The 114,613-nt window shown below is 60.9% G+C and carries 101 protein-coding genes, 1 tRNA gene and 1 pseudogene (2 of these 103 cut by a window edge); 46 read left to right on the forward strand and 57 right to left on the reverse strand.

Annotated elements, in window-relative coordinates:
* The 4 genes and pseudogenes from LLY24_RS01595 to LLY24_RS01610 form a co-directional block, all read right to left on the reverse strand.
* Positions 1–1,113 carry the 5' portion of a TRAP transporter permease gene (locus LLY24_RS01595; RefSeq protein ID WP_345799635.1) on the reverse strand. The gene continues 801 nt to the left of window position 1, outside the view, so the window shows 1,113 of its 1,914 coding nt (coding positions 1–1,113); its start codon is at positions 1,111–1,113; its stop codon lies off the left edge, out of view.
* A gap of 108 nt (positions 1,114–1,221) precedes the next feature.
* Positions 1,222–2,220 carry a TAXI family TRAP transporter solute-binding subunit gene (locus LLY24_RS01600; RefSeq protein WP_259034513.1) on the reverse strand — a complete coding sequence of 333 codons (999 nt, stop codon included), beginning with the start codon at positions 2,218–2,220 and terminating at the stop codon, positions 1,222–1,224.
* A gap of 268 nt (positions 2,221–2,488) precedes the next feature.
* Entirely contained in the window at positions 2,489–4,042 is a 1,554-nt protein-coding gene (locus LLY24_RS01605) for a BCCT family transporter (RefSeq protein WP_259034514.1), read from the reverse strand.
* A 144-nt stretch (positions 4,043–4,186) separates the two neighbouring features.
* Positions 4,187–4,609: pseudogene (locus tag LLY24_RS01610) on the reverse strand (BCCT family transporter); the annotation flags it as partial.
* A gap of 321 nt (positions 4,610–4,930) precedes the next feature.
* Between LLY24_RS01610 and LLY24_RS01615 the strand changes: the two are divergent.
* The 3 genes from LLY24_RS01615 to LLY24_RS01625 are packed head-to-tail and all read left to right on the forward strand — an operon-like array spanning position 4,931 to position 7,586.
* The gene (locus LLY24_RS01615; protein ID WP_259034515.1) at positions 4,931–5,986 is read left to right on the forward strand and encodes an ABC transporter substrate-binding protein; all 1,056 of its coding nucleotides are present in this window, start codon (positions 4,931–4,933) and stop codon (positions 5,984–5,986) included.
* 2 nt (positions 5,987–5,988) lie between these two features.
* Positions 5,989–6,768 carry an ABC transporter ATP-binding protein gene (locus tag LLY24_RS01620; protein WP_259034516.1) on the forward strand — a complete coding sequence of 260 codons (780 nt, stop codon included), beginning with the start codon at positions 5,989–5,991 and terminating at the stop codon, positions 6,766–6,768.
* A gap of 50 nt (positions 6,769–6,818) precedes the next feature.
* Positions 6,819–7,586, forward strand: coding sequence for an ABC transporter permease (locus LLY24_RS01625; protein WP_259034517.1), 768 nt, complete (start codon positions 6,819–6,821; stop codon positions 7,584–7,586).
* A gap of 29 nt (positions 7,587–7,615) precedes the next feature.
* Here the strand turns inward: LLY24_RS01625 and LLY24_RS01630 are convergent, their stop codons facing one another.
* Positions 7,616–8,338, reverse strand: coding sequence for a DUF481 domain-containing protein (locus LLY24_RS01630; protein WP_259034891.1), 723 nt, complete (start codon positions 8,336–8,338; stop codon positions 7,616–7,618).
* A 146-nt stretch (positions 8,339–8,484) separates the two neighbouring features.
* Between LLY24_RS01630 and LLY24_RS01635 the strand changes: the two genes are divergently transcribed.
* The 13 genes from LLY24_RS01635 to urtE all read left to right on the forward strand — a co-directional run bounded on the left by LLY24_RS01635 (position 8,485) and on the right by urtE (position 24,200).
* Complete coding sequence (locus tag LLY24_RS01635) at positions 8,485–10,212, forward strand: ATP-binding protein (protein ID WP_259034518.1); 1,728 nt, start codon at positions 8,485–8,487, stop codon at positions 10,210–10,212.
* Entirely contained in the window at positions 10,202–10,945 is a 744-nt protein-coding gene (locus LLY24_RS01640) for a response regulator (RefSeq protein ID WP_259034519.1), read from the forward strand. Before LLY24_RS01635 ends, LLY24_RS01640 begins: the two co-directional genes overlap by 11 nt.
* 224 nt (positions 10,946–11,169) lie before the next feature.
* Complete coding sequence (locus LLY24_RS01645) at positions 11,170–12,168, forward strand: Bug family tripartite tricarboxylate transporter substrate binding protein (RefSeq protein ID WP_259034520.1); 999 nt, start codon at positions 11,170–11,172, stop codon at positions 12,166–12,168.
* Between the two features lie 81 nt (positions 12,169–12,249).
* Positions 12,250–12,726, forward strand: coding sequence for a tripartite tricarboxylate transporter TctB family protein (locus LLY24_RS01650; RefSeq protein ID WP_259034521.1), 477 nt, complete (start codon positions 12,250–12,252; stop codon positions 12,724–12,726).
* A gap of 33 nt (positions 12,727–12,759) precedes the next feature.
* Complete coding sequence (locus tag LLY24_RS01655; RefSeq protein WP_259034522.1) at positions 12,760–14,247, forward strand: tripartite tricarboxylate transporter permease; 1,488 nt, start codon at positions 12,760–12,762, stop codon at positions 14,245–14,247.
* Between the two features lie 289 nt (positions 14,248–14,536).
* Positions 14,537–15,520, forward strand: coding sequence for a helix-turn-helix transcriptional regulator (locus LLY24_RS01660; protein ID WP_259034523.1), 984 nt, complete (start codon positions 14,537–14,539; stop codon positions 15,518–15,520).
* Positions 15,521–15,800: 280 nt separating this feature from the next.
* Positions 15,801–17,003: an MFS transporter gene (locus tag LLY24_RS01665; protein WP_259034524.1), complete on the forward strand. Its 1,203-nt coding sequence runs from the start codon at positions 15,801–15,803 to the stop codon at positions 17,001–17,003.
* A complete protein-coding gene (locus tag LLY24_RS01670) occupies positions 17,000–18,112 on the forward strand; it encodes a class II histone deacetylase (RefSeq protein ID WP_259034525.1) in 1,113 nt (370 codons plus the stop codon). The genes LLY24_RS01665 and LLY24_RS01670 overlap by 4 nt, the downstream gene beginning before the upstream one ends.
* A gap of 328 nt (positions 18,113–18,440) precedes the next feature.
* Positions 18,441–19,790, forward strand: a complete 1,350-nt coding sequence (gene urtA / locus LLY24_RS01675) for an urea ABC transporter substrate-binding protein (protein WP_259034526.1) — start codon at positions 18,441–18,443, stop codon at positions 19,788–19,790.
* 116 nt (positions 19,791–19,906) lie between these two features.
* Entirely contained in the window at positions 19,907–21,517 is a 1,611-nt protein-coding gene (gene urtB, locus LLY24_RS01680) for an urea ABC transporter permease subunit UrtB (protein ID WP_259034527.1), read from the forward strand.
* Positions 21,518–21,520: 3 nt separating this feature from the next.
* The gene (gene urtC, locus LLY24_RS01685; RefSeq protein ID WP_259034528.1) at positions 21,521–22,663 is read left to right on the forward strand and encodes an urea ABC transporter permease subunit UrtC; all 1,143 of its coding nucleotides are present in this window, start codon (positions 21,521–21,523) and stop codon (positions 22,661–22,663) included.
* On the forward strand, positions 22,660–23,493 hold the full coding sequence (gene urtD / locus LLY24_RS01690; protein ID WP_259034529.1) for an urea ABC transporter ATP-binding protein UrtD: 834 nt from the start codon (positions 22,660–22,662) through the stop codon (positions 23,491–23,493). Before urtC ends, urtD begins: the two co-directional genes overlap by 4 nt.
* The gene (gene urtE / locus LLY24_RS01695) at positions 23,493–24,200 is read left to right on the forward strand and encodes an urea ABC transporter ATP-binding subunit UrtE (protein WP_259034530.1); all 708 of its coding nucleotides are present in this window, start codon (positions 23,493–23,495) and stop codon (positions 24,198–24,200) included. The genes urtD and urtE overlap by 1 nt, the downstream gene beginning before the upstream one ends.
* 199 nt (positions 24,201–24,399) lie before the next feature.
* Here the strand turns inward: urtE and LLY24_RS01700 are convergent, their stop codons facing one another.
* Positions 24,400–26,556: a TonB-dependent copper receptor gene (locus LLY24_RS01700; protein WP_259034531.1), complete on the reverse strand. Its 2,157-nt coding sequence runs from the start codon at positions 26,554–26,556 to the stop codon at positions 24,400–24,402.
* Positions 26,557–26,634: 78 nt separating this feature from the next.
* A complete protein-coding gene (locus LLY24_RS01705) occupies positions 26,635–27,084 on the reverse strand; it encodes a DUF2946 family protein (RefSeq protein ID WP_259034532.1) in 450 nt (149 codons plus the stop codon).
* A gap of 345 nt (positions 27,085–27,429) precedes the next feature.
* Here LLY24_RS01705 and LLY24_RS01710 point away from each other — a divergent pair, with 345 nt between their 5' ends.
* The 7 genes from LLY24_RS01710 (at position 27,430) to ureG (ending at position 32,779) form a co-directional block, all read left to right on the forward strand.
* Complete coding sequence (locus tag LLY24_RS01710; protein ID WP_259034533.1) at positions 27,430–28,314, forward strand: urease accessory protein UreD; 885 nt, start codon at positions 27,430–27,432, stop codon at positions 28,312–28,314.
* A gap of 30 nt (positions 28,315–28,344) precedes the next feature.
* Positions 28,345–28,647 carry an urease subunit gamma gene (locus LLY24_RS01715; protein WP_259034534.1) on the forward strand — a complete coding sequence of 101 codons (303 nt, stop codon included), beginning with the start codon at positions 28,345–28,347 and terminating at the stop codon, positions 28,645–28,647.
* 44 nt (positions 28,648–28,691) lie between these two features.
* Positions 28,692–29,021, forward strand: coding sequence for an urease subunit beta (locus tag LLY24_RS01720; RefSeq protein WP_259034535.1), 330 nt, complete (start codon positions 28,692–28,694; stop codon positions 29,019–29,021).
* On the forward strand, positions 29,018–30,730 hold the full coding sequence (ureC, locus tag LLY24_RS01725; RefSeq protein ID WP_259034536.1) for an urease subunit alpha: 1,713 nt from the start codon (positions 29,018–29,020) through the stop codon (positions 30,728–30,730). Before LLY24_RS01720 ends, ureC begins: the two co-directional genes overlap by 4 nt.
* A 150-nt stretch (positions 30,731–30,880) precedes the next feature.
* Complete coding sequence (gene ureE, locus LLY24_RS01730; RefSeq protein ID WP_259034537.1) at positions 30,881–31,450, forward strand: urease accessory protein UreE; 570 nt, start codon at positions 30,881–30,883, stop codon at positions 31,448–31,450.
* On the forward strand, positions 31,422–32,123 hold the full coding sequence (locus LLY24_RS01735) for an urease accessory protein UreF (RefSeq protein WP_259034538.1): 702 nt from the start codon (positions 31,422–31,424) through the stop codon (positions 32,121–32,123). Before ureE ends, LLY24_RS01735 begins: the two co-directional genes overlap by 29 nt.
* A 23-nt stretch (positions 32,124–32,146) precedes the next feature.
* The gene (gene ureG, locus LLY24_RS01740) at positions 32,147–32,779 is read left to right on the forward strand and encodes an urease accessory protein UreG (protein ID WP_259034539.1); all 633 of its coding nucleotides are present in this window, start codon (positions 32,147–32,149) and stop codon (positions 32,777–32,779) included.
* 347 nt (positions 32,780–33,126) lie between these two features.
* Here the strand turns inward: ureG and LLY24_RS01745 are convergent, their stop codons facing one another.
* The 4 genes from LLY24_RS01745 to LLY24_RS01760 all read right to left on the reverse strand — a co-directional run bounded on the left by LLY24_RS01745 (position 33,127) and on the right by LLY24_RS01760 (position 36,842).
* Positions 33,127–33,837: a mandelate racemase/muconate lactonizing enzyme family protein gene (locus tag LLY24_RS01745; RefSeq protein WP_345799632.1), complete on the reverse strand. Its 711-nt coding sequence runs from the start codon at positions 33,835–33,837 to the stop codon at positions 33,127–33,129.
* 255 nt (positions 33,838–34,092) lie between these two features.
* On the reverse strand, positions 34,093–35,355 hold the full coding sequence (locus LLY24_RS01750) for a TRAP transporter large permease (protein WP_259034540.1): 1,263 nt from the start codon (positions 35,353–35,355) through the stop codon (positions 34,093–34,095).
* Positions 35,352–35,873, reverse strand: coding sequence for a TRAP transporter small permease (locus LLY24_RS01755; RefSeq protein WP_259034541.1), 522 nt, complete (start codon positions 35,871–35,873; stop codon positions 35,352–35,354). The genes LLY24_RS01750 and LLY24_RS01755 overlap by 4 nt, the downstream gene beginning before the upstream one ends.
* A 6-nt stretch (positions 35,874–35,879) precedes the next feature.
* The gene (locus LLY24_RS01760) at positions 35,880–36,842 is read right to left on the reverse strand and encodes a TRAP transporter substrate-binding protein (RefSeq protein WP_427854530.1); all 963 of its coding nucleotides are present in this window, start codon (positions 36,840–36,842) and stop codon (positions 35,880–35,882) included.
* 399 nt (positions 36,843–37,241) lie between these two features.
* Here LLY24_RS01760 and LLY24_RS01765 point away from each other — a divergent pair, with 399 nt between their 5' ends.
* Entirely contained in the window at positions 37,242–38,627 is a 1,386-nt protein-coding gene (locus LLY24_RS01765; RefSeq protein WP_259034543.1) for an FAD-binding oxidoreductase, read from the forward strand.
* 78 nt (positions 38,628–38,705) lie between these two features.
* On the opposite strand, the gene LLY24_RS01770 is transcribed toward LLY24_RS01765, so the two are convergent.
* On the reverse strand, positions 38,706–39,704 hold the full coding sequence (locus LLY24_RS01770; RefSeq protein WP_259034544.1) for a TRAP transporter substrate-binding protein: 999 nt from the start codon (positions 39,702–39,704) through the stop codon (positions 38,706–38,708).
* A gap of 167 nt (positions 39,705–39,871) precedes the next feature.
* Here LLY24_RS01770 and LLY24_RS01775 point away from each other — a divergent pair.
* Together LLY24_RS01775 and LLY24_RS01780 are read left to right on the forward strand one after the other, a co-directional pair.
* Positions 39,872–39,948: transfer RNA gene (locus LLY24_RS01775), tRNA-Arg, on the forward strand.
* Positions 39,949–40,237: 289 nt separating this feature from the next.
* Positions 40,238–40,723 (forward strand): PepSY domain-containing protein, encoded by a 486-nt coding sequence (locus tag LLY24_RS01780; RefSeq protein ID WP_259034545.1) that lies wholly within the window; start codon positions 40,238–40,240, stop codon positions 40,721–40,723.
* 81 nt (positions 40,724–40,804) lie between these two features.
* Here LLY24_RS01780 and LLY24_RS01785 read toward each other — a convergent pair whose 3' ends face one another.
* Positions 40,805–43,105 carry a TonB-dependent siderophore receptor gene (locus tag LLY24_RS01785; RefSeq protein WP_259034546.1) on the reverse strand — a complete coding sequence of 767 codons (2,301 nt, stop codon included), beginning with the start codon at positions 43,103–43,105 and terminating at the stop codon, positions 40,805–40,807.
* 113 nt (positions 43,106–43,218) lie between these two features.
* On the opposite strand from LLY24_RS01785, the gene LLY24_RS01790 reads away from it, so the two are divergent.
* The gene (locus tag LLY24_RS01790) at positions 43,219–43,962 is read left to right on the forward strand and encodes a response regulator (RefSeq protein ID WP_259034547.1); all 744 of its coding nucleotides are present in this window, start codon (positions 43,219–43,221) and stop codon (positions 43,960–43,962) included.
* A 44-nt stretch (positions 43,963–44,006) separates the two neighbouring features.
* Here the strand turns inward: LLY24_RS01790 and LLY24_RS18305 are convergent, their stop codons facing one another.
* Positions 44,007–44,135, reverse strand: coding sequence for a hypothetical protein (locus LLY24_RS18305; protein ID WP_345799633.1), 129 nt, complete (start codon positions 44,133–44,135; stop codon positions 44,007–44,009).
* Between the two features lie 297 nt (positions 44,136–44,432).
* Positions 44,433–45,188, reverse strand: coding sequence for a DeoR/GlpR family DNA-binding transcription regulator (locus LLY24_RS01800; protein WP_259034548.1), 756 nt, complete (start codon positions 45,186–45,188; stop codon positions 44,433–44,435).
* A 357-nt stretch (positions 45,189–45,545) separates the two neighbouring features.
* Between LLY24_RS01800 and LLY24_RS01805 the strand changes: the two genes are divergently transcribed.
* The 4 genes from LLY24_RS01805 to LLY24_RS01820 all read left to right on the forward strand — a co-directional run bounded on the left by LLY24_RS01805 (position 45,546) and on the right by LLY24_RS01820 (position 49,993).
* Complete coding sequence (locus tag LLY24_RS01805) at positions 45,546–46,022, forward strand: tripartite tricarboxylate transporter TctB family protein (protein WP_259034549.1); 477 nt, start codon at positions 45,546–45,548, stop codon at positions 46,020–46,022.
* Positions 46,023–46,110: 88 nt separating this feature from the next.
* Complete coding sequence (locus tag LLY24_RS01810) at positions 46,111–47,082, forward strand: Bug family tripartite tricarboxylate transporter substrate binding protein (RefSeq protein ID WP_259034550.1); 972 nt, start codon at positions 46,111–46,113, stop codon at positions 47,080–47,082.
* Between the two features lie 76 nt (positions 47,083–47,158).
* Positions 47,159–48,640: a tripartite tricarboxylate transporter permease gene (locus LLY24_RS01815; protein ID WP_259034551.1), complete on the forward strand. Its 1,482-nt coding sequence runs from the start codon at positions 47,159–47,161 to the stop codon at positions 48,638–48,640.
* A 27-nt stretch (positions 48,641–48,667) separates the two neighbouring features.
* Positions 48,668–49,993 carry a nickel pincer cofactor-dependent isomerase, group 22 gene (locus LLY24_RS01820; RefSeq protein ID WP_259034552.1) on the forward strand — a complete coding sequence of 442 codons (1,326 nt, stop codon included), beginning with the start codon at positions 48,668–48,670 and terminating at the stop codon, positions 49,991–49,993.
* Between the two features lie 131 nt (positions 49,994–50,124).
* Here LLY24_RS01820 and LLY24_RS01825 read toward each other — a convergent pair whose 3' ends face one another.
* From LLY24_RS01825 to larE, 8 genes are all read right to left on the reverse strand, one after another.
* Positions 50,125–51,069 (reverse strand): phosphoglycerate dehydrogenase, encoded by a 945-nt coding sequence (locus LLY24_RS01825; RefSeq protein ID WP_259034553.1) that lies wholly within the window; start codon positions 51,067–51,069, stop codon positions 50,125–50,127.
* A gap of 9 nt (positions 51,070–51,078) precedes the next feature.
* Positions 51,079–51,975, reverse strand: a complete 897-nt coding sequence (locus LLY24_RS01830; protein WP_259034554.1) for an NAD(P)-dependent oxidoreductase — start codon at positions 51,973–51,975, stop codon at positions 51,079–51,081.
* Between the two features lie 119 nt (positions 51,976–52,094).
* Positions 52,095–53,102, reverse strand: a complete 1,008-nt coding sequence (gene pdxA / locus LLY24_RS01835) for a 4-hydroxythreonine-4-phosphate dehydrogenase PdxA (RefSeq protein WP_259034555.1) — start codon at positions 53,100–53,102, stop codon at positions 52,095–52,097.
* A gap of 21 nt (positions 53,103–53,123) precedes the next feature.
* Complete coding sequence (locus LLY24_RS01840) at positions 53,124–54,362, reverse strand: four-carbon acid sugar kinase family protein (protein WP_259034556.1); 1,239 nt, start codon at positions 54,360–54,362, stop codon at positions 53,124–53,126.
* Positions 54,349–55,242 carry a 4-hydroxy-tetrahydrodipicolinate synthase gene (gene dapA, locus LLY24_RS01845; protein WP_259034557.1) on the reverse strand — a complete coding sequence of 298 codons (894 nt, stop codon included), beginning with the start codon at positions 55,240–55,242 and terminating at the stop codon, positions 54,349–54,351. The genes LLY24_RS01840 and dapA overlap by 14 nt, the downstream gene beginning before the upstream one ends.
* Before the next feature lie 234 nt (positions 55,243–55,476).
* Positions 55,477–56,823, reverse strand: a complete 1,347-nt coding sequence (larC, locus tag LLY24_RS01850) for a nickel pincer cofactor biosynthesis protein LarC (protein ID WP_259034558.1) — start codon at positions 56,821–56,823, stop codon at positions 55,477–55,479.
* A gap of 12 nt (positions 56,824–56,835) precedes the next feature.
* A complete protein-coding gene (gene larB, locus LLY24_RS01855; RefSeq protein ID WP_259034559.1) occupies positions 56,836–57,561 on the reverse strand; it encodes a nickel pincer cofactor biosynthesis protein LarB in 726 nt (241 codons plus the stop codon).
* Entirely contained in the window at positions 57,554–58,492 is a 939-nt protein-coding gene (gene larE / locus LLY24_RS01860) for an ATP-dependent sacrificial sulfur transferase LarE (RefSeq protein WP_259034560.1), read from the reverse strand. Before larE ends, larB begins: the two co-directional genes overlap by 8 nt.
* Before the next feature lie 137 nt (positions 58,493–58,629).
* On the opposite strand from larE, the gene LLY24_RS01865 reads away from it, so the two are divergent.
* Positions 58,630–59,526, forward strand: a complete 897-nt coding sequence (locus LLY24_RS01865; protein WP_259034561.1) for a LysR family transcriptional regulator — start codon at positions 58,630–58,632, stop codon at positions 59,524–59,526.
* Here LLY24_RS01865 and LLY24_RS01870 read toward each other — a convergent pair whose 3' ends face one another.
* Entirely contained in the window at positions 59,527–61,032 is a 1,506-nt protein-coding gene (locus tag LLY24_RS01870) for an AbgT family transporter (protein WP_259034562.1), read from the reverse strand.
* Positions 61,033–61,131: 99 nt separating this feature from the next.
* Entirely contained in the window at positions 61,132–62,289 is a 1,158-nt protein-coding gene (locus LLY24_RS01875) for a M20 metallopeptidase family protein (RefSeq protein ID WP_259034563.1), read from the reverse strand.
* Positions 62,290–62,495: 206 nt separating this feature from the next.
* Between LLY24_RS01875 and LLY24_RS01880 the strand changes: the two genes are divergently transcribed.
* Both LLY24_RS01880 and LLY24_RS01885 read left to right on the forward strand, forming a co-directional pair.
* Positions 62,496–62,957, forward strand: coding sequence for a DUF2243 domain-containing protein (locus LLY24_RS01880; protein ID WP_259034564.1), 462 nt, complete (start codon positions 62,496–62,498; stop codon positions 62,955–62,957).
* Entirely contained in the window at positions 62,958–63,749 is a 792-nt protein-coding gene (locus LLY24_RS01885) for a cytochrome c oxidase assembly protein (RefSeq protein WP_259034565.1), read from the forward strand.
* On the opposite strand, the gene dsdA is transcribed toward LLY24_RS01885, so the two are convergent.
* The 7 genes from dsdA to LLY24_RS01920 form a co-directional block, all read right to left on the reverse strand.
* Positions 63,746–65,095 carry a D-serine ammonia-lyase gene (dsdA, locus tag LLY24_RS01890; RefSeq protein WP_259034566.1) on the reverse strand — a complete coding sequence of 450 codons (1,350 nt, stop codon included), beginning with the start codon at positions 65,093–65,095 and terminating at the stop codon, positions 63,746–63,748. The two genes, LLY24_RS01885 and dsdA, sit on opposite strands and share 4 nt — an antisense overlap.
* A 43-nt stretch (positions 65,096–65,138) precedes the next feature.
* Positions 65,139–66,626, reverse strand: a complete 1,488-nt coding sequence (locus LLY24_RS01895) for an amidase (RefSeq protein ID WP_259034567.1) — start codon at positions 66,624–66,626, stop codon at positions 65,139–65,141.
* Between the two features lie 68 nt (positions 66,627–66,694).
* Positions 66,695–68,341 carry an ABC transporter ATP-binding protein gene (locus tag LLY24_RS01900; RefSeq protein WP_259034568.1) on the reverse strand — a complete coding sequence of 549 codons (1,647 nt, stop codon included), beginning with the start codon at positions 68,339–68,341 and terminating at the stop codon, positions 66,695–66,697.
* On the reverse strand, positions 68,341–69,231 hold the full coding sequence (locus tag LLY24_RS01905; protein WP_259034569.1) for an ABC transporter permease: 891 nt from the start codon (positions 69,229–69,231) through the stop codon (positions 68,341–68,343). Before LLY24_RS01905 ends, LLY24_RS01900 begins: the two co-directional genes overlap by 1 nt.
* Positions 69,231–70,172, reverse strand: coding sequence for an ABC transporter permease (locus LLY24_RS01910; RefSeq protein WP_259034570.1), 942 nt, complete (start codon positions 70,170–70,172; stop codon positions 69,231–69,233). The genes LLY24_RS01905 and LLY24_RS01910 overlap by 1 nt, the downstream gene beginning before the upstream one ends.
* 61 nt (positions 70,173–70,233) lie before the next feature.
* Positions 70,234–71,838, reverse strand: coding sequence for an ABC transporter substrate-binding protein (locus LLY24_RS01915; RefSeq protein ID WP_259034571.1), 1,605 nt, complete (start codon positions 71,836–71,838; stop codon positions 70,234–70,236).
* 161 nt (positions 71,839–71,999) lie between these two features.
* Complete coding sequence (locus LLY24_RS01920) at positions 72,000–73,604, reverse strand: ABC transporter substrate-binding protein (protein WP_259034572.1); 1,605 nt, start codon at positions 73,602–73,604, stop codon at positions 72,000–72,002.
* 189 nt (positions 73,605–73,793) lie between these two features.
* On the opposite strand from LLY24_RS01920, the gene LLY24_RS01925 reads away from it, so the two are divergent.
* The 3 genes from LLY24_RS01925 (at position 73,794) to LLY24_RS01935 (ending at position 76,186) form a co-directional block, all read left to right on the forward strand.
* Complete coding sequence (locus LLY24_RS01925; RefSeq protein WP_259034573.1) at positions 73,794–74,711, forward strand: LysR family transcriptional regulator; 918 nt, start codon at positions 73,794–73,796, stop codon at positions 74,709–74,711.
* Between the two features lie 141 nt (positions 74,712–74,852).
* Entirely contained in the window at positions 74,853–76,055 is a 1,203-nt protein-coding gene (locus LLY24_RS01930) for an MFS transporter (RefSeq protein ID WP_259034574.1), read from the forward strand.
* Positions 76,052–76,186 carry a hypothetical protein gene (locus LLY24_RS01935; protein WP_259034575.1) on the forward strand — a complete coding sequence of 45 codons (135 nt, stop codon included), beginning with the start codon at positions 76,052–76,054 and terminating at the stop codon, positions 76,184–76,186. The genes LLY24_RS01930 and LLY24_RS01935 overlap by 4 nt, the downstream gene beginning before the upstream one ends.
* Positions 76,187–76,213: 27 nt before the next feature.
* Here the strand turns inward: LLY24_RS01935 and LLY24_RS01940 are convergent, their stop codons facing one another.
* From LLY24_RS01940 to speB, 10 genes are all read right to left on the reverse strand, one after another.
* Positions 76,214–77,146 carry a LysR family transcriptional regulator gene (locus tag LLY24_RS01940; protein ID WP_259034576.1) on the reverse strand — a complete coding sequence of 311 codons (933 nt, stop codon included), beginning with the start codon at positions 77,144–77,146 and terminating at the stop codon, positions 76,214–76,216.
* Positions 77,146–78,594 carry a carboxylesterase/lipase family protein gene (locus LLY24_RS01945; protein WP_259034577.1) on the reverse strand — a complete coding sequence of 483 codons (1,449 nt, stop codon included), beginning with the start codon at positions 78,592–78,594 and terminating at the stop codon, positions 77,146–77,148. Before LLY24_RS01945 ends, LLY24_RS01940 begins: the two co-directional genes overlap by 1 nt.
* The gene (locus LLY24_RS01950; RefSeq protein WP_259034578.1) at positions 78,591–79,364 is read right to left on the reverse strand and encodes an ABC transporter permease; all 774 of its coding nucleotides are present in this window, start codon (positions 79,362–79,364) and stop codon (positions 78,591–78,593) included. Before LLY24_RS01950 ends, LLY24_RS01945 begins: the two co-directional genes overlap by 4 nt.
* 1 nt (position 79,365) lies before the next feature.
* Positions 79,366–80,241 carry an ABC transporter permease gene (locus LLY24_RS01955; protein WP_259034579.1) on the reverse strand — a complete coding sequence of 292 codons (876 nt, stop codon included), beginning with the start codon at positions 80,239–80,241 and terminating at the stop codon, positions 79,366–79,368.
* Positions 80,242–80,251: 10 nt separating this feature from the next.
* Positions 80,252–81,343: an ABC transporter ATP-binding protein gene (locus LLY24_RS01960; protein ID WP_259034580.1), complete on the reverse strand. Its 1,092-nt coding sequence runs from the start codon at positions 81,341–81,343 to the stop codon at positions 80,252–80,254.
* 14 nt (positions 81,344–81,357) lie between these two features.
* Entirely contained in the window at positions 81,358–82,389 is a 1,032-nt protein-coding gene (locus LLY24_RS01965; protein WP_259034581.1) for an ABC transporter substrate-binding protein, read from the reverse strand.
* Between the two features lie 13 nt (positions 82,390–82,402).
* Complete coding sequence (locus tag LLY24_RS01970; protein ID WP_259034582.1) at positions 82,403–83,422, reverse strand: dipeptidase; 1,020 nt, start codon at positions 83,420–83,422, stop codon at positions 82,403–82,405.
* Positions 83,419–84,033 carry a 2-hydroxychromene-2-carboxylate isomerase gene (locus LLY24_RS01975; protein WP_259034583.1) on the reverse strand — a complete coding sequence of 205 codons (615 nt, stop codon included), beginning with the start codon at positions 84,031–84,033 and terminating at the stop codon, positions 83,419–83,421. The genes LLY24_RS01970 and LLY24_RS01975 overlap by 4 nt, the downstream gene beginning before the upstream one ends.
* Entirely contained in the window at positions 84,026–85,438 is a 1,413-nt protein-coding gene (locus LLY24_RS01980; protein WP_259034584.1) for an NAD(P)-binding domain-containing protein, read from the reverse strand. The genes LLY24_RS01975 and LLY24_RS01980 overlap by 8 nt, the downstream gene beginning before the upstream one ends.
* 82 nt (positions 85,439–85,520) lie before the next feature.
* Entirely contained in the window at positions 85,521–86,447 is a 927-nt protein-coding gene (gene speB / locus LLY24_RS01985; protein ID WP_259034892.1) for an agmatinase, read from the reverse strand.
* Between the two features lie 132 nt (positions 86,448–86,579).
* On the opposite strand from speB, the gene LLY24_RS01990 reads away from it, so the two are divergent.
* The gene (locus LLY24_RS01990) at positions 86,580–87,524 is read left to right on the forward strand and encodes a LysR family transcriptional regulator (protein WP_259034585.1); all 945 of its coding nucleotides are present in this window, start codon (positions 86,580–86,582) and stop codon (positions 87,522–87,524) included.
* A gap of 107 nt (positions 87,525–87,631) precedes the next feature.
* Entirely contained in the window at positions 87,632–88,834 is a 1,203-nt protein-coding gene (hpxO, locus tag LLY24_RS01995; protein WP_259034586.1) for an FAD-dependent urate hydroxylase HpxO, read from the forward strand.
* Between the two features lie 83 nt (positions 88,835–88,917).
* Here the strand turns inward: hpxO and LLY24_RS02000 are convergent, their stop codons facing one another.
* Genes LLY24_RS02000 through LLY24_RS02010 form a run of 3 tightly spaced genes read right to left on the reverse strand, consistent with a single transcriptional unit; the run spans position 88,918 to position 91,849 of the window.
* On the reverse strand, positions 88,918–90,396 hold the full coding sequence (locus tag LLY24_RS02000; protein WP_259034587.1) for a sodium:solute symporter family protein: 1,479 nt from the start codon (positions 90,394–90,396) through the stop codon (positions 88,918–88,920).
* Positions 90,389–90,610, reverse strand: coding sequence for a DUF3311 domain-containing protein (locus tag LLY24_RS02005; RefSeq protein WP_259034588.1), 222 nt, complete (start codon positions 90,608–90,610; stop codon positions 90,389–90,391). Before LLY24_RS02005 ends, LLY24_RS02000 begins: the two co-directional genes overlap by 8 nt.
* A 42-nt stretch (positions 90,611–90,652) precedes the next feature.
* On the reverse strand, positions 90,653–91,849 hold the full coding sequence (locus tag LLY24_RS02010) for a M20 aminoacylase family protein (protein ID WP_259034589.1): 1,197 nt from the start codon (positions 91,847–91,849) through the stop codon (positions 90,653–90,655).
* Positions 91,850–91,986: 137 nt separating this feature from the next.
* Between LLY24_RS02010 and LLY24_RS02015 the strand changes: the two genes are divergently transcribed.
* Positions 91,987–92,898, forward strand: a complete 912-nt coding sequence (locus tag LLY24_RS02015; RefSeq protein WP_259034590.1) for a LysR family transcriptional regulator — start codon at positions 91,987–91,989, stop codon at positions 92,896–92,898.
* A 103-nt stretch (positions 92,899–93,001) separates the two neighbouring features.
* On the opposite strand, the gene LLY24_RS02020 is transcribed toward LLY24_RS02015, so the two are convergent.
* Positions 93,002–94,336 carry an NRAMP family divalent metal transporter gene (locus LLY24_RS02020; RefSeq protein ID WP_259034591.1) on the reverse strand — a complete coding sequence of 445 codons (1,335 nt, stop codon included), beginning with the start codon at positions 94,334–94,336 and terminating at the stop codon, positions 93,002–93,004.
* Positions 94,337–94,556: 220 nt separating this feature from the next.
* Here LLY24_RS02020 and LLY24_RS02025 point away from each other — a divergent pair, with 220 nt between their 5' ends.
* Positions 94,557–95,216: a hypothetical protein gene (locus tag LLY24_RS02025; protein WP_259034592.1), complete on the forward strand. Its 660-nt coding sequence runs from the start codon at positions 94,557–94,559 to the stop codon at positions 95,214–95,216.
* Here LLY24_RS02025 and LLY24_RS02030 read toward each other — a convergent pair.
* Positions 95,199–96,608, reverse strand: coding sequence for an aminotransferase-like domain-containing protein (locus tag LLY24_RS02030; protein WP_259034593.1), 1,410 nt, complete (start codon positions 96,606–96,608; stop codon positions 95,199–95,201). The genes LLY24_RS02025 and LLY24_RS02030 overlap by 18 nt on opposite strands.
* A 301-nt stretch (positions 96,609–96,909) precedes the next feature.
* Between LLY24_RS02030 and LLY24_RS02035 the strand changes: the two genes are divergently transcribed.
* Positions 96,910–98,481 carry a Re/Si-specific NAD(P)(+) transhydrogenase subunit alpha gene (locus LLY24_RS02035; RefSeq protein WP_259034594.1) on the forward strand — a complete coding sequence of 524 codons (1,572 nt, stop codon included), beginning with the start codon at positions 96,910–96,912 and terminating at the stop codon, positions 98,479–98,481.
* Between the two features lie 16 nt (positions 98,482–98,497).
* Positions 98,498–99,940, forward strand: a complete 1,443-nt coding sequence (locus LLY24_RS02040; protein WP_259034595.1) for an NAD(P)(+) transhydrogenase (Re/Si-specific) subunit beta — start codon at positions 98,498–98,500, stop codon at positions 99,938–99,940.
* A gap of 72 nt (positions 99,941–100,012) precedes the next feature.
* Here the strand turns inward: LLY24_RS02040 and LLY24_RS02045 are convergent, their stop codons facing one another.
* Positions 100,013–100,732, reverse strand: a complete 720-nt coding sequence (locus tag LLY24_RS02045; protein ID WP_259034596.1) for a GntR family transcriptional regulator — start codon at positions 100,730–100,732, stop codon at positions 100,013–100,015.
* Between the two features lie 239 nt (positions 100,733–100,971).
* Here LLY24_RS02045 and LLY24_RS02050 point away from each other — a divergent pair, with 239 nt between their 5' ends.
* Both LLY24_RS02050 and LLY24_RS02055 read left to right on the forward strand, forming a co-directional pair.
* On the forward strand, positions 100,972–101,802 hold the full coding sequence (locus tag LLY24_RS02050) for an amidohydrolase family protein (RefSeq protein ID WP_259034597.1): 831 nt from the start codon (positions 100,972–100,974) through the stop codon (positions 101,800–101,802).
* 33 nt (positions 101,803–101,835) lie between these two features.
* On the forward strand, positions 101,836–103,137 hold the full coding sequence (locus tag LLY24_RS02055; protein ID WP_259034598.1) for an SLC13 family permease: 1,302 nt from the start codon (positions 101,836–101,838) through the stop codon (positions 103,135–103,137).
* 117 nt (positions 103,138–103,254) lie between these two features.
* Here LLY24_RS02055 and LLY24_RS02060 read toward each other — a convergent pair whose 3' ends face one another.
* Positions 103,255–105,228 carry a methyl-accepting chemotaxis protein gene (locus LLY24_RS02060; protein ID WP_282563374.1) on the reverse strand — a complete coding sequence of 658 codons (1,974 nt, stop codon included), beginning with the start codon at positions 105,226–105,228 and terminating at the stop codon, positions 103,255–103,257.
* Positions 105,229–105,489: 261 nt separating this feature from the next.
* Positions 105,490–107,742 carry a xanthine dehydrogenase family protein molybdopterin-binding subunit gene (locus LLY24_RS02065; protein ID WP_259034599.1) on the reverse strand — a complete coding sequence of 751 codons (2,253 nt, stop codon included), beginning with the start codon at positions 107,740–107,742 and terminating at the stop codon, positions 105,490–105,492.
* Positions 107,743–107,916: 174 nt separating this feature from the next.
* On the opposite strand from LLY24_RS02065, the gene LLY24_RS02070 reads away from it, so the two are divergent.
* Complete coding sequence (locus LLY24_RS02070) at positions 107,917–108,381, forward strand: MarR family winged helix-turn-helix transcriptional regulator (protein ID WP_259034600.1); 465 nt, start codon at positions 107,917–107,919, stop codon at positions 108,379–108,381.
* Between the two features lie 20 nt (positions 108,382–108,401).
* Here LLY24_RS02070 and LLY24_RS02075 read toward each other — a convergent pair whose 3' ends face one another.
* The 7 genes from LLY24_RS02075 to LLY24_RS02105 form a co-directional block, all read right to left on the reverse strand.
* Complete coding sequence (locus LLY24_RS02075; RefSeq protein WP_259034601.1) at positions 108,402–109,919, reverse strand: tripartite tricarboxylate transporter permease; 1,518 nt, start codon at positions 109,917–109,919, stop codon at positions 108,402–108,404.
* 36 nt (positions 109,920–109,955) lie between these two features.
* Positions 109,956–110,474 (reverse strand): tripartite tricarboxylate transporter TctB family protein, encoded by a 519-nt coding sequence (locus LLY24_RS02080; protein WP_259034602.1) that lies wholly within the window; start codon positions 110,472–110,474, stop codon positions 109,956–109,958.
* A gap of 43 nt (positions 110,475–110,517) precedes the next feature.
* Positions 110,518–111,486, reverse strand: a complete 969-nt coding sequence (locus tag LLY24_RS02085) for a Bug family tripartite tricarboxylate transporter substrate binding protein (protein ID WP_259034603.1) — start codon at positions 111,484–111,486, stop codon at positions 110,518–110,520.
* A 141-nt stretch (positions 111,487–111,627) separates the two neighbouring features.
* The gene (locus LLY24_RS02090) at positions 111,628–112,281 is read right to left on the reverse strand and encodes an N-carbamoylsarcosine amidohydrolase (protein ID WP_259034604.1); all 654 of its coding nucleotides are present in this window, start codon (positions 112,279–112,281) and stop codon (positions 111,628–111,630) included.
* An 11-nt stretch (positions 112,282–112,292) separates the two neighbouring features.
* Positions 112,293–113,054 (reverse strand): maleate cis-trans isomerase family protein, encoded by a 762-nt coding sequence (locus LLY24_RS02095; RefSeq protein WP_486606395.1) that lies wholly within the window; start codon positions 113,052–113,054, stop codon positions 112,293–112,295.
* Between the two features lie 13 nt (positions 113,055–113,067).
* On the reverse strand, positions 113,068–113,886 hold the full coding sequence (locus tag LLY24_RS02100) for an alpha/beta fold hydrolase (RefSeq protein ID WP_259034605.1): 819 nt from the start codon (positions 113,884–113,886) through the stop codon (positions 113,068–113,070).
* Positions 113,883–114,613, reverse strand: the 3' portion of a protein-coding gene (locus LLY24_RS02105; RefSeq protein ID WP_259034606.1) for an FAD-dependent monooxygenase. Its footprint extends 436 nt past the window's final position; 731 of the gene's 1,167 nt are visible here — the last part of the coding sequence; the start codon falls outside the window, past its right edge; its stop codon occupies positions 113,883–113,885. Before LLY24_RS02105 ends, LLY24_RS02100 begins: the two co-directional genes overlap by 4 nt.

A 114,613-nucleotide genomic window follows, 5' to 3' on the forward strand; every position in this document is an offset into this window, starting at 1 on the left:
TTGCGCGGTGAAGCCCACGCTAATGGTGGTGATGATGACCAGCAGCGGCAGCAGCATGTAGCCCTTTTCGAGCATCAGCTTGCGCTTGCTTGGCAGCTCCTCCTTGGGCAGGCCTAGGATGCGGTGGCGCTTGGCCTCGAAGTGCACGCCGATAAAGATGCCCGCGAAGTAGAGAATCGCCGGAATCAGGGCCGCCAGCATGATCTCGCGATAGGACACGCCTACGTACTCCACCATGATGAAGGCCGCTGCCCCCATCAACGGCGGCATGATCTGCCCTCCGGTGGAGGCGGAGGCCTCGACGGCCCCTGCTACCTCGGGCTTGAAGCGTGCATTTTTCATCATCGGAATGGTGAAGGAGCCGGACGCCACGGTATTGCCGATGGAGCTTCCCGAAATCATCCCCTGCAGCGCGCTGGCAATGACCGCGGCCTTGCCCGAGCCGCCGGTGAAGCGCCCGGTGACCGCAAAGGCGAGATCGTTGAAGAAACGGCCTACGCCGGTATGCATCAATACCACGCCAAAGAACAGGAACAAGAAGATGAAGCGCGCCGAAATTTGCAGCGGCGTACCGAAAACACCGCTTTCGCGGAACCAAAGATACGGCGAGACCTGCTCGAAGGAGAAGCCCGGGTGGGAGAGCAGCGGGCTCGGAATGAGATTGCCGAACAGCGCATAGAGGATCGCCAATGCGGCCATTATGACGATGGGCAGACCCACGGTGCGGCGCGTGGCTTCCAGAACGAAGAGTACTCCCAGCGCGGCAACGGCGAGATCGAGCGTCGAGTAGCCAGTCACTCGGGCGCGCAGCACCTCTTCGTAGAAAATGATTTTGTAGTAGGCGGTGAAGGTGGCCACGAAGGCCAGCACGACATCGTACCAGGGAACCCCCGCTTTTCTGCCTGCTCCTCGCGTGGCCGGGAAGAGCAAAAAGATCATCCCCAGCGCCATGCCAAGGTGTACCGCACCCTGTTGCTGGGAGGGTAGGGTGCCAAAGTAGCCGGTGTAGAGATGAAAGCAGGTGAGCGAGATACCCATGAGGGTAATGACCCAGGCCCACTTGCCGAGCTGCAGGGGCGATCGCGTATTGGATTCGCGATCGTATTTTTCCAGTAGCGACGCCTCTAGCGTTGCGGCATCGTCAGGTGTTTTTTTTTATCCACGTTTCAACCTCATGCGGATGACGCCGCAGGATAGGCCTGCGGCGTGGTGAAAAATCGATCAGTCGGCGAGGCTTTCGAGGTTCTCGATGCCGGTATTCTCACGCGTCACGACCTGGATCACTTCGGGATAAATCTGGCCGATGAACGCCACGTTATCGATGGCACCACCGTCGAATTCGCCCTGACCGGCGATGGCATCTTGCGCCGGGGCGTGCACGGTCATGCCCAGATCCATGCGATCGTCACGAATACTGACCAGGTTCTCGATGGACGCGCCGGTTTCGATGTTGGTGAAGTTTTGACCATCGAGATAGCGGTTCCAGATGGTGGCCATCTCGCCGCCCAGCGGATAGTAGGTGCCGCCTTGACTGCCGGTTCCCAGAACGAATTCGCTCTTGGATGCGATATCGTCGGCCAGTGTGGCAACGGGATTGGTGACCGTCAGGCCCTGCTCTTCGTAATAGCGCTTGGCGCCAGGATGAATGGGCAGGCCTTCTGAGCCGTTCAGCGCATTCTCGAGCGTCATGAAGGCGGATTGGGCGTGGGTGTTCTCTTCGGCGTGCTCGTACATCAGCCGCGCCAGTTCATAGCCCAGCTCGTCATCGATGGTGTTCGTGTTGCCGACGAGCACGGCGTAGGCGGTGATGGTCTCGACATCCTCATCCTGGAAGGCGTAGCTGCCCGCCGGAATGGTGAAACGGCGATAGGCGCTGTTGGATTCGATGTAGTCGATGGCCGCATCGCTCAAGCCCAATAGGCGCACGTCGCCGCTGGAGGCTTGCAGGTTCTCGATGCTGCCGGAGGGCAGCCCAAGAATACCGATGGAGATATCGATGTTGCCGTCCTGTACGCCGTCAAGCGCCGCACCGAACCCCTCTTGGTAGGTGTTGTACTTGTCGCTGCCAATGCCGTAGGCATCGAACAGCAGCTGCGAGACGCCTTGCGTGGTGCTCGCAGGCGGACCAATGGCAATGTTGGGTTTCTTGTCGTCGCTACAGCCAGCTAGCAGCAAGCCAGTACCAACGCCGCATAACACCTTGATCAGGGAAGGCTTCATATCAACTCCTGCGCATCTGCGTATCGTTATAATCATTCACTGCCACGCCGTCGTTGGCTGCTGTGAGAAAACCCGAGCAGCCGTAAGACTCCCGTGGGGTAAGGGACGCCGTATTGTTCACGGACTAATGCCGCCACACAAAAGAAATTAAGTTGTATACGTATTCCTTTTGCTCATGCGTTAGCACGTCCGACCGTAGGGCATGTATTTCCGATGCTGAAAGAGTCGCAAAGGGAATACATGGCCGCCGATGGCGGCCATGTGGGTGTTACTCGATGATTCCCTGCTCACGTGCCATGGCGTAGGCGGCTTGGGGGCCGTTCCAGAGCGACGGTAGCAGGATCAGCGAGACCGGCACTGCGGTGATCACGATGAGCTGCTGAAGCGCAGCGATCTGACCTTCGCTCATGGCGAGCAGTACCGCTGCCATGATGGCCATGACCACGCCCCAGAAGGCGCGGATGAAACCGCTGGGGTCGTCGTGACCAGCGCCTACCATGGCAATGGCATAGCTCATTGAATCGCCGGTGGTAGCCACGAAAATCGTGGTTAGCAGCAGAATTGCCAGTGCCATCCAGTTACCGCCAGGTAGCGCCTGGGCCACGGTGAGGGTGGCGATGTCGAACTGGAAGTTGGTCAGCGCCTCGCTTAGTTCGATGGCACCGGTCATCTGGTAATAAATACCCGAACCGCCCAGCAGGGTGAACCACACGGTGGTGGCGATCGGCGACATGACCGCCACGGCCAGGATCATTTCACGTATGGTGCGCCCGCGGGAAATGCGTGCCACGAAGATCGCCATCAATGGCGCGAAGGCGATGAACCAGGCGTAGAAGAACACGATCCACCACTGCAGCCACTCCGCTGGCGCGGTTTCGGGGGTCATGGTGACCATGGTGAAGAAGTTGCCGAGATAGCTGCCCATACCGGCGAAGTAGCTGTTGAACAGGAAAAGCGTCGGTCCGAAGACGAAGATCACCCCGCCGATGATCAGCGCCAGCATGACGTTGAGACGGCTCAAAAACTGCATGCCCCGCTGGACGCCGCTGACCGACGAGAGCACGTATACGACGGCGAGAACCAAAAGGACGCAAAGCCGAGTCAGGAAGGTGTTGGGCAGACCGAACAGGTCATGCAGGCCGAAACCCACTTGGGTGGCTAGAAAGCCCACTGGCCCCACGGTACCCGCCACCACGGCGATCACGCAGCAGGCATCGACGAGCCCACCCAGAGGGCCACGCATCAGGCGCTCGCCGAATACCGGGTAGAGCAGCGTACGCGGCCTGAGCGGTTGGCCTTTCACGTAGTGTGCCTGGGCCAGCACGATGGCGGTGAGCGAGCCTAGAATCGCCCAGCCGACGAACCCCCAGTGGGTAAAGGATTGGGCCAGCGCGCCAGGTATCGCCGCAGGCACGCCCGGTTCGGTATCGAAGGCTGGGGGTACGTTGACGAAGTGATAGATTGGCTCACCGGCAGCGAAAAACACCCCACCGCCTGCCAGCAGCGTACATAGAATGATCGAGACCCACTTGAACGTGCTCAGTTCCGGTGCGTCGAGATCGCCGATTTTGGCTTTGCCCGCCGGTGTTAGCGCAAGGACGATGGCAATGAAAAACGTCACCAGCATCAGAAACTGGAAGTAGGTACCGAACGTGCGCGCGCTCCAGGCGAAGCCTTGGCTGATCGTATCGGCAACGACGTTCAGATCGATATAGGAAAGCGTCAGGAAAAGCACTACGAAACCGATGCTTAACGTCAGTACGACAGGATCGCCGAGCGCGAAGCGCTGGCGCCTATTGGCATCAGAGGCCGATTGATTCATCGAAAGGAGTACCTTTGGTGGGTCGAGATAGCGATACCTAATATCAATATCATGAGTTTTTTATATAAATTCGGCCTGACCGCTTTGTACGGATGCGCCGTTAAGGCCGTTTATATGGAGGACGTCAGTCGATGATCCCTTGTTCGCCCCGGCAACGGCTTCTGCCGTGCCTGGCTGGGTATCGAAGGCGGGTGGCGTGACCACGAAGTGATAAAGCGGCTCGCCGGTGGCAAAAAAGACGCCGCCGCCCGCCAACAGCGTGCATAGAATGATGGACAGCCACTTGAAGGTGCTCATTTCTGGTGCATCTAAATTGCCGATCCGCGCTTTGGCGGCGGGCGTCATGGCGATCCCGATGGCAATGAAGAAGGTCAACAGGAGAAGCACCTGAAAGTAACTGCCGAGCACACGCGTGGTCCAGGCAAAGCCCGTTCCAATGGCACCGGCGACTCCGTCGAGGTCGTAGAAGGAGAGTGCAAGAAACGCCACGATGAAGCCTACGGTTAGTGTCAGGACGATAGGATCGCCCAAGCCCGAGCGCTTGGCTTGTTGAGGAGGTTGGTTCATCAAGACCACCTTGGTTGGAGCGAATGAAGAGGAGGGAGGGTAGCGGTCATAGGGCGCTGACCCAAAAAGCAGAGCAAAAAAAAGCGCCATTCGAAAATGGCGCTAGGACAGGAAACTGAGCATAGTCTAGCAGCGGTTTAGACCAAAGTCTAATACTGTTTGAAAATGGTGCGGAATTTCTCTGAATGCACCGAAATAGCGCGACTTACCTGCACCATGGCGCGACATTGGATTATAAGATATTGATTAGCAAGCAAATTCATCAAGATGGCCGCATTGCTGCTTGGCCACCGCATCGTTTGTATACAAGGTGCTCTTGCCATGCTGATGCTCGCTTCACTGCCTTTTGCTCGTCGCCTGCTGCTCGTGGGTGCCTCTGTTACGCTCGCACTCTCTTCGTTGAACGCCGAGGCGCAAACGCCTATTCGTTTCCAGCTCGACTGGCGCTTCGAAGGCCCGGCGGCACCCTTTTTGATGGCTGCCGAGCGCGGTTATTTCGCCGAAGAGGGGTTAAACGTTCAAATCGACGTGGGAAGCGGCTCAGCGGGCGCGATCAATCGCGTTGCCTCGGGCGCCTACGAAATGGGCTTTGGCGATCTCAACGCCTTGGTCGAGTTTCTCGCCGAAAACCCCGATGGCCCCGGCATCCATGGCGTCTATATCGTCTACGATGGTACGCCCACATCCATCTTCGTGCGCCGCGATAGCGGTATCGCCTCGCCCGCCGATCTGGTCGGCAAGACCATCGCCGCCCCCGCCTTCGATACCGGCTACCGCGCCTGGGGTATTTTTGCTGCCGCCAATGGCTTGGCCGAAGACGCCGTCGAGTGGCAAAACGTCGACCCTACGCTGCGCGAAACGTTGCTCACCCGTGGCGATGTCGATGCCATCACCGGATTTTACTTCACTAGCCTGCTCAACCTCGAAGAGCGCGGGCTGGGCGAAGACGAACTCACCATCATGCCGTTTCCCGACTATGGCGTACCGCTATACGGCAACGCCATTATCGTCAGCGACGCCTTCGCCGAGGCCAACCCCGACGCCGTGCGTGGCTTTTTGCGCGCCTTCAACCGCGCCTTGGGCGATACCCTCGATGACCCGCAGGCCGCCGTCGACTACGTCAAGGCGCGTGATGGCTTGATCGACACGGCAATGGAAACGCGCCGCCTCGAACTGGCGCTGCAAAGCGCTGTGGATACGCCCGATGCACGCCAGAACGGCGTGGGCGGCGTGGATGAGGCACGCTTGGCATCGGCGATCCAGCTGGTTGCCGATGCCTATGACCTACCGGCGGTGCCGTCGCCTGATCAGGTCTTCGATGCGCGCTATCTGCCGCCCGTCGAGGAGCGCATGCTGCTACCCGCGGCGGGAGAGTGAGGATGACGGCGTTCGTCGAATTCGATGCCGTCAGCCACGCCTACGATGGCTCGGGTAACGCCATCGAGGGGATCGATCTCAAGATTCGCGAAGGCGAGTTCGTCGCCTTCGTCGGCCCCTCTGGCTGCGGCAAGTCCACCTTCATGAAGCTCTGCACCGGGCTTCAGTTTCCTACTCAAGGTGCGGTCCGTGTGGCCGGAGAGGGCGTGGCGGGGCCGCTTAAGATCTCGGGCATGGCGTTTCAAAACGCCAACCTGCTGCCTTGGCGCACCACGCTCGATAACGTCTTACTGCCACTAGAGATCGTGCAGCCTTACCGCCAACAGTTTCGCAAACGGCGGGAGGAGTTCGTCGGCTGGGCGCGCGATTTGCTCGAAACGGTCGGGCTTGCCGACTATGCCGACAAATACCCGTGGCAGCTTTCTGGCGGTATGCAGCAGCGCGCATCGATCTGTCGCGCGCTGATTCACCGCCCGCAGCTATTGATGCTCGACGAACCCTTCGGGGCGCTTGACGCCTTCACTCGCGAAGAGCTTTGGTGCGTGCTGCGCGATCTATGGCAGGCGCAGCGCTTCACCGTCATCCTGGTGACTCACGATCTGCGCGAAGCCGCCTTCTTGGCCGATACCGTCTACGTCATGAGCCGCCGACCAGGGCGCGTGGTCGAGCGCCGCGAAATCGACCTGCCGCGCCCGAGGCCCCTTGAAGCCACCTACGAAAAGCCTTTCATCGAGCTGGTCCAGGATTTGCGTAGCCAGATCGGCGATATTCGCAGTTCCTGACGTTTCGTTACGATTTTACGTTTCTATTTGTCGTTCTAAGAGGTCACGTCATGCGCGCTTTTTCCCCTTCGCTCGAACGCTTGGCGCCCTGGGCAGCGGTCGTCGTATTAATCCTGCTGTGGGAGGGGCTGGTGCGTCTTTTTCAGGTGCCGAGCTTCATCTTTCCCAGCGCTCTGGACGCCGGTCGCGCGCTGATCGATTACGCCGGGCCCATTGGCAAGCACTCCTGGCAGACCTTTTGGACCACGCTGATCGGCTTTGGCCTAGGCGTCGTCGTGGGGTTGGCACTAGGCATCACCATTGGCGCCTCGCGATTTCTCTACAACGCCTGCTACCCGCTGCTGGTGGGGTTCAATGCCATTCCCAAAGTCGCGTTCGTGCCCATCTTGGTGGTGTGGTTCGGCATTGGGTCGGTACCGGCGATCCTCACTGCCTTTTTGATTTGCTTCTTTCCCATCGTGGTCAACGTGGCCACCGGGCTTGCTACGCTCGAACCGGAAATGGAGGACGTGCTGCGCGTGCTTGGCGCCCGGCGCATCGACGTGCTGTTGAAAGTAGGCTTACCCCGCTCGCTGCCCTACTTCTTCGCCTCGCTCAAGGTGGCGATTACGCTCGCCTTCGTCGGCACCGTGGTGTCGGAGACGGTAGCCTCCAACCAGGGCATTGGCTATTTGATGATGAGCGCGGGCTCGCAGATGCGCATGGGGTTGGTGTTCGCGGGCTTGATCGTGATCAGCGCCATGGCGATGGTGATGTACGAGCTCTTCTCCTGGCTCGAAAAACGCATGACCGGCTGGGCGCATCGCGGCCAGCGCTGATGACCCCTGACGGTTACCAGCGGTTACGTTTACCAGCGATAGAGCAGCGAGGCGCTCGTTGTATGGTCGGTCTGCTCACTGGTATCGTCCGGTGGCTCGGAGTTGTGCTTGATCTCGTGGGAGAGGCGCAGCGACATGCGCGAGTTGAGACGAGCGGTTAGGGCGGTCAACGAGCGCGAGGTGGTGTTTTGATCGGTGTACTCCACCGACATCTCCTGCTCGAGGTCGGCGAACTGTGAAAACTCCCAGCGGTAATCGAGGGCAGAGTAGGCCACCAGTAGCCGCTCGTTGTCGTCGTCGCGCAGGCGGTCATCACGGTAGCCGGGTCCTGCTTCCAGTGACAGGTAGTGACGCTCGCCGCTGAGGAGATGACGGCCGTAGCCGCCGATGACCGAGAGCTGCTGGTCGTAACCGGCAAAGCGATCTTTCTCCCAGCGGGCGAAACCAAAGAGATAGTGCGGGCCGCTGAAATCAAAGCGCTCGCGCGCCGAGAGCAGGTACTGCTCGGCGCTGGTCTCGCCATCTTTGCTGACGTTGCGCACCTCGCCGCGTAGCGAATGGGTGAAGGGACCCGTGAGCCACGTCAGGCGCGTCTTGCCGATCAGCGTGCGGCTATCGGTATTGCCCGAGAGCTGGGTGAAGCCGAGCTCGGCGTCGCCGCTGAAAATGGGCGCATCTTCGCCCGGCGCGGGCGGCGCATAGAACGGATTGGCGCTGGCATGAGATGCCACAAATAGGCTGCCAAGCAGCATGATGAATGGGCCCCTAGCCAACACCCTTCTCCCCCTTTAGTCGAAAAGCCTTTACCCGCAAGCGTGTCATAATGGGCCACAAATAGGCGCCTGAGTTCCGCTTGGGCGCGTTTTCCTTGCTGATTCTTCCTCTTGGCGATGCGCCCATGACTCCGCCACGCTCTCGCACCCTCGCCGAACTCCAGCGTTTTCGCCGCCCGCGCGCCAAGCGACGCTGGTACAAGCGCAGCTTTCGCCTACAGGTCATGCTGCTGGTCGGTCTCCTGCTGGCGGGCATGCTACTGGCCCAGGGCACCTACCTCAATCACCGCAAGGCCGACATCATCAGCCACCAGATGGGCGAGCGGGCGCTGGCGGTGGCCCAGAGCGTGGCGGTGATGCCCGAGATCATCGCCGCCTTTGCCGAGCCCGACCCCGCCGCGCGCATTCAGCCCATCGCCGAGCGCATTCGCCATGCCACCGGCGCGCGCTACGTCGTGGTCGGCAATTCCGAGTCGATCCGTTACTCCCACCCGGTGCCCGAGCGCATTGGTCAGCACATGGTCGGCGGCGACAACGAGCAGGCGCTGCGCTATGGCGCCTCCTACATCTCCGAGGCCACCGGTTCACTGGGCACGGCCATGCGCGGCAAGACTCCAGTGCGCGACGCCGATGGCAACATCATTGGCATCGTCTCGGTCGGTTTTATGCTCGACCGCGTGGCCATGGATATTGGTCGCTACACCAGCCTTGGCTGGGCGTTGGTGGCGCTGATGATCGTGCTTGGCTTTGCCGGGGCCTACTGGCTCTCGCAGCATCTCAAGCGCGTGATCCTGGGGCTCGAACCCTACGAAATCGCGCGTTTGGCGATCGAGAAAGAGGCGATCTTACAGTCGATCCACGAAGGCATTCTCGCCATCAACAGCGACGGCCATATTACGCTGGTGAATCAGCAGGCGCGACGCTTTCTCGACTTGCCCGACGATCACGTGTTGCTGGGACAGCCGATTCAGGCGGTCGTGCCCAATACGCGCCTGCTCGATGTGATCAGGCGCGGCGAACAGGAGTTCGACCAGGAGATGTGGCTTGGCGACCATCCGGTGGTGGTCAACCGCGTGCCGATTCTCTACGAAGGCGAAGTGGAGGGGGCGGTGGCGACCTTTCGCAGCCGCCGGGAAATCATCGACCTTTCTCAGGCGCTGACCCAAGCGAGCCGCGACGTCGATATGCTGCGCGCCCAGGCCCACGAGTTCTCCAACAAGCTCTATACCATCTCCGGGCTTTTGCAGCTTGACCGCCGCGATGAAGCGCTGGCGCTGATCCATCAAGAGACCGCCCGCGCCCAACAGCAGATGAGCTTTCTCATGCGCCGGGTGGCCGATACCGTTTTGAGCGGCACGCTGCTTGGTAAGCTCACCCGCGCGCGGGAGCTCGGTGTTGCCCTCGAGATCGACGAGCAGAGCTCGCTCTCCTGCCCGCTGACGCCTACGGGCCAGGAGGTAATGATGAGTGTGGTCGGCAACCTGCTTGATAACGCCTGCCACGCGGCGCTAAACGGCCCCCACGCCGAGAACCCTCGGGTGCGTCTCTTTTTCACCGACCTCGGTGAGCAGTTGCTCGTCGAAGTCGAGGACAACGGCTCAGGCGTGCCGCCTGCGCTTGCAGAGGCGATCTTCACCGAAGGGTTTTCGACCAAGCAGGGCAAGCATTTGGGCATTGGGTTGGCGCTGGTCGAAAGGCTTTGCCGTCAGCACCATGGGGCGGTGACGCTGGAGGAGAGCGAGCTGGGCGGGGCCTGCTTCATCGTCGTGCTGGATCGCGGGCTATGCGCTCAGCGTGCGCCAACGCTTGCTGAACGCCGACAATCACAGGGAGAACCATCGCATGGCCACTGACGTTTTGGCGCCACCGTACGGCATTTTGGTCGTCGAAGACGATTTTCGCATTGCCGAGATACATAGCGCCTTCATCGAGCAGAGCGATGGCTTTCGCGTCGTCGGCATGGCACGCAGCGGCAGCGAGGCGCGCGCCGTAATGGCCGAGCGCGGCGATGAGGTGGCGCTGATTCTGCTCGACGCCTATCTGCCGGACGTCGAGGGACTCACACTTTTATGGGATCTACGTCGCCAGTATCTGCACGTCGATATCGTCATGGTTACCGCTGCGCGTGAGGTCGAGACCATCTCCGAAGCGCTGCGCAGCGGCGTGTTCGACTATCTGATCAAGCCCATCGAGGCCGCGCGCCTGCATCAGATGCTCGCGCGCTTTCGCCGCGAGCGCGAGGCGCTGGCGTGCCGCAACGAAATGAGCCAAGACGAGCTCGATCACGTACTCGCGAGGCTGACCCCCGCACCGGCGCCGCGTGCTTCGCTCAGCGCGCTGCCCAAGGGGATCGACCGGCTGACGCTGACTAGCGTGATGGAGGCGCTGGCGGCGGCCTCGACGCCGCTGACCGCGATGCAGGTGGCCAAGGCGATGGGGGCGAGCCGTTCGACGGCTAGACGCTATCTCGAGTTTCTCGTCGCCGAGCAAAGCGTTAACGCCGAGCTAGGCTATGGTGACGTGGGGCGCCCGGAGCGGCGCTACCGGTTGTTGGAACGCGGTAGCGAGTGGCTGAGCGTGACCTGAGCCACCTCCTACTGAATGAACGTTATCCAGTCGTGAACACAATGAACAAAACGCCCAAAATAAACTTTTTGTTCTTTATGTTCACAAGCTTGTTCCAGGGGGGCGCGCTCTTCTAACGTGCGAGGCTGACATCACAACGACGTCATCCATTACAACGCACTCGTTACAACACTCGTAACAACAACGCAGCCATCACAATAACTACCGTACCCGTGGAGAACGCCATGAAGACGCTTTCGCTCAAACGCCTTTCCGTACTCGCTCTGCCGCTGGCAGCCCTCTCGGGGCTCGGCACTGCCGCTCACGCCCAGGAGTGGACGCCGACGCGCTCGATCGAGTTCATTGCTCCGGCCAATCCCGGCGGCGGCTGGGACACTCTGGTGCGCACCGTCTCGCGCGTGCTGCAAGAAGAGAACCTGGCCGAGCAGAACTTCGCCGCGATCAACGTGCCCGGCGGCGGCGGCGCCGTGGCCTGGGCTCAAGTCGCTCGCGATAGCGGTAACCCGCACAAGCTTTTCGCCACCAGCCCGCCGATCATTCTGGTGCCGCTGGCAGGCGCATCACGCTATGACCACAGCGATTTCACCCCGGTCGCGCGACTGATCACCGACTACTCTATCGTCTTGGTAGCAGCGGACTCTGAGTACCAGAGCATCAACGATCTGTTCGATGCACTCAAAGAGAACCCGAGACTCTCCATTGGTGGCGGTAGCGCCCCCGGCTCGATGGATCACATTGCCATCGCCGGTGTCGCGGCGGCGGCGGGTATGGATGCCGCTAGCGTCAACTACGTACCGTTCTCTGGCGGTGGAGATGCCATGACCAACCTGATGGGCGGCCATATCGAGGCGGTCGTCACCGGTGCCGGTGAAGCGGTAGGCCAGCTTGGCGAAGGCAGCCAGCTGCGTGCGCTTGGCGTCTCCTCTCCCGAGCGCCTTGGCGGCGGGCTCGAAGACGTGCCCACTTATCAAGAGCAGGGCGTCGATTACACCTTCGACATCTGGCGCGGCGTGATGGGCGCTCCAGATATGCCCGAAGAGGCGGTGGCCTACTACGAGGAGCTGTTTGCCGAAATGCTCGAAACCGACGGTTGGGAGCGCGCTCGTGACCAGCTTGGCTGGATCGATGCCTATCAGAATAGCGAAGAGTTCGGCGCCTTCCTCGATGAGCAACAAGAGCAGTTCAGTGGCGTGCTCCGCGAGCTAGGCCTGATCGCTCAGTAACCCGCTCGTAGCGACGTCTCCCCGGTGGCGCCTGCCCCCGGGGAGGTTTTCGTCCGTGTCCGATTCGTAGAGAGATACCCCATGACACGACTCAATACCAACCAATGGCTAGCGCTGGTCCTGGCGCTGGTGGCAGGTGGCTACTTGGCAATGGCCTGGCAGATCCCCACCTTCCCGCTACCCCGGCCCATCGATTCCGATCTTTTCCCCAAGGTGTTGGGCTTCACGCTCTTGCTGCTCGCGGTATGTTTGTTCTTCGAAACGCCGAGCGCTGCTGGAGCCGAAGAGGCCGAGGAAGAGCCCGCGACGTCGCCGCTATTCTCGCCCTGGGGGCGCGTCATCGTCACCGCCGTAGCGGTCGCGGCCTACGCGCTGCTGCTGGTGCCAGCCGGTTTCGTTCTGGCTTCTACGCTGCTCGGCGCGGGGCTTACCGCGTTCTACGGCTATCGCCGTCATGTCATCAACCTCGTCACCGTACTGGGCGTGGTGCTGGCGCTCTACCTCACCATGACGCGGGTCATGGACGTCTACCTGCCCACGGGCGTGCTGCCTTTCTAAGGCGGCTCTAGCGGTCAAGCGAGAGAATTTCCCATGGATGCCTTGAACAATCTCATGTACGGCTTCGGCATCGCGCTGGAGCCGATCAACATCGCCTACGTCTTCGCTGGCGTGTTTGCCGGTACCATCATCGGTATGCTGCCGGGGCTTGGGCCGATCAGCGCGCTGGCGCTGATGATTCCGATCACCTTCGCCATGGAGCCCTCCTCGGGGCTGATTCTGATGGCGGGAGTCTACTACGGCGCCATCTTCGGCGGCTCGACGTCGTCGATTCTGCTCAATGCCCCGGGCGTGGCGGGCACGGTGGCCACTTCCTTCGACGGTTACCCCATGGCCAAAAAGGGCATGGCGGGCAAGGCGCTGGCGATTGCAGCCTACGCTTCGTTCATCGGTGGCACCGTGTCGGTGGTCTTCTTGATGTTGGTGGCGCCGCTGCTCTCCAAGGTAGCGGTCAGCTTCGGTCCGCCGGAGTACTTCGCCTTGATGGTGCTGGGCCTGACGGCGGTGGTCTCCCTCTCTGACAAGTCGCTGGTCAAAGGGCTGATTGCCGCCGTGGTCGGCATCATGATCTCGATCGTGGGTATCGACCTGCAGACTGGTACCGAGCGCTACACCTTCGGCTCCATCCAACTGCTGGACGGTATCGATTTCCTGGTCGTGGCGCTAGGTATCTTCGCCCTGGCCGAGGTGTTCTACATGCTGCTGCGGGGCGGTGGCGGCAAAGAGGCGCCGCGTAACGCCATCGGCTCGCTCAAGCTTTCGCGTAGCGAAGTCAAAGAGATCGCGGGGCCGATCAGCCGCAGCTCGGTGTTGGGCTTTTTCACCGGCGTGCTGCCGGGCGCTGGCGCCACCATCGGCTCGTTTTTGGGCTACAGCATGGAGAAGCGCCTGGCCAAGGACGGAGACACCTTTGGCCAGGGCAACATCAAAGGCGTCGCCGCGCCTGAGTCGGCCAACAACGCTGCCTGTACCGGCTCCTTCGTCCCGCTGCTAACGCTTGGCGTACCGGGCTCCGGTACTACGGCGGTGCTGCTGGGCGCACTTCTGGTCATGGGCGTCAACCCTGGCCCGATGATGCTCGAACAGCGCCCGGACGTGTTCTGGGGCGTCATCGCCAGTATGTACATCGGCAACATCTTCCTCTTGGTGCTCAACCTGCCGCTGATTCCGTTGATCGCCAAGATTCTCGACATGCCCAAGCCGCTTTTGCTCTCGCTGATTCTGATCTTCTGCATGATCGGCGTTTACGGCATGAGCTTCAGCGTGTTCGATCTACTGCTGCTGCTCGGTTTTGGCCTTCTCGGCCTGGGTATGCGCCTGTTCGGTTTCCCGGCAGCACCCCTGATTCTTGCCTTGATTCTCGGCAACATCATGGAAGAGTCCATGCGCCGGGCGCTGCAGATCTCCGGCGGCGACTGGTCGATTTTCATCGACAAGCCGATCTCGCTGGCGCTGCTGGTACTCGCCGTGCTCTCACTTGGCCTGCCGCTGTTGAAAAAGCGCCGCAAGCGCGCAGTTTAACCGTTTCTTCCCCTTGTTAGCGCCCGTATGGGCGCTTTTTTTGATCCTTCCAAAAGTATTGATTGCCTCTTCCCAGATAGTTTATTGAATGGCGGAGCTGGTTCTGAATATTTTCCGCCATCTTGCCTACTGCTGGCACTTTACAAGATGTAGCCGCAAACGATTGGCGTCTTGTCGGCCATCGTTCATTTGAACGATGGTCTGCAGTCAGGGGAGGTAAGATACTGGTTAGTATAAGACTGCCCGATCGCCCCGACGAGGTGACTAACAACAACACGGGAATACCATTATGCACGATGATACGTCGCTGAAGCGCTCTGGTGTGGAGCGTCTGATGGCCGAGTTCAGTTCGTTGCTTTGGAGTATCAACCGGCTGGCTCAGGAACAGCCCCTTTCCAGTTTTCACCATGCGGCCTTTAAGTGTTTGCAGGAAACACTTCCTTTCGAAAAGGCCTGGTGGGGGCGTGCTGCACATATCGATGGTCACGTTAAAGAGCACAGCTGCCACTTGTTCAATCTCGAGCCGGAATTCATCGAGGATTGGCTCTTCATTCAGCACGAAGATATCACCATCGACCGAGTGCATCGAGAACCTGGACAAGCGGTCATCATCAATATGCGCAAGTTTACGCCGGGTCTATGCTGGCTTGGTGAACGTCACGGCTTGGGCGAATTGATTTGTGTCATTCATACCAATCCCCATACCCAGCTCAGCGATCATCTTTCCCTCTATCGCGCCCCTGGTGCACAGACGTTTAGCGAACATGATCGCCATCTATTGACCCATTTAATGACTCATCTTTCTGCGGCTGTCGATGCCAGCCAGGTTCGCACACTGATGGCACGTCGAGAACACCTGACCCAACAGCATCTGGTGCTGGCGGTATGCGATCACCAGAGCGTATTGCACGGCGTTGAGCGTGGTTTCGCGGATTTAATGCTGCTCGAGTGGCCCGGCTGGAAAGGGCCGAGACTGCCTGTTGAGCTGAATGAATCCGGCTATCAGGGTGAGCAAATCCGTATCCAGTGTCTCGCGGTAGACGATCTATGGCTGTTGACTGTTTATCGACGCGGGCCCTTGGCATGTTTAAGCGGGCGCGAATGCGAAGTGGCTCGGCAATTTGGTGAAGGACTAACTTACAAGGAAATTGCTCGCACTCTCGAAATAGCTCCCAGCACGGTGCGTCACCATCTGCGTAGTATTTATGGAAAGCTGGGCGTTCATGATAAAGCGAGCATAGCCAACTTGGTAAATCGCACGCCATTTGGCTGATTTAAATGCGCTGGGTCAGACAGTGATAGGCGCCCGTGAGTATTCAGGGATAAATATCCGATGCTCGTACCCGGGAAAAAAGAGTTCGAAACGCCGTTCACTTGTTATCTCTTTAGTGACTTTAAGATGGCATCGGTAGCGCTTAATTAACACTGCCCAGCAATCAAGCCAAACACGGCTTAGCTCTATGCTTTTTCTATAGCGACGCATTGCAGTTTCTTTTTAATCGGATGAAGCGTGAAAGCTCGTTAACAACGATAACCCTAAAGGAAACTTAAGTATGTCAACGACGCCGTCTACTCGTTCGGACTTACGACACACGGATCCACAGCGTTTTTTAGTGATAGCTGTCGTGGCCTTCGCCGCCATTGCCCCTGCCGTTTTAATGGCAGCGCCAGCCATTGCTGAGCAGTTAATAAGTCAGCTTGGTCTCATGCCAAGCCAGGTTGGCAATCTGTTTGCTGCCGAGCTTGGTGCAATGAGTCTCGCCACCCTCCCTGCCTATTGGTGGTTATCACGTTTTTCTTGGCGGCGAGTAGCGCTGATAGCCGGTGTGGTTTTCATCACTGGAAATGTGGCCTCTTCGCTAACCCAGGAGTACGGCATCCTAATGGGCTTGCGTATGCTGAGTGCCTTTGCGGGTGGCTCACTGATGGTGCTTTGTATTTCCAGTGCGGCCCTGACAACAAACAAGGACCGTGTCTATGGCTTCTGGGTCATGGGGCAGTTGGTAGTTGGAGCGGTCGGACTGGCTGTACTACCAGCGCTATTCGAGCGTTTTGGTTTGGCGATCGTTTACTGGCTACTGGCGGGGCTAATGGCGGCGTGTTTGCCGCTGACCAGAGCGTTTCCGGAACTTGAAGATCAACGGACCTTTACAACGAGTACTTCATCCTTGCCTCGCGTGAAAGCAGCGCTCGGCACTCTAGCGGTACTAACGTTCTATATCGGTTTGAGTGGGGTCTGGACATTTATTGGAAGTATTGCCAGCGGTAGCGGTCTCTCAGCCAAAACGAGTGGCGATATTCTTGCCTTGGCTACCGTAATGGGAATTCTGGGAGCCGCGACGGCTACATCGATTGGTGCCCGCGGGGCTCGCCGCCTCTGGCTGATGCTCGGCTACGCTCTCATGATCGTCGCCGTAGCGCTACTGCTGAAGACCCCGACGCTTTTGCGTTTTGCGCTAGCCGCCCTGATTTTCAAGTTTACCTGGACCTTCGTACTGCCCTTCATTATGACCACGCTTGCCGAGCTCGATACGTCTGGGCAGCTCATGAACACTACAAACCTTGTCATTGGGGGCGGTCTGGCAATTGGCCCAGCGTTGGCTGGTCGAGCGCTGGAGTCCAGCGGCGGGTTTGAATGGTTGTTGGTGGGGGCGATGGGCATCGTCGCATTATCGATGATGCTGGTACTGACGGCTCAACGACCTTCCGCCAGAGCTACCTCTGGTTCTTTATCTACTTTTGGAGAAGCATCATGACTCGCCGAACCGCCTTTTTTTTCGATGAACACTGCATGTGGCATAGCGCCGGGCAGTACGCTTTGACGATGCCTGTCGGCGGCTGGGTACAGCCACCGGCGGCTGGAGGGCTTGCTGAATCGCCTGAAACCAAGCGTCGCTTGAAAAGTCTGATGGAAGTTTCGGGACTTTTGAATGCGTTAGACGTTCGCTCGGCTTCCTGTGCCGACGAAGCTCTCCTGGAATCCATCCATTCAAAGGATTATTTGGATCGCTTTCGGGCAATGAGCCATGCCGGAGGCGGCGAGCTTGGTGATAATGCTCCCATTGGCCCGGGGAGCTACGAAATCGCTAGACGCTCGGTCGGATTAGCCATCGAAGCGGTCGCCACGGTGTTACGTGGCGAGACCGATAATGCCTATGCGTTGACGCGCCCTCCTGGCCATCATTGTCTGCCCAATCAAGCCATGGGGTTTTGCTTTCTTGCCAATATCCCCATCGCCATTGAAGCGGCCAAAAGACGTTTCGCTATCGAGCGTGTTGCCGTAATCGACTGGGATGTACATCACGGTAACGGCACCCAGGCGATTTACTACGACCGCGAAGATGTATTGACTATCTCGCTACATCAAGAGGGCTGCTTTCCGCCCGGCTATGCAGGCGATCTGGATCGAGGAGAAGGTGAGGGTGAGGACAGTAATCTCAATATTCCACTGCTACCAGGCGGAGGAGAGGATGCCTACCGCTACGCCCTGGAAAGATTGGTTGTCCCCGCGCTGGAGCGCTTTTCACCGGAACTGATTATCGTCGCCTGTGGTTATGATGCCAATGCTCTCGATCCACTGGCGCGCATGCTGCTGCCTAGTGAAGCATTCCGTGATATGACCCGTATCGTACGCGAAGCCGCTGAAAAGCTCTGTAATGGCCGCTTGGTCATGGTACACGAAGGAGGATATTCAGAGGCCTACGTGCCTTTTTGTGGTCATGCTGCCATCGAGGAGCTATCTGGTATCAAAACCGGCGTCGAGGATCCGTTGCTGGCATTTATCCGCGCCCAGCAGCCCAATGACCGGCTTCGTACATTTCAACGCCAGCAACTCGACGAGTTAGCGATCAGTTGGGGCTTTTAACCGTATTTACGAAATATCCAACTGACAGAGCTGGAGTCCAAACCCATTTACTCTACTGCTGGCGTCCGCACCGGGCGCTTTTTATTACAAATGAACACTCATGGTGCAGGCGGTCGTTTTGGTGCATGAAGGAGGTGCATTCTTTGTCGCTGGCTGCGCCGCGCTGGTGCGCAAGCATCAAGCCAAAAGATGTGTGGCTATTTCAAGGTTATGATTTGATAAAAAATATTTTCTAATGCGCCATCTTGGCGCGCCCCTTGCTTTGTCTCTTTTGCTGTTTCCGCTTGGCCATATAACAACCCCCATAGTGGGGAGCAAGGAGACTCAAGTGACCACGATCGACCTAACCGCTAAACCGCGCGCTCGGCGCTTTGCCACTACCCTGCTCGCTTCCGCGTTGGCCGCCGCAAGCCTTCACGCCGTCGCCCAGGAGAACGATCCCATCAAGGTCGGTATTCTCCACTCGCTTTCCGGCACCATGGCGATCAGTGAATCGACGCTGAAGGACACCGTCGAGATGCTTATCGCCCAGCAGAATGAAGCAGGTGGCCTGCTGGGGCGTCAGCTCGAAGCGGTGGTGGTCGATCCGGCCTCAAACTGGCCGCTGTTCGCCGAGCGCGCCCGCGAGCTGCTCGCCCAGGAGGAAGTGGACGTGGTGTTCGGCAACTGGACCTCCGTGTCGCGCAAGGCGGTGCTGCCGGTGTTCGAGGAGCTCAACGGCCTGCTCTTCTATCCGGTGCAGTATGAAGGTGAGGAGTCCTCCGAGAACGTCTTTTACACCGGTGCGGCGCCCAACCAGCAGGCGATTCCGGCGGTGGATTACCTGATCAACGAAGTGGGCATCGAGCGCTTCGCGCTGATCGGCACCGACTACGTCTATCCGCGTACCACCAACCGTATCCTCGAGGCTTATCTTCAGGACGAGTACGGCGTGGCGGAAGAGGACATCATGGTCAACTACACACCCTTCGGTCACTCGGACTGGCAGAACATCGTTTCCGAGATCCGCCGCTTCGGGGAAGAGGGTAAGCCTACTGCGGTGGTCTCGACCATCAACGGCGACGCCAACGTGCCGTTCTACCGCGAGCTTGCCAACCAGGGCATCGACGCCGCCGACATTCCGGTCATCGCCTTCTCGGTAGGTGAGCAAGAACTTTCCGGTATCGACACTGGCCCGCTGGTCGGCCACCTGGCGGCCTGGAACTACTTCATGAGCGTGGACACCGACGCCAACTACGACTTCATCGACGCTTGGATCGAGCACACCGGCGACGAAGAAGCGGTGACCAACGACCCGATGGAAGCCCACTACATTGGCTTCAACATGTGGGCGGAAGCGGTGCGCAAGGCGGGCACCACCGATGTCGACGCGGTGAAAGACGCGATCATCGGCGTTACCGTGCCGAACCTCTCCGGTGGCTATGCGGCGATGATGCCCAACCACCACATCACCAAGCCGGTGCTGATCGGCGAAGTGCAGGATAACGGCCAGTTCGACATCGTCTGGCAGACGCCCTCTACCGTTGCGGGCGACGCCTGGTCCGACTTTTTGCCTGGCTCACGCGATTTGATTGCCGACTGGCGCGCGCCGATGCGCTGCGGCAACTTCAACGTCGCCAACGGCTCGTGCGGTGGCAGCACCGCCGCGGAAGAAGCCGAAGCGGCGCTAGCCGAATAACACGTTTTATCCCCTGCCGCTTGCGGCAGGGGAGCACGCTATCTCGTCAGTTTTATCGTTTCACCGCATCTCGATTCACCTCCTAGTGACCCACTTTTAAACCAAGGAACAACCTCATGAGGCGTTTCCTTTTTCGGGGGCTTTGGTGCGCTCTGCTGCTGAGCATCGCGCTCGGTGCCCAGGCACAAACCGGCTCCTCTACCGCCAGCGACGAAGACGCTCAGGCGCTGCTTGAAGCGCTCGATGTCGGCTCCTACCACGACAAGGGCGAGGCGATCACCGCCATTTTGCAAAGCGATGACGAACGCGCGCGGGATTGGCTTCAGGCCTTACTCGATGGCCGTTTGCAGCGCACCGAGGAGGGCCGCTTCGTGGTGGTGCTGAACAATATCGGGCGCAACTGGCCGGTTGCCGATGCGCTGACCGAAGAGCCGCTGGGCGAGATGTCCCGGCGCGATCTCGACCGTATCGGCATCAACAACGCCTTGCGTAACCAGCTGAGAAGCGCCATTGCGGTGGTCGATCTCTATTCGCCCCGCGTCGAGCGCCGCCGCCTCTCTGCCGAGCGCCTATTAGGTGAGGTGGACGGCGATCTCGCTGGGCTGCTCGATACGCTGATCAGTGAGGAGGACGACCTCCAGGTGCGGCAGCGTCTTACGCAGGCGTTGGCGATCTACCAAACTGAAAATGGCGAGCTCGAGGGTGTCGAGACGCTCAAGGGCAGCCTTCACCCGCGCGCCCGGGTGGCACTCAATCGCGCCGCCAATGGTGACGACCCAATCGTGGCCGACGCCGCGCGCAGCGCTCTGGCCAGCATCGAACAAAACCTCAAGCTCAATCGCGGCGTCGAGACGCTCTACTTCGGCCTGAGCCTGGGCTCGGTACTGGTACTGGCAGCCATCGGCCTTGCCATTACGTTTGGCGTCATGGGCGTGATCAACATGGCGCACGGCGAGCTGATCATGCTCGGTGCTTACACCACCTGGATGATGCAGCAGCTTCTACCCGGACAACCTGGGTTGGCGCTGCTGCTTTCGATCCCCGCCGGGTTTTTGGTGGCAGCACTTGTGGGAATTGCCATCGAGCGCGGGGTGATTCAGTTCTTGAAGGGCCGGCCGCTCGAAACCCTGCTGGCCACCTTCGGGGTGAGTCTGATTCTCCAGCAGTTGGTGCGCACGGTGATTTCGCCGCTCAACCGCACGGTGGTGACGCCGGAGTGGATGAGCGGCTCGCTCATCATCAACGACGCGCTGTCGCTGACGCTGAACCGCATGGTGGTGCTGGGCTTTGCGCTCTTCGTCTTCGTGGGCTTGATGCTGATCATGCGCCGCACGCGGCTGGGGCTAGAGGTGCGCGCGGTGACGCAAAACCGCGCCATGGCGCGGGCCATGGGCATTCGCGCGACCCGGGTGGATATCCTCACCTTCGCGTTGGGCTCGGGTGTGGCCGGGCTTGCCGGGGTAGCGCTCTCCCAGCTCACCAACGTGGGGCCGAACCTGGGCCAGAACTACATCATCGACTCGTTCATGGTGGTGGTGTTCGGCGGCGTGGGCAACCTTTGGGGCACGCTCGTGGCGGGGCTTTCGCTTGGGGTGATCAACCAGCTGCTCGAACCCTGGGCGGGGGCGGTGCTGGCCAAGATCATCGTGCTGGTCTTCATCATCCTGTTCATTCAAAAGCGCCCGCGGGGACTCTTCCCGCAAAAGGGCCGTGCGGCGGAGGGCTAAGCGATGCCGAACGCGAATTCAGCGAGCCGCTTCTGGCTCACCCGCCCCTTTGGCGAGCGCGCCACGCAGATATTTCTGGGCGTGCTGCTGGCCGCACTCATCATCGTCACGGTACTCCACGTGGCGGTGCCCAGAGGTCACGCGCTACACGTTAACGCCTATACGGTGAACCTGTTTGGCAAGTATTTGAGCTACGCGCTGCTCGCCGTGGCGGTGGATCTCGTCTGGGGCTATCTGGGCATTCTAAGCCTTGGGCACGGCGCCTTTTTCGCCATCGGCGGCTACGCCATGGGGATGTATCTGATGCGCCAGATCGGCGATCGGGGCACCTACGGCCATCCGGTGCTGCCGGACTTCATGGTGTTTCTCAACTGGGAAAGCCTGCCCTGGTACTGGCACGGCTTCGACATGGCCTGGTTTGCCTTTGCCATGGTGCTGCTGGCACCGGGGCTTCTGGCGCTGGTATTCGGCTTTCTGGCGTTTCGCTCGCGGGTCACCGGGGTGTATCTCTCGATCATCACCCAGGCGCTCACTTTTGCCTTGATGCTGGCGTTCTTCCGCAACGAGATGGGCTTCGGCGGCAACAACGGCTTGACGGATTTCCGCGAGATTCTCGGCTTCAATCTGCGCAGCAGCGATACGCGCCTGGGGCTGTTTCTGGCCTCCGGCGTGGCGCTGGCGCTCGGGTACATCCTCTGCCGGGCGATCGTCACCAGCAAGCTTGGCCGGGTCTGCGTGGCGACTCGCGATGCCGAGGCGCGTACGCGCTTTATCGGCTACCGGGTCGAACGCTTCCAGCTTTTTGTCTTCGTGGTCTCGGCGATGCTTGCCGGTGTGGCCGGGGCGCTCTACGTACCGCAAGTCGGCATCATCAATCCGAGCGAGTTTTCGCCGCTGTTTTCCATCGAGATCGTTCTGTGGGTCGCCCTCGGTGGGCGTGCCACCCTCTATGGCGCCGTCATCGGCGCGATTTTGGTCAACTATGCCAAGACCGTGTTCACCGGCGTGATGCCGGATGCTTGGCTGTTCGCTTTAGGGGCGCTATTCGTGCTGGTCACGGTCTTTTTGCCCAAGGGGGTCGCGGGGCTTTTGCGCCACCTGCGCCGCCGTTCATCATCGACGTCACCAGGGGAGGCCACGGCATGAGCCTGCTGCAATCGCTCAAGGCCCGCGATCGGGTCTTCGACTTCATGGCGCCTACCGCCTCGCCGGTCGACGTGCGCCACGGCCCGATTCTCTACATGGAAGACGTGACCGTCAGCTTCGACGGCTTCAAGGCGATCAACAACTTGAACCTGACCATCGACGACGGCGAACTGCGCTGCATCATCGGTCCCAACGGCGCGGGCAAGACCACCATGATGGACATCATCACCGGCAAGACCCGGCCCACGGAAGGCAGTGTTTGGTTCGGCAGCCGCCATAACCTTCTGCAGATGAACGAGCCGGAGATCGCAAGCTTGGGCGTTGGGCGCAAGTTCCAGAAGCCCACGGTGTTCGAAGCGCTTAGCGTGTTCGACAACCTGGAGCTGGCCATGGCCGCCAATAAGGGTATCTTTCCCACCCTGACGGCGCGCATGACCGGCGAGATTCAGGACCGCATCGACGAAGTCCTCTCGATCATCGGTTTGACGGCGCTTCGCTTTCAACCTGCGGGAATTCTCTCTCACGGCCAGAAGCAGTGGCTCGAGATTGGCATGCTGCTCATGCAGCGCCCCCGGCTGTTATTGGTCGACGAGCCCGTGGCGGGCATGACCGAGCAGGAGATGGAGCGCACTGCAGAGCTTCTGGTAAGCCTTGCGGGTAAGCAGTCGGTGGTGGTGGTCGAGCACGACATGGGCTTCGTACGCTCCATCGCGCGCAAGGTCACGGTGCTGCACCAGGGCAGCGTGCTGGCGGAGGGCAGCATGGACCAGGTATCGAGCGATCCGAAGGTCGTGGAAGTCTACCTGGGTGCAGACGAGGAGGCGGCCTGATGCTCGCAATCGAAAAGCTCAACCAGTTCTACGGCGAAAGCCACACCCTGTGGGACCTGGATCTCGACGTACCCAAGGGCCAGTGCACCTGCGTGATGGGGCGCAACGGTGTGGGCAAGACCACGCTGATGAAGGCCATCATGGGGGAGGTGGCGACCAAAAGCGGACAGATGCGCTACGCCAGCGCCAACGGCGAGGTGGAACTGACCCGCAAGGCCGTGGAAGCGCGCTCGCGTTTGGGGATAGGTTTCGTGCCCCAGGGGCGGCAGATCTTTCCGCTGCTCACCGTGGAGGAGAACCTGCGCACCGGCCTTGCCGCACGCGGTGACGGGCTGAAGAAAATCCCTGAGCGTATTTACGAGCTTTTCCCCGTGCTCAAGGAGATGAAGCACCGCCGGGGCGGCGATCTCTCCGGCGGCCAACAGCAACAGCTCGCCATCGGCCGCGCTTTGGTGATCGAACCCAAACTTCTGATTCTGGATGAGCCAGGAGAAGGGATTCAGCCCAACATCGTTGCCCAAATCGGTCAGGTCATCCGCCAACTGATCGAAGAGGACGGGCTCACGGTGCTGCTGGTCGAGCAGAAACTGCCCTTTGCACGCAAGTACGCCGACCGCTTCGTGATCATGGACCGCGGCCGCCCGGTGGCCGACGGCCCCATTAGTGATCTCACCGACCAACTGATCAAGCAGCACCTGACGGTGTGAGTTATCCATATAGGGTGTGGCCATCACCTTCGGCCACAAAGTGGGGCGGCGAGTACGCTGTTGGATTACTCGCGCTGTGGTTGGGAAATCCCGAGTAGCGTAGCGTGGCATAACGAGCCCTAGCGAGGCATCCGCGACGGCGGCGATAGCCGCCCAGGAGCAATCGGTTTCGCGGATGCTTTGCGGCCTACATCGGCGCTTAAAAACGCAGATCCGCGCGGGCCCAGACCATGCGGCCGGGCTCGTTGATGCCGGTTTCGAGATCGGCGGGGTAGCCGAAGGCTGAGTTACCGGCGAGGTTTAGGTGCTCGGTGTAGGTGGTGTCGAAGACGTTATCCACGCCCACGCTTAGGGTGAGGTAGCTCGTTGCTCGGTAGGCGCCGTTGAGCGAGAACACCCCGAAGCCCGACGTAGATTCGAGATCCTGACCCACTACGTTGCCCTTGTCGCGAGCAATACGGTTCTGGGCTGCCACGCCGCGCCAGAGCCCGCCGATGGAGTAGGCATCCTGCTCGAAGGTCAGGCCGAGGTTGGCTTCCAGCGGTGGGATCTGCGGCAGTGCTTCGTGATCGTCGCGGTTGCGTCCCCAGGCGTAGGCAAGCGAAGCATTGCCGACCCAACTGTCGCTGAACTGATAGCGAGCGCCTACTTCGGCACCGGCGATCTGAGCATCGACGTTACCGATCTGCGTGTCACCCATGTTGGGGGCATAGTCGAAGAGGATGAAATCGTTGACTACGCCAGCATAGCCCGACACCCAAGCGTTAAGGCGCTCGGTCGTGTACTGGGCGCCGATATCGAGTTGAGTGGTTTTTTCGGGCTGTACGCCGTCGAAGGCGTTTAAGCTGCCTTCCGGTCCGGGGTGGTAGACGCTCATCTCCCAGTAGTCGGGAAAGCGTTCTACGTAGCCAACACCGGTGTACCAGGTCACGGGAGTGCTTGCGAGATCCTGCTCGTAGCGTAGAAAGGCGCTGGGCAGGGTGTCGCGACGGGTCTGACCGGCTGTGTCCGTGTTCAGGCTTTCGTCGCTGGCGCGGTAGCGGTCGAGCCGGGCGCCGCCGATGAGGCGGTCGCGCTCGCCGATAAAGCGGGTGACTTCGCTGAAGGCGCCGAACTGGGTCAGCTCGTAGTCGGGCTGCCAGTGGCTACCCTCCTCATTGCGGTGAACTTGACGCTCTGCATCCACCCCGGCGGTCCAGGTCGTGTTTTCCCACTCCCAGGTAGACGCGACACGCGCGCTTCGCGTACGGCGATCGACGCGCATGGCCATGCCCTCGCTCATATCCATGCCGCCGCCCATGTCCATGCCACCGCCCATATCCATGCCGCCGCCCATATCCATACCGCCACCGTGGCCCATGTCCATGTGGCCGGGTTCGCGCAGGGTGAAGTCATCCATGATGTGATCGGCGTAGGCGTAGTTGGCCTGCATTTCTAGCCGTTTCCAGTGTTCGCCCAGATTCTCGCGACGAAAGCGCAGGCCTACGGTTTCGCGCAAGAATTTGCTGCCATCCATGCTGCGGCCAGCGTAGCGCGCCTCGCCGTCGCCGCGCCCGGCGGTCAATTCGAACCAGGTATCTTCGTCAGGCGTCCAGCCGATGGCCACGTCGCCGTTCCATTTGTCCCACTGCGAGGGCACGACGTTGCCATCGCCATCCTTGTAGTCGTTCGCTTCGGACTGGTTGCCGGTAAGGCGCAGATATCCCTCCTGGTTACCCACGGCAGCGTCGATACGCCGATCGAAGCGCCCGTAGGTGCCGGTCATGACGCTGGCGTCGATCCGTGTGCCTGGCTCCTCGAATTCTTCGGGCCCACGGTCGAAACGCACGGTGGCCGCCGAGGCGCCCGGCCCCCAGATGACCGACTGTGGCCCCTTGGTCACGGTGAGGCTGTCGTAATTTTCCGGCGAGATATAGGAGGTTGGCGCGTCCATGCGCGCCGGGCAGGCGCCCAGCATCTGGCTACCGTTGGTCAATACGCGCAGACGCGAGCCGAACATGCCACGAAACACCGGATCACCGTTGGTTCCGCCGTTACGGATGGCGGAGAAACCGGGGATGGTTTGTAAATAGTCGGCGCCGTCGCTCGCGGGTGCAGGCTGGCGAGGAATACGCGGGTCGGTCTCGACGGTGAGCGGTGAGGCGGTGGGCACACCCGTCACTACCAGCGTATCGAGGGTATGGCGATGGGCGTCAGGAAACGACGATTGGGCCATTGCTGAGTGAGCGAGCAGCGTCGAAGCCACTGCTACGCCGAGCGTCAAGACGCGTGGGTTAAAGCGCTGAGGTGGCGCGGACATCGCGGCTTTCGAATAGACAGGCGCGACGACGCCATGCCCCTTTACGGAAATTGGCACGATGATCCCTTTCTTTTAGTTAAACGCGCGTTATCGGCAGAGGCGGTGCCTAGCCAAAACGCTTAGTGAATGTGGTCTTCAAGCGTTCAGAAAGGGCGGTGCACGAGGTCGGGCATGGGGGTAACGGTCGCCGGGGATAAACGCTTTCGGCGAGTGCTTGCAAGGCGGCGCATCAAGCAGAAACGCCTGCCGGGCAATGGCGGGAAGCGATGCATGAGCGGTAGGAAACTGCTGCCAGAGCGAGCAGTAACCGCACTCGTGAAACCAAGTGAAGATAGCCGGTAGCGGCTCGGCCGTGCTGGTAGACGCTGAGGCGTGAACGTGATGATCATGCCCGTGGTGGTGATGTGCAGGCTGGTTTGCCTGGGCAGTGGCGTGGTGATGGCCGTGCGCCGCATGGTGATCGCTTGCTTGGAGCTGGGAGATGACCGGGCCCAACAGCAAAAGCCACATGGCCGCCATCGCCACCCAGAGTGCGGGGCGATACCACGAGGTAGTCGTGCAGCGTAGTGGAACGGTCGGTGGCAAGGGCATGACTACCAAGCAAAGACAGCGTAGGCTGATTGTGTGAGCACTATGATGGTAGCGAATTGTCGCTATGACGGCAGTGGTTTGGCTGCGGTCTTTTGCCACAGCGGGCGAAGTAAGCTGAGCAACGGCGACATTAGAATCCAAAGCAATGCACCATATTGGTTCTTTTTAAGTTTAACTGGTGACTTTTTGGTGCGTGATCTGTGGCATATGCGCACCTCTGACGCTTCCGTGCCACTAGAGATAGCCCGTGGTGCGGTTGTTGAGAGGGTGTTCACCATTTTGGCGCACTCCTTGCATTTGAAGCGGTAACTACTTTTAGCAAGGACGCGACCGCGTTTTATGATCTTCTGCGATACCGCTACCCCCCCGATGGCGTCGGGCCACCGCTTCGATCAGAACCGCCACTGGGCGGCGCGGCTTTCGCTGCGCTTTGCTTATCGTCAGGGCGTTACACGGCTGGCACAGGCACGCCATCACGGGCCGCTGCGTGTCCAGCGGCCTTTTTATCCAGAAGGGTCTAGCGAAGCCTGTCATGTCTACGTTCTGCACCCGCCAGGAGGGCTGGTCAGCGGTGATGCACTGACGATTAGTGCCCATGTGGAAAGTGGCGCGCATGCCCTTTTGACGACGCCTGCGGCCAATAAGCTCTATAAAGCTGATAGCCAAGGTGTGGCCTGGACCCAACGCACGACGCTGACGGTGGAGGAGGGCGCGGTACTCGAGTGGTTGCCGCAAGAGACCATCGCCTTTGACGGCTCGAAAGGGGAGCAGCATACCGATATCGCACTATACGGCAGCGCTCGCTGCCTTGGATGGGAGGTCATGGCGCTGGGCCGTCCGGCCAGTGCGCTTCCTTTTGTTTCTGGTCGCATCGAGCAGCGCTTTCGTCTGACGCTCGATGGCAAGCCGCTATGGCTCGAACGCCAGCCGCTGGACCCGCAGCACCCACGCTTCATGGGCCGCTGGGGCCAGGGCGGGGCAAGTGTACAGGCCACGCTCTGGGCGGTAGGTCTTGCCGATACGTCTGCCGCCATCGAATCGCTGCGCGAACATTTGCCAGCCAATGCACGCTGGGCGGTCACCGCCCGCCACGGCGTTTTACTGCTGCGCTATTTGGGTAACGCACGCAACGAGGCCTGGGCGCTGTGCGAGCAGGCCTGGCGGCTTCTGCGCCCGTTGCTGATCGACCGCGAGGCGCACACGCCGCGTATCTGGTTGACCTGACTGTTTATCGATTTTTGAGAGGATGTGCCCATGGAACTGACCCCGAGAGACAAGGATAAGCTGTTGCTCTTCACCGCCGCGCAGCTGGCCGAGCGACGACGTGCTCGCGGCTTGAAGCTCAACTACCCGGAAGCGGTGGCGCTGATCAGCTTCGAGATCATGGAGGGTGCGCGCGATGGCCGAAGCGTCGCCGACCTCATGAGCTTCGGTCGCGAGATCCTGACGCGCGACGACGTGATGGAGGGAGTGGCCGAACTAGTCGACGAAGTGCAGGTGGAGGCGACCTTCCCCGATGGCACCAAGCTCGTCACCGTGCATACGCCGATTGTGTGAGTCGTAAATAGTGAAGGGTGAATCGTAAACAACAGGAGCACGTCATGATTCCGGGTGAGTACCAGCTGAAAGAGGGCGAGATCGAGCTTTGCGTGGGGCGCGAGCGGATCACGGTAGAGGTCGCTAACACCGGCGATAGGCCGATCCAGATCGGCTCCCACTACCACTTTGCCGAGGCCAACCCGGCGTTGATCTTCGACCGTGAAAAGAGTCGTGGCTTTCGCCTCGACGTGGCAGCAGGCACGGCGATTCGCTTCGAACCCGGCCAAAGCCGCGAAGTGACGCTGATCCCCTTCGTCGGCAAACGCGCGATTTTTGGTTTTCGCGGTGACGTGATGGGGCCTCTGGATAGCGCAAAGGAAGACGATCAATGACCACCAACAAGATCAGCCGTCGCGCCTACGCCGATATGTACGGCCCCACGGTGGGCGACCGCGTACGCCTGGGCGACACCGAGATTTGGATCGAAGTGGAGCAGGATGCCACTCACTACGGCGAGGAGGTGAAATTCGGCGGCGGTAAGGTGATTCGGGATGGCCAAGGCCAGAGCCAGCGCGCCGATGCCAGCGTGATGGATACCGTGATCACCAATGTGCTGATCCTCGACTGGTGGGGCATCGTCAAGGCGGATGTGGGGCTGAAAGCCGGTCGCATCGCCGCTATCGGCAAGGCGGGCAACCCGGACACTCAGCCGAACGTCGAGATCGTCATTGGCCCCGGCACCGAAGTGATCGCCGGTGAGGGCAAGATCCTCACCGCTGGCGGTATCGACGCTCACATCCATTTCATCTGCCCCCAGCAGGTGGAAGAAGCGCTGATGAGTGGCGTGACCACCATGCTCGGCGGCGGCACGGGGCCTGCTACCGGCTCGAACGCGACCACCTGTACGCCCGGCGATTGGCATATCGGCAAGATGCTCCAGGCGGTAGATGAGTTACCGATGAACATCGGCCTGCTCGGTAAGGGTAACGCCAGCCTGCCAGAAGGGCTCGAGGCGCAGATCGAAGCGGGCGCCATGGGGCTCAAGCTCCACGAGGATTGGGGCACCACGCCCGCCTCGATCGATACGTGCCTGAGCGTGGCCGAAAAGTACGATGTCCAGATTGCGATCCATACCGATACGCTGAACGAATCTGGCTTCGTCGAGGACACGCTCGCCGCGTTCAAGGAGCGCGGCATTCACACCTACCACACCGAAGGGGCGGGCGGCGGCCACGCGCCGGACATTCTCACCGCCTGCTCGAAGTCCTACGTGCTGCCGTCCTCCACCAACCCGACGCGCCCCTACACGGTCAACACCATCGACGAGCACCTGGATATGTTGATGGTGTGCCACCATCTGGACCCCAACATTCCCGAGGACGTGGCCTTTGCCGATTCGCGCATCCGCCGCGAGACCATCGCCGCCGAGGATATTCTGCACGATCTCGGCGTGATCTCGATGATCGCTTCGGACTCCCAGGCCATGGGGCGGGTGGGCGAGGTGGTCTGCCGCACCTGGCAGACTGCGCACAAGATGAAGCTTCAGCGTGGCCTCTTGCCGGAGGACGAGGCGCTCGGTGCCGACAACCTTCGCGCCAAACGCTATATCGCCAAGTACACCATCAACCCGGCCATCACCCACGGCATTGCCCATGAAGTAGGCTCGATCGAGGTAGGCAAACTGGCCGATCTGGTGCTGTGGAAACCGGCGTTTTTCGGCGTGAAGCCGTCGCTCATTCTGAAAGGCGGGATGATAGCCGCCGCGCCGATGGGCGACCCCAATGCGTCGATTCCCACGCCTCAGCCGGTGCACTACCGGCCGATGTTCGGCGCCATAGGGCGCGCAGCGAGTCTGACGCGGCTGAGCTTCGTCAGCCAAGCGGCGATCGACGCGGGCATCAAAGAGCGTCTGGGGCTGCAAAGTACGCTCTCAGCGTGCAAGAACGTACGCGGCGTACGTAAGCAGGACATGAAGCTCAACGACGCCTGCCCGGAACTCACCGTCGACCCTGAAACTTACGAGGTGCGCTGCGACGGCGAGCTTCTCACCTGCGAGCCCGCCACCGAGCTTCCGCTGGCGCAGCGGTATCATTTGTTCTGACGGGGTCTCGCTGCAGGGGGCGCCGGGGGGAGGCCTACGAGAGGGCGCTGTGAATACGTCCCTGTACGCTACTTTTGCCATCCATGGCAAAAGACCCTCTCTACGGCCTACCCCCGGCATAGCCTTCACGGATCGCATAAGGAAGAGAACATGTTGAAACTGATAGAACGCCTCGGCCCGGTCGACGAAAGCGCCGCCAGCGACACGCTAACGCTGCCCTTCGAGCTCCGCATTCGCGGGCGCCTGAAGGCTGAAAGCGATTCCGGAAAAGCCCTGGGGTTATTTCTCGATCGTGGCCCAGTGCTGCGCGACGGTGATGGCCTAAAGGCCGAGGATGGCACGGTAATACGGGTGCGCGCCGCCATCGAGCCGGTGGTTACCGCGCGCGTGGCCTCGGGCCTGCCGCTTGCGCGGCTCGCCTATCATTTGGGCAACCGCCACGTGCAGTTGGCGCTTGGCGAAGACGAACGCGGCGGCTGGGTGCGCTTTCCGCCGGATCACGTACTCGAAGAGCTTGCTACGCTTCTGGGCGCTGCACTCGAACACCATAAAGGCACCTTCGACCCCGAGCCCGGCGCCTACCAGCAACTGGGCCACGCCCATGCTCACGGCCACGATCATCACAACGACGAAGATCAAGAGGTAGAACACACTCACGGTCATGCGCACGATCACTCGCATGACCATCACCATGATCACACGCACTCCCATGGCCACTGAGTCCCAAAGCGATCTGGCGCTTCTAGGGCTTATGCAGCTGATTAGCCCCGCGCTGCCCATTGGTGCTTTTGCCTTCTCCCAGGGGCTAGAGAGCGCATTCGAGCTGGGCTGGGTACGTGACGAGCAGAGCCTGGCCGAGTGGCTGTCAGGCGTGTTGGAAGACGGCCTTACCCGCTGCGAGCTACCGGTGCTGGCGCGGCTATATGCGGCGTTAGAGGCCGAACAGGCCGATGAGATAGAGATCTGGGATAGCTGGCTTGCCGCCACCCGCGAAACCGCCGAACTCGCCAGTGAAGATGCCCGTCTTGGGGCGGCGCTCAAGCGACTGCTGCAAAGCTTGAAGCTGCTGAAAAGCGAGCACTTGCTGCCCGCGGAGCCTGGCTACGTCACGCTGTTTGCCTGTGCGGCGCATCTGCGCGGCGTAGGCACCCGCGCCACGCTATTGGGCTTTGCTTGGGCCTGGCTTGAGAATCAGCTGGCGGTGGCCTGCAAGGCGCTACCGCTAGGCCACACCAGCGCACAGCGGGTGATCGAAAAGCTGCGCCCCGCGCTCTCAGGCGCCGTGGATGAAGCGCTGGCGCTCGATGACGACGAGCTTGGCCCGATCCTTCCCGGCGTGGCGCTGGCCAGCGCTCTACACGAAACGCAGTATTCCCGACTGTTTAGAAGCTAATCGACCGATATCAGGAGAACGAGATGACACACTGTTTACGCGTTGGAGTGGGCGGCCCCGTAGGCTCTGGCAAAACGGCGCTGCTGAAGCAGCTCTGCCTGGCCCTGCGCGATCATTACGACATTGCCGTGGTGACCAACGACATCTACACCCGTGAGGATGCCGACTTTCTGCTCAAACACGACGCCCTGGCGGCAGATCGTATCCTGGGGGTGGAAACCGGCGGCTGCCCGCATACAGCGATCCGCGAAGACGCTTCGATGAACCTGGCGGCCATCGATGAGTTGCATGGCCGCCACCCGGGGCTCGAGCTGGTGCTGGTGGAGTCCGGCGGTGATAACCTCTCGGCCACCTTTAGCCCCGAGCTTTCCGATCTTACGCTCTACGTGATCGACGTTTCCGCAGGCGACAAGATTCCACGTAAGGGCGGGCCGGGCATCACCAAGTCGGATCTTTTGATCATCAACAAGATCGATATCGCCGAGCAGGTGCACGCCTCCCTTGAGGTGATGGAGCGCGACTCGAAAAAGATGCGCGGTGAGCGCCCCTTCGTGTTCACCAACCTTTACGATGGCGTGGGGCTTGAGGAGATCATTCGCTTCATTCTGGATAAAGGCATGCTAGAAGAGCGACGCCCAAGCGCCGAAAACGCCTGATGGCTATGGCATGAAGTGGCTAGAAAGCGGGGAAAGCGTTGTCTGGGGCAGGGGGCCAGCAAGAGACCAGTCAAAAAGGTCGCCCTGGCCTAGGCGGTAAGCGGCCAAGGCAACCAAACCCGTGGCGAGCATCCTGCTCGTAGCGGGCCCCCTTGGCCCCCACAGGTGGCACAGTGAACCTGAAATCAAATTCGTACCTTAACTCATGTTATCCAGAGCGCTTAAGGAACGAAAATATATTGGTATGTAACAAATTGTTTTGAGGGCGCTTTTATCGCCCCATAAATTCTACTGAAACGATCCCGCGTTGGGCGTGCACATACTGTGTTAGTGCGCGCCCGACGTGCTTATCGTTTGCCGAACTCTTGAGTACCGATCGTCCAGCCGCGCATTTTTTCACTCAGGGTGAACCCCAGGCCCGGCCTATCAGGTAGGTACATTCTCCCGTCTTTGATCTCCAGCGCTTCGTTAAACAGCGGATCTAGCCAGTCGAAGTGCTCAACCCAGGGCTCTTGGGGGTAGGTAGCGGCGAGGTGTAAATGGATTTCCATGGCAAAGTGAGGGGCGAGCGCAAGCCCGGCTTGATCGGAGAGGGTCGTCAATTGCAGGAACTTGGTAATGCCGCCGATGCGTGGCGCATCGGGCTGGATGATATCCACGGATTTATGCCGGATGAGCTCGAGGTGCTCGCCGACGCTTGCCAGCATCTCTTCCGAGGCAATCGGCGTATCGAGCGCATTGGCCAATTGCGCATGGCCTTCGAAGTCGTACGCATCGAGCGGCTCTTCGATCCAGACGAGATTGAATTCTTCCATCGCCCGGCCAAAGCGTAGGGCGGTCGCGCGATCCCACTGCTGGTTGGCATCGATCATTAGCGGCGTGTCGTCACCGATATGCTGCCTTACCGCCTCGACGCGTTTGATGTCCTCTCTTACATTGGGCTGGCCTACTTTTATCTTGATGCCTTTAATGCCCTGCTCGAGTGACTTCGTGGCGTTCTCTTTTACCTCTTCGATGGGCGTATGCAAGAAGCCGCCCGAGGTGTTGTAACACTGCACGGACTCTCTATAGCGACCAATCAGCTTGGAGAGTGGGAGCTTGGCCCTTTTGGCTTTTAGATCCCATAAGGCAACACTTTAGTATCGACTTTCTTATCGATTAACCGATGGTTAATCAAAGCGAGGCAGGCTACTGTCTGATAGAACAACGCGTTAAAGACGAAAGGTTGGGGCGCTTGGGGAGTGAGCGGCGAGTCCTTTCGCCGCACGTTCGTTGCCCTAAATCCACGTGCTTTGTTACAGCACATCCATCGCTTAACTTCCTGACCAGCCCAGCCAGATGGGCACGTACACCACCAACAGCAATACCCCCACGAGCCCCAGCATGTAGGGCACGATGGCGCGCGTAATACGCTCGAGCGGTAGCTGCGTCACCGAGGAGGCGACGTAGAGGTTGATCGCCACCGGTGGCGTGATCATGCCGATGGAGAGCCCCACTACGATGATCAGCCCGAAGTGAATTGGGTCGATGCCAAGCTGAAGCACCAGCGGTAGCAGTACCGGGGTGAGGATGATCAAGGCACTGGCGGTTTCGATGAACACGCCAGTGAGCAAGATCACCGCCACCACCAAGAGCATTACCACCAGCGGGTTGGTCGAGAGCGAGAGTACCGACTGGGCGATGGCGCCGGGTACCTGCCAGCTCGATAGCGTCCAGCTCAGCACGGCCGACATGGCAATCACCAGCATGATCACCGCCGTGGTCATTGCCGAGCGCAGCAGCAGGCGATACACCTGACCAAGCGTCAGGTCGCGGTAGATGAATAGCGACACCAACAGCGCATAGTTCACCGCGACGACCGCCGCTTCAGAAGGCGTGAAGATGCCCGAGAAGATACCGCCCAGAATGATCACCGGCGTCATCAGCCCCCAGATCGCCGCCTTGAAAGTGCCCAAAATGGTCGCAAGCGAGAGCGGCGTGCCCTTGGGGTAACGGCGCTTGTAGGCCTGGGTGATGGCGATGGCGATCAGCGCGGCTCCCATGGCAAGGCCCGGTAGAAAGCCGCTTAAGAACAGCGTCGATACCGACTGCTGGGCGATGACCGCGTAGATGATCATGGGCACCGAGGGCGGGATCACCACGCCAATGGTACCGCTTGCGGCAATCAGGCTCGCTGCCGAGGCGGGGTCGTAACCCTTGCGCTTGAGCTCGGGCACGAGGCTCGACCCTACTGCCGCCGTGGTCGCTGCGCCTGAGCCGGAGATGGCCGCAAAGAACATACCCGCCATTACCGAGACGATGGAGAGCCCGCCGCGCATGAAGCCTACCAGGGAGTCGGCGAAGGCCACTAAGCGCTCGCTCACCTTGCCCTGGGCCATCAAATCGCCCGCCAGGATGAACATGGGAATGGCCACCAGCGCAAAAGAGTTGATGCCCTGGAACATCTGCTGGGTCACCACCATCAGCGGCACGCCCGCCTGATGCAGCGCATACAGGGTGCTGGCGCCAATGGCGAAGGCAATCGGCACGCCGAGCAGCATGAACAGGAAGAAGAGTCCGAATAGGAGCAGGGTCATGGCGTCTGTTCTCCCATGGGCTTGCTCGGCTCGCCTTCGATGATCAACTCGACGAGATCGACCAGCGCGTACCAGGCCATGATCAGTGCGCTGATCGGCATGACGGCGTAGACGTAGGACATCGGCATGCGCAGCGAGGCCGATTTCTGAAAACTCTGCACCTGCATATAGTGCTGACCGATGAAGGCAAGCGTAATCAAAAAGGCGATCACCGCCGCCACGGCGAGAATGCGCGCAAGCTTGCGCAGGCGCGTTGGTAGCGCATCCACGGCGAAGGTCACGGCGATATGGTGGCCGCGCTGAAAGGCCAGCGTGCCGGCCAAAAAGGTGATCCAGATGAGTAGAAAGCGAGCGACCTCTTCGGTCCAGCCCACGGCGGTGAAAAATACGCGAGAGACGATCTGCAGGGTGATCACGCCAATCAGCGCGACCATGCCGACGAACACCACCGGCCGGAGCAGCCTATCCAGCACGTATTCGATGCCGCGCAAGACGGCGAGTAGCGGGTGCGATGCCATATCGATTTACTCCAGCGCCGCCTGGATGCGGGGCAGGTAGTCGGCAAAGCGCTGGCCATATTTTTCGTAGACCGGCGCTACGGCCGCTTGGAAGGCGGCGATATCGGGCGTCTCGTTCACCTCCATTCCTGCTTCACGCACCTCGTCGAGTTGCTCGGCTTCGGTGGCAGCGTTTTGCGCGCGGGCATAGGCAGAGGCTTCGTGGGCGGCGTCGAGTACGATCTCCTGGGCCGCTTCGGGCAGAGCATTGAAGCGCGGCAGGCTCATGATGAAGATCGCCGGTGCGTAGATGTGGCGCGTCATGGTGAGGTAGTTCTGGGTTTCGGCCAGATTGAATGCCGCCGCGACGTTGACGGGGTTCTCCTGGCCATCGATGGTGCCCTGCTGGAGTGCGGTGAGCGCCTCGGTCCAGGCCATGGGCACGGCGTTGGCGCCGAGCGTGCGGAAGGTGTCGACGTAGACCTCGTTTTCGATCACGCGCAGGCGCAGGCCGTCCAGGTCCGCTGGTTCGTTGATCGCGTTGCGGCTATTGGTGATGTTGCGAAAGCCACGCTCGGTAAAGGCCAACCCTTTGAGGTTCACGCCTTCGAGTTTGTCGAGAATCTCCTGGCCGATCTCACCGTCGAGCACACTATAGGCGCCTTCGGCAGTGGGAAACAAAAACGGCAGCTCGAACACCGAGAAGTCATCGACGAAGTTGGCGACGGGGCCGTTGGTGATCACACCCATATCGACGGTACCGATCTGCATGCCCTCCAAAAGCGTGCGCTCGTCGCCCAAGCTTGCGTTGGGATAGATCTCGACGCTGATGGCACCATCGCTCTGCTCACTAACCAGCTCTTGAAAGCGCGTGGCGGCAATATGGTAGGTGTCGTCGCTGTTGACCACGTGGGCCAAGCGCAGCTGAATGGCGGGAAGCTCCTCGGCCTGGCTGCTAAGGGGGAGGGTAAAAAGGCCCAGCGCGGCCAGGGTGAGAGCAAAGCGGTGAGCTAGGCGGCGGGGTGCCGCGGCGCGGTTGGAGGTATCCACGAGATCTCCTTGGGTGAGCAGTGTAATCGCGCTTATGACGTCATCGACGTGACGTTCGGCGTAACGGGTGTGTCCAGGGGGCCCTACGCAGTGGTGGCCCCTCTAATACGGGCTTAATTCAGGGCTGAATAAGGGCGCACATCTATACCACATTGGCGCCAACGAAAAAATTGGCGATTGGTGTAGGCAGTGTTCACGCGCCGCTTGAGCCGTCGCGCACTTAGCGCTAGCCTGCATGCCCCAACGTAAAAGTACGTGCCTGCCGGTGCCCCGCCTTTTCGCCATCGCTTCGATGATGACGGCCCTTGTCCGCACCGGTGGGTAATAACAGGAAGGTTCATGGACACGTTAATCAACGACATCATCGATGTAGTAGGCAAGAACGGCGTACTGCTAGGCGACGACGTGCGTCAGCGCAGCGTCGACTGGTTCACCAAGGCTTCCTGCCAGGCCAAGGCGATCGTGCGCCCGCAGTCGACCGAGCAGCTCAGCCAGATCATGAAACTATGCCACGCCGTTAATCAGCCCGTGGTAACCCATGGCGGGCTGACCGGCGTTGTTCACGGCGCCATTGCCACGCCCGATGAGCTGGTCATCTCGCTGGAGCTGATGAACCAGATCGAAGACATCGATGCCGTTGGCTCGACCATGCAGGTACAGGCAGGGGCCACCCTCCAGCGTGTTCAGGAGGCCGCCGAAGCCATCGACATGCAGTTTGCCCTTGACCTTGGCGCGCGCGGCTCTTGCACCATCGGCGGTAACATCGCCACCAACGCTGGCGGTATTCGGGTGATTCGCTACGGCATGATGCGCCAGCAAGTGCTGGGCCTGGAAGTGGTGCTTAGCGACGGCACCGTGGTCAGTTCCATGAACACCATGCTCAAGAACAACGCCGGGTACGACCTCAAGCAGCTCTTCATTGGTAGCGAAGGCACCCTTGGTATCGTTACCCGCGCCGTACTGCGTCTGCATCCGCAAATGCCGAGCGAGCAGACGGCGCTGGTCGCAGTGCCCTCTTTCCAAGCGCTCACAGCGCTGCTCAGCCTAGCCTCGAAGGAGCTTGCTAACGGCCTGAGCGCCTTCGAGGCGCTGTGGAACAACCACTACGCCTTGATGACTGCCGAGCGCACCAAGCACTCGCCGCTGCTGGCCACCGACTCGCCCTTCTACGCTATTATCGAGACCCTGGGTAGCGACGAGGAGAAAGACGCCGAGGCCTTCGCCCGCGTGCTCGAACAAGCGCTCGAGGCCGAGCTGATCACCGATGCGGTGCTGGCGCAGTCGAGCAGCCAGCGCCAGGGCATTTGGGAGGTGCGCGAAGACATCGAAACGCTGGTGCACGAGCTCGATCCGATGTTCTCGTTTGATATCAGCTTGCCCATCGCCCACATGGACGCCTACGTCACCTCGCTCGAAGAGAAGCTCAAGGCGCAGTGGCCGGAAACCGGTCAGATCGTGGTCTTTGGCCACCTCGGCGATGGCAATCTGCACATCATGATCAGCGTGCGCGACGCCGCCGCTGAAAGCCGCCGCCAGGTGGAGGCGTTGGTTTACGGCTCTCTAACCCAGTACCGTGGGTCGATCTCCGCCGAACACGGCGTGGGCCTGGAAAAGCGCGACTATCTCTCTCTCTCTCGCTCCTTTGAGGAGATCGCGCTGATGCAGCGCTTGAAGCACGCGCTCGACCCCAAAGGGCTACTCAACCCCGGTAAGATTCTGGGCTGAGCGAGATCCCCCTGTAACGCAGAAGGCCACCGTAAGGTGGCCTTCTGCGTGATGCGCGCGCAAATGAGCGCGTAAGGATTACTCCGCCAGCGCTTGTTGAATGCGCGGCAAATACTCGCCGAACTGCTCGCCGTACTTCTCGTAGACCGGTGCGACGGCTTCTTGGAAGGCGGCCAGGTCGGGCGTTTCGTTGATCTCCATACCGGCGTCGGCCAGAGCGGTTAGCTGCTCGGCTTCCATTTCCGCATTGGCTTGGCGCTCGTACTCGGCGGCTTCCTGAGCAGCCTGACGAATCACCTCTTGGGCGTTTTCGGGCAGCTGGTTCCAGGCGGGCATGCCCATGACGAACAGCGCCGGAGCGTAGGTGTGGCGCGTCAGCGTCATGTAGTTCTGGGTTTCAGCCAGATTGAAGGAGGCGACCACGTTGACCGGGTTCTCCTGGCCGTCGATAGTGCCCTGCTGCATGGCAGTGAGCGCTTCGGTCCAGGCCATGGGGATGGCGTTGGCGCCAAGCTCGCGGAAGGTATCGGTATAGACCGGGTTCTCCATCACGCGGATACGCAGGCCATCCAGGTCGGCGGGTGTGTTTACCGCACGCTCGCTGTTGGTCAGGCTGCGGAATCCACGTTCGGCGTAGGCCAGGCCCTTCAGGTTCACGTCGGCCAAGCGATCCAGAAGCTCCTGGCCGATCTCCCCATCGAGCACGCCATAGGCTGCTTCAGGCGTGGGGAACAGAAACGGCAGCTCGAACACGGCCATCTGCTCGACGAAGTTGGCTACCGGGCCGTTGGTGATCACGCCCATGTCGACGGTACCGATCTGCATACCTTCAAGCAGCGTGCGCTCATCACCCAGGCTTGCGTTGGGATAGATCTCGATGGCCACTTTGCCATCGGTACGCGCCTCGACCAGCTCCTCGAACTTGGTCGCCGCTAGGTGGAAGCCATCCTGCTCGTTGACCACGTGGGCCAAACGCAGAGTGACCGGGTTCATATCGTCGAAGTCGCCCGCCTGGGCAGCGGCGGCGAATGCTAATGAAACGGAGAGTGCCAGCGTGTGACGTGCAAATGTTTTCATTATGGTGTTCCCAAGGGGTCGTACGAAGTGATGGGCCGAGTAAAGCCAAACAAATAAGTGCCCGGCAAGCATGCACCAGCGCAGGGAAAAGCGTCAATCGAACGGAGCCACTCCCGCGCCTCGCGGCTGGACACGACGCCCCCACGCAGGTACGATACTCCCCCTATGCGCCCGTAGCTCAGTTGGATAGAGTGTCGGCCTCCGAAGCCGAAGGTCGTAGGTTCAATTCCTACCGGGCGCGCCAAGAACGAGAAAAGGACCAGTGATTTATCACTGGTCCTTTTTTATTCGCCTTGGTTTTATTTGGCCGTCTGATTTATCCCCCTGGCGCGGTCAATTCATCACTTAGCAGCTTGCCAAAACAGCCTACCAAAACCCAAAACCTTCCATTCTAAACATGAACGAAATCTGAACGACGCCATCACGCTGGTGACAGGTAGCGTTGAGTAAGGTGAGTACCCATGGATGAGGTTGCCTCGCGATGAGGCGGTTCATTCAGCGAAGCGTCACTTCATTGAAAAAGGACTATCACCATGAAAAAGACATCGATCGCACTCGCTATTACCGCTACTGCCGCGCTGGGCCTTGGTCAGGTCGCCATGGCTGATCAGAACGACTATCAGGAAGCCCTCGACCAGGCGGCCTTCTCCAATATGATCGAGCAAGCTGCCAATGCCGGGGTTACCTCGTTTCGTGAGCTTCAAGTAGATGAAGAGCGTGGCACGCTCGAATTTGAAGTTGAAGGGTGGGATAGCGAAGGTCAGCGATTCGAGCTGACGCTGAATGGCGAAAGCGGCGAGGTCATTCGTGAATCGGCCACTCAGACGCAAGTTGCACCCTGGGGGCTCGACTCGCAGCAGCTCAATAGCCTGCTCGACCGTGCCAGCCAAGACGGTTTCGACCGCTTTGAAGATATCGACCTCGACGAGAACGGTACCGTCGAAGTCAGCGGTTTCGATAGCAACCAGCGCGAAATGGAGCGCGGCTACGGTATCGACGAGTTCAATGGCAACCAGTAACGCCTAGCCTTGTAATGCAACGCCCCCTGCCAGCGTGCTGCTGACAGGGGGCGTGTGTGTACGCAGCGTAGCGCGGTGCGCTTAGAACTCGGTGCGCAGCGTCAGCATGGCACTGCGGGGAGCGCCGTAGATGGAACCGGCGTAGAAACCGTAGCGCTCGTAGTAGTGCTTGTCGAAGAGGTTATCGACGTTGAGCGTAAGGCTGGTGTCATCGGTGATGTCGTAGCGCGCCATGGCGTTGACGGTCGCGTAGCCTGCCCAGTTGGCGGGCGTGGAGCCGTTGCTGACACCGTTGACCGGCTGACCCGCCGGGCTTGAGATGGCGTGGATGTTGCTTTGGGCGTAGACACCGGCGCCGAAGGTCATGCGGTCCAGGAAGCCGTTAGGCTCATAGGTAGTGAACAGCTTGAACAGGTGGCTTGGGTCGCTGCGACCCTCAGAGTCGATACGGCGGAAGTGCAGGTAGGTGTAGCCACCGTAGACGTTCCAGTTCGGCGTGATGGCACCCGCAATTTCCAGGTCGACACCCTCGGTCTCGTTACCGGTACCGGCGCGGTAAGCCTGGGCGCCGCTCGGCGTGAGGTTGTCGCCATCGATGACGGCGGCGTTGTCCTGACGAGTCCGGAAGTAAGCCGCTGAGGTGTTCAGGCGGCCGTTGAACCATTCGCCTTTTACGCCCGCTTCATAGCTGTCACCGACGATCGGCTCGACCGTCGCGCCCGAGGCAGTTTCACGGGTTTGCGGGGTGAAGACGTTGGTGTAGCTGGCGTACAGCGAGTGGTTGTCGTTGATGTCGTAGATCACGCCAGCATAGGGAGTGAACTCACCGCTTTCACTCTGGCTGGTGCTGGTGCCCGACGCCGTGTTGTTCTCCGTGCGGTAGTAGCTGGTACGCGCGCCCAAAATGACCGAGAGCGGCTCGGTAATGTTCAGGCGGGTGGCAGCGTAGAGGCCGCGCAGACGCGTTTCGCTAACGCCGGTGCGTCCGGTCGGTGTGTGGTTCACACCGAAGTCCGAATCGACGCCGTTACGCCAGTCGGTGATGGGTAGGCCAGTATCGGACCGGTACATACAGCTCGGCGAGAAGACGGAGAGCGTGTCGCTGAACATGGTGCACGAATATTCCGGCGAGCGCGTACGCGTGCGGCTTTCGCTATAGCCCAGCAGCACATCGTGATGATTACCGAAGAGCTCGAAGCCACCGTTCAGGTCGATCTGAGCGGAGCGCTGGCGCGCCTCTGTGGTTTGGTAAAGGCCGTTGAGGATGGCGCCGCTGCCGTCTTCCTCGTTCCAGTAACCGATATAGCGTCCGCGGCCGGCGCTGTTGACCTTGGCCAGGGCCAGGTTGTTCTCGGCATCGGTAGTGCTGGTGGAGGCGCGGATATCGAGCGACCAGTCGTCGTTGAAGCGGTGGTTTAGCGAGGTGAAGATGGTGTCGGTTTCGAACTCGCTAAAGCTCCAGTCGGGCACCAGGTTGGTGCTGCGCGGCAGATCGGTCAACTGGCCACTGGCGTACCAGATGGGTACGTTGGCGCCCCAGCCCGAACCGAATGTCTTGTTCTGCTCGTGCTGTACGCCGATGCCGAAAGTGGTAGCGTCGGTGAGATCGAACTCGGCGCTGGCGAGTGCGCCGGTGGCACGGCTGGATTCGTGATCACGGAAGTTGTCGCCATCGCTTTGGGTGAGCACGAAGCGGGTGCGGACGCTGCCATCGGCGGTCAGCGGCAGGTTAAGATCGGCGCTCACGCGCTTTTGGTCCCAGCTGCCATAGGAGGCGTAAGCGCTACCGCCAAAGGTACGCTCGGGGCTTTTACGAATCAGGTTGACCGTTGCAGACGGGTCGCCAGTGCCGCCGAGAAGGCCGTTGGCACCGCGCACGATATCGACGCGCTCGTAGAGATCCATATTGATGGCGTTACCGCCGCCGCTGAAGTCGGTGCCGCCCAGGCTCTGCAGGCCGTCGACTTTCCAGTTGCTGATGTCGTAGCCGCGGGCACGAAACGAGGTACGCACGCCCACTTCTGCCTTGCTTGCGGTAATGCCCGGTGTCAGGGCCAAGGCTTCTTCGATGTTGGTGACCTGTTGGTCGTCGAGCTGTTGGCGGGTAATACTGGTGACTGATTGCGGCGTCTCGCGCGGCGAGAGATTAAGGCCGGTAGAGCTGCTAGTGTCGCTCACCGTGTAGCTATGGGCGGGCGCACCGTGGTATTCGGCCTCGACCGTTACGGTCTCCATCTCGATGTTATCGGTATCCGCAGTGGTCTGAGCTAGCGCGGTAGTGCTAAGCATGCAGCTACTACAGGCGGCGGCGATGGCGCGGGCAAGCGGTGTTCTTACCCAGTAAAAAGAGCTCCCGGACGGCTGCGGATCGCGCGATTGCATGAATTATCCCTTAAAAATAATAATGATTGGCGTTTACCCCTGCTAGGGGCGCCAGTATATTGCAGCGCTGGACGAGTGAACTTTTGCTTTGTGAGTCATTTGTAATGAAGTGTATGGATGAGGCGACCCTGGCGGTGACGAGCATCGACCCCAATCCCGTGAACGATCTGATTCTGGTAGTGGATGACGACGAAGAGCTATGCGCACTGATTTGTGACTACTTGGAACGCATGGGCTATCGCACGCGACGAGCAGGCAATGGGCCACAGATGTGGCAGCAGCTGGATGAAAGCGTCGATTTGGTCGTACTCGATCTCATGCTGCCGGGAGAGGATGGTTTGAGCCTGTGTCGCCGTCTTCGCCATCAAGGCAACCTGCCGGTCATCATGATCAGTGCGATGGGCGCTTCGGCCGAACGTATCCTGGGCCTTGAAATGGGCGCCGACGACTATCTATGCAAACCGTTCGACCCGCGTGAGCTATTGGCGCGGGTGCGCGCCGTGCGCCGCCGGGGCGATCAGGCAGGCGAACCACTGCGGATAGAAGAGGAGAGCGAACGCCGCATTGCCGACTGGCGCCTGGATCTGCGCGGTCGTCGGCTCCATTCGCCGCAGGGCGCGGTGTTCGACCTCGCGCGCTCGGATTTTCTGGTATTGAAAGCGCTGAGCGAAACGCCCAACCGCATCATCAGTCGCGATGAGCTCAGCCGCCAGGCGTTCGGGCGCGATCATCTACCCAGCGACCGCGCCATCGATGTCTGTATCAGCCGCCTGCGCCACTACCTCGAAGACAATGCCCGCCGCCCCCGCCTCATTCGTACGGTGCGCAACGAAGGCTACCTGCTCGAACTCGTGTAAAGCCAATACCCTAGTAGTGGGTTCAAACCGCGTGCCTTAAAGCGTCACGAGCAAGGGCGTGAGGAGCGCGCCGCCGACCAACCGCGCAGAAAGGCCGTAGCAAAGACCATCTTGTCGCCATTGAGCGGCGAAAGCACCGATACCAACGCCCTGGCAGCGGTGAAGTTGATCATTAGGCTGATCCCACTACCCAGGATATTGGGAGGGTAAAAATCAGCAGGCTTGACGCCCCATAGGTCGTAATGAATCGGCCCGAAAACTCCATAGGTATAACCTGAGGTAACGGTTGTCTAGATCGAGGTCGTCAAATCCAGGAAGCCGTCATCCTGGCCGCACCCATATCGAACCCCACACGGTGGCTGGAGACCATTATGGATAACGCCTGCAAATGGCGGGGCACTGAAAGTACTGGTGCGCCAGCTCGGCGGGGCTATGGAAGTCGACGAACGTGATGGCCCCAGGTTTCTGGCTCACTGCGGACGCAGAATCGTCGTCTTGCGCGGCGAGAAGATGCCGGTGAGCTCTTCGTCGGCATCGGTGATCAGCGTCCAGCGGGCGGGCAGGGGAGTCCAGTGTTGCTGGCTGGCGCGGCCGATCTTGGTAGCGTCGGCCATCACGTAGACTTCGGCACCCCGGGCAATCATTGCCTCTTTGAGCCAGGCCTGGTCGGGGCTTGCCTCGCACAGGCCCTGCTCGGTGACGCCGTCGGCGCTGACGAAGACGCGGTCGACGGTGAGCCGCGAAAGCGTTTCATAGGCCAGGGGGCCGTAGACCGTCATGCTTGGCGTGCGCAGGTCGCCGCCGAGCACCGTGGTGCGTCCTTCGGGAAGCTGAGTAAGAAGCGGCAGCGCGGCCATGTTGTTGGTGATGACGTGTAGCCCCTTGCGCTCGTTCAAGCGTGCGGCAAGGGCGGCGGTAGTGGTGCCGCCATCCAATAAAAGGGTGTCGCCATCTTTGATGCAGTAGAGCGCGCACTCGGCCAGGCGAATTTTGATATCGCCTTGGCGGGCGCGGCGCTGTTCGAGATCGAGTTCGGGTTCGCGCTGGCCAATCGAGGTGGTGGCGCCGCCGTAGGTACGCACGAGCACTCCCTCGCGAGAGAGTGCCCCAAGGTCGCGCCGTACGGTCGCCTCAGAGATACCAAAGTGCTGGCACAGCGCTTCGATACTGCACACCCCAGAACGGACGGCTTCAAGCATGGCCTTGCGGCGTTTGACGACTTTCATGGCGAACTCGGCTGATGGCATTGGCGATGAGTATGGCAGCCGGAAAGGCTATGTGCATCACTGCTAAAGTCTTGAATTGTGATCGAAATGATCATGTTGGTCTTAGACATTAGTATAGTATCTAACGATGTGGGTTCTATGATTATTCTTTGACATCAATAAATTATAATAATTTTACATTGTCGGTCTAACACGGCTCAATCAAGGCCTTATTGCCAAAAAGGATCGAACAGATCATTTTGTCACCCAAGATTTAGCCTTTTGATTGGTTTGGTCGTTGCCTGGTGATTGACTACCAGGCGCGCATACCTGTACCGATCAGCTAGATAACCGAGTTAGACAACAGGGTAAAGCAACATGGTACTCAAACGAACCGACTGTGGGTTGGCCCTTTTACTCCTGGCGTTTTGCGCCTTCGCTGCCTGGCGCACGACCATGGTGCCTTCCTCGGGAGCCGGTAGCCAAGCGGGGCCGGCTTTCTTACCGTGGATCACCGTAGTGGGCATCGCTCTGCTCTCCGTGGCGCTGTTCATTCGCGGGCTGCGTACTCAAATCGCGGTAAGCGAGGCGAGCATCGCCAACGAGGAGCGTGCTCCCCAACGCTCGGGCGTGCGCTACGCCACCGTGGTGCTGGTGCTCTTCGTGGTATTGATGATCGCCTACGCCATTGCGTTCGAGCGTGTAGGCTACCTGCCCAGTACGATTGCCACCTTCGTCATCGGTATGCTGCTGCTGCGCGAGCGCCGTGTGCTGCAGTTTCTGGTCGTGCCCGCCGTGGTCGTGGCCTGCGTCTACTACGGGTTCACGTACCTGCTCGACGTCTATCTACCGTAACCGGGGTGGTGCCGTTTGCCACCCTTCATTAAGGGCGACTGCCCGTCCATATAGACAATAACCATTAAAAACGTATTGGAGAACGCTGATGAAAAAATTGCTCCCGACTCTCGCCACGCTTGGTTGCGGTGTTCTGTTTACTGCTGCGACCGCTACTGCCGCCGACTACCCGGTGCGTCCGGTACAGATCGTCGTGCCCTACTCAGCCGGTGGGGGCACCGATCTGTCGGCTCGCATCATGGCCGATACGCTGAAGAAGTACCTGGGCAAATCACTCGTGGTGCGTAACCAGCCCGGCGGCGGCGGCTCGATCGGTACCAGCGCGGCGGTGCATGCGCGTGCCGATGGCTACACCCTAGGCATGGGTGCCCAAGGCCCGCTGGCCATGCTGCCTCACTACGGCGGTGTCGACTATAGCCTCGACGATGTCGAATTCATCGCGCTGATGGGGCGTAACCTGATGGTCGTTGCCGGCTGCCAGGGCGCGCCCTTCGACGATGCCGAAGGTTTCGTCGAGTACACCCGCGAGCATCCGGGCGAAGTCCGTGTCGGTAACTCCGGTGCCGGTGGTGCCAACCACATCGCCATCGAAGGTTTCGGCAACGCCGCCGATCTCGACTTCAACAGCATGCCTTTCGGCGGTGCATCGGCAGCGGTAACCGCCTGCGTTGGTGGTCACATCGACGCCGTCGTTGCTTCTCCGGCCGAAGTGCTGCCGCAGATCCAGTCCGGCAGCATCAATGCGCTGCTGGTGATGGAAGACGAGCGTATCGACGTGCTGCCCGATACGCCGGTACCGGAAGAGCTCGGTATCGACTTCACTTGGTCCTCCTGGAAGGGCGTGATTGCGCCTGTCGGCCTGCCGGAAGACGTCAAGGAGACGCTCTCCGAAGCGCTGCGCCAAACCTTCGAAGACGAAGAGTTCCTGGCCCGCATGGAAGAGATGGGTGAGTTCGTCGATTACCGCTCGGCCGATGACTTCCGCGAGCTGGCCGAGCGCGACTCTGCCACCGCTGAAGAGATCATTCGTCAGCTGGGTATGTACGGCGTAAACCAGTAAGACCGAAGCAGGCTTGCCCCCCGCCTTGTCGGGGGGCAAGTAGTTTTTGGCTGTTTATCTGATTGAGCAGGTCGCTATGGAAATTTCATCGTATGTGTTGGCGGTCTTTGATCCCAGTGTTCTCTGGATCATCGCACTAGGCACGCTGGGGGGCATGATCATTGGTGCCCTGCCGGGGCTGACGGCCACCATGGGGGTGGCGCTGCTGATTCCCCTGACCTTTGGTATGGCCCCGGTCATGGGCTTGAACATGCTCATCGGGATCTATATCGGCGGCATTTACGGTGGCTGTATTTCGGCTATCTTGCTGCGCACGCCCGGCACGCCCTCATCGGCGGCCACGGTGCTCGATGGCTATCCGCTGGCCCAGCGGGGCGAAGCGGGCAAGGCGCTGGGTATGGCGACCATCGCCTCCTTCGTAGGTGGCATCATCGCGGCCATCGTACTGGCGGCACTGGCGCCCCAACTGGCGACGCTGGCGCTCAAATTCGGTCCGGCCGAGTATTTTGCGCTGGCCGTCTTCGGTCTAACCATCATCGCCAGCCTCTCCGGCGACATTCTGAAAGGTGCCATCGCCGGTCTTGTCGGCGTGCTGATTGGCTGCGTTGGCGCCGACCCCATTAGCGGCATTTCTCGCTACACCTTTGGCGTACCGGGCTTTGCCTCTGGGTTTGCCTTTACCCCTGCGCTGATCGGTCTGTTCGCGCTGTCTGAAGTCTTCGTTCAGATCGAAAAGATCCTCAGCGACCGCGTCGAGCGTATGAAAGTAGGCGGCATCTGGCCCAATCGCCAAGAGATGAAAGAGAGCGGCATGCCTATGCTGCGCGGCTCTTTGATCGGCACCTTCATCGGTATCGTGCCGGGGACGGGATCGGGCACTGCTGCCTGGATCAGCTACAACGAAGCACGACGCACCTCGAAAACCCCCGAGAAGTTTGGTACCGGCCACGTGCCTGGCGTTGCTGCCACTGAAAGCGCCAACAACGCCGTGTGTGCGGCAGCGCTCATTCCGCTGCTGGCGCTGGGTATTCCTGGCGACGTGGTCACCGCCGTACTCATGGGCGGGCTGATGATCCAAGGCTTGGCGCCGGGGCCCATGCTGTTCCAAAGCCATCCTGAAGTGGTCACGGGCATCTTCACTGGGGTCTTCGTTGCCACCATCTTCATGCTGGTGTTTGGCCTGCTAGGCATTCGGTTCTTCACCCAGATTTTGCGCGTACCGCGGCGTATTCTCACGCTCTCCATCGTGGTCTTCTGCTTCGTCGGCTCCTGGGCGATCAACCTCAATGTGGTCGATCTCTACACCATGGTGGGCTTTGGCGTGCTGGGCTACTTCATGCAGAAGTACGGCTTCTCCCAGGCGGCGCTGTGTATCGCGTTGATTCTCGGGCCGATGGCCGAGTCCAACCTGCGTCTTGGCTTGATGAGCGCACGCGACGATCTCGGTGTGTTCCTCTCTGGCCCCATCACCCTATTCTTCCTGGGGCTGGCGGTGCTCTCTCTGCTGCTGCCTGCGCTGCGCAACTGGAAACAACAGCGCCAATCGGCGAAGGTATGATCCTTCGCCCGCCATCGAGGAGGCGCCATGAGACCTAGTTATGCCAAGCTCGTCGAGGATGTGGCGCTGCCCTCGATGGCGCTCGTACGCCAGCATTTCGACACCGAACCGGCCACTGATCCTACGGCAGCGGTAGAGGAAGCCTTTGCTCAGGCCAAGGTCGTGAGCGAACGTATCGAGCCGGGTATGTCGGTGGCGCTTACGGTCGGAAGCCGCGGACTCGCCAGCCTGCCGGAGCTGGTGCGTGCCATCGTCATCGAGCTCAAGGCACGCGGCGCCAAGCCCTTCATCGTTCCCTCCATGGGCAGCCACGGCGGGGCGACGGCCGAGGGGCAGATCAGCGTGTTGGCGCATCTTGGCATCACCGAAGAGAGCGTTGACTGCGAGATTCGCTCGAGCATGGAAACCGTCGAGATCGGCGTGCTCGAAAACGGTATGTCGGTGCAGATCGACAAGCTCGCCTTCGAAGCCGATGGCATCGTGCTGTTCAACCGCATCAAGCCGCACAGCGCCTTTCGTTCGGACAACGAAAGCGGGCTGATCAAGATGCTCTCCATCGGGCTTGGGAAGCAGTCAGGGGCCGATAACTGCCACGCCTGGGGCTTTCACTACGTTGGCCGTTTCATCGTCGAAATGGGGCGCATGAAGCTTGAAAAGTGCCGCGTACTATTTGGCGTGGGTACCCTGGAGAACGCCTACGACGAATTGGCCCGGGTGGTGATCCTACCTCCGGAAACCATGGTCGAGGAGGAGCGCGTCTATCTAGGTCAGGCGATGCGCAACATGCCGCGCCTGCCGCTTGGTCCACTCGATGCGCCGCTGGCCTCGGGGCCTTTGGACGTATTGGTCGTCGACTACGTGGGCAAGGAGTTTTCGGGCAGCGGTATGGACCCCAATATCACTGGCCGCCCCTCCTCTACCGCGATTAGCGGCGGGCCGGACGTGGCGCGCATCGCCGTGCTCGACGTCACCGACAAGAGCGAGGGCAACGCCAACGGCGTAGCGCGTGCCGATGTGATCACCGAGCGCCTCTTCCAGCGTTTTGATCGCGAGAAGGTCTATACCAACTCGCTCACGTCGGGCGTGCTAATTGCCGCCTCGATCCCGCTGGCGATGCCCGACGACCGCACGACCCTCCAGGCAGCCGTGAAGACCTGCGGCTCCCATACGCCTGACGCCATCGGCATTATGCGAATCCCCAATACGCTGCACCTGGAGTACCTCTACGTCTCCGAAGCGCTTTTACCCGAAGTGCGTAAGCGTCCCGGCATCGAGGTCATCCACGAGCCGCGTCCCATGCGCTTCGACGCTGAGGGCCAACTGCTCGATCACTGGCCGGAGCACGAGCACTAAGGTAAAAGAGCGAGACGTCATCGTTCGATAACAAAACACCGCCCCCGCCAGAAGCTCTGGCGGGGGCGGTGTCGTTTCAAGCATGACTCACCGAAGCACTACTCACTGAATAAGGCGAGTACCGTTCAGGCTTAGGCCTTGACCGGGTGCTTGGGGGCGTCGCCGCGTAAAACGGCGAGGACGTCTTCTACGCAGGTGGTGCTGAGCGTGGTCAGGGCGTTCTCGGTATAGCCTGCGATATGGGCGCTGACGATTACGTTATCCAGGGCGTAGAGCGGGCTTTCGGTCAGCGGCTCCTGCTCGAAGGCGTCGATGGCCGCACCGGCTAGGCGTTTGGCGTTAAGAGCGTCGAACAGAGCGCTTTCATCGACGATGCCACCGCGAGCGGCGTTGATCAGCATGGCCGTCGGTTTCATCATCGCCAGCCGCTCGGCGTTGATCAGGTGGTGGGTCTGCTCGGAGAGCCCAACGTGCAGGGTGACGAAGTCCGCTTCCCGGCACAGGGTATCGAGATCGACCAGCTCCACGCCGAGAGCCGCCACCGCTTCGGGCTTGGCGAAGGGGTCATAAGCCATCACGCGCATCTCGAAGCCCGAGGCGCGCTTGGCGACCGCTTGGCCGATGCTGCCGATGCCGACGATGCCCAGCGTCATGCTATGAACGTCGCGGCCGAAGCAGCGCGGCCACTCACCGGCGCGGGTAGCCGCGTCGACGCGCGGCAGGTCGCGGGCGAGCGAGAGCAGCAGGGCGAAGGTGAAGTCGGCAACGGCGTGGCGGTTGGCGGCCGGTACGTTGGTCACGCGAACGCCATGGCGCTCGGCGGCAGCAAGGTCGATGTTGTCGACGCCGACACCGTGCTTGGTCACTACCTTGAGGTTCGGCAGTGCGCTGAACACGGCCTCGGTCATGGGGTTGAAGGCGACGATGGCGCCGTCGGCATCGGCAGCGCGGGCGATGAAGTCCGCCTCGCTGATGTCGGCGGGCAGGCTTTCGATGGTCGCGCCCGCCGCTTCGAGCAAATCGAAAGGCTGCGTCGAGTACTTGGCGAAGGAGGGGGAGGTGCAGACGATTTTCACACTAACTCCTTAGAACAGACTGAGCTGGTGACGGCTGGCAACGATATCCGAAAGCTCGGGGACGAACTTGTCGCCGTCGCCTTGTGCCAGGGCGCTGGCGTAAAGATCGCTCACCGCGTGGGCAACGTCGGCTTTTACCTCCAGGGCATCGGCAAGTGCGGCCACGTAGCGGATGTCCTTACCGGCGTTTGCCAGGGTGAAGCGGTGGGCGTTGCGGTCGCGCTCCAGTACGTACTGGAAGAAGGTCTGGTAGAAGCCGCTGTCCATGCGCGAGCCACGAATGACGCTGTCGAAGACCTGCGGCGAGATACCCGCCTTGGCACCGATGGTCAGCGCTTCGGAGAATACCGCCCCGTAGCTCATGGCCAGGAACTGGTTAAGAAGCTTCATGGTGTGGCCGGTGCCGACGCCGCCGCAGTGCAGAATCTTGCCTGCCCAGGCGTCGAGTACCGGGCGCAGACGGGCCAGCGTCTCGTCGTCGCTGCCGACGATGGCCTGCAGTTGGCCAGATTCGGCTTGGGTCGGGGTGCCGCCGAGGGCAGCATCGACAAGGGTGATGCCCTCGCCCTTGAGCGATTCGGCCAGACGACGGGTTACGGTCGGTTGCGAAGTGGAGCAGTCGACGATGATCAGCGCATTGTTGGCGGCGACGGCACCGGCCCGTAGGCCATCAGCAGCGTCGATGACCGCTTCCACGTGCTCGGAGGTGGGCACGCAGAGGAAAACGATGCTGCAGTCACGGCCAAGCTCGGCGGCGTTTTGTCCGCTCTCGGCGCCTTTGGCGACGAGGGCGTCAACCGCAGCGGGATTGGGATCGAATACTTTAAGGGAGTAGTTGGCGCCCAGGATGTTGGCTGCCATGTAGCCGCCCATCAACCCGAGTCCGATAAAACCGATGCGTTCCATGGCGCTCTCCTAATGTCATGTGTGAGTGCGGTAACTATGTAGGCGTCACGTTGAGAAGTGACGCAGCGGGCGAAGGACTCACCCGCTGAGTGTTTATGCTGGCGCGGCGCGCCAAAGGCTCAGGCAGCGACGGTGCGGCGGCTGGCAAGCTCCACGGCTTGGTTCAGCGCTTCGATGAGGCTGCGCTCGTCGGCGATGCCTTTGCCGGCGATGTCGAAGGCGGTACCGTGATCCACCGAGGTGCGCACCACCGGCAGGCCAACGGTGACGTTGACGCCCGCTTCCAGGCCCATCACTTTCACTGGGCCGTGGCCCTGATCGTGGTACATGGCGACGACACAGTCGAAATCGCCGCGCCCGGCGCGGAAGAACAGCGTATCGGCGGGCAGCGGCCCTTCGACGTCCCAGCCGCGCTGGCGCAGTTCGTTGATGGCGGGCACGATCTTCTCGTCCTCTTCCCCGTAGCCGAACAGGCCGTTCTCACCGGCGTGCGGGTTGATGCCACAAACGGCGATGCGCGGGTTGTCGTTACCGGCGCGCGCCAGCGTCTCATGAGCGCGCTCGATGGTGCGCGTCACCAAGCCTGGGTTGATGCGAGCGATGGCGTCGATGATGCCAACGTGAGTGGTGACGTGGATCACCTTCATCTTCGGCGTCACCAGCATCATCGAGACTTCTTCGGTGCCGGTCAGATGAGCGAGCAGCTCCGTGTGGCCGGGGAAGATGTGCCCACCGGCGTGTAAGGCTTCCTTGTTCAGCGGGGCCGTGCAGATGGCGTCGAGTTCGCCCGCTTCGATCAGCTCCACCGTCTTGGCGATGTAGCGATACGCCGCATCACCAGCAACGCTCGATACCTTGCCCCAGGGTAGGTCGTCGGGAATCAATCCTAAGTCGATGCACTCGATTTGGCCACGCTTGAAGTGAGCGTCGGCAGGAGAGTCGACGGTATGCAGTTCCAGGGTCGAGCCGACGATCTCCATGGCCTTGCGCAGGCGACCGGCATCGCCAATGACGAGCGGACGACAAACGTCGTGAACGTCGTCGTGAGCCAGCGCCCTGACGATGACTTCAGGACCGATGCCAGCGGCATCGCCCATGGTAATACCGATAACGGGACGGTCGCTCATGAAAATTCCCTCTAGTTAGAATCAGTGGTCACGCGCTTGGCTGTGCCAGACGCGTTGAAAAGCGGTGTGGTCGCCGAACCCGCCAGCCTTGGTGATGACCTCGAGCGGCCCATGGGCGGTGGCGGCAGTCAGCCGCGCCATGCCGGTGTCGGGCGCATCGATCAAGCTGAGTTCGGTCACGTTGGCGGCGACGAGCAGGGCGCGCGCGGTGGCGCCGCCGGTGGCGATCAAGCGCTCGACGTTACCCAGTCGCGGGGCCAATAGCTGGGCGAGCGCTAGGCTTAGCGCCGGGCCCTCGGCGGCGTTGCGGTCGTCGCGCTGGCAAAGGCGCACCATGACGTCGCGCTTGGCCGCCAGCGCATCGTCGAGACGAGCCTCGAGTGCGCGCAGGATGCTGGGCGGCGCATCGGGGCGAAGGTCGGCGGCGTCGATGTCGATGAGCGCCAGCGTCTCGACGCTTTCCAGCAGGGTGTCCGCCTGGCGATGCGAAACGGCGCTCATGCTGCCGATGACGATCAGGGTATGCGGCGTCGCGCTGGGCTTGGCGCTCACCACGCCTTTACCCGCAAGCCCGAGGGCGGCGGGTAGATGCTCACCCAGGCCCGCTGAGCCAACCCAAAAAACGTCTTCGAGCTTGGCGCTGAGCGCGGCCAACCGGGCGAGATCGTCATCGCGTTCGGCGTCGCAAACCAGCGCCTGGATGCCGTTTTGCTGATGAGCATGGAGCACGGCCAGCACGCGTGCATCGTCGTCGCGCAGCGTGGCGAGATCCAGCTGCGCGGTCTTCAAGGCGCTAGCTTCAAGCATTTCGACCAGATCGGCCCGCCCGCGAATGCCCTCGTTGGTCCACACCTCGGTCTCTTCGACCGGCGTGCCGTTGAGATACTGACGCCCGCCCAGCGTCGTGCGGCCGGTGGCCGGGTAGGCGGGCGCGACGATGGCCATGCCCGCCGCCGTGAGACTGGCGATTTCGGCGGCGACGTTGCCGCGCAGGGTCGAATCCACTTTCTTGAACAGAAAGCGGAAACGCCCCTGCCAGTTGGCAAGGGCCTGGCGGTGGCGTGTGGCGGCCTCGGCGCGGTCACAGCCGCGCGAGTCCAGATCGATGGCGACGGCCTCGGCCCCTTCGGCCCCCGCCGTGCCCAGCACGACGGCGGTCGCAAGCCCTGCACGGGTGCAGCCGACGGCAGAGTCGGCCGTACCCGTTAGGTCATCGGCAATGATCAGCAGCTGTGCCAGGGGCGAATCAACGCTCGACACGGTCGTAGACCTTCAGCGCCTGCTTGAGCTTCTCAAGGGCCTCGGGCGTGAGCGCTTGAACCGGCGAACGCGCGGGGCCAGCGGGCATGCCGAGCAGGGTCGCAGCGGTCTTGAGTACGCTTGGCATGGTGCCGAGGGCAAAGGCGTTACGCAGCGGGCGCAGCTTCTCTTGGGCTTCGCGTGCGGTTTCGAAATCGCCCGCTTTCCAGGCGTTCCAGATGGTCATGACCACGTCCGGTACGGCGTTGGTGGTCGCCGCCACGGCACCGTCGCCACCGGCCATCAGCGTCCACAGGATCATCGAGTCGGTGCCGGTGAATACGGCGAAGTCGTCACGACGCAGACGAATCAGCTGTACCAGACGGTCGAAGTCGCCGCCGCTGTCCTTGATCGCGCGGATGTTGGGGATCTCGGAGAGCTTGGCGACGCTATCGATGGTCAGCGTTACGCCTGCTTTGGCCGGGATGGTGTAGAGCAGAATCGGCAGCGTCGTGGCTTCGGCGATGCGCTGGTAGTGCAGGATCAGCTCGGCTTGGGTGGCACCGTTGAAGTAGGGGGTGATGATCGACAAGCCATCGACGCCCACTTCTTCCATGCGACGGTTGAGCTCGATGACGCTGCGCGTGGTGTAACCACCGGTACCGGCGTAGACGGGGACGCGGCCAGCGGCTTGATCCTTGACGATGGTCGCCACGCGCACTTTCTCGTCATCGGTCAGCGAGAAGAATTCACCGTTGGTGCCCAGAGCGAAGAGGCCATGCACGCCTTTCTTGATCAACGTCTCCGTGAGCTCGCGCAGCCCCTGCTCGTCGATCTCTTCGTGCTCGTCCAGGGGGGTGATTAGCGCGGGTACGATGCCACGGAATTCGAAATTGCTCATGCGGGCCTCCAGAAAGGCGGTGAATGATCGGTTTGATGAGTATGCGCACTAAAATGATCGAATCGAGCATATTTGGCAAGCTATACCATCGTCTAGTGAGCAAAAAACGTGGATTCACCGCATCGAACCGTCGGATCGTGAGCTAAGCAGGCGTGGAGAGCGAAAAGCGCGCACGGAAAAGCACTGCCGAAGTGATCAAAGCGATCAATCCAGCAGTGCCAAGAGCAGGATGTATTAGGGCTGGCGGGTGGAGCGGGTCTGTTCCCAGGCGTTGAGAACCAGGCGTTGCACCTGGTCGATGCTGCGCCCATGGGCACGCGCTAGGCGCGCGACGTCTTCGTATTCAGCGCTCACGCGAACGAGGTGGCCATTCAGATAGCCGAGTTTGACGTTTGCGGTGCCAAGCTCGGTGGTCACCTCTTCGAAGCGGCGCACGAGGATACGGCGGCTGGCTGCAGAGCGGCGCACACCGAAGGTTGGCAGCGTCTTCAGCAAGCAGTGCTCGAGCGCATCGGCGCGTTCGGGAGTGGCGAGCACGCTGACCAGCACGCCAGGGCGCGACTTTTTCATACCGATCGGCGTATGAAAAACGTCCAGCGCGCCTTCTGCCAACAGCGTTTCTAACGCAAAGCCGAGCTGCTCGCCGGTGGTGTCGTCGAGCTGACACTCCAGGACGGTAATGTGCTCGCGGTCGGCATCTTCCTCTTCTGGCGGGGCCAGGCGCACTGCGCGCAGAACGTTGGGGTGGGCGAACTCACGATTGCCCGCGCCGTACCCAATGGCCAGCGGTGTGCCCTGCGGCGTAGGCGTGAAACGCTCGACCAGTACCTTGAGCAGCGCCGCGCCCGTTGGGGTCGTCAGCTCGCCCTGAGCATCGAAGGAGGAGAGCGGTATGCCCTTGAGCAGTTCCAGGGTGGCCGGCGCGGGGATGGGGAAGTTGCCGTGGGCCATGTCAACGACACCATGGCCGACCGGCACGGGCGTCGCCGTGATGGTATCGATATCCAACGCTTCCAGCGCCAGGCAGACACCGATGATATCGATGATCGAGTCCATCGCCCCCACTTCGTGCAGATGGACTGCTTGCGGCGGCAGATCGTGGATGCGGCCTTCGGCCTCGGCGATGGCGCTAAAGATGGCCGTGGCGCGCTGCTTCACACGGGGGGGGAGATGGGAGGCGGCGAGCATGGCGAGAATGTCGCCTGCCAGGCGCTGCGGGTGCCCATGGTCATGGCCGTGTGAGTGATCGTGCGAGTGGCTGTGTGCATGGTCATGTGAGTGGTCATGCGAATGGCCATGCGAATGGCTGTGCGAATGCGTGTGCGAGTGCTCATGCGTTGTGTGGTACTGCGCCAAGCCCTCGGGAGCGGGTTCGGGCGCCTGTGCCAGCGTGATGTTGAGCAGGCGCGCGCGAATGGCGCAGCGCATCACGTTCTGAGTGGAGAGCGAGAAGTCGTCCAGCGGAAGTTTGCGCAGCTCCGCGCTGATGGCGTCGAGGTCGGCGCCGAGGTCTACCAGCGCGGCGAGCAGCATGTCGCCAGCAATGCCAAAGGTGCAGTCGATGTGAAGCGTCGGCGTCACGGGCATATCCAGTTAGGTGGGGAGGGAGAAACTAGCTGGGGGCTCGGCCGGGCCGCGCTCGACCAGCGTTAGAATACGCGCTGCCTGCCACGCTGCACCGAAGCCGTTATCGATATTGACCACGCTCATACCCGTCGCGCAGCCAGAGAGCATACCCAGTAGCGCGGTAATGCCGTTCAAACTCGCGCCATAGCCAATCGACGTTGGCACCGCGATGACCGGATTGCGCACCAAGCCCGTCACCACGCTGGGCAGCGCGCCCTCCATACCAGCGACGACGATCACCACATCGGCGCGTGCCAGCGCCTCGCGGTGTGCCAGCAAGCGGTCGATGCCCGCCACGCCGACGTCGCTCAAGCGGGCGACAGGCGCTCCGAGCCACTCGAGCGTCTGTGCGGCCTCCTCGGCCACGGGCAGGTCGGAGGTGCCTGCGCAGACCACCGCCACGGTACCTTTCAGCGTTTCGGGCGCGCGGCCCCACCACATCAGCCGCGAACGCGGATCGTAGTGGCCGCTAGGCTGTTCGCTGGCGACCTCTTCGGCCTTGGAGGCATCCAGGCGGGTGACCAGGGCTCGCGCGTGGCGTTCGACCAGGCGCGCCACGATGGCGGCGATCTGGGCGGCGCTCTTGCCTTCGCCATAGACCACTTCGGGCACACCGTTGCGCGCCTCGCGGGCGTGGTCGACCTGAGCAAACCCAAGATGGCCGATGGGTTCGAGCGGTGGACGTTCACTCATAGGGCGCGTCTCCAGTGGTGGGGTCGAGAAGGCGGTTCATACTGCCGCTGCGATAGCCAGCGAGATCTAGAGTCACCCAGGCGAAGCCGAGGGCAGTGAGCTCATCCACCAGACGCTGATGGTGCGCTAGCGCCACCGCCATCTCTTCGGGGTCGAGTTCGATACGTGCCAGCTCGCCGTGGTGGCGTACGCGCACCTGCCGAACCCCCAGCGCCCGCACGCGGCGCTCGGCTTCGGCCACGCGTTCGAGCTTTTCGAGCGTAATGGTTTCGCCGTAGGCGATGCGCGATGAGAGGCAAGCAAGCGAGGGCTTGTTCCAAGTGGGGAGGCCCATGGCCTGGGACAGTGTTCGAATTTCGGCCTTGTAGAGCCCGACTTCATGTAGCGGCCCGCGTACGCCGTGCTGGCGTGCGGCGAGCGTGCCGGGGCGGTGCTCGCCATCGTCGTCGGCAATCAAACCGAACACGATGTTGTTCAAGCCCGCCTCGCGCATGACCGGCGCCAAATGCGTGAACAGCCCCGATTTGCAGTAGAAACAGCGATTGGCATCGTTCTCGGCGTAGCCAGGAATGGCCAATTCGGAAACTTCTATGACGCGGTGCTTGGCGTTCAGACGCTCGGCCAACGCCCGCGCCGCATCAAGCTCTTCAAAGGGGTAGGATTCGGAATCGGCAATGACGGCCAGCACGCGTTCGCGTCCCAACGTCTCCAGGGCCACCGCGAGCAGAAAGGTGCTATCGACACCGCCGGAGAACGCCACCACCACATCACCCATGTCGCGCAGGGTCTGGCGCAGGTGGTCGAGCTTGAGCTCCAACGCTTGCCCTTCGGCAACGTTCGCCGTGAGCGCCACGCTTGGCGAAGGGGACGGCGCTGGGGCGGCGTCAATGGCAATGGCAGCTATTCGCTCGACATCGGTGTCCCAATTCATTGGCGCGCTCCTCGGCAAAGGGGCAGCGATTATGCCAGCACTGCGATTGGAATAGAAAGTCGTCCCGGCGTGAGGCGGGTAGCGTTATGATCGTCCGCCATCCCGTGAATGCCACTGCCCACTGGTGATCGACGACCATGACGCTACTCGACAAGCGCGCGCTTTATTTGCTCGAAATCGGCAGCTGCGGAGGCATTCGGGCGGCCGCCGAGCATCTGCACGTCAACCCCTCGGTAGTGAGCCGACAGGTGCGCAGCCTGGAGCGTGATCTCAACATGGCACTGCTCGAACGCCACGGTCGCCACGTACGTTTGACCGAAGCGGGGCAGCTAGTGGTCGAGGGGTTTCTGGCCCAGCGGCGCCTCAACGCAGAGCTTGGTGATACGCTCTCGCGGCTGCGCAATCTACAGGCGGGGAAGGTGGTGGTATCGGTGGGCGACGGCTTCGTCGATAGCTTCATTACCTACGTGATGAAGCGCGTTGCCGAGCAGTACCCTGATGTCCTCATCGACATCAAGACGGGGATCTACTACCCCCGCGAGCCGCACGAAATGGTCGCCAACGACGAGGTCGACATGGCCATCACCTACGGCCCGATTTCGGACCCACGGCTGATCGTTCACTCGTTCGAGCGCGGGCCGCTGTGCGCGCTGGTGGCGCCTTCGCATCCGCTCGCTGAAAAGCGCTCGGTGACGCCGGATGAGCTGGTCATGCACAAGCTGATCTTTCTGCCCGACGTATCGGGCTCCCAGCAATTCGTCAATGCGCTGTTTGCCGCGAGTGGTCTACTGGCTACACCTGCCTACCGCTGCAATTTGCATTCGGTCGCTCGACGTTTGGCCTGCGCCGGGATCGGTGTGTCGTTCATGACCGCAGCGGCCGCGCGCGGTGAGATCGAAGAGGGGCTGCTACGTGCCATTCCCATTCGCCACCCGTTTGCCGAAAGCAGCCAGGGGAATCTGGTACGACGCGTCGGCAGAAGGCTCTCGCCCGCTGCCGACTATCTGTGGAAGCTGATGCTGACGATACGCTGATCAGCTGGCCATCATGTAGACGCCCGGCCCAATCTGCCAGCCCATCACCAGCCAGAACATCAGAAATGCCGACCAGGCAATCAAGAAGCCCAGCGCCAGCGGTAGCATGGTGGCCATCAGCGTGCCCAGGCCCATGTCGGGCTTGTAGCGCTGCATGTAAACCAGCGCTACCGAGAAGTACGGGCTCATGGGCGAGATGATGTTGGTGCTGGAGTCGCCGATGCGAAACATCGCCAGCACGAAGGCGGGGTCGAAATCGATCATCATCAACATGGGCACGAAGACCGGCGCCATGAGCGCCCACTGCGCCGAACCGCTGGTCATGAAGACGTTGAGCACTGCCGTCATGACGATGAAGGCGCCCACCAGGGGAAGCCCGGTGAACCCCGTGCTTTGCAGCACGTTCGAGCCCTCGATGGCGATGAACTGCCCCAACTGTGACCAGCCGAAGTAGGCGATGAACTGCGAAATGGCGAAGAACAGCACCAGCGTCGGTGCAAGGTCGCTGGCGGCTTCCGCCATGCGCTGAGGCACGTCGCGGCTGCTTGTGATCTTGCCGGTGGCGATGCCGTAGGTCAGGCCGATGGTGACGAAGTAGCCGAACATCAGCGGCACCAGCGAGCGCAGAAACGGCGAGGGAATCAGCCCACCCTCGGGGTTACGCAGCGGCGATGCCTCCGGCAGTACGGCCAGCAGCACCAGCGCCAGATAGACCAAGGTCGCCACACCCACGAGCTTGAGACCACGTTTCTCGGCCTTGCTGAGCTCAGGGGCGACCTCGTCACTCTTGAACTCCTTGCTCATCGGCAGCGTGCGCTGCAGCCGGGGCTCCACCACCTTGTCGATCAATAGCGTACCGACGATGGCCAACACGAAGACCGAGCAGGCCACGAAGTAGTAGTTGTCCACCGGTGAGATGTAAGCATCGGGGTCGACGATGCGCGCCGCCTCGGTGGTGATACCGGCAAACAGCGCATCACCCACGGTGATGAAGAGACTGGCATCGAAGCCTGCACCTGCGGCCGCGTAGGCCGCCGCAGCCCCGGCAATCGGATGGCGCCCCACCGAGTGGTAGACCATGGCCGCCAGCGGAATCAGGATGAGATAGTTGGCATCCGAGGCGATGCTGCCGCAAATACCCGCGAGAAAGACGCAGAACGTCAACAGCGACGGCGGCGCCTTAGCCACGCTGACCTGCATCAGCGTCGACATCAGCCCCACCTTGTCGGCCAGGCCAATGCCGAACATGACGACCAAAATGAGCCCCAGTGGCGGGAAGTTGACGAAGTTGCTGACCACGCTCGTCAGCATGAACTCAAGCCCGGGCCCCGAAAGCAGGCTTCTAACATAGACGTCTTCGCCGGTTTGTGGGTTCGACGCCGCAATGCCCAGAAGCGAAAGCAGGGCGGAGGCAACGATCACCATCACGGCAAGAACGGTGAAGAGAATGAACGGATGAGGAAGCTTGTTCCCCATGCGCTCGATGGAGGAGAGCATGGATGGCATAAGAAAATCCTTTGTTTTTAGTTAATTATTGAGTCATTCGATGGGTGATGGGGAAAGCGGCCTCGGCCTTTCGCCAAGGTGGGGCCACTATCGAGGCATTTAGGCGTTGCGCGCCAGCACGCCCTTGGCCAGGGCTACGAACATGCCGGCCGCTATCGGCAGAATGTCGTCGTTGAAGTCGTAGTGCTCGTTGTGCAGATAGGCGCTGTCGCCGTTGCCGACGAAGAAGAAGCAGCCCGGTACCTTCTGCAGGTAGAAGGCAAAATCCTCCGCGCCCATGGTCGGCATGTAATCGAGCTTCTGGATGTCGTCGCTGACGCCGTGTTCGGCGGCTAAGGCAAGTACCCGGTCGGACCAGTCAGCGTCATTGAGCAGCGGCGGAATCTGGTGCTTGTGCTCCAGGGTGTAGTGGGCGCCGTGGGCCTCGCAGACACCCTTGATCACGCGCTCCAGCTGGCCCGCCAAGGCATCACGCGACGAGGGGCGGTCGCTGCGAATGTTGACCAAAAGCTCGGCTTTGCCAGGAATCACGTTGGCGGCGTCACCGGCATGGAAGGAGGAGACCGTGATCACGCCCGACTCCAGCGGTGATTTGTGGCGCGCTACCAGGCCCTGCAGTTGCTGCACCACCGAGGTGGCGACGTAGATGGCATCGACGGCCAGATGAGGCATGGCCGCGTGGCCGGAGACGCCTTCGATGGTGACCTTGAAGGTATCGTTGCCGCCCATTGCCGAGCCGGGTTTGACGAACAGCTGCCCCGCCGGAAAGCCGGGGCGGTTGTGATAACCGAACACGGCCTCGACCCGCGGGTCGTCCAGCACCCCGGCTTTGACCATCGCATCGGCGCCGTTGCCGCCCTCTTCGGCTGGCTGGAAGATCAGCTTGATGTAGCCACAAAGCTCCTCGCGCAGCGCCATGATCGCCTCGGCCGCGAGCAGCAGCGTCGCGGTATGGCCATCGTGACCGCAGGCATGCATGCGCCCTGGCCGCTTGGAGTGGTGGCCGAAGGTGTTGGCCTCGTCGATAGGTAGCGCATCCATATCGGCGCGCAGCGCAATGCAGGGGCCGGGGCGGCCGGTATCGAGCTCGCCCAGCACGCCCGTAGTGGCGATGCCTTCGGTCACCTTATAGCCCAAGGCAGCGAGCTTCTCGGCAACGAGCTTGGCGGTGGCTTTCTCTTCGTACATGAGCTCGGGCTGCTCATGCAATTGGTGACGCACGGCCTTGGCGTCGGCTATTTGTTGTTGGCTAAACATGTCCTGTCCTTCGTTATGGGTAGAGAACGCTTGCACGTTAACGCTACCCAAGACGACGCAGGAGAAAGAGAGCCAAAACGCGCCAGTTTGTTGCCTTTCGGGCAACGTTAGTTAAGAAGCGCTTCGAGGAATTGCATGCTCATCACCGCGTGCCTATTTTTAGGCAAACGTTTGGGGTTAGGCACGTGTTTAGGAGCCAGTACGGCATGAAAAACGACGCTCATACCATACAGAATACCCGGCGCTCTCTCTGGGCAGCGGTACTGGTGGGAATCGGCGTAATGGCCGCGCTCGACGAGATCGTTTTTCATCAGCTGTTGCAGTGGCACCACTTCTTCGACTTTTCCACGCCCGCCTTTGGTATCCTCTCCGATGGCCTATTACACGCGTTCGAACTGCTGGCCGTCGTGGTGGGGGTATTCTTGCTGCTCGATCTTTCCCAGCGCGGGTGGTTGCGCGTAGCTTGGGCAAAGGCAGGTTTCTTTCTGGGTATGGGCGGCTTTCAGCTCTTCGACGGCGTCATCAATCACAAGATCCTGCGGCTGCACCAGATTCGCTACGGAGTGGATCCGCTGATGTACGACCTGACCTGGAACGCCTTCGCCATCGGCTTTTTACTGATCGGCTTTTGGCTTTTACGCCGTGCCCGTAACGGGGCCAAACGCTAAATGCACTCCCATCAAGCGGCGCCGCTCGACTGGTTGCCTTTCTTGCTGGTCGTGCTGGTCACCTTCGAGTATCTAGCAGCGGCTTGGTTGCAGCGCGCCACTAGCGCGGGCTGGAGCCTCTGGCGCTGCGGATTTTTTCTATTAGGTAGCGCACTTTTGGCCATTGCGTTCTGGCCGTCGCTGATGCACTGGGCGCATGGCGATCTGGTCGGCCATATGACGCTGCATCTACTGATCGGCATGCTCGCGCCGCTGGCCTGGGTATTAGCCGCGCCTGTGACACTGCTTTTGCGAACGTTGCCCAGGATGTGGGCCAAGGCGGTGGTAGCGCTTCTACACCGCCGCTTTCTGCGCTTCGTTACCCATCCAATCACGGCGCTTTTACTCAATATCGGTGGCATGTACGTACTCTATTTGACGCCACTCTATGCGCTGTCGTTGCACAATACGGTGCTGCACTACGCTATCCACCTGCATTTTCTCCTCGCGGGTTATCTTTTCTGCTGGTCGATTCTCGCCGCGCCCGATGCCTCTATGCACAGGCTCTCGCTGCGTTTTCGCCTGGGCGTGCTGTTCGCCTCTATTGCCACCCATAGTCTGCTCGGCAAGCTGATGTATGCAGAAGGCTTTCCCCGCGGCACAGGCCACGGTCTCGACGAGATACAGGCCGCCGCGCAGCTGATGTACTACGGCGGTGACCTGGCCGAGATGCTATTGGCAGTGGTGCTGTTGACGCTGTGGCTGCGCCGACCGGTGGAGCGGCGCGAGCGTCTGTTTTTCGCCGTCGATTAATTCATGTCTGCATGATGCTGCGATGCCAGTAGCGCCCGCCCTTTGGCCTGGTACGCCTTCATCTCCTCTCTAGGCACCATGGCGCCGCCGGTGGCCCAGGCGAGGTGGGTGGCGCTTTGCCAATAGGCTTGGCGCTCTGGGGCGCTGTGACGGGCGAGGTAGGCAAAGCCGGGTAGGCCTGCAACGGCGGAGGGTTCGAGCCCTAGTCCTTCGCTCTCTTCGATTAGCGCGACCAGGGCGTAGAGGTGGTCGTCGCTTACCGTGTAGATGCCGTCGAGCCAGGGTTCGATCACCTTGCCGACGAAGGCGGAGGCGCGCCCTACGGCAAGGCCATCGGCGCAGGTGCGGTTATCGAGGCCGATATCCTGCACGCTGATGGCGTTGTGACGCCCGGTGTGCATACCCAGCAGCATGCAGGGGGAGGGTGTGGGTTCGGCGAAGAAGCAGTGCACGGTGTCGCCGAACACGTGCTTGAGGCCAAAGGCGATACCGCCAGGGCCGCCGCCTACGCCGCAGGGCAGGTGAACGACGAGCGGGTGATCGGCATCGACGAGTACGCCCTCGGCGTCGAGCTGTTGCTTCAGGCGTAGCGCTGCGACCGCGTAGCCAAGAAACAGCGTGGTCGAGTCTTCGTCGTCGACGAAGTGACAGCGCGGCGTCGCCAGCGCCTCTTCACGGCCTTGGGCGACTGCCACGCTGTAGTCGGAGGTGTGCTCGACGACCTGCACGCCCTTCTCGCGCAGCAGGGCTTTCTTCCAAGCGCGAGCGTCGGCGGACATATGCACCGTTACCTTGAACCCCAGCCGCGCGCTCAATATGCCGATGCTAAGCCCCAGGTTGCCGGTCGACCCGACCACCACCGAATGCTCGCGGAAAAGCGCACGAAAATCGGGCTCGTCGAAGCAGGCGTAGTCATCGACGCCTGCCAGCAGGCCATGCACTTGCGCCAGCTCTTCAGCGTAGGCCAGCACCTCATGAAAGCCGCCCCGAGCCTTGATCGAGCCGGAAACCGGCAGATGGCTATCGCACTTGATCCAGAGCGTGGGCAGGGGCGCGCCAAGCCACTGGGAGAGAGTCGTGGCGGCGGCGTTGGCGCGGCGCAAGGGGGATTCGATGATGCCGCCCGCCGCTGCCGTCTCGGGAAACGCCCGAGCGAGGTAAGGGGCAAAGCGTTCAAGACGCGCGGCGGCGGCGTGAATGTCGTCTAGCGATAGCGGCAGGGTATCGCGCACCTCGGCGAAGGGGCGGCGCTTGGGATTGAGCCACAATAGCTCCTCCCCCTTACTGAGCGCTGCAATGATAGGGTCTTGTGATAACTGCCCATCAGCCAGCGAAGGCGTAGTCATGGTGACGATCTCCAGTGCATAAAAAGCAACGCGCGGACTAGGGTCAGAACCCCATGAACCCTTCGGCTTCCTTGAGCGGGCGCGCTTGGCTCAACGCGGCGATATCCACCTGCGGGCGGCAAAGCGCCTCGTCACCCTCGAACAGCGCTTCCAGTTCGCGGGCGAAGGCTAACGTGGCCAGATCGCTGCCCCGGCGGCCGATGATTTGCAGACCGAAGGGCAGGCCGTTGTGGTCGCGCCCGGTAGGCAGCGTGACCGATGGATGCCCGGCGAGCGTGGAGGCGTAGGCCATAGAGAGCCAGTGGTAGTAGCTCTGGGTCGGCTCGCCGTCGATCTCGGTGGGGTAGAGTTCGTGCCAATCCCGCGGGCTGATGGTCGTGGTGGGGGCGAGCAGAAAGTCGTGATGCTCGAAGAACGTTTGCCAGTGGCGGTAGAGCTTGGTCTGGTTGGTTAGCGCACGTACTACGTCGAGCGCCGAGTAGCTTTCCCCCTCGCGGACGTTGTCGCGTACGTTGGGGCCGACCTTGTCGGGGTGTTCGAGCAGCAGGTCACGATGAATGCCGGAGAAGCAGAGCGCGCGGATCACCGCAAAGGTGTCGTCGGCGTTCGGGCACTCGGGATGGGTGTCATCCAGGCGGGCGAAGACGTGGCCAAAGCGTGCGAGTTTGTCGTCGAAGCTTTGACGCACGAGCTTCTCGGTCATGGCAAAGCCAAAATCCGGCGTGAAAGCGACCTTGGCGCTGCACAGATCGAGCGACGGCAGCCGACGAAACGCCTCGGACGTGTAGACGGGCTGGTCGTCGATCACTGGCGTCCAGGGGTCGCGACGGTCAGGGCGGATCATCGCCGAGAGCATCAGCGCGGCGTCGTCCACGCTGCGCGCCATGGGGCCATTCAACGACATCGGTAGCCAGCCCAGGGCGCGGCTGTGCCCTGGCACCAGGCCTGGCGTCGCGCGAAAGCCCACCACGCCGCAGAAGGCCGCGGGGTTGCGCAGGCTGCCGCCGGTATCGGACCCCGTTGCCAGCGGCGCCATGCCGCAGGCCAGCACCACGGCAGAGCCGCCGGAGGAGCCCGCCGCCGAGCGCGTGACATCGAAGGGGTTGGCGGTGGCGCCATAGACGGCGTTGCGGGTGTTGCCGCCAGCGCTCCACTCGGGGTTGTTGGTCTTGCCCATCACCACCGCGCCCGCCTCGCGCAGCTGCGCCACCATGGCGTCGTCGCCCTGGGCAATGTTGTCGGCGTAGATCTGGCTGCCGAAGGTGGTGGGTAGCCCGGTCACGTCGACCATGTCCTTCACGCACAGCGGCAAACCGTGCAAGGGGCCAAGCGGCTCGCCTTTGTCTATCGCGCTCTGAGCGGATTGGGCGTCGGCGCGCAGGGCGTCGAAGCACGGGGCGACGAGGGCGTTCACCGCCGGGTTCACCGCTTCGGCGCGGGCGATACAGCTCTCGGCGAGCTCTACGGCGGAGAGGCGTTTGGTGGCCATCAGCTGGCGGGCTTGGGTGGCGCTCAAATCACAGGGGTTCATGGCGTCGCTGTCCTTATATAACGCTGTCGAATTCATAAAACGCTATCGAATGAAAATCAGCCTGACGGTCAGGCCACCGGGGCGCAGGCGGCGAAGTCCCAGGTGCGCCCGGGAGCGGCATCGATCAGCTGGCGCGTATAGCTATCCTGAGGGTTGCCCAGCACCTCTTCGGCAGGGCCATACTCGACGATGCGACCGCGCTGCATGACCAGTACGTCGTCACAAATCTGGGCGGCGACGCGTAGGTCGTGGGTGATGAACAGCACCGCGACTCCCAGGCGCTGCTGGATATCGTCCAGCAGCGCCAGCACCTGGGCCTGGACCGAAACGTCCAGTGCCGATACCGCCTCATCGGCAACGATCACGTCGGGCTCCATCGCCAGCGCCCGGGCGATGGCGATACGCTGGCGCTGACCGCCGGAGAACTGGTGTGGAAAACGCTCGATGGCATCGCTTGGCAGACCCACCAGCTGTAGAAGCTCCTTGGCGCGCGCCATGGCCACGGCGCGCGAGGTGCCGTAGTTCATCGGCCCCTCGATCAGACTTTGGCCAATGGTCAAACGCGGGTTGAGCGAGCGATAGGGGTCTTGAAACACCATCTGGATGCGACCACGGTGCGGCTTCAGGCTGCGCTGTTGCAGCTCGGCGATGTTGTTGCCATCCACGCGAATGGTGCCGCTCGTGGGGTCGATCAACCGCATCACGCAGCGCGCAAGGGTCGACTTGCCCGACCCCGATTCGCCGACGATCCCCAGGGTGCGCCCGGCTTGCAGCGTAAAGCTGGCCTTGTCGACCGCGCGGGTGCCAGCGCGCTTCTTGCCAATGAAGCCGAGCAGGCGGCGCGGTGGCGCATACTCCTTCTCCAGCTCGCTGACGCTGAGCACTTGGCGCTGCGAAGTCACGGGGCGGGTTGGGCGCGGGGTAAGGCTCGGGACCGCTGCCAACAGCCGCTGGGTGTAGGCTTCTTGAGGAGCGCCGAGCAGCTCACGCACGGGCCCTTGCTCGACGATCTCACCGGTGTTCATGACGCAGACCCGATCGGCGATATCCACCACCACGCCCATGTCGTGGGTGATGAACAGCACGGCGGTGCCATGCTTCTCTTGCAGTTCGCGAATCAGCGCGAGGATCTGGTGCTGGGTGGTGACGTCCAGCGCCGTGGTGGGCTCGTCGGCGATCAACAGCCTGGGCTTTAACAGCAGCGCCATGGCGATCATGATGCGCTGGCGCTGACCGCCGGAGAGCTGGTGGGGGAAGCTTTGGTAGACCCGCTGGATATCCGGCAGGTGCACCTGTTCAAGGGCTTCGAGTACCTGCGTACGCCGCTCGGCGCGGGTAGCTTGGGTATGGCAGGCGAGTACTTCGTCGAGCTGCTGGCCGACGCTGAGTACCGGGTTGAGCGCGGTCATCGGCTCTTGGAAGATCATCGCCATGCGGCTGCCGCGAAGCGCGCTCAGGCGCTTGGCGCTTGCCTCCAGGAGCGACTCGCCGTCCAGCGTGATGCGCCCGCCGGTGGCGCGTAGACTACGCGGGGGCAAAAGCCCCATGGTGGCCAGCGAAGAGACGGATTTTCCCGAGCCGCTTTCACCCACTAGGCATAGGGTTTCGCCCGCGTGGATCTCGAAAGAGACGCCTTTGAGGATCGTCCTCGGTGAGGTGCCGGTGGTCTCGACCACCAGTGACTCGACGTGTAGAACCGGTGTGTCGTTACGCATCAGCCGTCCTTACGTTTCATGGTGGGGTCGAGGGCGTCGCGCGCCGCATCACCCAATAGATTGATCGACAGGATGCACAGCGAGAGCAGCAAGCCTGCCCAGAAGATCAGCGCGGGTTTGAGCTGAAAGTAGGTACGCCCTTCGGCCATGATGTTGCCCCAGGTGGGTATCTCGCTACTTAGCCCCACGCCGAGAAACGATAGCGTCGCCTCGGTGAGGATCGCTGCGGCGCAAACATAGGTGCACTGCACGATCAGCGGGGCGAAGGTATTGGGCATCAAATGGCGCCAGAGGATCTTGTGGGTTGGCGTACTCATCAATACGGCCGCTTCGACGAAGGCTTCCTCCCGAGTGGCGAGCACTTGGGAGCGGATCAGTCGGACGATTTGGGGAATCTCCGGCACGGTGATGGCGATCATCAGCGTCCACAGGTTGGCCGAAGTGAGGGCGACGATGGCGATGGCGGCAAGAATGGCGGGGATCGCCATCAGGCCGTCCATGACGCGCATCACCACCGCATCGATGGCGCGAAAGTAGCCGGTGAGAAGCCCCAGTGGTAGCCCGATCAGCACGGTGAGCACGGCGACGCCAAGTCCCACGCTCAGAGAGACGCGAGCGCCATAGACCACGCGGGAAAAAAGATCGCGGCCATAGGCGTCGGTACCCAGCCAGTGCTCGGCGCTCATGCCTTGCAGGCGGCTGGCGGGCGAGAGCGCGGTCGGATCGTGGGTGGCGATGAAGGGCGCCATAAGCGCCATTACCACGAGCATCAAGAGTAAAAACGCGGCGATCAGCGTAGTGGTGCGTGCGCGTAAACGAAAAAGGCGTGACAGCGCATGCAGCAAAGAGAGGCGTTGGGGCTGCGCCGAGGAGGGTGTCGAAGTCGTCATCAGTAGCGAATCCTGGGATCAGTCAGCGCGTAGGAGAGATCGATCAGCAGGTTGATGATCACGTAGAGGCCAGCAGTGAGCAGAATGAGCGCCTGAATGACGGGGTAATCGCGCGCCAGCACCGCATCGACGATGAGGCGGCCAAGCCCAGGAATGTTGAACACGCTCTCGGTGACCACCACGCCCGAGACCATCAGTGCAAAGCCGGTACCGATGACGGTGAGAATCGGTACGCCGGCATTGCGTAGCGCATGACGAAACAGCACCAAGCGCTCGCCAAGCCCCTTGGCGCGGGCGGTGCGGATGTAGTCCTCCTTGAGCACTTCGAGCATGCTGGCGCGGGTCATCCGCGCGATCAGCGCGATATATACCGAAGAGAGCGTTAGCGCGGGTAGCACTAGGCGGCTGGCGAACTCACCGAAGCCGTCAGCCAGATGACGGTACCCCTGAACCGGCAGCCAACGCAGCTCGATGGCAAAGACCTGGATCAGTAAGTAACCGATCACGAAGACCGGCACCGAGAAGCCAACGACCGATACCGACATCACCAGGTTGTCGATGAAGCTCCCCTGGCGCCAGGCCGCGATGACGCCAAGCGGCACGGCGATCAGCACGGTGAAGACGATGGCCGCCAGAGCCAAGCTGATGGTGGGCTCCAAGCGTTGGGTGATCATGCCCATGACCGAGGTTTGCGAGATGAGTGATGTGCCGAAGTCTCCCTGCAGCAGACGGCTGATCCACAGATAGAACTGGGTGTGCAGCGGTTGATCGAGCCCCAAAGCGACGCGGATGCTCTCTATTTGCGCGGCGCTGGCGGTGTCGCCGGCAATGATCGCGGCGGGGTCGCCGGGGGCCAAACGCAGCAGTAGAAAGACCGCCAACGCCACGACCAGCATGACGGGTATCGCCGCAAGCAAGCGGCGAACGAAGTAGGCAAACATGAAAGACTCCTTGGTCGTAAACGGCTTGCTCGCCCGATGATGCCACCGAGCGAGCGCTCACTCAGTCGGCCTTGTGCATGCCCCAGAACACCGGTATCGGTCCTTCGACGACGTCGCTAAGCTCATTGCGCCAAGCGATCACGTTCTGGAACTGCCCCAGCGGAATGAAGGTGGCTTGCTCCATGGCGCGCTGCTGAATGGCTTCGGCCATGGCACGTCGTGCGTCGTCGGTTTGGGCCAGGGCGTAATCGGTACGCAGTTGCTCCATCTCGGGATCGGTCGGCCAACCGAACCAGCTCTGATCGGTACCCGTACTGATCAGTAGCGGATTGACGGAGGGGTTCCAGATGCTGTCGACGCCAAAGTTGGTGAAGATCATGCTCCAGCCACCTTCGCTCGCGGGGCTTTGATTCGAACGTTGGCTGACCAGCGTCTGCCAGTCCATCTGGCGTAGTTCGACGTTGAAACCCGCCTGACGCAGCGCCTGCGCCACCACCAGCGGCTGCGGGGTCAGCGTGGCGACATCGGAAGGCTGCAGGAGCACGATGGGCGTTTGAGCGTAACCGGCCTCTTCGAGTAGCGCCCGTGCCGCTTCCGGGTCACCGCCCTGGATAAGCGATTCGCCGCCTACCTCGGTGGCAAGCGGCACGTTGCAGCCATAGACGGAGGCGCAGGTTTGGTAGTAGCGCGGATCGCCAACGAGCGCGGCCATCACGTCCTCTTGGCCGATGGCCAAAAGGGCGGCGCGACGGATGCGCGGGTCGTCGAACGGTGAATTGAGGAAATTCATCCGTGCCATGGTGAGCATGCCAAGTGGGTCGAGCACGCCGGTGGTGATATCGGGATTGGCATCCAGAAGCGGCAGCAGGTCGAAGGGCGTGCGTTCGATATAGTCGATGTCGCCGCTGTTAATGGCATTTACCGTGGTCTGCATGTCGGGCATGTGAATCCACTCGACACGATCGACGAAGACCTCCTTGCTACCCGCCGTACCTGAGGCGGGCTCGCTGCGTGGAACATAACCGTCGAAGCGCTCGTAAACCGCCTGCACGCCGGGTTGGAACGCGTCGGCCACGAAGCGGAAGGGACCCGAGCCGATCTGGTTGGGCAGCGGCTCGCCGGGGGCCACGGAGGCGACCTCCTCGGGCATCATGAACGTTGCCATGGCAGACGGCTTGGCCATCAAGCCGATGACGTCACCTAGCGGTTCGGTCAAGGTAAGGGCAAAGCTGTGCTCGTCGATGGCGCTCAGGCTCTCGGTATAGGTCATCAAGAGCGCTCCGCCGGCATCGAACGTGGCCCAGCGCTTGAGCGAGGCGATACAGTCGGCAGGCGTCACTGGCGTGCCGTCATGCCAAGTGAGCCCTTCGCGCAGGGTGAAGGTATACGTGAGGCCATCCTCCGATATCGCCCAGTCGGCCATTTGCGGCTGGGGTTCGAGGTTGGCATCGATTCCGATGAGGGTGTCGTAGATCATGTAGCCGTGGTTACGTGCGATGGTGGCACTGCTCGATACCGGGTCGAGCGCGCGCAGCGCCGAGTGCATGACGGCATGGACGGTGGTGTCGGCCTGGGCGTTGAGGGCCACCGAAAGGCCGCTGGCAAGCATCAGCGCAGAAAGGTGTTTCAGAGCAAAAGGACGTAACGCGGTCTTTGAGGTCGACATCGGGTTCTCCGTTTGTATTGTTAGCGGTAGGCGTCAACGCTCTCGATACTATGCCCGGCTTTGGTCGTGTCGTTAGAAGTAAATTTCGAATGCAGTATTGCCTAAAAGGCAATACTGCAAAGGAGAGGGCTCCGCCCAACTGAAGGTCGGGCGGGGCGCACTCACGTGTCCTTGTGCATGCCCCAGAAGGCGGGCACCGAACCCGTCACGATATCGCTTAGCTCGTTACGCCAGGCCGTTACGTTCTGAAACTGTCCCAAGGGGATGAAGGTGACTTGATCCATGGCACGCGCCTGCACGTTTTCAGCCGCCGCTGAGCGCTCCTCATCGCTCAACGCCAAGGCGTATTCGTCACGCAGCGCTTCCATTTCAGGATCGCTTGGCCAGCCAAATACGCTGCCATCGGAAATCAGCAGAAGGTTCGTCGTCGGTGTCCAAATGCCATCCACGGCGAAGTTCGATATGGTCATGTTCCAGCCGCCTTCGCTCACTGGGCCTTGATTGGCGCGATGCCCGAGCAGGGTTTGCCAATCCATCTGACGCAGCTCGACGTTGAAGCCTGCCTGGCGCAGCGCTTGAGCAACGACCAGCGGCTGGGGCGTTAGCGTCCCCACATCGGAGGGCTGGAGGATCACCACCGGAGTTTGGTCATAACCGGCGTCGTCGAGCAGTGCTTTCGCCGCTTCGGGATCGCCACCGCTGAGCAAGCTTTCCCCGCCCGTTTCAGTGGCAAGCGGCACCTTGCAGCCGAACACGGAAGCGCAGGTGGCGTAATAGCGCGGGTCTCCTACCAGCGCTGCCAAGACATCTTCCTGGCCGAGGGCCAACTGTGCGGCACGACGAATGCGCACGTCATCGAAAGGCGGCTGGAGGAAGTTCATGCGCGCCAGGGTCAGCATGCCCAGCGGGTCGAGCACGCCGGTAGTGATGTCGGGATTGGCGTCCAGAAGTGGCAGCAGATCGAAGGGCGTACGCTCCATGTAATCGATGTCGCCACTGTTCATGGCGTTCACTGCCGTCTGCATATCGGGCATGTGGATCCACTCGACGCGGTCGACGAAGACCTCCTTGCTGCCCGCCGTACCGGAAGGTGCTTCGCTGCGCGGAACGTAGCCGTCGAAGCGCTCGTAAACCGCCTGCACGCCGGGTTGGAACTCATCGGCGATGAAGCGGAAGGGGCCGGAGCCAATTTGGTTGGGCAGCGGCTGGCCGGGCTCAACGGAGGCGACCTCCTCGGGCATCATGAACGCCGTGACGGCAGAGGGTTTGGACAAAAGTCCCAAAACATCGCCGAACGGTGCCTTCAGCGTCAGAGCGAAGCTGTGGTCGTCGATGGCGCTCAAGCTTTCGGTATTCTCCATCAACAGCTTGCCACCGGCATCGAAGCTGGCCCAGCGTTCGAGAGAGGCGATGCAGTCGGCAGGCGTTACGGGGGTGCCATCGTGCCAGATGAGGCCATCGCGCAGTGTGAAGGTGTAAGTAAGACCGTCATCGGAAATGGTCCAGTCGGCCATTTGCGGCTGCGGGTTGAGGTCGGCATCGATGCCCACCAGCATGTCGTAGATCATGTAACCGTGGTTACGCGCCATGGTGGCACTGCTGGCGACGGGGTCGAGGGTGCGTAGGGCCGAGTGCATGACGGCATGCACGGTGGTCTCTGTTTGAGCCTGCGCGCCGAGGCTGAGCAGGCCCGCAAGGCCCAGGGTTGCCAAGCGTTTGGCGCGTGTCAGCGTGCCCCGCGCTAAGGCGGGCGTTCTTTTTTTCATGTCGATATTTCCGTTGACGTTAGGTTGTGCCAACCGGGTTTGAGGCGCATTGTTTTATGTTTACGCCCCGTGTCCTGGGCTAGGTCGTTGTTGTCGCTACATTGAGCGTTCACTTTAACGACGATGTTATGCACACCATATTGCCTTTACGGTAATAGCCTTTGCAATCAAGCATTAAGGTATAACGTTATGAACGAGCGCATCCTGCTCGACTCGGCGCTGCGTTACTTTCTCGAAATCGTGCGACAAGGCTCGATCAACAAGGCCTCGACGACGCTACACGTTGCCCCCTCGGCGATCAGCCGCCAGTTGGCGCGCCTCGAAGCTGAGCTGGGTAGCCAGCTCTTCGAGCGCCACCCTTCGGGCATGCGTTTGAGCCCTTCGGGAGAGCTTCTGGCCGCGCACGCGCGCAAGGCGCGCCTGGAGGCGGCGCGCGTGGTGGAGGAGATCACCGGGCTTGAAGGCATTCAGCGCGGCACAGTGCGTATCGCCAGCGTCGAGGGGTTGGCAAGCTACATGCTCCCGCATCTGATCGTCGAGTATCGTAAGAAGTACCACGGTATCCATTTCGACCTCGCCGTCAGCTCCTCTATCGACGTGACCAAACACGTGAGCGAAGGTCTGGCGGACATCGGGCTTACGATCTCGCTGGCGGCGGAGCGTAACATCAAGGTAGAAAAGCGCGTCATGGCGCCGATTCACGCCGTCATGGCAGCCTCGCATCCGCTAGCGGGTAAACCACACGTCACCCTGGCACAGCTGAGCCACTACCCTTTTGCGCTGCCTACCGACAACACCACCATCCGCCAATTGTTCAACGTCAGCTGCAGCCGACAGGGGCTTCTAATCGAGCCGGTACTGGTGAGCAACTCGGTAACGCCGTTGGTGCACTTCGCGGCCTGTAACGGCGGCGTGACGCTCATTGGTGATGTTTCGGTGCGTCACTTGAGCCAAACGGCTCAACTCGTCTCCCTCCCCATTCGCGACCGTGAGATGAGCGGGCGAACCATCGAGATACAAACTCTGGCGGGGCGCACCTTGCCCAAGGGCGTGGCCGACTTTCTCGATGCGTTAATGCAGGCGCTAGAGGCGACGCCCGTCATGTAGTCCCCCTCGACCATTGAGGGAGCCTATTTCGATAGGCGTCGAGGGAAAGTTTATTTATTCTACAAACTGTTGGTTGAATGTGTGGGTTGCCTGGACGTCGTTTCGACGTCTTCGATGAGTTCCTGTCGTAAGGACAACGCAATGAGCTCCATTTGGCGTACGAGTTTCTGGTTGATGCTGGGCGCATCGCTGGTGCTGTTTCTCTCTTTGGGCGTACGCCATGGCTTTGGCCTGTTTCTGTCGCCGATGAGCCTGGAGTTTGGCTGGGGGCGCGGAGTCTTTGCCTTTGCCATTGCGCTGCAGAACCTGGTGTGGGGGCTGTCGCAGCCTTTTGCCGGGGCCTTTGCCGATCGCTTCGGTGCGCGTAAGACCATCATGCTAGGGGGCTTGCTCTATGCAGCGGGGTTAGGGTTCATGGGGGTGGCCGATTCGCCCTGGTCGCTGTCGCTGAGCACCGGCATTCTGATTGGGTTAGGGCTTTCTGGCACGTCGTTCTCGGTCATCTTGGGCGTCGTTGGCCGGGCGGTGCCTGCCGAAAAACGCAGCATGGCGATGGGTATTGCGGCGGCCATCGGCTCCTTCGGTCAATTTGCCATGCTGCCCGGTACGCTTGGGCTGATCGAGTGGCTAGGGTGGGCCTCGGCGCTGATGGTGCTGGGCGCTATGGTGGCGTTGATCATCCCCTTGAGCGGAATGATCAGCGACCGCCCGCTGCCCAGTAGCGGCCCTGAACAAACATTGGTTGAGGCGCTAAGGGAAGCGCTCGGCCATGGCGGCTTTTGGCTGCTGGCGCTGGGGTTTTTCGTCTGTGGCTTTCAGGTGGTATTCATCGGCGTGCACTTGCCATCTTATCTGGTCGATCAACAGTTACCCTTCATCGTCGGCACGACGGTGCTGGCACTGGTTGGCCTGTTCAACGTCTTTGGCACCTATACCGCCGGGTGGCTCGGCGGGCTTTATTCCAAGCCGCGCTTGCTCAGCGCTCTGTATCTGGCGCGCGGCGTTATCATCGTGCTGTTCATCACCCTGCCGCTAAGCACCTGGACCGCTTACGCCTTCGGCATCGCCATGGGCTTTTTATGGCTCTCCACGGTGCCGCTGACCAACGGCACCGTAGCGACGCTGTTTGGCGTGCGTAACCTCTCGATGCTCGGTGGCATCGTCTTCTTCATGCATCAGGTAGGCGCGTTCCTTGGCGGGTGGCTGGGTGGCTACCTCTACGATCGCACGGGCAGCTACGACATCGTCTGGTACATCGCCATTGGCTTAAGCGTCCTGGCGGCCGTGCTGAACTGGCCCATTCGCGAGCGCCCCGTGGCGCGCCTACAGGGCGCGCCGGTATGACACGGCGGCCCTCTAACGTACTCACGGCCATGGTCGCGGCGCTGGTCATCGCCGGGCTTTTAGGGCTCGTGTTCGTGGCCTGGCGAAGCGCCGGAGTAGCGCTGCTCAAGGTGGGAACGCTGCTGTGTTGAAGCCGGGGCTCTTTTAGGTGTTACCTTTCACGTTTGGCCGTTCGCTGGGGCATTGCTGCACATAAGCGCTTCGGCAGTGGTGCGCAGGGTTTCTATCAACGTCGCCGTAGTGGGAGCCAGGGGGCGGCCAGCGGGGGTGATGACGCCCCAGTGATAAGACAGATCGACGTTCAATGGTAGGGCGATGACGCCCTCCACCGGCAGCCCGCGCAGGGTCATGCTCTCGACTACCGCGATGCCCAGCCCCTGACGCGCGAGCGCCACCGAGACGCTGGAGGCGTTGCTATCGATGGTGCTGGCCGGGGTAATGCCTTCGGACTCTAGCGCTGCGTTGATGGCTCGGCGAAGCCGATAAGGGTTGTGTGAGGCGATAAGCGTCGCCTCCGCAAAGTCTCCGGCCTCTACCTGACGACGCTGGGCCAGTGGATGGTGACTGGCAACGACCGCGACACAGGGCACCGCTAGTGTCCAATGAACCTCGACGCCAGGGTGGTCCAGCGGCAGGGTGGAGAGGCCGAGATCGGCCAGGTGCCCCGCCGTGGCTTGAATCACGTTCTCCGCCGAGGCGCTGTTGAGGTGGACGTGCTCAGGGAGCGCGGCGTCATCGAGTCGCGCTAACGCCTCGGGCACGATGCTGCTGGCAAGCGACGGCAGAGCGGCGATGTGCAGCGGTGGCGGCGGCGCTTTAGCGATCTCCCGCGCTCGCGCGCCGATGGTACGCAAGCCAGCCAAGAACATCTCGGCCTGAGCATGAAAGGCTAGCCCTTGCTGGGTCGGCGTGATACGCGGGCCGTTGCGGTGCAAAAGGGCAAAGCCGACCTCCTCTTCGAGCTCCTGAATCAGCCGGGTGATCACCGATTGCGACCGGCCCAACGCCCGCGCCGCGCCAGTCATCGAGCCAATCGAAATGACCGCGATGAAGGCCTCTAGCTGTTTGGTCTCCAGATAGTTCGATCCCATCACTCACGCTCCCATAGCTGTATACGCGTAGCGAAAGGATCGCACTCGACGCAATCGCCATCGGGCGTCAGGCGTAACACCTGCGGCGACTCGGCCGTATAGCCGGGCCACGAGGGGGTGCCCGCAATGAAACTCACCCACGCGGCGTGGACGCGGCAGGCCAAGGCCGTATCGCTGACGCGTTGATGGGGCGGCTGCAGCGCGGTATCCATATTCGGCCGATACCACACGGCACCGAGCTCGGCGCCATGGGGAGCACCGGTCTCGTCACTGCCCATGGCGCCGTACAAGTACTTCCACACGGGCTGATATCGAGCGTGGGCGCGGGCAAAGCGAATGGCGGGATGCTGGAACACCAAATCGCCTGCGATGGCGCGCCAGAGTCCGATTGGGGAGTGCTGGGGCAGTGCCTTGGCGTAACGAGCAACGATGGTGTCTCCGGTCATGCCCATCGGCCATACGCGAGGCGCTAGGCGCTGGATGACGGTAGTGAGGTCGATATCCGTAGGCAGGGCCGTCGAGTGGGTGAGATATTCCGCCGTGGTACAACCGATCATCATCGGCACCGGAGCGGTTTCGCCGCGTTCGGCAGCTTCCAAAGGATGATAGGGAAGCGACGGGCCAAGAATCGGTACGAACGGCACACCGAGCATGGCGGCGGCGCCATCGCGCTCGGTATCGTGATCCGCGTAGCTTTCGTTGCACACTTCGCGCTGTGCCGCTAACAGCGCCGCCAACGGAGCTTCGGGAAGTTGGGCGGGCGCAACGCCTAGGCGCTGGCTCATCCGTTGCGTTAGCTTTGCGGCGTCTTCAGCGCTTGCAATGGCCGTGGCGGCACCGCTTTGGGGCAGCGCGCGGGAAAAAAGCCCTCGTGCGGCCGGCATGGCCATGAGAGCGGCGACGGCAAAGCCCCCTGCCGAGCGCCCAGCAAGCGTCACGCGGTTGGGATCACCGCCAAAGGCAGCAATGTTGTCGCGCACCCAAGTAAGAGCGCTGATGATATCTAGCAGGCCGCGATTGTCCGGGCAGCCCGGCACGTGGAGAAACCCCATGGCGCCCAAGCGGTAATTGACCGTGACTTCGACGATGTTCGAGGCGGCGAAGGCGCCGGATTGCAGTACCGCTTCATTGGCCGAGCCGACGGCATAGCCGCCGCCGTGAATCCATACCAACACCGGCGCCGCGCCTGTCTCATCGGGCGTGCGAATGTTCAGCGTACGAAAGTCTGCACCGGCAGCAAGCGAAGAGGTCGCTGCCTGGCCTACGGGGCCATAGGTGGGCAGCTGCGGGCACACCTCGCCCAGCTGTGTCGCATCGCGTACGCCCTCCCAGGACGCAGGCGTAGGCGCTGCGAAGCGGTTGTTAGCGTTGACGGCTGCGGCGTAGGGAACACTGAGATAGGCCCCTGCGTGGCCGCGTACGGCACCGCTTGTCGTCTGTACGATCATATCGCCCGCCGCAAGCCGATCAGGCGTTCGACGAGGACTACCACGGCGATGGAGATCAAGATCAGCACGACCGAAAGCGCGGCGATTTGCGGGTCGGTGGAGTATTCGAGATAGCGGTAGATCTCGGTGGGCAGGGTCGAGGTGCGTACCGAGACGATGAACAGCGAAATGACCGCTTCGTCGAAGGAGATCAGGAAGGCGATGACGCCGCCTGCGATCAAACCCGGACGCACCAGTGGTAGCGTCACGCGGCGAAAGGCGGTGAACGCAGAGGCGCCGTGAACCCTGGCGGCCTCCTCTACTCGGCGGTCCACGGCCATCAGGCTCATGGTGATGGTGCGTACGGTATAGGGGATGGTGATGCCAAGATGCGCCAGAGTGATCCCGGCGTAGGTGTCGAGCAGACCCACCGGCGAAAGTACCAGCATGAGCCCCACGGCCAGCACGATACTAGGCACCAAGAACGGCGCCAGAACCAGAAAGTTGAGCCCTTCGCGGCCGCGAAAGCGGTAGCGCACCAACGCCATGGAGAGCAGCATGCCGATCGATACGGCAACGAGTCCCACCACTAAACCGATCACCACGCTGCGACCGAAAGCGGAGAGAAACGCCTCGTTGGCGAACACCTTGGCGTAGCTGCCAAAGGAGAAACTCGCAGGGGGAAAGGCGAGGTATTGCCGCGTATCGAAAGAGACGATGAAGACGACGATGATCGGCGCCAACAAGAATAGATAGAGCAGCGTCAGGCCTAGATTGCGCAGCGTCCTCATATCACTCCTCCAGACGGCGCAGAGCGCGTTGATAGATCACGATGACCGAAGAGAACAGCACCAGTAGCACGATGGATAGCGCCGCTGCTAGGGGCCAGTTGAGCGTGACGGTGGCCTCGTTGAAGACCTCGGTGCCCAATACGAATACGCGGCCGCCGCCCATCAGGCGAGGGGTGACGAAAGATGAGATCGCCATGACGAAGACCAGCAACGCTCCGGTCAGTATGCCCGGTAGCGATAGCGGCAAAATGATGCGCCAGAACACACGCAGGCGATTGGCGCCCAGCATGGCGGCCGCTTCTTCCAACTGCGTCGAGAGCCGTCCGAACCCGGCCAGCATGGCCAAGATGGCGTAGGGCATGAGGATTTCCACCAGCGCCACGGTTGCGCCGAAGCTGTTGTTGGAGAGCCGCAGCGGTGTGTCGATGAGCGAAAGCGCCTGCAGCGAGCCATTGACCACGCCGCGGTCACCGAGGATGACCATCCAGCCATAAGTGCGCACCACGGCGGAGGTCAAAAGCGGTGCCACCGCCAGCGCCGTCAGCACGCCCCGCCAGCGGCTCTGGGTGCGGGCGAGAAAGAGCGCAATGGGGTAGCCCAAGAGCACGGCAAAAAAGCTCACCGCCACGCCCAGCGTCAGGGTGTTAAGCGCCACACGCCAGTAGAACGGGTCGGTCACGGCAGCAAGATAGTGAGTAAGGGTCCAACCGCCGCCGAAGGCGGCCATGACCGAATCGGAAAACGATGCCCGAAATAGCCACGCCATGGGCAGGATGAAGGTCGCCAGCAGCGCCAAAAGGCCAGGCGCGAGCAAAACGAGCAGCAGCCCGCGATGACGCCGCTTGGGGGGCGTGCTCGAAAGAGTCGGGGTACTCATGTAACGGTACTCATATGGCCGGGTCCATGGGCGGCGACGCCTCGGCACCAACGAGGGTGACGTCCTCGGGGGCAACGCTCAACGTTACCTGTTGGCCGCGTTCGGGCAGAGCACCCGCGTGGGTGGGAATGTCGGCCTGCAGCCGCACGCCCTGAGCCGCAACGGTAATCGACATGAGCTGGCCGCGATAAACGACGTTCTCCACGCGCCCGGCGAAGCGATTGACGCCGCCACTCCCTGCCTCTACCAGCGCCAAGCGGTGCGGGCGCACGAGCAGCCGAACGCGACTGCCGTGCGCTGCTTCTCCGACGAAGCGCACGGCGCCGACACCCTCGACCTGGGCTTCGCCCCGCCCGGTGGTTTGGCCGGTGAGGAAATTACCTGCGCCGATGAACGAGGCAACGAAATCGGTCTGCGGGCGGTCGAAAATCTCCCGTGGCGAGCCGATCTGCTCTAGTTTGCCCGCCGACATCACCGCCAAGCGGTCGGCCATCGATAGCGCTTCATCCTGGTCGTGGGTGACGAAGATAGCGGTAACACCGGTGCGATTTTGAATCTCGCGGATTTCATCGCGCATCTCGTCACGCAGCTTGGCGTCGAGGTTCGAGAGCGGCTCGTCCAGCAGCAAAAGCTCGGGCTCGATCACCAGCGAACGGGCGATGGCGCAGCGCTGCTGCTGGCCGCCCGAAAGCTGGGTGATGCGCCGGTCGCCAAGGCCGGTGAGTTTGACCAGATCGAGCGCGCGTTTGACCTTTTCCACACGCTCGGCCTTGGCCACGCCTCGCATCTCCAGCCCAAAAGCGATGTTTTCGGCAACGCTCAGGTGCGGAAACAGGGCATAAGCCTGAAACACCATGCCCATGTTGCGCTTGTGCACGGGGATTTGTGAAATTTCCCGGCCGTTCAGGCGGATGGAGCCCGAACTCGGCGCTACGAGCCCGGCGATCATGCGCAGCATGGTGGTCTTGCCGCAGCCTGACGGCCCCAGTAGTGCCAGCATCTCGCCGCGAGGCAGCGAGAAGCCGACGTCGTCTACCGAGGGCGCGCTGGCGCCGGGGTAGGTCTTGACCAGATGCTCGACGATGACATGGCTGTCGGTCACGGCAGAAGCCTCTTTCAGTTGACGGCGATGACTTCGCGGTTGATGCGCTGAATCCAGCGTGCGTAGCGCTCGGCAACCCAGGGCCAATCCAGGGTCATCTGAGCCTCTTGTGCTTCGGGGCTACCGTAGATGCGCTGGGCCACCTCGGGGTCGAGCTCCACCTGGGTATTCACCGGGCCATAGAAACTCTGCTCGGCAAAGGCAGTCTGCGCTTCGGCGCCCAGGGCGTAGTCGATGAACGTCTGAGCGGCGTCGGCGTGCTGGGAGCCTTCGATTAGATTGATGGTGTTGGTCTGGCCGATGGAGCCTTCGACGGGGGCGGCGACGCCGATGATGCCGTCTTGGGTATCATGGAGATACTGCGAGCGGCCGTTCCAGCAGATGGAAAGATCCACCTCGCCGGACTGGACGACGGCGTAGCAGTCGGGGGCCGGATCCCAGGTGAGTACGTTGGGCGCGAAGGCGTTCATCGCCTCGATGCCGGGATCGATGCTCTCCTTGTAGTCGCCACCGGCAACGTGGGTCAGAATTGGCAGCAAAATGACGCCTCGGGTATCGCCCAAGCGAGCCGCGATGCGCCCTTTGTATTTGGGGTCGGCCAGGTCGTTCCAGGAGGTTGGCGGCTCGCTCACCGTCTCGGTGTTGTAGAGAATGGCGAGGTTGTCCTGAGAGAAGGCAATGGTGCGGTCACCGTTGATCCGCGCCCAGTCGGGCTGATGGGCCAGATTAGGCACGCTCGCTTCGTCCAGCGCGGCGAACAGACCGGCCTCGTTGGCGGTGATCGCCACCGAGACGTCGATCAGGGCGACGTCGATGGTGGGGTTGCGCGCCTGACGACGTAGCAGGGCCAGGGTCTCGGCCGAGTTACGCGACGGCTGGTAGTTCACCGTAATATCCGGGTGGGCCGCCTCGAAGGGCTCGATCACCAGGCGCTGGTAGTTGTCGGCGAAGACACCGGAAAAGCCGATGACGTTGATCTCTTCCTGCGCCTGGGCCGTGCCCGCGGCGGCGAGGAGTACTGCAAGGGGAAGATAGCGTGCTTTCATATCCGTTGCTCCTTCAGTCTGCTGACGGGGTCCAGGCGACGTCGAACAGACGCAGCCAGTTTTCACCTAGGATCTTGCTTACGTTCTGCTCGCCCCAGCCGCGTGCCAGCATGCGGGCGGTCATGTTGGGCATGTCGGTCATGCGGCGCACGCCCAGGGGTTTGTTGATCTTCACGCTGCCGAATTCGGTCAGGGTACGCGCCGTGCCCTTATCGCGGTTGGCCCAGAGCAGCCATTCGGAGGGGCGTGGGCGGTCGAGTGAGAAGTCGGTGCCGATACCGACGTGGTCGACGCCCACGAGGTCGATGACGTGTTCCATGGCATCGAGCACGTCTTCCACGGTGGCATCATTGCCCGCTTTGAGCCCTGGCGCAAAGAAGCTGGTGCCGATCAGCCCGCCTTTTTCGGCGCAGGCAAGAAACAGATCGTCGTTCTTGTTGCGCTTGACGTCGTGCAGCGCGCGCGGCAGCACGTGGCTGATGCACACTGGCGCCTTGGAGTGGGCGATGGTGTCGGCCGAGGTCTTGTCACCCACATGGCTCAAATCGCACAGCACGCCAAGGCGGTTCATCTCGCTGACCACTTCGCGGCCGAAGCCGGTCAGGCCACCGTCGTTCTCTTCCAGGTAGCCCGCACCGGAGTAATTCTGGGTGTTGTAGGTCAACTGCATGATGTTGACCCCGAGATCCTTGAAGATCTCGACGTAGTCGAGCTTGTCTTCCAGCGGCGAGGTGTTCTGCCAGCCGAGGATGATGCCCACACGCCCCTCCTGCTTGGCGGTGTGGATGTCGGCTACGCTGCGCACCGGGCGCAGAATGTCGGCGTTTTCGCGCAAATAGCGCTTCCACATCGAAACGTAGCCAATGCCTTCGCGGAAGTTCTCCCACAGCACGGTGGAGACGTTGATCGCGGTCAGGCCGCTTGCGTGCATCTCCTCGAAGATCGGCCGCCCCCAAAGGCAGGTTTGCAGGCCATCGACGATGATGCTGCGGTCATGCAGCGCTTGGGCATCGGCAGGTACGGCGGTGGTCATGAGATGGGCTCCTTCACGTTGGCCAGGGCGCGGGCGACGAAATCGAGGCGATCTTGGCCCCAGAACAGTTCATCGTTCACGACATAGGTGGGGGTGCCGAAAATACCGCGCCGCTCGGCTTCGGTCAGGTTAGCCTGCCAGTCGGCAACGATCTCGGGCGGTTGCGGGTCGCGCACTAGCGCCGCGCCTTGTTCGCCCAACGTTTGCATGGCGAGCGCCTTTAGCGTCGCGAGGTCGGCGATGTCGCGCTCTTCCGCCCAAAGGGCACGCTGAATGGCGAACGAGAAGTCAGCGGCATCGAAACCTGCCTTTTGCACCGCGATCACCGCCTGGGCGGCGGTCTCGATGGTACGGCAGGGGTAGTGCTTCGGCGTTAGATTTAGCGCAATGCCCAGGTGTTTGCGCCAGCGGTCGAGCTCCACGGCATGATAGCGCTGGCGGTCATCCGGCCGAGTACGCAACGGAATGCCGCCGTTGGCTTCGATGATGCGAATGGGGCGTAGAACGAGTCTGGCGCCCGCCTCACGGGCAATGCGCACAATGCGCTGGGCGCCAAAGTAGGCCCAAGGGGATGACATACCGTAGAAGGCCTGCAAAACGGGTTCAGACATGCGGCGGCTCCCCAGCGTCGGCATCGGTGAATTCATCGCCCAGCAGTTCGGGCGTGGTGTAGTCGTGAAAGCGCTGTAGGTGCAGCGCGCTCTCCTCGACGAAAAGCGAGCGGGCGATCCCTTGAGCCAGGCGCATGGCGCCTTCACCGATAGAAGGCACGCCGCTGGTGATCTTGCCGTGGCTGGGTACGGCCGGGAAGGCGAAGCAGTGTACGTGACCGACGTTATCGCCTTCGGCGCGGGGCAAAAACTCGAAAGCGGGGCCGAGGTAGGGCATCGAGGCCAGACCTGCGTGGGTCATGTCGGCGGGCGGTGTGTAGGCGTCGCGCCATCGCCGTACGCGGCCATCCAGGGCGGCGAACTCCGGGCGCTGGGCGAAATCGACCGAAAAGCCGGTGGCAAAAATGACGAAGTCGACCGCATAGCGCCCCTTGGGGGTGGTTAGCGCGACTTCACCGTTCGTTTCGCTCAGATCGAGCAGCGGGCTTGCCAGGTGAAAGCGTGCGTTGGCGTGGCGCGAGACGCGCAGCACGCTATGACGCGGCGGTGGAATCTGGGCACGCTCACCCTCGACCATGAAGGCCCACTTCAGTGCGTCGGGCAGGCCGAGATAGCCATGGGTCATGCCTTGGCTGCCGATACCGGTAAACTTGTCCACGCGGGGAATATCGGGGCGGCGCACGAAGATATCGACCGTTGCCGCGCCCGCTTCGAGCGCGGCAGCAGCATTGTCCATGGCCGAGGCACCGGCGCCCACGACCGCAACGCGGCGCCCTTTGAGCGCGGCCATGTCGATCATATCGGCGCCATGGGCACGAAAGCGCGGGGGCAAGCGGTGTGCTACGTCGGGAAGGGAGGGCGCTCCGAGACCGTCGAGCCCGGTTGCAATCACTACCCGCCGCGCCGTCAGCGTCTCGCTGCCTGCCGTAACGTGCACCACGTCACCCTCAGGAACCACCGCCGTCACCGGCGTATCGTTCACCAGCGGCAGAGCCAAAACGCGGCGATACCAGACGAGGTAGGCCATCCACTGCTGGCGCGGAATCAAGCCGAGCGCGTTCCAAGCCTCAACGCCGAACTGGGCTTCGTACCAGGCGCGAAAGGTGAGCGAGGGAATGCCCAGCGCCGTGCCTGCTGCTTCCTTGCGCGTGCGCAGCGTTTCCATTCGCGCGTAGGTTACCCAGGGCCCTTCGCGCCCGGCGGGGGCGCGGTCGAAGCCGCGGATATTCTCGATTCCCACGCGCCGTAGCGCCGCCAGCGCCGTTAGCCCCAGCACGCCACCGCCAATGACTGCCACGTCCAGCACGTTAGCGCGCTCGGGCACCCACGCCTTGGGAGGAAGATTGAGCCACGCCATCTCTTGCGAGACGCGTGCTTCGAGTTGGTCGAGCCCAGACACAGACATGATCGGTCGCCATGATGCTATTTGCCAATAGTAAATCGAGTATCATGCATAAAAGGCAATTATATCAAACTGACTTTTCGTTCTATTGGCGAGGGTCAACCACCCTCCACACCCGCTTTCCCGCCGCCAGTACGTACAAAAACTCAAGCCCCAAGGTCGCGGCGGCGAGTGACGTGATATCGCCGTGATCATAAGCGGGGTTCACTTCCACCACGTCCATGCCGACAAGTTCCATGCCGACCATGCCGCGTAGCACCTTTAGCATCAGGTCGGTGCTCATGCCGCCGCACACCGGCGTGCCGGTGCCGGGGGCGAAGGCGGGGTCGAGGCCGTCGATATCGAGGCTGATATAGGCGGGGTGATGGCCCACGCGCGCGCGGATACGCTCCAGTACCGCTTTCGGGCCGTGGTCGTTGACCCAGTCGGCGTCGAGCACCTCATAAGGATGGTTCTGGCGGTCGTAGCTCGTGCGAATGCCGATCTGCAGCGAATGCTCGGGCACCACCAGGCCCTCTTTCAGGGCGTGGTGGAAGATGGTGCCGTGGTCGAAGCGGGTGCCCTGCTCATAGGTATCGGTGTGGGCGTCGAAATGAATCAACGCCAGCGGGCCGTGTTCGCGGGCATGTGCCCGCAAAAGCGGCAGGCTAATGTAATGGTCGCCGCCGAGTGTGAGCATCTTCTTGCCCGCGGCGAGCCAGCGCTCGGCATGACCTTCCAGGTTGTCGACCAGGCTTTCGGGTTCGCCGTAGGCGTAGTCCAGGTTGCCTGCGTCGCATACGTTCAGCCGCTCTTCCAGGGCGAAGTCCCAAGGCCAGCGCTTGCCTTCCCAGATCAAGTTGGCCGTGGCTTGGCGAATAGCGTTGGGGCCCATGCGCGTGCCTGCTCTGCCAGAACAGGCCAGATCAAACGGTACGCCGCTGACCACGACCTCGGCATCGCTTGCCTTGGGGTCGCTCTCGCGGGGAACGTTCATGAAAGCGGAAATCACGTCGCCAAAAAGGCTGGGCATGGTCTGCGACTGGCTCACCGTCAAGATCTCCTGAAAGGGTGTCGGTCGAAAGGAGGCAGACGATAAGGAATTCTTGGGCATAAATTAAATGAATGTTTAGAATCTGATCATTCGTCTTGTGAATGGTGTTTTATGCGCTCGCTACGCCAGTTCGATCTCAACCTGCTTGTGGTCTTCGTCACCCTGATGCGCGAGCGCCACGTAACCCGCGCCGCCGAAGCCTTGCACCTGAGCCAACCGGCGCTGAGCCACGCACTAAAGCGCCTGCGTGAGCTATTGAACGACCCGCTTCTCGTGCGCACCGAGGCGGGCATGCAGCCTACTCCCCGGGCGCTGTACCTGCTGCCCAGCGTGCAGCAGGCACTCAAATTGCTGGAAGAGGGACTCGCACCGCCGGAGCGCTTCGAGCCTGCGAAGAGCCGTCGACGCTTCGTGCTGGCGACCACCGACTACTTCGAGGAGGTGATGTATCCCACTTTTCTCAGCCAACTGTTGGCCTATGCGCCTGAGATCGGTTTTTCCGTCGAGCTGATCACGCCGGATGTACTGAGCGAAGGGCTAGAGCAGCGCCACGTGGACATGGTGGTCGGGCTCGACAGCCAAGCCGTACTGCCCGTTGGGGTATCGCAGCGGCCGTGGATGCGTGAGGAGCTGGTGTGTCTTGCCGCACGCGATAATACCCGCGTGGGTGAAGCCTTAACGCTCGAGCAGTTTGCCGCCCAGCGCCACGTCGAGCTGGCCGACATCAGCGGGCTGCGGCCAAGCAATATCGATAATTGCCTCACCCAGCATGCCCTCACCCGACGCGTGATCTCGAAGAATCTCAACTACATCGCCGCAGCCCGCGTCGTCGCCCTGACCGATGCGATCATGACCCTACCGCGACAAATGGCCGAACGCTTCTTGCCCATACTGCCGGTGCGCCTGGTTGCGCCGCCGGAGGAGCTGCCCTCGCTGACCATGACGCTGATCCAGCACGAACTTTACGCCCATGAGCCCCCCATCGTCTGGCTCGAACAGCAGCTACGCGCCTTTGCCAACGGCTTTCTCAATAACGGCTTAGCCAATAAAGAGTAAGGGGCGTTGGCCTCGATCTTGCTTTGATATGCATGCCACTACGAGCCATCTCGTATACAGTTCTGTAAGGCACTCAGGTTTTACATAACAACGTCAGGAGTTAGCGTATGTCGCTCAATGTTCTCGTCATCGGTGCAGGTATGGGCGGGCTCTCCGCGGCGCTGGCCTTTCAGCGCTTGGGTCACACGGTTACCGTGATGGAGCGCGTCGTCGAAATGCGCCCGGTGGGGGCGGCAATCTCGCTCTGGCCCAACGGCGTCAAGGTGATGCATGCGTTGGGACTTGGCGCGCGCATCGAAGCGCTCAGCGGTGACATGCGGCGCATGCGCTATCTCAGCCATGATGGGGCGCTACTCAGCGACTTCTCGCTGCTGCCGCTGTACGAATCGGTGAGCCAGCGGGCCTGCCCCATCGCCCGCGCGGCCCTTCAGCAAACGCTGTTCGATGCGGTGGGCTTTGAACATATCCATCTAGGGCAGGAGTGCGTCGATTACGTAAGCGATGACGAGGGCGTGACGGCCTTCTTCGCGGGTGGCCAGCAGGTGCGCGCCGACCTGCTCGTGGTGGCCGACGGCACCCACTCGCGGCTGCGCGACAAGATCGTCGGCCAGCACGTGCAGCGCCAATACGTGGGCTACGTCAATTGGAACGTGCGCGTACCCGCCGATGCTGCGCTGGCACCGCTCGATAGCTGGGATCAGTACGTGGGCGAGGGTAAGCGCGTATCGCTAATGCCCATGGGTACCGGCGGCAACGAGGCGGGCGAACAGGAACTCTACTGCTTCTTCGACGTGCCGCTGGCCGCAGGTACGCCCAACGACCCCGCCCGCTATCGTGAGGAGTTGAGCGAGCACTTCGCCGGATGGGGCGATAACGTCCAGGCGCTGATCGCGCGTATCGACCCTGCCCGTATGGCACGCGTCGAGATCCACGACATCACGCCGCTCCCGACCCTCATCGACACCCGCGTAGCGCTTCTCGGCGATGCCGCCCATGGCATGGCGCCAGACCTTGGCCAAGGCGGCTGCCAAGCGATGGAGGATGCCTGGGTGCTGGCCGAGGCAGTGAAAACATCGCTCGTGGAGAGCAGTAATACCGCCCAGGCGCTGCAACATGCCCTAGCGCGCTTTGACGCCGCCCGCGTAGAGCGCGTCGGCGAGATCGTCACCCGCGCCCGCAAGCGCGCAGCAATGATCCACGGCCATGACCTTGCCGACACCCAGGCGTGGTACGCCGAGCTCGCCCAAGAAGACGGCGTGGGCGTTCGCGAAGGCATCAAGAAAACCGTGGTGGGCGGCCCCCTCGGTTGAGCGATATGAATGCAAACATGGGTTTATAGCCATGTCGGCTATAAACCCATAAGTATTGGCTATCTTTTAATAGTCTGATAATTTTAACCATTAGGTCTTTCTAGTGCTTGCGCGGGTGAAAGTTGCGATGTGCTCGGTACGGCAACACTAATTGAAATAAATACGATAGCGTTGATGAGTAGACCGCAGAAGCCTGCGTGCCAACCAAAGGGCGCACTAATTCCAAATTCGAGTAGAAGGGTAATAGCTGCACCTACCACCAAACCAGCAAGCGCTCCTACTTTTGAAGCATGCCGCCAGAACAGAGCTCCAAGTAACATGGGGAGTAGTTGGACGACAATACCGTATGCACCTAGCAATAAACCTACCAAGGATCCTGGATTCGCAAGAGCCAGAAAATAAGCCAAGAGAGAAACTATTACGACACCATACTGGGTAAGTTTTAGAGCCTTTTTATCTGGCAAGTTTTTAAGCGAAGGTAGATGTTGGCCTACGTCTCGAATCAGAATGGTTGCTGCCGTGTGCGCTAAGTTAGCAGCGGTAGACATGGCTGCTGCCAGTGCGCCAGAGAGCGCAAGACCTACTAACCAAGGTGGAAAGTCAGCTATTTCTACCACAATGGTCAAAAGTACCTGGTCAGCCGAATCAAGTGGGGAGTCCGCTAGTAGTACTACTCCAGCAAACCCAATAATCAAAAGCGGTACGAGAAGATAACTGTATAGCGGATAGAGAACGAAAACACGCTTCAATGTGCGCTCACTTTTAGCGCTATAGAATTTCATAAAGATATGTGGCCACATTACGCAGCCCAATGCACTAACTAGAATAGCCGTCGAAAAAGCTCCCCAGCCCATTCCATTAGCACCTGGCATCGTCAAATATTCCGGTGCTTCACGCTGAAGCTCGCGGAACATTTCACTCACGCCTCCAAAGAGCTGATCTGCCGTGGCTAGCCCTAGAAACCAAGCAACGGCAACCATCATGATACCTTGCAAAAGGTTGGTCCAGCCAATGCCTTGAAGGCCACTAGCGTATACATAGGCTGTAACGACGGCGCATGCTAATAGGCTGCCAAGCCAGAAAGGAATGGTGCCAGAAGTGGCAGCCTCGAATAAAAGCCCAGCTCCAGCAATTTGAATAGTCATGTAAGGGATAATGGCCAGAACGCTTATAACCCCGATAAATAGGCCTAAGAAATTTTTCTTTGTAGGATAGCAGGCAGATAAGAACTCAGCTTGGGTCAAATATCCATGCAGGCGACCCAAGCGAGAGATATAAGGCGCAATTAACCACCACACAATAACGGAGAGGGTTAGGTAAGCAATAATATAAAGTGCAGGTGCACCTCTGCTGTAGGCCCATCCTGGTGCGCCTAGGAATGCGAAAGCAGAAAATACTTCAGCTCCCAAGATGAAAAAAAGCACCAGTAAGCCCATGTGGCGCCCACCTGCAACGTAGCTCTCAAGTGATGAGCTTTGATGTTGGCGGGCGCGTAAGCCTACGATAAGCACTATAACGAGGTACGCAATAGTGATGGATGTAATGATCAGCGGGTCACTCATCGCGGGCCTCCTTGTTATCTTTTTGATAAGCAATTAGTAGGCCTAGAAATAATGCAAATACCCACGCTACATACCAAAATACGAAGAAAGGAAGACCGAGAACAAATGGTTCAATACGGTTGGCAATTAAGGCGCCTGGCCATATCATGGCCAATGCGCAAATCGTAAAGTACGCTAGTATCCATTTTGATGGAGTTTTAGGAGTTGGATTCATTTAGATGCCTCTTTTTTGGTGTTGGTAGCAATTTTCAGTAGTTTATTCTTTCGATGACAGTGCGCTTAGCCCAATAGCGGTAAGTAATCTGCAGCCTGTTGGGATAATGTCATCATTAAAGTCATATCTTGCGTTATGCAGAGGGTAGTCATCCCCGTCCTTTGATGTGCCTAAAAATAAATATGCACCAGGGCAGTGCTGTAACATAAAAGCAAAGTCTTCGCCGCCCAGGCTGGGCTCGGTATTCCGTATAAGAGATGACTCTCCTAATGTTTCAATAACGCACTGCTCTACGTGAAGCGTTTCTGCATCGGTATTAATAGTGGCAGGAAAAATTCTTTGGTAATTCAGCTCTACATCGCAGTTATAGCTGATGGCTATGCCTCTACATATGCGTTTTGCAGCATCTTCAAGCGACCCTCTCGTTTTCTCATCTAGGCTACGCGCCGTCCCACTGATGCGGACTTCATCAGGAATGACGGCGAAGCCGTCTAAAGATCCTCCCTGTAAGCCACACAGGCTCAATGCTGCTGGCGAGAGCGGATTGATTTCACGCGATACTACAGAGTGTAAGCTTTGAATTAGCGCAGCCGCTGTACGTACCGGGTCGATTGATAGATGGGGGTTAACGCCCCCATGTCCGCCTTTACCGCGCACAATGATATCGAGACGATCTGTCGCTGCCATGATTGCGCCTGAGCGAATGGCAACCTGTCCCGCCGGAAGTGTCGGCCAATTATGGAGCGCATAGATGGCTTGCATAGGAAAGCGTTTAAATAAGCCATCTTCCACCATCTCTTGACCGCCTCCAAGACCCTCTTCGGCGGGCTGAAAAACGAGAAAAATAGTACCTGCAAAATCACGATGTTCGGCGAGATAGCGGGCCACGCCTAGGAGCATGGTGGTATGACCATCGTGACCACATGCATGCATGCGCCCAGGAATCAGTGATACGTACTCACTCTGATTGAGTTCATTAATAGGTAGGGCATCCATATCGGCACGTAAGCCAATACGTCGACCGTTATCTGGCAAGCAGCCCACGACCGTCGCTACGATTCCGGTCTGCCCAATCCCCGTTTCGAAAGGAAGGTTTAAGCGCTTCAGCTCAGCGGCCACTCGCTTGGCTGTTTCGTGTTCTTGGAAGCCAAGTTCTGGGTGACGGTGAAACTCGCGTCTCAGTTGAATGAGCTCCGCATGATGCCGCTGAAAAAAGTCAGTATCAATGAAGTGGGTCATGGTCATATCGCATTGTTGTGGATGACCTGATTATCTTGAAGGGTTGTCTAATATATAGAAAATCGTTTTTTTATTGCTTTTCTATGCCTAAATAATATGGAATGGCGTTAAGAGAAAAGTTAAAAAAGAAGGGTGGTATGGACTTTAAGCGATTGAAATATTTCCAAATGGTGGCTGAAGAGGGATCTATCACTTCAGCTGCAAAACGACTTCCCTTGGCTCAACCGGCCTTAACACGACAGCTACAGCTACTTGAAGAGGAGGTCGGGGCAACGCTTTTGACGCGTTCGCGCAATGGCATTCGACTGACGGTGGCAGGGCACTCTTTCTATCGAGAAACACGGAAGTTATTGATAAATTTTGAAGAGGTTAAGCGTAATACGCGTCGAATCGCGGATGGTCAGTTAGGGCAGCTTCATCTTGGCGTAACTGTCATGCATCTGTGGGTTCCGCAGATAACAGGGCTTTTGAACTGCTTTAGAGAGCGCTACCCAGAGGTTTCTTTGAAAGTTGATTCAATGTTGTCTGGCCCTCAGGTGGAGGCAATACGACAACAAAACCTTGATGCTGGTATTCTCTTTTTTCCACCTGACGATGACGTCTTATGCAGCCACTGCCTCTACGAAGATCATTTAGTTCTCGTAGCGAGTGAGAACTCTCATCTAGCAAAAAAACCGCCACGAAAGCTTAGCGAACTGAGCCACGAGGAATTCATATGGTTTGATCGCAGTGCAACGCCGACCTATCACGATAAATTGATCCATGCTTTCCAACGCGCTGAGTTTACTCCCCATGTGGTTCAGGAAGGGGCGGATAATGCGACGATGCTTTGTTTAGTAGCGGCAGGTATGGGGTGCACTATTTTACCTGCAATGACGATGACTGGAGCGCCAAGAGGCGTAGTAAGTCACCGTATAAGTGATCTTGATATGACGCTACCTCTGATGCTGGTTTGGCGGCGTGACTCAGGTTTGTCAGCTGTCCATAAGCTCATTGAGATTGCGGAGAGCCGCTCATTGGCATGCGATAATAACTCTTCCATTAGGTAAAATTAGCCAATACTGATAACCGTTGGGCAGTTACAAAAGCTGAAGAGATGCCCCCTCAACTGAGGAGGCGGCAAGCTAATCAAGGCAGCTTAATGGGGGCGGCTTACAGCACGAAGCGGACGGCGATATAGCCCAGCGACAACAGCGTCAACGTCGCAATCGCCAGCCAGCTCCATGCGTTGATCAGTTTGGAGGGGCGAAGGGCTGGGGGGACGGTGGGGCCGTTGGCGGTGAAGTGATTCAGCGCGGCGAGAATTGGGCTGATTAGAAACGCCACCACCATGACGAAGTCCATGAAAAGACGAAAGTTGCCCATCAAGGTGTAGAGAATTACCACCGCCAGTAGCGACAGGCCAATCAGTGAGACCAAAAACGCTGGACTGCCCTCTAGGTTGCGCGATGTTTCTGTCTCATCGGCGGGGCGGATGAAGGTGTACCAGGAGGCGCTGATCATGCGCGGGAAGCCGTCCAGTACGGTGAGCAGCGTGGTCAGCATCACGGTGAAGGCGGAGATGCCCACCACCACGCCGCTCCACTCGCCCAGGGTCGAGGTGTAAAGACTAATCACTTGGCTGGCAAAGCCCACGGCGCCGTCGGCAGGGGTGATGCCTTGGCTATGCATGACGCCTGCGCCCATGATCACGAAGCACGCCGCCAGCACCGCTGCGCCAATGTAGCCGATGTTGAAGTCGATCTTTTCGGCGGTGGTATCACTGCGCCTACCCTGAGTCTTGTTACGTGCCTCGGACCATAGCGAGTTCATGATCGCCAGCGTAATGTCCGAGGGCATTAGGCCAAGCACTGCCACTAGCGTCACGAAGGTGGTGACGCTTAGAAGCGGCGACACCGCCGTTGCCGGATAGAACGACCAGTCCACCAGTGGAACCGCCGCAATGGTGGCAAAGAGCGTGGTCACACTCAAGATCACCACGAAGACCTTGTTGACCCAGTCCAGCAGCTTGTAGCCGCCAGCGAAGGTGAGTACGCCGCACAGCGCGATCAAAATCACCGCGACCGTAGGTGGGCTCAACGTGAGCGAGACGAGGCTACCCGCCAGGCCCGCCGTGGTGATCGCAATCGCTGCGATGATGATCGCCGTGACCGGGATCTGTACCAGCGCGAATAGCGCCACCACGGAGCGGCCAAAGGTCTGCCGATAGCCCTCGACCAGCGACTTGCCGGTCACGCTGACGTAAAAAGGGCCAAAGAAAAACGATGGATACTTCAGCAGCACCGCCAGCAGGATGAAGCCCAAAAGCCCCGTGCCATACTCCGCCCCGGCGCGAGTGGACTGCACCACGTGGGAGGTGCCGATCGCCGCGCCCGCAAACAGAAAGCCGGGGCCGAGCGCGGCTAGGTATTTCTTTGCATGCGACGTACGTGATGCTGCTGCGGATGCCGCTTCACCGCTGAGCGAGGCGGAGTCTTGTGAGGGCATGAGCTGCTCCTTGTGAGCCAAATGACCGGGGGCTGAGTTGTTGTTCTACCCCCGCTGCGCAAGGCCGCTATGGTAGCCCAGCTTGCGTGCGCTTTCATGCCGTCTACGGCTAAAGAATCCATCTGATATGCATTAATCGTTGATGTCTGTATCTGTACTGATTACAGGCAAAGCGGCATAGTCTGAGTCACCATCGGAGTCCAACCGAGTACGTCCTACCATGCTGAGTGCTTTCATCTACGTCATGATCTTCGTCGGCGTGACCGTCACGCTCTACCAGCTCTACGAAGTCAACTACGCGATCAACTTCGGCAACAAGAAAAAACTCTCGCCCGAAGATGCCGCACACTACGACCGTCTTGCTGCGGAAGCAGCACGCTCGGACGATGGTGAGGGGAGTGGCTTTGCGCAGGCAGTGAGGGAGATTTTCGGTGCTGATATGAACCCACGTTTAGTGCGCAGCGCCCTTGCCGAAAACGAAGGCGATACCGCCCGGGCGCTGCTGCGGCGTAAACATCGCATAACGCTCGACCAGGGCGTGTGCGTGCGCCATCTGCCCTTTTGGTCATCGCGCCCGCCGCGTTGGGATGTGCGCGGACTATTGATCGCACTGGTGATCATCAACAGCTTGTTCGGCCAGTTCCTCGGCGGTATGAGCATCTACACGCTGCTCTATCCCATCACCATGAGCGGTTTTACCTGGCTCAACGACCCGCTGGCGCTGATGATCGCGATCTTTGCTTTGGTGCCGCTGACCTACGCCATCGCCCGGCTCGATCTCTACCTCAACGATCTCTACCGCATCGGCCGTTTGACGCGCGACGTGGCGCTTGGTTGTGGGCCACTGACGGCGTCAGCCGTGTCAGTAGGTCGCGAGTAGCTTGCCTAAGATGGCCATGGCCTCTTCGCTGCGCGGTGTCCAGGGGTCGCCGTAGCTTAGGCGCGCGCAGTGGCGATACGCTTGTGTCGCCGAAAAGATGGGGCCCGGTGCAATGCTGATGCCCGCATCGAGCGCGCGATGGAACAGATCCAGCGCATCGACCCGGCGGGGAAACTCGAACCAGAGAAAATAGCCGCCTGTAGGTCGCGTCACGCGGGTTTCGCGGGGGAAGTAGCGCGTCGCTGCCGCGAGCATCTGGCGCTGCTGGCTCTCCAGAGCGTGGCGCAGTTTACGCAGGTGCCGGTCGAAGCCGCCTTGGTGCAGATAGTCGGCAATGGCGACCTGAGCAGGCACCGAGGGCGAGATGGTGGTCATCAGCTTTAGCCGTGAGATGGCCTCGGCGTAGCGTCCGCCTGCTGCCCAGCCGATGCGGTAGCCCGGCGCCAGGCTCTTGGAGAAAGAGCCGCAGTGAATCACCAATCCCACGTCGTCGTAATGCTTTACCGGACGTGCCGGACGGCTGCCGAAATAGAGCTCGGCGTAGGCGTCGTCTTCGATCAGTGGCACGTCGTGGGCCTTGAGGAGTGTATAGAGCTGCTGCTTGCGGGCATCGCTCAAACTCGCCCCCAGCGGATTCTGTAAATGGCTCATCAGCCAGCACGCGCGAATGGGCAGACGCGCCAAGCGCTCGGCGAGAATCTCGACGTCGATCCCCTCTCTCGGGTGCACCGGAATCTCGACGGCCTTGAGCTGCAAGCGCTCCAACACCTGCAGGCAGGCGTAGAAGGCCGGTGATTCGATGGCGACCAGATCCCCCGGCGAGGTCACGCACTGTAGCCCCAAGTTGAGCGCCTCCATCGCCCCGTTGGTGATGACTAACTCTTCGACGGGCAGCGGCGTGCCGCCCATGCGGTAGCGCAGGGCGATCTGGCGACGAAGGTCCCCATCGCCCGTGGCCATGTCGGCGATGATGCCCGCTGGCGTGATCTCGCGAAGCCCTTTGGCCATGCTGCGCGCAAGCCGCGCCAGCGGAAAGAGCGCGGGGCTGGGAAAGGCCGACCCGAAAGGCACCGTTTGACGGTTCTGCAGCGAACTCAGCACCGAGAACGCCAACTCACTCACGGCAATGTCGGCCGTCTCTTGCTGACCGGGGGTGGCCTCGGGCTCGGTGAGCAGGCGCGGAGCCTGTTCGCGTACGAAGTAGCCAGAGCGCGGACGGGCGGTGATCAGACCGCGATCTTCGAGCTGGTAGTAGGCCTTGAATACCGTCGAGGGGCTGACGCCATAGTGACGGCTGGCTTCGCGCACCGAGGGCACGCGCTCACCGGGGGCTAGGACGCCTTTGCGAATCAGCTCGGAAATTTCGTCGGCAAACCGTTCGTAGCGCTTCATATCGATATCGTTGCGTAGGCTGAATCGACAGCAAAGCATACGCCCTATGCCGTCACAAGGCGTGAAAGTCTCTTTCTAAATGACCTTCTGACAGTAAAATTACGTTTTGTAATCAATTAGTAATCAATTATCTGTGCGCTGCAGCAAAGTTTTGGTAGCCTTTCATACGGGAGCCTGTAGGCGCCATGCCTGCGGCGACACTCCCCGGACACAAACATCCAAATCGATAATAAGGCTCGGATTTCGTACGTCCCAACGCTTGGGCGTGGAAACGAAACGAGTCAGCGAATGGAGAGCACGCGTGAGAATAGGCGCACCGAAAGAGATAGCCAAGGGGGAAGCAAGGGTCGCTCTTACCCCCGAGAGCGCAGCGCAGATCCAGAAACTGGGTCATGAATGTTTGATCGAAACGGGCGCAGGCCTCGCTGCGGGTTTCGACGACGCCGCCTACCTCGATGCGGGTGTCAGCGTCGTCGAAAGCGCCGAGGCGCTGTGGTGCGAGGCCGAGGTAGTGATCAAGGTTCGCGAACCCACCGATGCCGAAGCCGAGCGGCTGCGCGAAGGCCAAACGCTGATCAGCTTCTTCTGGCCTGCCCAGAACGAAGCGCTGCTGGAGAAGTGCCGCGCCCAAGGCGCCACGGTAATGGCGATGGACATGGTGCCGCGTATCTCGCGCGCCCAGAAGATGGACGCGCTCTCGTCCATGGCCAACATCGCCGGTTACCGCGCGGTGATCGAGGCGGGTAACAACTTCGGCCGCTTCTTCACCGGCCAAGTGACCGCTGCCGGTAAGGTGCCGCCCGCCAAGGTGCTGGTCATTGGCGCTGGTGTGGCCGGTCTTGCTGCCATCGGCACGGCGACGAGTCTCGGTGCCGTCGTGCGCGCGTTTGACGTACGCCCGGAAGTCTCCGAGCAGATCGAGTCCATGGGTGCAGAGTTTCTGTTCCTCGACTTCGAAGATACCCAAGACGGCGCCGAAAGCGGTGGCTACGCCTCTCCCTCGAGCCCGGAGTTCCGCGAGAAGCAGCTCGAGTGCTTCCGCGCCCAGGCCCCGGATGTCGATATTGTCATTACCACCGCGCTGATCCCCGGCCGCCCAGCGCCGAAGCTGTGGCTCGAGGACATGGTGGCGCTGATGAAGCCCGGCTCCGTGGTGGTCGATCTCGCTGCCGAAAAAGGTGGCAACTGCGATCTGACCAAGCCCGACGAGCGTGTGGTGTCCGATAATGGCGTCGTGGTGGTCGGCTATACCGACTTCCCCTCGCGCATGGCCACCCAGGCATCGCTTCTGTATGCCACCAACATTCGCCACATGCTGACCGATCTGACGCCAGAGAAAGATGGCGTGATCGCCCATGACATGGAGGATGATGTCATTCGTGGCGCGACGGTGATCCATCAAGGCGACATCACCTTCCCACCGCCGCCGCCCAAGGTGAAAGCGATCGCAGCCGCCAAACCCAAAAAGAAGGAAAAAGAGCCGACACCGGAAGAGAAGAAGGCCGCCGAGCTTGCCACCTTCAAAGCTCAGACCAAACGTCAGGTGAGCATGTTGGCCATTGGCGGTGCGCTCATGCTGCTGCTAGGGCAAGTGGCACCGGCCTCGTTCATGCAGCACTTCATCGTCTTCGTGCTGGCCTGTTTCATCGGCTTCCAGGTGATCTGGAAGGTGAGTCACTCGCTGCACACGCCGCTGATGGCGGTTACCAACGCGATCTCGGGCATCATCATTCTGGGCGCGATTTTGCAGATCGGTTCCGGCAGCGCCATCGTTACGCTCTTGGCCGCTGTTTCGGTACTGATCGCCACCATCAACATCGTGGGGGGCTTCCTGGTCACGCGCCGGATGCTCGCCATGTTCCAGAAATCCTAAGCGGCGGAGAGACGATATGCTAGGGCAAGGATTCGTATCTGCCGCAGCCATTGCGGCCAGTGTGCTGTTCATTCTGTCATTGGGCGGGCTGAGCAATCAGGAAAAGGCCAAGCGCGCCGTCTGGTACGGCATCGTCGGCATGGGCGTGGCGGTCTTCTTCACCGCCTTCGGCCCCGGTATCGGTGGCTACGGCTGGCTGATTCCGATGGTGATCATCGGGGCGGCAGCCGGTACCTACTTGGCCAATAAGGTCGAGATGACCGAGATGCCCCAACTGGTAGCGGCGCTGCACAGCTTCGTTGGCCTGGCGGCGGTATTCGTCGCCTGGAGCGCGGATCTTGAGCGTCGTCGCGTGCTGGCAGCCCAGGCCGCCGACGGCGTGATGCAGGAGTTCTCGGCGTTTGCCGCGCTGGTGGCCACCAAGGCGCCGGACGAGCTGACGTTTCTGCAAATCGAAGTGGTGCTGGGCATCTTCATCGGTGCGGTGACCTTCACCGGCTCCGTGATCGCCTTTGGCAAGCTCGCCGGTAAAGTCGATGGCAAGCCGCGTCAATTGCCGGGTGGGCATCTGCTCAACGCCGGTGCGGCGGTATTGTCACTGCTGTTGGCGGTGCTGTATCTCAATGGCGCCGGTTTCTGGACGCTGATTCTGCTGGCGGCCTTGGCGTTCTTCATCGGCTACCACCTGATCATGGGCATCGGCGGCGCCGACATGCCGGTAGTGGTGTCGATGCTCAACAGCTACTCCGGCTGGGCGGCGGCGGCCATCGGCTTTACGCTCTCCAACGACCTGTTGATCGTGACCGGCGCACTGGTCGGCTCTTCGGGTGCGATTCTCTCCTACATCATGTGTAAGGCGATGAACCGCAACTTCGTCAACGTCATCCTCGGCGGCTTTGGTGGAAGCCAAGGGCCTGCAGCGGAGATCGAAGGCGAGCAGGTCGCGATTGACGCCAGCGGCGTGGCGAGCGCCCTGAACGATGCCGATAGCGTTGTCATCGTACCGGGCTACGGTATGGCGGTGGCCCAGGCGCAGAGCGCGGTGAGCGATCTGGTGCGCAAGCTGCGCGCGGCCGGTAAAGAAGTGCGCTTTGGCATCCACCCGGTAGCGGGACGCCTACCCGGCCACATGAACGTGCTGTTGGCCGAAGCCAAGGTGCCTTACGACATCGTGCTGGAGATGGACGAGATCAACGATGACTTCGCCAGTACGGATGTGGTGATCGTTATCGGCTCTAACGACATCGTCAACCCGGCCGCCCAAGAAGACCCCAACAGCCCCATCGCCGGTATGCCGGTGTTGAGGGTGTGGGAAGCCAAGCAGGTCTTCATCTGCAAGCGCGGCCAGGGCACCGGCTACTCCGGCATCGAGAACCCGCTGTTCTACAAAGAGAACAGCCGCATGTTCTACGGCGACGCCCGCGAGAGCTTGAACACTCTGCTACCGCTGGTGGACTGAGCCTAGTCTGTGTGGAACTGAAAACCCGCGACGTTGGTCGCGGGTTTTTTTGTGGGCGTATAAGCGTTTTCTCTAAGAAATATCGATACGGTAGCGAAAGGGCTGAGCGTCACCGGTGGAACGACGATACTCCAGCGGCGTGCCGTCATAACCTTTGGCGATGCGTTCGATCATGATCACCGGCTGGCCTGGGGCGATGTCGAGCACCTTGGCAGTATCCTGGTCGGCGGTATCCACCGACAACGTTTCCTGAGCAGCGCCGATTAGTTGTCCGCACTGCTCTTCATAGAACGGATAGAGCAGATTGCCGAAGTCGGCGGGGGCGATGGCCAGCAGAGGCGCAAAGCGGCTGGTCGAGAGCCAGATCCGTTCATGAAAGATATTGCGGCCTTCGATCTGACGGACACGCTCCAAGTAAATGACGGGATCATTTTTGGAGAGCCCCAGCGCATTGGCCACGCCACTACTCGCCACTTCTTCACGGCGCGTTAGTACGCGCCCGGTCGGCACGCGCCGCTCTCCCTTGTCGTCCACATGGCGGAAAAAACGAAACAGCGAGCCATCGAAATTGGGGCGGCGGATGAAGGTACCACGGCCCTGGCTGCGCTCCATCAGGCCATCCTGCACCAGGGTGTCTACCGCACGCCGTAGCGTGCCCATTGCCACGCCGTAGTGTTTGGTCAACTCGGCCTCGGTAGGAATTGCCGTACCTGGCGCCCATTCGCCCGCCGCTATGCGGGCCAGCATGTCATCACGCAGGCGCTGGTAAAGGGGAAGCCGCATATCCGTCATCGAGCCATTTCCTTCATGCCGTGAGCATCTGCTCCAAAGCCCCAATGTATCACCTTTAGTCGTAGGCCGCGCTCAACGCCGTCGACTCAGTGTATCCTACGCAAATTCATCTATTCATATATATGAATTTGCGTGTGGCCGCGACAACCATCATTAGCGCCTTTAGGCGTTTCGGCAACGCGGTTCGAATAAAGCCCGCTCGGCCATACTCAACCGAGCGCTTATCATGAGGAGCGACAATGGCTAATGCCTCACTGCCAGTGACCGGCGTCGATACGCACGCCCATATCTTCGAGCGCGATCTACCGCTCGTAGCGGGGCGCCGCTATAGCCCAGACTACGATGCCTGTGTGGAGCAGTACTTGGCCGAGCTGGATCGCTGCGGTATTTCCCATGGCGTATTGGTACAGCCGAGCTTTCTGGGCACCGACAATCGCTACATGGTAGAGGCGTTGCGCCGCTACCCCGAGCGGCTGCGTGGCACTGCCGTGGTCGATGCCACTATTACCTCAGCCGAACTCGATACGTTAGCCGCGGCGGGTGTCGTCGGAATTCGTCTCAATCTGATCGGTAAGACACCGCCGGACTATCGCCGCGAGCCTTGGCAGACGCTCTTTGCCGAGCTTGCAAAGCGCAGCTGGTCGGTTGAGATTCAGCGTGGCATCGATGATATCGCGCACGTGATCCAACCGATCGTCGACACGAAGGTCACGGTGGTGGTGGACCATTTCGGTCTACCCGATGGTGCGATCGACCTGGCTTTGCCTGCGCATCGTGCGCTGCTCGATTTGATCGCCAGCGCGGATGTCTGGGTCAAACTTTCGGCCCCCTATCGCTGCAATGCGACCCTTCATCAGGCGCGGGAGTCGCTTGCGCATCTGCGTGAGGCGTGTGGCCAGGGCGAGCGGATGGTCTGGGGAAGTGATTGGCCGCATACCCGGTTCGAGGCGCAGACCGACTTTGCCGCACAGTTCGCCTTTATCAAGGCCCTACTACCCGATGACCGAGAGCGGCATCGAGTTCTCCGTGAGAATCCGATGCGGCTGTTCAAGATCGATCAGCCTGTTTAAGCCTCTTCCTAAACACGAAAAGAGTATCCATTCATGATGAGTCTTCTTGTGGTAGGGGCGATCGTCATCTCCATCGTTCTAGGCTATCGCACCAAGATCAATATCGGCCTGTTCGCGATCGCTTTCGCTTACCTTCTAGGCTGCTTTGGTTTGGGACTGAGCCCTCGTGAGGTGATCGCCTCCTGGCCTTTGAACATCTTCTTCATCATCTTTTCGGTGTGCCTGTTCTACAGCTTCGCCATCGTCAACGGCACGCTGGAGAAGCTGGCCGAACACCTCATGTATCGCTGTCGAAACTTTCCGCATTTGCTGCCGTTTGCGATCTTCTTCGCGGCAGTGGTGATCTCGGCGTTAGGGGCGGGCTACTACACCGTATTGGCGTTCATGGCGCCGCTGACGCTGTTGCTTTGCGCGCGCACCGGGCTGAATCTGATCATTGGTGCGATGGCGGTCAACTACGGAGCACTGGCCGGGGCCAATTTCGTCTCCAGCCAAAGCGGCATCATCTTTCGTAGCTTGATGACCCAGGCCGGTCTCTCTGACAGCCAGGCTTTCATCAATAGTGCAGGCATTTTCGCCAGTACCTTGATCGTGCCGGTCGTCGTGCTGGGTGGGTTAATTCTGTTCAATCGTCGTCGGGGCGTGGCGATGGCGACGCTCGATCATGTCGAGCGCCCATTGCCGCTCAACCGCGAGCAAAAGATGACACTCTGGTTGACGCTTTTGATGATGGCCACGGTGCTGTTGCCGCCGATTGCCAGCCTGGTCGCTCCGAACAACGCAGCCATTGCGCTGCTCAATAGCAAAGTCGACATCGGTCTAATCGCCAGCGTCTTCTCGGTGATTGCGCTGTTGCTGAAACTGGGCGACGAGCGTAAGGCGATCGCCTCGCTGCCCTGGGGCACGATCATCATGATCTGTGGGGTGGGGATGTTAATCTCGATCGCGATTAAGGCGGGCACCATCGACATGCTGGGTGCTTGGATCGGCACTAGCATTCCGCCGGTGTTGATTGCCGTTGCCTTTGGCGTAGTAGCGGCCTGTATGTCGCTGTTCGCGAGCACCCTGGGGGTGGTGACACCGGCGCTCTTTCCGCTTGTGCCATCGATTGCCGCCTCCCTCGGGATCGACCCGATGGTGATCTTCATTGCCATTGTGGTCGGCGCCCAGGCGACCTCGATCTCGCCATTCTCCTCCGGTGGTAGTCTGATTCTGGGCTCCTGCCCTGGCGATGAGGAAAGGGCGGGACTGCTGCCTAAGCTGTTGTTCCGTGCAGCACCGCTTGGGTTCGTCGCCGCACTGCTCTTCAACCTGCTACTGACATTCGTGCTCTAAAGAAGCCAAGGACCTTTGATTCCTGAGTTCAGGATGTCGAGCATGCCGTTGGTTGAGTCTCGTCGCGCCCTGCACCGTTGAGTGAGGGGCGCGACGAGTGTTGGTCCGTAGGCGCGGTTAGAACTCTTCCCACTCTGCCACTTCTTGTTTCGCTCTGATCGTGGTCTTAGGCATGGGGGCTGCAAGCGCGACGGCAGGGCTTGGGCGCAAAGTAGCGGAAAAGGCAGGCGAAGCGCCTTCGTCGCCCAGCACGAACTCGCTCATCAAACGGTCGAGTTGCTCGGCGTTTTCGCGCATGGTGGCGGCGAGCGTCGCATTTTGGCTGACCATGGTGGCGTTTTGTTGGGTCATGGTGTCCATTTCGGCTACGGCCGTGTTGACCTGCTCGATACCCGCCGTTTGTTCCCGAGCACCGGCGGCAATCTCACCGATCACGTCCGTTACCTGGGTAATGCTGCGATGGATCTCCGCCATCTGCTCAGCGGCCGAGGTCACGAGCGTGTTGCCTTCCCGGGTATGGGTAACGGAAACATCGATCAGCGCGCGAATATCATGTGCCGCCGAAGCCGAGCGGCTGGCCAGCGTGCGCACTTCGTTGGCGACGACGGCAAAACCGCGGCCCTGCTCACCCGCGCGGGCGGCTTCGACCGAGGCGTTGAGCGCGAGGATATTGGTTTGAAAGGCGATGGAGTCGATCAGGCCAATGATATCGCTGATCTTGTTCGACGACTCGCTGATCGCTGCCATCTTGGCCTGCATCTGATTCATCGACGCGGTGCCGCGCTCAGACGCCCTAGTCGCTTCGCTCGCCAGGCCACTGGCCTGCTCGGATGCCTGGGAGGTGTGCGCTACCGTCGAATGGATCTCCTCCATCGACGCAGAGGTTTCCTGGAGGTTGGCGGCTGCCTGCTCGGTGCGTGACGAAAGCTCTCGCGTGCCGTCGGCCATGTCGCTGGCGCCAATGAGTACCGTTTGCGCATTGCCACGAACCTCGCGAAGAGTCTCCTGCATGCGCTCGACGAAGGCATTGAACCCCTTAGCCAGATCACCGATTTCGTCCTGGGTCTTGGCCTCCAACCGCCGGGTCAGATCGCCTTTGCCCTGGGCGATATCCGCCATGGCAGCGGCGGTGTGCCGGATCGGTGCGAGCGCTCGGCGAGCAGCGTAGGCCACCACGGCGAGCAGGAACACCAGCAGTAGCCCTCCTGCGATCAGTAGCGACTGCAAAAGGCCGTTGGTCACGGCGGTAAAGGCCGCCACAGGAACGTTAACACCCACTACCCAAGAGGTACCTTCCACCGGGCTCCACATCACTACGTTGCGCTCGCCATCGGGCAGCGTGACTTCACCGGAACCAGCTGTTCCATCGAGCATCTGCTGGCTCAGCGCGCTGAGCCCTTCATAGCCTTGGGTTTGGTCGGCGTCGGTGTAGTTGAGCGCCATACGGTACGCTTCCACCGGGTGAGCGATGACCTGGCCTTGGCTGTCGATCATCCAGCCGTAACTGCCCTCCCCAACGTTGATGCTCGAGGTGATGTCGGAAACGGCCGCCATAGAGACGGTAATGCCCAGCAGCCCCGCACGATTGCCCGCATCATCGAAAACGGTATCGACGACGAGAGCGGTCGGCAGGCCACTGACCATGGAAACGACCGGGTCGACCAGCAGCGAGTCGCTCGTCTGCTCCGTCAGAAGCGCTTTGAAGTAGGCGCGTTCGGCAATGTCCAACACCACGCCCGCATGGGTGATCGTATCGCCCGAGGCGTCTGAGAAAAACAGCGACTCGATGGTGCCGCCGGGCGGATAGCGTTTTGCCAGCCAGTCGAGGTGCGAAGCCACCGGTACGCCTTCGGCTAAGCGCTCATCGGTAGCCAGAATCGCATTCCAGTTGCGATAGCCGGTGATCCAGCGGCTTATCTCGCCGGCGCGTGCCTGTACCTGGCGTTTACCGGCATTGTCGATGAGGGCAGGAATGGCGGTATTGAGCTGTTGGCTGACGATCACGCCTAGCACAACGGCTACGATCAATAGGGGCAGCGCTATCGCGCAGAGTAGTTTCTGGGTTAACGATAGGCGGGAAAATCTGTGCATTGAAGCCTCGGGAGTTGTAGTGGGCCAAAGCCAAGCGATGCCATGGGCGAGTGTTGTTGTGACGCCAACGCATGGTGTAGCCGCAGCCTAGTTATGGTGTGCGCACCATTTTATAGCGGCCGTTCTAACGATAACTTGAGTAAAAGGCGCACATATACCCGCTTTAATACGCTATGAAAAAGAGGCTAGCGGATGGGGCGTGGGGCGGACGTTGGGGGCCACTGCGCGCCTGTTCGACGACCTGGAGGTCGAGATACCGCATCAACGCCTCTCTGCCGTACTTAGCTCGCGTCGCACTGCCTCGGGCGTGAACGGTGGCCGAGTGAAGCGCACGCCGGTGGCATCGAACAGCGCATTGGCAATGGCGGGCGCGCCAGGCAGCGACGTGGATTCGCCCACCCCCAATGGCGGCTGGTCAGGGTTATCCAGCAGCAGTAACTGAATGTCGGGAAGCTCTGAGAAGCGCAAAATCGGATAGCTGCCCCATTCACGGCTCGCAGGAGCGCCATCTGCGAAAGCAACGCGCTCTTTCAGCGTCCGGCTCAGGGTCTGGATGACGTTGCCGTGCACCTGATGCCGTACGCCTGCCGGGTTGACCATGAGCCCGGCATCCTGGCCAACGAAGAGGCGCTCGATCACGATACGCCCGCTTTCGGCATGCACCTTGAGCTCAACGACCCAAGCGGCCAGCGCCGCACCAAAGCCGGGAAACTTGCTGTGTACGTACTGGGCATAAGCGAAGCCACGGCCAGCGCGCCAGCCCGCCTCGTCCTCGCGAGAGGCCGAGAAGGCCGCGCGAGGCTGCCAGTTAGCGCGAGCGGCGAGCGCTTCGACCAGCGCCACCGCGCGTGCATCGGCCAAATGACGGCAGCGAAAACGCACCGGGTCTTCGCCTGCCGCATGAGCCAGCTCATCGATGGCGCTTTCGTGAGCGAAGGTGTTGGGCATGGCGGAGACACCGCGTAGCCAGGAGGCGCGCACGAGGGTAGGAACGTCGTCGCAGCTGATGTGGCGATGCGGGTAGCGATAGGGAGGGACGGCAGTGCGATCGCCCATCTGAAACGGTAAATCGCTAGGGGCTTGCACGCCGGTCAGCAGCAGGGCGAGCGTCGGCGCATTGTTGGAAGGGTAGCGCGTAGTAAAGCGGTAGCCTGCCAGTAGGCCGTTGGCATCGAGTCCTGCTTCCACGTCCATCTGCTGAGCCGCGCCCTTGGGCTCCCAAAGATGCTCCTGCTCGCGGCTAAGCTGCACGCGAACGGGGCGGCCCACGGCACGTGAGAGCAGCGCCGCATCGGCGCCCACGTCATCGGCGCAGTTACGCCCATAGCAGCCTGAGGCCTCCATCCGCGTCACCGTGATCATGGCCTCGTCCATGCCCATCAGGCGCGATAGATCGGCGCGCAGGCTATGGGGGTTTTGGGTGCCGGACCACACTTCGAGACCTGCGTCGCGATAGTCGGCGACCGAGCACGATGGGCCAATGGAGCCGTGCAGATGGAAAGGCCAGAGATAGCGGCGGCGCAGACGATGAGGTGCTGTTTCGAGCGCCTGAGCGTCGCCTTCGTCGAGCAGCAAGCGCCGCGTGGCGGGCAGAGTGGAGAGGGCGGTATCGATGTCGTCGAGATCGGGTAAGCGTTCGGGCGCACGCCAGGTGATCCTCAAACGGCGCGCGCAGGCCGCCGCCTGCTCTTCGCGCTCGGCCACCACGCCAACGAAGTCCCCGATGATGACCAGCTTGATGAACCCAGGCATGCCCGCAATGGAGCCTTCATCGACCGAGACGAGCGAGCGCCCCACGAAGTCGCCCCGGTCGTGTCCAGCATAGGGTGGGCGCACGACGCGTCCGTGGAGCATGTGGGGGACGCGCAGGTCGTGGACGAAAGTCAGCGCAGCGGTTGCCTTGGCGGGAATGTCCACCCGTGCAGTCTCTCGGCCCACCAGGCGATAGTCGTTGGCAGATTTTAGCGCCACCTCGTCGGCGAGCCTCAGTGCATGGCGTGCGCCGACGAGCAGCTCGGCGTAGCCGATGGCCACGTGCGTCGCTGACTGAGGGGCGATCTTGCCCGCGTGACAGCGTAGGCGCTCTACGGGCATATCGAAATGTACGGCGGCCAGATCGAGCAGGTACGCGCGGGCTTGGGCAGCCGCGCGGCGTAGCGGCTCGGCGGTGATCTGGATGGTGGCACTAGCGATGGTTGGCCCCTGATTCGGTACCTCGAAAGGGTTACCCAGCACCATGGTGACGGCTTCGAAGTCGACCTCCAGCTCCTCGGCGACGATTTGCGCAAGCGCCGTACGGATGCCGGTGCCAAGATCGACGTGGCCATTGAACGCAAGCACTTGGCCTGAAGGCAGCACGGCGATGAAGAGTTCGGGCTCGGTGGGCACGAAATCGGAGTGGGTGCCGGGCTGGCCTGGCGCGGGCTTGGGTGAGGCCACCGGATCGCGATAGACGACCAATAGATCGGGGTCGTTCAGAAGTGATTGACGATCATGCGTTTTATAGGCGAGCAACGAAGACCTCCCGAGTTATTGTAAGGCGTGTCGCGTGCAAGGCGCGATCAGAGGTTGCCTGAGTCTAATGGAAAATTATAATGTACACACCATAAATTGGTGCTGGTCAGGGTGAACGCTCATACCCTCACTATTACGTTTTCGGCCTTGAAGGCCTCTGAGAAAGGAATCTGCATGTCACCGCATGGCGACCATCCCACGCCTTCCCAGCAAGGGTACGATTTTTCCGAGCAGGTAGGGCATCTGCTGCGCAAGGCTTACCAACGCCATATTGCCATCTTCCAGCGTCACGCCACCGACAAGCAGCTCACGGCCATACAGTTCGTCGCCCTGTGTACCGTCATGGAGCGTGGCCCTAGTTCACTGACCGATATCGTCAATGCCACCGCTATCGACCCCGCCACCATTCGCGGAGTGATCAAGCGGCTCAAGGCGCGTGAGTGGGTGCGTTTGAGCACCGACCCGCGCGATCAGCGCAAGGTCATGGTCGTCATCACCGAGGCAGGGGAGGCGCTCATCGAGGAGATGGTGCCCGAGGCCAAACGCATTAGCGATGACACCATGGCCAACCTGAACCCCGCCGAGCGCGTGGCCTTGATGCACCTGCTCGAAAAGATGAACGCCGACCCCGCGGCCTAATCAGGCCTAAGCGCGCCCGGTCACGGCGCGCTGACTCGCTTGATGTCCTCGCGCAGCCGCACCCAAAGCGGCGCCAACAGCGGTAAGAGAATGGCCAGCAACGACAAGCCGAAGAGCCCCATGGCAATCGGGCTATGCAGGAACACCTCCCAAGAACCGCGCCCAAGCAGCAGGCTGCGGCGCAGGTTCTCCTCCAACAGCGGCCCCAGAATCAAGCCAAATGCCAGAGGAGCGGTGGGCAGAGAGAGCAGATGTAGCCCATACCCCACGGCGCCGAAGAACAGCATGATGTAAACGTCCGCCATGTTGTTGCGAATGGCGTAGGCGCCCACCACGCAAAGCAGCGCAATGCCGATCAAGAGCATGTGGCTTGGTATACGCAGTATCCAGGGCAGCCAGCGCATGAGCACGAGCCCGAGCGCCAGAGTCAGCAGCAGGGCAAGCAGGAAGCCCGCGTAGAGGCTGCCGACAAAGCCTGGGTTTTCGGCGAATAGCATCGGCCCCGGCCGCAGCCCATGGATCAAGAGTGATCCCATCAATACCGCCGTGATGGCATCCCCCGGTACGCCCAACGTCATCATCGGAATCAAGGTGCCGCCGATGCTCGAACTATTGGCAGCCTCTGGCGCGACCACCCCTTCGACGGCCCCTTGACCAAAGCGCTCGGGGCGGCGCGAAAAGCGCATCTCCTGAGCGTAGGCGATGGCCACGGCAATGGCCGAGCCTGCGGCGGGAATGGCGCCGACCAGCGCGCCGATGAACGAACCGCGCAGCATCGAGGCCCAGCGCTTGGCTAGAGCGCCGAGCTTGGGTGCCGGTGAGTGCAGCGTCGCCATATCGACATCGGGGCGACGTTGGCGCGAGGCGTGCAAATGCCTGAGCACCTCGGCCAGACCAAAAAGCCCAACGCAGAGTGGCACGAGCTCGATGCCCCCTTGCAGGCTGCGGCTATCGAAAGTGAAGCGCGACACATCGGTCAGGGCATCGAAGCCGACCATGCCGCATAGCAGGCCAATGGCACCGACCAATAGCCCGCGCACGGTCGAGCCGGGTGAAGCGTAGGCCAGCAGCACCAGGCCGAAAACGGCAATGGCGGTGAACTCGGGGCTGCGAAACTGCATTGCCACCGAGGCCAGTAAAGGCGCGATGAGTACCAGCAACGCCAAGCCAATCACGCCGCCGACGCTGGAAGCGACCAGCGCGTACACCAAGGCCTCCTTGGCGCGACCCTGGCGCGCCAACGGGTGGCCGTCGAGCTGGGTGACGATCGCCCCCGGCGTACCCGGTATGTTGATCAGAATGGCCGAAATAGAGCCGCCATAGACGCTGGCAACGAAAACGCAGAGCAGAAAGAGAATGGCAAGCTCGGGCGTCATGCCGAAGCTCAACGGGAGCAGGATCGCCAGCGCCATGGTGGAGCTAACGCCCGGCAAGGCCCCGAGCACGATGCCCAGCAGGGTGCCCAATACGGCCAGCGTCACGCCCCAAGGGGAAGCGAGGGTGGCCAAGAGCGAGGTAAAGAAACTGTCGATCAACATGCGGTACTCCTGGCACAGGGCAGGTCACAGGGTTGATTAAATGGCGATGCCCAGCAGAGTGACGAAGACGACGTGAAGGGCGATGGCCAGCAATGCGGCGACCGCCACGCCCAGCAGTAGCGCGCGGCGGCGACCTACTCCCCGGCGGTACTCCAGCCAGACGAGCCAGGGGGCGGCAAACAGCGCGCTGGCGAGCAAAAAGCCAAGCCACGAAATTGCCACGGGCAGCACCACGAGTGAGGCAAGCAGAGCCGCGGCGTGCAGATGCTGGCTTGGCGGTGGCGTTTCGATCGGGTCGTTTTCATCCGCTTCAGGTGGCGTGAATGCCCAGCCTGCCAGCCCTTTGAGCAGCAAGGCTGCGCCGCCTATCAGCAGAAACGAGAGCACGATCAGCGGCAGCAGCGCCGGGCCTGGGTCGGGCCCGCGCCCAAAGGTATCCATGAGCCGAGCGTTGGTAGTGACCTCGATCAGGCCGACGATGGCGACGGCGCCAAACAGAAGACCGCAGGCAAGGTCGCGCCCTGGGGTGCGACCCAAACGCAGCAGGAAGCGCATGGCGTTTTTCTCCCTTATTTTTCCCGGTAAGGCGGCTGCCGCCTCAACGAGTCAGGCTGGCATCGACCAGATGGGCGGCTTCGAGAAGGGTGTAGACCTCATCGGCACGCTGGCTCAGGTAGGTGGCCGTCGCCTGTTGCGGGCGAGGCGCTATCACCAGTCCTACCTCGCTTGCTGCTGCTTGGAAGGCGTCGTCCTCGAGCAGGGAGTAGAACATCGATGCCAGCGCTTCGCGGCGCTCATCGGGCACGTCATCGGGGAGGTAGAGCATGAAGAAGTCTTCGGCAACGAAGTCGTACCCTTGCTCCTTGAAGGTGGGAACCTCAGGCGCGAAAGGGTGGCGTGCGTCGGCGGCCACGCCTAGCAGCGTAAGCTGGCCGGCCGCGTGCTGGTCGGCCAGCAACGGAATGGGGAGCAGCGCCGACATGACCTCGCCCGAGAGTAGGGCCGATACCGTTGGTGCGTAGCCCTGGTAGGGGATCTTCGTCAGGCTAACGTCGAACTGCGATTCGAGCATGCTGGCTGCGATGTAGGAGAACCCACCGGGAGAGTCGTTGCCGTTGATGATCGATCCGGGCGCCTCCTGCAGCGCCTGTAGGTAGGTTGCGATATCCGTGATGTCGGTGTCGCTTGCCACGGCCAGCGCTGCCGGTTCCGGGCCGATGAAAACGAGCGGATCGAGTGCCTCGAGCGGCGTCGCATTGGGGTTCATGTAGCTCTGGGCAATGGCATGGGTACCCATCATGCCCAGAGTGTAGCCATCGGCGTCTGCCTCGGCTACCTGGCGCACGCCGGTCGAGCCCGCTGCTCCAGTCACGTTCTGCACCACCAGTGGTGCACCGAGGTAGTCATTGGCATGCTCGGCCATCAGGCGCGCAGCCAAATCGTAAGCACCGCCCGCGGGCCAGGGGACCACGAGGGTCAGCGCGCGGTCGGGAAAGTCATCAGCGAACGCCCCAGCGCTAAGGGAAAGGCCCAGGGTGGCGGTGAGTAGCAAACGGCGAAGGGTCATGTCGGTTTCCTGTCGTTGTGTCAGTGGGGTCAACGCTTGAGCGTTTTGTTGTGGTTGTGAGTGTCGTGGCGTGCGTTGAGAGAGCTACCTCCTGGGTCGTCGATACCCTAAAGGCCGCGTGGGCGGCCTTTAGGGTAAGGTTCATGGCGTACCGAGTAGATGATCGATGGCGCTCTGGCGGTCGATGACGTCGCCATACTTGCTGTCGATATCGAACAGGTTGGCTTCGTGTGGGTCGGGATGGCGGTCACCCACGCAGTCGCGCACCACCATCATCCGAAAGCCGTACTGCAGGCCGTCGACGGCGGTGGCGCGAATGCAACCGCTGGTCGAGCAGCCGGTGACGATGAGCGTGTCCACGCCCATGGCCACCAGCATCGCGGACAGCGAGGTGCCGAAGAAGGCGCTAGCGTACTGCTTGGTGATGACCGCTTCCGTAGCAAGCGGGGTCACCTCGTCACAGAACTCGGCGAAGGGATTACCCGCTACCATGGCCCGCATCACCGGCGATTTTTTCACCCAAATGCCGCCATCGAGCTGATCCGGGGCGTGGTAGAGAATGTTGGTGTGAATGACCGGGGTGTCGCTCTGGCGGGCGGCGTCGAGCAGCGGTGGCATATTGGCCACCGCCTCGACCACGCCGGGGGCAAACAGCGGCGACTCCTCGCGCACGTAGCCCTTCATGAAGTCCACCACCAGAAGCGCCGCTTTGCGGCCGAAGCCGATGCGTCCGTCCCAAACGCCGCGATAGTTTGCCTGAGCCGAGTCATCGGTTGTGGCGCGTTGGTTAGCCATGGGCATGCTCCTTAGTAGGCGCCGGAGAGTAGGGCGCCAGCGCCCGGTACGACCGGCTCCAGGTCGAGCGCCTTGAGCATGGCGTAGGTGGTGGCGATGGCGGCGGTCACCACGGGTTTGCCGGTCAGCGCCTCGACCTTGGCAACGGCCGGAAGAGAGGGCATCTGCACGCAGGCCGAGAGCACGATGGCATCGATATCGGTCAAATCGAGGCTAGCCACGATATCGGGAAGATTGGCTGGATCGTGACGGGCCACGTCGAGGTTGTTGGGAATCTCGAGCGCGCGGTAGTCGACCACTTCGACGCCTTCTTGGCGAATGTAGTCCACCACCATCTCGGTCAGGGGCTTCATGTAAGGCGCAACGACCACCACGCGCTTGGCCTTCATCACGTGCAGGGCGTCCACCAGGGCGCCGGCGCTGGTGACCACCGGGGTATCGCAACCGTTCTCTTCGGTGCGGCTACGCAGACGTTTTTGTGATTCGCGGTGATACCCCGGTCCCATGGACATGATCGCCACCAGGCAGGCATAGCCCATGACGTCGACGGCGGCATCGGAGAGCTCGAGCGCACAGCGGTCGGATTCACCGTCCATCGCCGCCAACTCGTCCTTGCTCACGGTCTTCATGCGCATACGGCTTCCGTGGAAGGTGAAGCGCTCGGGGCGAATCAGCTGTCGGGCCGTTAGCATGGCAGGAATTTCCGTCTCCATGGTGACGTTGGAGCTCGGTACGATCTGGCCGATACGGTACGTCTTGGTAGTAGATGGCATGGCAATCGACCTCTTAGAGTGGCGCACCGAGGAAGTCTTCGAAGGCGTTAAAGAAGCCGTCGAAATCGTCCCAGGGAATCATGTGGCCCGCGTTGTCGGCGGTAGTGATACGAATCGAGGGTAAAAGCGTGCGGATCTCGTCGCGATCTTCCTCCTGGATCACGCCGCCTTTACCGGCGCAGATCAGAAGCGTGGGCACATCGATGGCGGGAAGATCCTGGTGGATGTCCACACTGTGGAACTCCTCGAACGCCTGCACGATGGCGGGGGCGTAACAGGTGTGTAGCCACTCCGCGCGCAGGCGTAGCTGCTCTTCGCTCCAGGTCGGGCAGTAGGGGCGCATGGTATCTAGGTCGGCGCCGTGGGTGCAGTCGCGAATCGAATCCACGTACCAGGGCAGTTTGCTGGGGTACTCGCGCCGCCCAGGCCCTGACACGGGCGGATCGATGAGCACCAGCTTATCGATGCCGCGAGCGCCGCGCGTCATGGCCCGCAGGGCAAAGCGGGCGCCCATGGAGTGCCCGGCCAGCACCACGTTTTGAAGCCCTAGGGCATCGATGAAGGCGATCACATCGTCGGCGCAGGTGTCGGTATCGTAGGCGAGCTCAGGTCCGGTTGACGAGAGGCCGCGACCGCGCACGTCGAGCACGTACGTGTCGAAATGCTGCCCCAAGCGCTCGGCGACGAAGGCCCAGGTGATGGCGGGGCTGGTGATGCCAGGAATCAGCACCAGCGGCTGTTTCGTCGCTGCGGCGTCGCCGCCAAAGCGCAGGTAGTGCTGGCGGATGCCGTTGGCGTGAACGTTGGCACCGTAGCAGTAAGTCGAGGTCATGCTGGGCTCTCCGCAGTTGCGTTGCTGGGCTGCTTGAGCGGCGCCTCGAAGACGTCATAGGCGAATACCCAAGCGGGGTCTTCGTCCTCACGCAGCCAGGTGTTGTCGTGGGAGACTTTCTGTACGCGGGAGGCGCGCTCGAAGCGATTGGTGCGGTAGAGCTCGAAGGCGTCACGATAGTCATCGGCGCCGACCTCTTCCAGACAGCGCACCAGCATGGCAGCGTCTTCGATGGCCATGGCAGCGCCTTGGGCCATGTGAGGCTTCATTGGATGACAGGCATCCCCCAGCAGAACCAAACGATTGGCATGCCAAAGCGGTAGCGGATTGCGCTCTAGAAGCGGCCACTTGGTCACCGACTCGGTGCAGTCGATCAGCGCTTGGACGGTGGGGTGGTAGCCTTCGAAGGCCTTGCGCATCTCGTCGCGCGAACTATCGACGAAGGAGGTGCCATGGTTCCACTCGGGCTCCGGCACGCCGGTCACGTAGTAGTACTCTTTCTCGTCGCCGGTAACAAAGTAGACCATCATGTGACGATCTTCGGACCACCACTTCACGCACGCCTCGAAATCCAGCTCAAAGGCTTTTAGCTTCTCGGCCGAAATGATCGCCCGGTGTGCGACCCAACCGCTGTAGATCGGCGCCTCGCTGCCCAAGAGCTTTTCGCGGATACGCGAGTTGACGCCGTCGGCACCAATCACCAAATCCGCCTCCTCCGTCGTGCCAT

It is taken from the genome of Halomonas dongshanensis, assembly GCF_024790395.1.
Taxonomy (GTDB): Bacteria; Pseudomonadota; Gammaproteobacteria; order Pseudomonadales; family Halomonadaceae; genus Vreelandella; species Vreelandella dongshanensis.

Excerpts from the sequence above, each read along its gene's own strand:
- LLY24_RS18305 (WP_345799633.1), bottom strand. The coding sequence starts at position 44,135 with ATGATCAACTTCACCGCTGCCAGGGCGTTGGTATCGGTGCTTTCGCCG.
- LLY24_RS01735 (WP_259034538.1), top strand. The coding sequence starts at position 31,422 with ATGATCACACGCACTCCCATGGCCACTGAGTCCCAAAGCGATCTGGCG.
- LLY24_RS02100 (WP_259034605.1), bottom strand. The coding sequence starts at position 113,886 with ATGACCTCGACTTACTGCTACGGTGCCAACGTTCACGCCAACGGCATC.
- LLY24_RS01665 (WP_259034524.1), top strand. The coding sequence starts at position 15,801 with ATGTCAACGACGCCGTCTACTCGTTCGGACTTACGACACACGGATCCA.
- LLY24_RS01785 (WP_259034546.1), bottom strand. The coding sequence starts at position 43,105 with ATGCAATCGCGCGATCCGCAGCCGTCCGGGAGCTCTTTTTACTGGGTA.
- LLY24_RS01880 (WP_259034564.1), top strand. The coding sequence starts at position 62,496 with ATGAAAAACGACGCTCATACCATACAGAATACCCGGCGCTCTCTCTGG.
- LLY24_RS01925 (WP_259034573.1), top strand. The coding sequence starts at position 73,794 with ATGAACGAGCGCATCCTGCTCGACTCGGCGCTGCGTTACTTTCTCGAA.
- LLY24_RS01930 (WP_259034574.1), top strand. The coding sequence starts at position 74,853 with ATGAGCTCCATTTGGCGTACGAGTTTCTGGTTGATGCTGGGCGCATCG.
- LLY24_RS01900 (WP_259034568.1), bottom strand. The coding sequence starts at position 68,341 with ATGCGTAACGACACACCGGTTCTACACGTCGAGTCACTGGTGGTCGAG.
- LLY24_RS01625 (WP_259034517.1), top strand. The coding sequence starts at position 6,819 with ATGCGCGCTTTTTCCCCTTCGCTCGAACGCTTGGCGCCCTGGGCAGCG.
- LLY24_RS01710 (WP_259034533.1), top strand. The coding sequence starts at position 27,430 with ATGATCTTCTGCGATACCGCTACCCCCCCGATGGCGTCGGGCCACCGC.
- LLY24_RS01990 (WP_259034585.1), top strand. The coding sequence starts at position 86,580 with ATGCGCTCGCTACGCCAGTTCGATCTCAACCTGCTTGTGGTCTTCGTC.
- LLY24_RS02080 (WP_259034602.1), bottom strand. The coding sequence starts at position 110,474 with ATGCGCTTCCTGCTGCGTTTGGGTCGCACCCCAGGGCGCGACCTTGCC.
- LLY24_RS01620 (WP_259034516.1), top strand. The coding sequence starts at position 5,989 with ATGACGGCGTTCGTCGAATTCGATGCCGTCAGCCACGCCTACGATGGC.
- LLY24_RS02030 (WP_259034593.1), bottom strand. The coding sequence starts at position 96,608 with ATGAAGCGCTACGAACGGTTTGCCGACGAAATTTCCGAGCTGATTCGC.
- LLY24_RS01830 (WP_259034554.1), bottom strand. The coding sequence starts at position 51,975 with ATGGAACGCATCGGTTTTATCGGACTCGGGTTGATGGGCGGCTACATG.
- LLY24_RS01655 (WP_259034522.1), top strand. The coding sequence starts at position 12,760 with ATGGATGCCTTGAACAATCTCATGTACGGCTTCGGCATCGCGCTGGAG.
- pdxA (WP_259034555.1), bottom strand. The coding sequence starts at position 53,102 with ATGAGCGACCGTCCCGTTATCGGTATTACCATGGGCGATGCCGCTGGC.
- LLY24_RS02090 (WP_259034604.1), bottom strand. The coding sequence starts at position 112,281 with ATGGCTAACCAACGCGCCACAACCGATGACTCGGCTCAGGCAAACTAT.
- LLY24_RS01970 (WP_259034582.1), bottom strand. The coding sequence starts at position 83,422 with ATGACCACCGCCGTACCTGCCGATGCCCAAGCGCTGCATGACCGCAGC.
- LLY24_RS02050 (WP_259034597.1), top strand. The coding sequence starts at position 100,972 with ATGGCTAATGCCTCACTGCCAGTGACCGGCGTCGATACGCACGCCCAT.
- ureC (WP_259034536.1), top strand. The coding sequence starts at position 29,018 with ATGACCACCAACAAGATCAGCCGTCGCGCCTACGCCGATATGTACGGC.
- LLY24_RS02005 (WP_259034588.1), bottom strand. The coding sequence starts at position 90,610 with ATGAATCCAACTCCTAAAACTCCATCAAAATGGATACTAGCGTACTTT.
- LLY24_RS01935 (WP_259034575.1), top strand. The coding sequence starts at position 76,052 with ATGACACGGCGGCCCTCTAACGTACTCACGGCCATGGTCGCGGCGCTG.
- LLY24_RS01770 (WP_259034544.1), bottom strand. The coding sequence starts at position 39,704 with ATGAAAACATTTGCACGTCACACGCTGGCACTCTCCGTTTCATTAGCA.
- LLY24_RS01915 (WP_259034571.1), bottom strand. The coding sequence starts at position 71,838 with ATGTCGACCTCAAAGACCGCGTTACGTCCTTTTGCTCTGAAACACCTT.
- LLY24_RS02055 (WP_259034598.1), top strand. The coding sequence starts at position 101,836 with ATGATGAGTCTTCTTGTGGTAGGGGCGATCGTCATCTCCATCGTTCTA.
- LLY24_RS01650 (WP_259034521.1), top strand. The coding sequence starts at position 12,250 with ATGACACGACTCAATACCAACCAATGGCTAGCGCTGGTCCTGGCGCTG.
- LLY24_RS02000 (WP_259034587.1), bottom strand. The coding sequence starts at position 90,396 with ATGAGTGACCCGCTGATCATTACATCCATCACTATTGCGTACCTCGTT.
- LLY24_RS01895 (WP_259034567.1), bottom strand. The coding sequence starts at position 66,626 with ATGAACCCCTGTGATTTGAGCGCCACCCAAGCCCGCCAGCTGATGGCC.
- LLY24_RS01750 (WP_259034540.1), bottom strand. The coding sequence starts at position 35,355 with ATGACCCTGCTCCTATTCGGACTCTTCTTCCTGTTCATGCTGCTCGGC.
- urtB (WP_259034527.1), top strand. The coding sequence starts at position 19,907 with ATGAGGCGTTTCCTTTTTCGGGGGCTTTGGTGCGCTCTGCTGCTGAGC.
- LLY24_RS01755 (WP_259034541.1), bottom strand. The coding sequence starts at position 35,873 with ATGGCATCGCACCCGCTACTCGCCGTCTTGCGCGGCATCGAATACGTG.
- larB (WP_259034559.1), bottom strand. The coding sequence starts at position 57,561 with ATGAGTGAACGTCCACCGCTCGAACCCATCGGCCATCTTGGGTTTGCT.
- LLY24_RS01640 (WP_259034519.1), top strand. The coding sequence starts at position 10,202 with ATGGCCACTGACGTTTTGGCGCCACCGTACGGCATTTTGGTCGTCGAA.
- LLY24_RS01965 (WP_259034581.1), bottom strand. The coding sequence starts at position 82,389 with ATGAAAGCACGCTATCTTCCCCTTGCAGTACTCCTCGCCGCCGCGGGC.
- LLY24_RS01820 (WP_259034552.1), top strand. The coding sequence starts at position 48,668 with ATGAGACCTAGTTATGCCAAGCTCGTCGAGGATGTGGCGCTGCCCTCG.
- LLY24_RS01780 (WP_259034545.1), top strand. The coding sequence starts at position 40,238 with ATGAAAAAGACATCGATCGCACTCGCTATTACCGCTACTGCCGCGCTG.
- LLY24_RS01980 (WP_259034584.1), bottom strand. The coding sequence starts at position 85,438 with ATGTCTGTGTCTGGGCTCGACCAACTCGAAGCACGCGTCTCGCAAGAG.
- LLY24_RS01945 (WP_259034577.1), bottom strand. The coding sequence starts at position 78,594 with ATGATCGTACAGACGACAAGCGGTGCCGTACGCGGCCACGCAGGGGCC.
- LLY24_RS01670 (WP_259034525.1), top strand. The coding sequence starts at position 17,000 with ATGACTCGCCGAACCGCCTTTTTTTTCGATGAACACTGCATGTGGCAT.
- LLY24_RS01875 (WP_259034563.1), bottom strand. The coding sequence starts at position 62,289 with ATGTTTAGCCAACAACAAATAGCCGACGCCAAGGCCGTGCGTCACCAA.
- LLY24_RS01810 (WP_259034550.1), top strand. The coding sequence starts at position 46,111 with ATGAAAAAATTGCTCCCGACTCTCGCCACGCTTGGTTGCGGTGTTCTG.
- LLY24_RS01940 (WP_259034576.1), bottom strand. The coding sequence starts at position 77,146 with ATGGGATCGAACTATCTGGAGACCAAACAGCTAGAGGCCTTCATCGCG.
- LLY24_RS01910 (WP_259034570.1), bottom strand. The coding sequence starts at position 70,172 with ATGTTTGCCTACTTCGTTCGCCGCTTGCTTGCGGCGATACCCGTCATG.
- LLY24_RS02010 (WP_259034589.1), bottom strand. The coding sequence starts at position 91,849 with ATGACCCACTTCATTGATACTGACTTTTTTCAGCGGCATCATGCGGAG.
- urtD (WP_259034529.1), top strand. The coding sequence starts at position 22,660 with ATGAGCCTGCTGCAATCGCTCAAGGCCCGCGATCGGGTCTTCGACTTC.
- LLY24_RS01815 (WP_259034551.1), top strand. The coding sequence starts at position 47,159 with ATGGAAATTTCATCGTATGTGTTGGCGGTCTTTGATCCCAGTGTTCTC.
- LLY24_RS01630 (WP_259034891.1), bottom strand. The coding sequence starts at position 8,338 with ATGCTGCTTGGCAGCCTATTTGTGGCATCTCATGCCAGCGCCAATCCG.
- dsdA (WP_259034566.1), bottom strand. The coding sequence starts at position 65,095 with ATGACTACGCCTTCGCTGGCTGATGGGCAGTTATCACAAGACCCTATC.
- hpxO (WP_259034586.1), top strand. The coding sequence starts at position 87,632 with ATGTCGCTCAATGTTCTCGTCATCGGTGCAGGTATGGGCGGGCTCTCC.
- urtC (WP_259034528.1), top strand. The coding sequence starts at position 21,521 with ATGCCGAACGCGAATTCAGCGAGCCGCTTCTGGCTCACCCGCCCCTTT.
- LLY24_RS02095 (WP_486606395.1), bottom strand. The coding sequence starts at position 113,054 with ATGCCATCTACTACCAAGACGTACCGTATCGGCCAGATCGTACCGAGC.
- LLY24_RS02060 (WP_282563374.1), bottom strand. The coding sequence starts at position 105,228 with ATGCACAGATTTTCCCGCCTATCGTTAACCCAGAAACTACTCTGCGCG.
- LLY24_RS01905 (WP_259034569.1), bottom strand. The coding sequence starts at position 69,231 with ATGACGACTTCGACACCCTCCTCGGCGCAGCCCCAACGCCTCTCTTTG.
- larE (WP_259034560.1), bottom strand. The coding sequence starts at position 58,492 with ATGAATTGGGACACCGATGTCGAGCGAATAGCTGCCATTGCCATTGAC.
- LLY24_RS02085 (WP_259034603.1), bottom strand. The coding sequence starts at position 111,486 with ATGACCCTTCGCCGTTTGCTACTCACCGCCACCCTGGGCCTTTCCCTT.
- LLY24_RS01800 (WP_259034548.1), bottom strand. The coding sequence starts at position 45,188 with ATGAAAGTCGTCAAACGCCGCAAGGCCATGCTTGAAGCCGTCCGTTCT.
- LLY24_RS01920 (WP_259034572.1), bottom strand. The coding sequence starts at position 73,604 with ATGAAAAAAAGAACGCCCGCCTTAGCGCGGGGCACGCTGACACGCGCC.
- LLY24_RS01885 (WP_259034565.1), top strand. The coding sequence starts at position 62,958 with ATGCACTCCCATCAAGCGGCGCCGCTCGACTGGTTGCCTTTCTTGCTG.
- LLY24_RS02070 (WP_259034600.1), top strand. The coding sequence starts at position 107,917 with ATGTCACCGCATGGCGACCATCCCACGCCTTCCCAGCAAGGGTACGAT.
- LLY24_RS01635 (WP_259034518.1), top strand. The coding sequence starts at position 8,485 with ATGACTCCGCCACGCTCTCGCACCCTCGCCGAACTCCAGCGTTTTCGC.
- ureG (WP_259034539.1), top strand. The coding sequence starts at position 32,147 with ATGACACACTGTTTACGCGTTGGAGTGGGCGGCCCCGTAGGCTCTGGC.
- LLY24_RS02040 (WP_259034595.1), top strand. The coding sequence starts at position 98,498 with ATGCTAGGGCAAGGATTCGTATCTGCCGCAGCCATTGCGGCCAGTGTG.
- LLY24_RS01870 (WP_259034562.1), bottom strand. The coding sequence starts at position 61,032 with ATGCCATCCATGCTCTCCTCCATCGAGCGCATGGGGAACAAGCTTCCT.
- LLY24_RS01790 (WP_259034547.1), top strand. The coding sequence starts at position 43,219 with ATGGATGAGGCGACCCTGGCGGTGACGAGCATCGACCCCAATCCCGTG.
- LLY24_RS01955 (WP_259034579.1), bottom strand. The coding sequence starts at position 80,241 with ATGAGTACCCCGACTCTTTCGAGCACGCCCCCCAAGCGGCGTCATCGC.
- LLY24_RS01600 (WP_259034513.1), bottom strand. The coding sequence starts at position 2,220 with ATGAAGCCTTCCCTGATCAAGGTGTTATGCGGCGTTGGTACTGGCTTG.
- LLY24_RS01720 (WP_259034535.1), top strand. The coding sequence starts at position 28,692 with ATGATTCCGGGTGAGTACCAGCTGAAAGAGGGCGAGATCGAGCTTTGC.
- LLY24_RS01615 (WP_259034515.1), top strand. The coding sequence starts at position 4,931 with ATGCTGATGCTCGCTTCACTGCCTTTTGCTCGTCGCCTGCTGCTCGTG.
- LLY24_RS02075 (WP_259034601.1), bottom strand. The coding sequence starts at position 109,919 with ATGTTGATCGACAGTTTCTTTACCTCGCTCTTGGCCACCCTCGCTTCC.
- LLY24_RS02025 (WP_259034592.1), top strand. The coding sequence starts at position 94,557 with ATGCTGAGTGCTTTCATCTACGTCATGATCTTCGTCGGCGTGACCGTC.
- LLY24_RS01765 (WP_259034543.1), top strand. The coding sequence starts at position 37,242 with ATGGACACGTTAATCAACGACATCATCGATGTAGTAGGCAAGAACGGC.
- LLY24_RS01715 (WP_259034534.1), top strand. The coding sequence starts at position 28,345 with ATGGAACTGACCCCGAGAGACAAGGATAAGCTGTTGCTCTTCACCGCC.
- LLY24_RS01805 (WP_259034549.1), top strand. The coding sequence starts at position 45,546 with ATGGTACTCAAACGAACCGACTGTGGGTTGGCCCTTTTACTCCTGGCG.
- LLY24_RS01645 (WP_259034520.1), top strand. The coding sequence starts at position 11,170 with ATGAAGACGCTTTCGCTCAAACGCCTTTCCGTACTCGCTCTGCCGCTG.
- LLY24_RS01950 (WP_259034578.1), bottom strand. The coding sequence starts at position 79,364 with ATGAGGACGCTGCGCAATCTAGGCCTGACGCTGCTCTATCTATTCTTG.
- LLY24_RS02045 (WP_259034596.1), bottom strand. The coding sequence starts at position 100,732 with ATGACGGATATGCGGCTTCCCCTTTACCAGCGCCTGCGTGATGACATG.
- LLY24_RS02015 (WP_259034590.1), top strand. The coding sequence starts at position 91,987 with ATGGACTTTAAGCGATTGAAATATTTCCAAATGGTGGCTGAAGAGGGA.
- LLY24_RS01605 (WP_259034514.1), bottom strand. The coding sequence starts at position 4,042 with ATGAATCAATCGGCCTCTGATGCCAATAGGCGCCAGCGCTTCGCGCTC.
- LLY24_RS02020 (WP_259034591.1), bottom strand. The coding sequence starts at position 94,336 with ATGCCCTCACAAGACTCCGCCTCGCTCAGCGGTGAAGCGGCATCCGCA.
- ureE (WP_259034537.1), top strand. The coding sequence starts at position 30,881 with ATGTTGAAACTGATAGAACGCCTCGGCCCGGTCGACGAAAGCGCCGCC.
- LLY24_RS01865 (WP_259034561.1), top strand. The coding sequence starts at position 58,630 with ATGACGCTACTCGACAAGCGCGCGCTTTATTTGCTCGAAATCGGCAGC.
- urtE (WP_259034530.1), top strand. The coding sequence starts at position 23,493 with ATGCTCGCAATCGAAAAGCTCAACCAGTTCTACGGCGAAAGCCACACC.
- LLY24_RS01660 (WP_259034523.1), top strand. The coding sequence starts at position 14,537 with ATGCACGATGATACGTCGCTGAAGCGCTCTGGTGTGGAGCGTCTGATG.
- dapA (WP_259034557.1), bottom strand. The coding sequence starts at position 55,242 with ATGAGCAATTTCGAATTCCGTGGCATCGTACCCGCGCTAATCACCCCC.
- speB (WP_259034892.1), bottom strand. The coding sequence starts at position 86,447 with ATGCCCAGCCTTTTTGGCGACGTGATTTCCGCTTTCATGAACGTTCCC.
- LLY24_RS01975 (WP_259034583.1), bottom strand. The coding sequence starts at position 84,033 with ATGTCTGAACCCGTTTTGCAGGCCTTCTACGGTATGTCATCCCCTTGG.